Source organism: Methylobacterium longum (assembly GCF_022179385.1).
GTDB classification, from domain to species: Bacteria; Pseudomonadota; Alphaproteobacteria; order Rhizobiales; family Beijerinckiaceae; genus Methylobacterium; species Methylobacterium longum.
Map to the genome: position 1 here is coordinate 1 of NZ_BPQS01000003.1, position 112,880 is coordinate 112,880.

Annotated in this window: 108 protein-coding genes, 1 tRNA gene and 1 pseudogene (1 of these 110 running past the window's edge); 45 read left to right on the forward strand and 65 right to left on the reverse strand. The window is 69.1% G+C overall.

The window, feature by feature from the left end:
• The coding region (gene groEL / locus MFF58_RS03390; protein WP_238285344.1) for a chaperonin GroEL at positions 1-796 on the forward strand (796 nt) is incomplete at its 5' end.
• A gap of 840 nt (positions 797-1,636) precedes the next feature.
• On the opposite strand, the gene fae is transcribed toward groEL, so the two are convergent.
• The 7 genes from fae to MFF58_RS03425 form a co-directional block, all read right to left on the reverse strand.
• On the reverse strand, positions 1,637-2,149 hold the full coding sequence (gene fae / locus MFF58_RS03395) for a 5,6,7,8-tetrahydromethanopterin hydro-lyase (protein ID WP_238285371.1): 513 nt from the start codon (positions 2,147-2,149) through the stop codon (positions 1,637-1,639).
• A 237-nt stretch (positions 2,150-2,386) separates the two neighbouring features.
• The gene (locus tag MFF58_RS03400) at positions 2,387-3,220 is read right to left on the reverse strand and encodes a triphosphoribosyl-dephospho-CoA synthase (RefSeq protein WP_238285372.1); all 834 of its coding nucleotides are present in this window, start codon (positions 3,218-3,220) and stop codon (positions 2,387-2,389) included.
• Entirely contained in the window at positions 3,217-4,125 is a 909-nt protein-coding gene (locus tag MFF58_RS03405) for an ATP-grasp domain-containing protein (protein ID WP_238285373.1), read from the reverse strand. Before MFF58_RS03405 ends, MFF58_RS03400 begins: the two co-directional genes overlap by 4 nt.
• A 189-nt stretch (positions 4,126-4,314) precedes the next feature.
• Entirely contained in the window at positions 4,315-5,289 is a 975-nt protein-coding gene (gene mch / locus MFF58_RS03410; protein WP_238285374.1) for a methenyltetrahydromethanopterin cyclohydrolase, read from the reverse strand.
• Positions 5,289-6,437 (reverse strand): ATP-grasp domain-containing protein, encoded by a 1,149-nt coding sequence (locus MFF58_RS03415; RefSeq protein ID WP_238285375.1) that lies wholly within the window; start codon positions 6,435-6,437, stop codon positions 5,289-5,291. Before MFF58_RS03415 ends, mch begins: the two co-directional genes overlap by 1 nt.
• 20 nt (positions 6,438-6,457) lie before the next feature.
• Entirely contained in the window at positions 6,458-7,351 is an 894-nt protein-coding gene (locus MFF58_RS03420) for an NAD(P)-dependent methylenetetrahydromethanopterin dehydrogenase (RefSeq protein WP_238285376.1), read from the reverse strand.
• An 86-nt stretch (positions 7,352-7,437) separates the two neighbouring features.
• Positions 7,438-8,415, reverse strand: coding sequence for a beta-ribofuranosylaminobenzene 5'-phosphate synthase family protein (locus MFF58_RS03425; RefSeq protein ID WP_238285378.1), 978 nt, complete (start codon positions 8,413-8,415; stop codon positions 7,438-7,440).
• 500 nt (positions 8,416-8,915) lie between these two features.
• On the opposite strand from MFF58_RS03425, the gene MFF58_RS03430 reads away from it, so the two are divergent.
• The 16 genes from MFF58_RS03430 to folK all read left to right on the forward strand — a co-directional run bounded on the left by MFF58_RS03430 (position 8,916) and on the right by folK (position 22,597).
• A complete protein-coding gene (locus MFF58_RS03430) occupies positions 8,916-9,986 on the forward strand; it encodes a molybdopterin-binding domain-containing protein (RefSeq protein WP_238285379.1) in 1,071 nt (356 codons plus the stop codon).
• Positions 9,980-11,626 carry a formylmethanofuran dehydrogenase subunit A gene (locus MFF58_RS03435; protein ID WP_238285381.1) on the forward strand — a complete coding sequence of 549 codons (1,647 nt, stop codon included), beginning with the start codon at positions 9,980-9,982 and terminating at the stop codon, positions 11,624-11,626. Before MFF58_RS03430 ends, MFF58_RS03435 begins: the two co-directional genes overlap by 7 nt.
• A gap of 27 nt (positions 11,627-11,653) precedes the next feature.
• Positions 11,654-12,601: a formylmethanofuran--tetrahydromethanopterin N-formyltransferase gene (gene fhcD, locus MFF58_RS03440; RefSeq protein WP_238285383.1), complete on the forward strand. Its 948-nt coding sequence runs from the start codon at positions 11,654-11,656 to the stop codon at positions 12,599-12,601.
• Positions 12,602-12,604: 3 nt separating this feature from the next.
• Entirely contained in the window at positions 12,605-13,399 is a 795-nt protein-coding gene (locus MFF58_RS03445; RefSeq protein ID WP_238285386.1) for a formylmethanofuran dehydrogenase subunit C, read from the forward strand.
• Between the two features lie 84 nt (positions 13,400-13,483).
• The gene (locus MFF58_RS03450) at positions 13,484-13,690 is read left to right on the forward strand and encodes a hypothetical protein (RefSeq protein WP_238285388.1); all 207 of its coding nucleotides are present in this window, start codon (positions 13,484-13,486) and stop codon (positions 13,688-13,690) included.
• A gap of 99 nt (positions 13,691-13,789) precedes the next feature.
• On the forward strand, positions 13,790-15,424 hold the full coding sequence (locus tag MFF58_RS03455; protein ID WP_238285389.1) for a sensor histidine kinase: 1,635 nt from the start codon (positions 13,790-13,792) through the stop codon (positions 15,422-15,424).
• Complete coding sequence (locus tag MFF58_RS03460; protein WP_238285390.1) at positions 15,421-16,125, forward strand: response regulator transcription factor; 705 nt, start codon at positions 15,421-15,423, stop codon at positions 16,123-16,125. Before MFF58_RS03455 ends, MFF58_RS03460 begins: the two co-directional genes overlap by 4 nt.
• Positions 16,126-16,348: 223 nt before the next feature.
• Positions 16,349-16,438: a pyrroloquinoline quinone precursor peptide PqqA gene (gene pqqA, locus MFF58_RS03465; protein WP_012317526.1), complete on the forward strand. Its 90-nt coding sequence runs from the start codon at positions 16,349-16,351 to the stop codon at positions 16,436-16,438.
• Between the two features lie 33 nt (positions 16,439-16,471).
• Positions 16,472-17,371: a pyrroloquinoline quinone biosynthesis protein PqqB gene (pqqB, locus tag MFF58_RS03470; RefSeq protein ID WP_238285391.1), complete on the forward strand. Its 900-nt coding sequence runs from the start codon at positions 16,472-16,474 to the stop codon at positions 17,369-17,371.
• A 176-nt stretch (positions 17,372-17,547) separates the two neighbouring features.
• Entirely contained in the window at positions 17,548-18,633 is a 1,086-nt protein-coding gene (gene pqqC, locus MFF58_RS03475) for a pyrroloquinoline-quinone synthase PqqC (RefSeq protein WP_238285392.1), read from the forward strand.
• The gene (gene pqqE / locus MFF58_RS03480) at positions 18,630-19,775 is read left to right on the forward strand and encodes a pyrroloquinoline quinone biosynthesis protein PqqE (protein WP_238285393.1); all 1,146 of its coding nucleotides are present in this window, start codon (positions 18,630-18,632) and stop codon (positions 19,773-19,775) included. Before pqqC ends, pqqE begins: the two co-directional genes overlap by 4 nt.
• The gene (locus tag MFF58_RS03485; RefSeq protein WP_238285394.1) at positions 19,772-20,482 is read left to right on the forward strand and encodes a hypothetical protein; all 711 of its coding nucleotides are present in this window, start codon (positions 19,772-19,774) and stop codon (positions 20,480-20,482) included. Before pqqE ends, MFF58_RS03485 begins: the two co-directional genes overlap by 4 nt.
• Positions 20,463-20,825 carry a hypothetical protein gene (locus MFF58_RS03490; protein WP_238285395.1) on the forward strand — a complete coding sequence of 121 codons (363 nt, stop codon included), beginning with the start codon at positions 20,463-20,465 and terminating at the stop codon, positions 20,823-20,825. The genes MFF58_RS03485 and MFF58_RS03490 overlap by 20 nt, the downstream gene beginning before the upstream one ends.
• 88 nt (positions 20,826-20,913) lie before the next feature.
• Complete coding sequence (folP, locus tag MFF58_RS03495) at positions 20,914-21,750, forward strand: dihydropteroate synthase (protein ID WP_238285397.1); 837 nt, start codon at positions 20,914-20,916, stop codon at positions 21,748-21,750.
• 2 nt (positions 21,751-21,752) lie between these two features.
• Complete coding sequence (gene folB, locus MFF58_RS03500; RefSeq protein ID WP_238285694.1) at positions 21,753-22,130, forward strand: dihydroneopterin aldolase; 378 nt, start codon at positions 21,753-21,755, stop codon at positions 22,128-22,130.
• Complete coding sequence (gene folK, locus MFF58_RS03505) at positions 22,127-22,597, forward strand: 2-amino-4-hydroxy-6-hydroxymethyldihydropteridine diphosphokinase (RefSeq protein WP_283206423.1); 471 nt, start codon at positions 22,127-22,129, stop codon at positions 22,595-22,597. Before folB ends, folK begins: the two co-directional genes overlap by 4 nt.
• A 53-nt stretch (positions 22,598-22,650) precedes the next feature.
• On the opposite strand, the gene xoxJ is transcribed toward folK, so the two are convergent.
• The 6 genes from xoxJ to MFF58_RS03535 all read right to left on the reverse strand — a co-directional run bounded on the left by xoxJ (position 22,651) and on the right by MFF58_RS03535 (position 28,999).
• Entirely contained in the window at positions 22,651-23,511 is an 861-nt protein-coding gene (gene xoxJ / locus MFF58_RS03510) for a rare earth element methanol dehydrogenase accessory protein XoxJ (RefSeq protein WP_238285398.1), read from the reverse strand.
• Positions 23,496-24,107 (reverse strand): c-type cytochrome, methanol metabolism-related, encoded by a 612-nt coding sequence (locus MFF58_RS03515; protein WP_238285399.1) that lies wholly within the window; start codon positions 24,105-24,107, stop codon positions 23,496-23,498. Before MFF58_RS03515 ends, xoxJ begins: the two co-directional genes overlap by 16 nt.
• Positions 24,108-24,239: 132 nt before the next feature.
• Positions 24,240-26,045 carry a lanthanide-dependent methanol dehydrogenase XoxF1 gene (gene xoxF1, locus MFF58_RS03520; protein ID WP_238285400.1) on the reverse strand — a complete coding sequence of 602 codons (1,806 nt, stop codon included), beginning with the start codon at positions 26,043-26,045 and terminating at the stop codon, positions 24,240-24,242.
• Between the two features lie 709 nt (positions 26,046-26,754).
• Complete coding sequence (locus MFF58_RS03525; protein ID WP_238285401.1) at positions 26,755-27,021, reverse strand: hypothetical protein; 267 nt, start codon at positions 27,019-27,021, stop codon at positions 26,755-26,757.
• Between the two features lie 130 nt (positions 27,022-27,151).
• On the reverse strand, positions 27,152-28,363 hold the full coding sequence (gene rnd, locus MFF58_RS03530; protein WP_238285402.1) for a ribonuclease D: 1,212 nt from the start codon (positions 28,361-28,363) through the stop codon (positions 27,152-27,154).
• Positions 28,364-28,438: 75 nt separating this feature from the next.
• Positions 28,439-28,999 (reverse strand): hypothetical protein, encoded by a 561-nt coding sequence (locus tag MFF58_RS03535; RefSeq protein WP_373323267.1) that lies wholly within the window; start codon positions 28,997-28,999, stop codon positions 28,439-28,441.
• On the opposite strand from MFF58_RS03535, the gene aspS reads away from it, so the two are divergent.
• Genes aspS through MFF58_RS03555 form a run of 4 tightly spaced genes read left to right on the forward strand, consistent with a single transcriptional unit; the run spans position 28,994 to position 33,145 of the window.
• On the forward strand, positions 28,994-30,838 hold the full coding sequence (aspS, locus tag MFF58_RS03540) for an aspartate--tRNA ligase (protein ID WP_238285403.1): 1,845 nt from the start codon (positions 28,994-28,996) through the stop codon (positions 30,836-30,838). The genes MFF58_RS03535 and aspS overlap by 6 nt on opposite strands.
• A gap of 41 nt (positions 30,839-30,879) precedes the next feature.
• On the forward strand, positions 30,880-31,746 hold the full coding sequence (locus MFF58_RS03545) for a glycosyltransferase family 2 protein (protein ID WP_238285697.1): 867 nt from the start codon (positions 30,880-30,882) through the stop codon (positions 31,744-31,746).
• The gene (locus MFF58_RS03550) at positions 31,743-32,819 is read left to right on the forward strand and encodes an acyltransferase family protein (protein ID WP_238285405.1); all 1,077 of its coding nucleotides are present in this window, start codon (positions 31,743-31,745) and stop codon (positions 32,817-32,819) included. Before MFF58_RS03545 ends, MFF58_RS03550 begins: the two co-directional genes overlap by 4 nt.
• A complete protein-coding gene (locus MFF58_RS03555; protein ID WP_238285407.1) occupies positions 32,816-33,145 on the forward strand; it encodes a hypothetical protein in 330 nt (109 codons plus the stop codon). The genes MFF58_RS03550 and MFF58_RS03555 overlap by 4 nt, the downstream gene beginning before the upstream one ends.
• Here the strand turns inward: MFF58_RS03555 and MFF58_RS03560 are convergent.
• Both MFF58_RS03560 and MFF58_RS03565 read right to left on the reverse strand, forming a co-directional pair.
• A complete protein-coding gene (locus MFF58_RS03560) occupies positions 33,115-33,366 on the reverse strand; it encodes a DUF3297 family protein (RefSeq protein WP_238285408.1) in 252 nt (83 codons plus the stop codon). The two genes, MFF58_RS03555 and MFF58_RS03560, sit on opposite strands and share 31 nt — an antisense overlap.
• The gene (locus tag MFF58_RS03565) at positions 33,363-34,040 is read right to left on the reverse strand and encodes a CatB-related O-acetyltransferase (RefSeq protein WP_283206424.1); all 678 of its coding nucleotides are present in this window, start codon (positions 34,038-34,040) and stop codon (positions 33,363-33,365) included. Before MFF58_RS03565 ends, MFF58_RS03560 begins: the two co-directional genes overlap by 4 nt.
• A 78-nt stretch (positions 34,041-34,118) precedes the next feature.
• Between MFF58_RS03565 and MFF58_RS03570 the strand changes: the two genes are divergently transcribed.
• Together MFF58_RS03570 and MFF58_RS03575 are read left to right on the forward strand one after the other, a co-directional pair.
• On the forward strand, positions 34,119-36,449 hold the full coding sequence (locus MFF58_RS03570; RefSeq protein WP_279603215.1) for an NADP-dependent malic enzyme: 2,331 nt from the start codon (positions 34,119-34,121) through the stop codon (positions 36,447-36,449).
• 82 nt (positions 36,450-36,531) lie between these two features.
• Positions 36,532-37,977 (forward strand): annotated as a pseudogene (locus MFF58_RS03575) (acetamidase/formamidase family protein).
• Positions 37,978-38,205: 228 nt separating this feature from the next.
• Here MFF58_RS03575 and ppx read toward each other — a convergent pair.
• From ppx to MFF58_RS03595, 4 genes are all read right to left on the reverse strand, one after another.
• Positions 38,206-39,747: an exopolyphosphatase gene (gene ppx / locus MFF58_RS03580; protein WP_238285410.1), complete on the reverse strand. Its 1,542-nt coding sequence runs from the start codon at positions 39,745-39,747 to the stop codon at positions 38,206-38,208.
• Between the two features lie 284 nt (positions 39,748-40,031).
• Positions 40,032-42,413 carry an RNA degradosome polyphosphate kinase gene (locus MFF58_RS03585; RefSeq protein ID WP_238285412.1) on the reverse strand — a complete coding sequence of 794 codons (2,382 nt, stop codon included), beginning with the start codon at positions 42,411-42,413 and terminating at the stop codon, positions 40,032-40,034.
• Between the two features lie 105 nt (positions 42,414-42,518).
• Complete coding sequence (locus tag MFF58_RS03590) at positions 42,519-43,229, reverse strand: P-loop NTPase family protein (protein WP_238285414.1); 711 nt, start codon at positions 43,227-43,229, stop codon at positions 42,519-42,521.
• Between the two features lie 28 nt (positions 43,230-43,257).
• Positions 43,258-44,382 carry an AI-2E family transporter gene (locus MFF58_RS03595; RefSeq protein ID WP_238285415.1) on the reverse strand — a complete coding sequence of 375 codons (1,125 nt, stop codon included), beginning with the start codon at positions 44,380-44,382 and terminating at the stop codon, positions 43,258-43,260.
• Positions 44,383-44,523: 141 nt separating this feature from the next.
• On the opposite strand from MFF58_RS03595, the gene purM reads away from it, so the two are divergent.
• Together purM and purN are read left to right on the forward strand one after the other, a co-directional pair.
• Complete coding sequence (gene purM, locus MFF58_RS03600) at positions 44,524-45,603, forward strand: phosphoribosylformylglycinamidine cyclo-ligase (RefSeq protein ID WP_238285417.1); 1,080 nt, start codon at positions 44,524-44,526, stop codon at positions 45,601-45,603.
• Positions 45,603-46,259, forward strand: coding sequence for a phosphoribosylglycinamide formyltransferase (gene purN / locus MFF58_RS03605; RefSeq protein ID WP_238285418.1), 657 nt, complete (start codon positions 45,603-45,605; stop codon positions 46,257-46,259). The genes purM and purN overlap by 1 nt, the downstream gene beginning before the upstream one ends.
• 228 nt (positions 46,260-46,487) lie before the next feature.
• On the opposite strand, the gene MFF58_RS03610 is transcribed toward purN, so the two are convergent.
• On the reverse strand, positions 46,488-46,853 hold the full coding sequence (locus MFF58_RS03610) for a hypothetical protein (protein WP_238285419.1): 366 nt from the start codon (positions 46,851-46,853) through the stop codon (positions 46,488-46,490).
• Between the two features lie 167 nt (positions 46,854-47,020).
• Entirely contained in the window at positions 47,021-47,443 is a 423-nt protein-coding gene (gene ndk, locus MFF58_RS03615) for a nucleoside-diphosphate kinase (protein ID WP_238285420.1), read from the reverse strand.
• A gap of 267 nt (positions 47,444-47,710) precedes the next feature.
• Between ndk and MFF58_RS03620 the strand changes: the two genes are divergently transcribed.
• Positions 47,711-48,172: a DUF2147 domain-containing protein gene (locus MFF58_RS03620; RefSeq protein ID WP_238285421.1), complete on the forward strand. Its 462-nt coding sequence runs from the start codon at positions 47,711-47,713 to the stop codon at positions 48,170-48,172.
• Between the two features lie 7 nt (positions 48,173-48,179).
• Here the strand turns inward: MFF58_RS03620 and MFF58_RS03625 are convergent, their stop codons facing one another.
• On the reverse strand, positions 48,180-48,815 hold the full coding sequence (locus tag MFF58_RS03625; protein WP_238285422.1) for a glutathione S-transferase N-terminal domain-containing protein: 636 nt from the start codon (positions 48,813-48,815) through the stop codon (positions 48,180-48,182).
• 240 nt (positions 48,816-49,055) lie between these two features.
• Between MFF58_RS03625 and MFF58_RS03630 the strand changes: the two genes are divergently transcribed.
• From MFF58_RS03630 to MFF58_RS03650, 5 genes are all read left to right on the forward strand, one after another.
• Positions 49,056-49,346 (forward strand): hypothetical protein, encoded by a 291-nt coding sequence (locus MFF58_RS03630; RefSeq protein WP_238285423.1) that lies wholly within the window; start codon positions 49,056-49,058, stop codon positions 49,344-49,346.
• A gap of 129 nt (positions 49,347-49,475) precedes the next feature.
• Positions 49,476-51,509, forward strand: a complete 2,034-nt coding sequence (locus tag MFF58_RS03635) for an FUSC family protein (RefSeq protein WP_238285424.1) — start codon at positions 49,476-49,478, stop codon at positions 51,507-51,509.
• Between the two features lie 23 nt (positions 51,510-51,532).
• Positions 51,533-51,727, forward strand: coding sequence for a DUF1656 domain-containing protein (locus tag MFF58_RS03640; RefSeq protein WP_238285425.1), 195 nt, complete (start codon positions 51,533-51,535; stop codon positions 51,725-51,727).
• Complete coding sequence (locus MFF58_RS03645; protein WP_238285427.1) at positions 51,728-52,783, forward strand: efflux RND transporter periplasmic adaptor subunit; 1,056 nt, start codon at positions 51,728-51,730, stop codon at positions 52,781-52,783.
• A 109-nt stretch (positions 52,784-52,892) separates the two neighbouring features.
• On the forward strand, positions 52,893-53,093 hold the full coding sequence (locus MFF58_RS03650) for a DUF2380 domain-containing protein (protein WP_238285429.1): 201 nt from the start codon (positions 52,893-52,895) through the stop codon (positions 53,091-53,093).
• A gap of 707 nt (positions 53,094-53,800) precedes the next feature.
• On the opposite strand, the gene gatB is transcribed toward MFF58_RS03650, so the two are convergent.
• From gatB to MFF58_RS03675, 5 genes are all read right to left on the reverse strand, one after another.
• Positions 53,801-55,273, reverse strand: a complete 1,473-nt coding sequence (gene gatB / locus MFF58_RS03655; RefSeq protein ID WP_238285431.1) for an Asp-tRNA(Asn)/Glu-tRNA(Gln) amidotransferase subunit GatB — start codon at positions 55,271-55,273, stop codon at positions 53,801-53,803.
• Between the two features lie 210 nt (positions 55,274-55,483).
• Positions 55,484-55,783, reverse strand: a complete 300-nt coding sequence (locus MFF58_RS03660; RefSeq protein ID WP_238285433.1) for a hypothetical protein — start codon at positions 55,781-55,783, stop codon at positions 55,484-55,486.
• Positions 55,780-57,258, reverse strand: a complete 1,479-nt coding sequence (gatA, locus tag MFF58_RS03665) for an Asp-tRNA(Asn)/Glu-tRNA(Gln) amidotransferase subunit GatA (protein ID WP_238285435.1) — start codon at positions 57,256-57,258, stop codon at positions 55,780-55,782. Before gatA ends, MFF58_RS03660 begins: the two co-directional genes overlap by 4 nt.
• A gap of 76 nt (positions 57,259-57,334) precedes the next feature.
• Positions 57,335-57,622, reverse strand: a complete 288-nt coding sequence (gene gatC / locus MFF58_RS03670) for an Asp-tRNA(Asn)/Glu-tRNA(Gln) amidotransferase subunit GatC (protein WP_091713574.1) — start codon at positions 57,620-57,622, stop codon at positions 57,335-57,337.
• A gap of 112 nt (positions 57,623-57,734) precedes the next feature.
• Entirely contained in the window at positions 57,735-57,932 is a 198-nt protein-coding gene (locus tag MFF58_RS03675; protein WP_238285436.1) for a hypothetical protein, read from the reverse strand.
• Positions 57,933-58,051: 119 nt separating this feature from the next.
• Between MFF58_RS03675 and MFF58_RS03680 the strand changes: the two genes are divergently transcribed.
• Positions 58,052-58,621 (forward strand): SMI1/KNR4 family protein, encoded by a 570-nt coding sequence (locus MFF58_RS03680; protein ID WP_238285437.1) that lies wholly within the window; start codon positions 58,052-58,054, stop codon positions 58,619-58,621.
• A complete protein-coding gene (ruvX, locus tag MFF58_RS03685) occupies positions 58,618-59,118 on the forward strand; it encodes a Holliday junction resolvase RuvX (protein ID WP_238285438.1) in 501 nt (166 codons plus the stop codon). The genes MFF58_RS03680 and ruvX overlap by 4 nt, the downstream gene beginning before the upstream one ends.
• On the opposite strand, the gene dprA is transcribed toward ruvX, so the two are convergent.
• From dprA to MFF58_RS03790, 21 genes are all read right to left on the reverse strand, one after another.
• A complete protein-coding gene (dprA, locus tag MFF58_RS03690; protein WP_238285439.1) occupies positions 59,108-60,319 on the reverse strand; it encodes a DNA-processing protein DprA in 1,212 nt (403 codons plus the stop codon). The two genes, ruvX and dprA, sit on opposite strands and share 11 nt — an antisense overlap.
• A gap of 34 nt (positions 60,320-60,353) precedes the next feature.
• A complete protein-coding gene (gene plsY, locus MFF58_RS03695) occupies positions 60,354-60,956 on the reverse strand; it encodes a glycerol-3-phosphate 1-O-acyltransferase PlsY (RefSeq protein ID WP_238285700.1) in 603 nt (200 codons plus the stop codon).
• Positions 60,956-62,260, reverse strand: a complete 1,305-nt coding sequence (locus MFF58_RS03700; RefSeq protein WP_238285440.1) for a dihydroorotase — start codon at positions 62,258-62,260, stop codon at positions 60,956-60,958. Before MFF58_RS03700 ends, plsY begins: the two co-directional genes overlap by 1 nt.
• Positions 62,257-63,060 carry an imidazole glycerol phosphate synthase subunit HisF gene (gene hisF, locus MFF58_RS03705; protein WP_238285441.1) on the reverse strand — a complete coding sequence of 268 codons (804 nt, stop codon included), beginning with the start codon at positions 63,058-63,060 and terminating at the stop codon, positions 62,257-62,259. Before hisF ends, MFF58_RS03700 begins: the two co-directional genes overlap by 4 nt.
• Positions 63,061-63,094: 34 nt before the next feature.
• The gene (gene hisA / locus MFF58_RS03710; RefSeq protein WP_238285442.1) at positions 63,095-63,838 is read right to left on the reverse strand and encodes a 1-(5-phosphoribosyl)-5-[(5-phosphoribosylamino)methylideneamino]imidazole-4-carboxamide isomerase; all 744 of its coding nucleotides are present in this window, start codon (positions 63,836-63,838) and stop codon (positions 63,095-63,097) included.
• A 37-nt stretch (positions 63,839-63,875) separates the two neighbouring features.
• A complete protein-coding gene (gene hisH / locus MFF58_RS03715; RefSeq protein WP_238285443.1) occupies positions 63,876-64,535 on the reverse strand; it encodes an imidazole glycerol phosphate synthase subunit HisH in 660 nt (219 codons plus the stop codon).
• 19 nt (positions 64,536-64,554) lie between these two features.
• A complete protein-coding gene (locus MFF58_RS03720; protein ID WP_435404742.1) occupies positions 64,555-65,034 on the reverse strand; it encodes a DUF2628 domain-containing protein in 480 nt (159 codons plus the stop codon).
• Positions 65,035-65,104: 70 nt separating this feature from the next.
• On the reverse strand, positions 65,105-65,692 hold the full coding sequence (hisB, locus tag MFF58_RS03725; RefSeq protein WP_238285446.1) for an imidazoleglycerol-phosphate dehydratase HisB: 588 nt from the start codon (positions 65,690-65,692) through the stop codon (positions 65,105-65,107).
• Positions 65,693-65,774: 82 nt separating this feature from the next.
• Positions 65,775-66,650, reverse strand: a complete 876-nt coding sequence (locus MFF58_RS03730) for an S-methyl-5'-thioadenosine phosphorylase (RefSeq protein WP_238285448.1) — start codon at positions 66,648-66,650, stop codon at positions 65,775-65,777.
• Between the two features lie 264 nt (positions 66,651-66,914).
• Positions 66,915-67,826 (reverse strand): cytochrome c1, encoded by a 912-nt coding sequence (locus tag MFF58_RS03735; protein WP_238285450.1) that lies wholly within the window; start codon positions 67,824-67,826, stop codon positions 66,915-66,917.
• A gap of 18 nt (positions 67,827-67,844) precedes the next feature.
• Positions 67,845-69,131 (reverse strand): cytochrome b, encoded by a 1,287-nt coding sequence (locus tag MFF58_RS03740; RefSeq protein WP_238285451.1) that lies wholly within the window; start codon positions 69,129-69,131, stop codon positions 67,845-67,847.
• A gap of 13 nt (positions 69,132-69,144) precedes the next feature.
• Positions 69,145-69,729, reverse strand: coding sequence for a ubiquinol-cytochrome c reductase iron-sulfur subunit (gene petA, locus MFF58_RS03745; protein WP_243986929.1), 585 nt, complete (start codon positions 69,727-69,729; stop codon positions 69,145-69,147).
• Positions 69,730-69,907: 178 nt separating this feature from the next.
• Positions 69,908-71,773, reverse strand: coding sequence for an ABC transporter ATP-binding protein (locus MFF58_RS03750; protein WP_238285701.1), 1,866 nt, complete (start codon positions 71,771-71,773; stop codon positions 69,908-69,910).
• A gap of 161 nt (positions 71,774-71,934) precedes the next feature.
• Positions 71,935-72,519: an AprI/Inh family metalloprotease inhibitor gene (locus tag MFF58_RS03755; RefSeq protein ID WP_238285453.1), complete on the reverse strand. Its 585-nt coding sequence runs from the start codon at positions 72,517-72,519 to the stop codon at positions 71,935-71,937.
• A 187-nt stretch (positions 72,520-72,706) separates the two neighbouring features.
• A complete protein-coding gene (locus MFF58_RS03760) occupies positions 72,707-73,531 on the reverse strand; it encodes a succinate dehydrogenase iron-sulfur subunit (RefSeq protein ID WP_238285454.1) in 825 nt (274 codons plus the stop codon).
• An 82-nt stretch (positions 73,532-73,613) separates the two neighbouring features.
• Positions 73,614-75,431: a succinate dehydrogenase flavoprotein subunit gene (gene sdhA, locus MFF58_RS03765; RefSeq protein WP_238285455.1), complete on the reverse strand. Its 1,818-nt coding sequence runs from the start codon at positions 75,429-75,431 to the stop codon at positions 73,614-73,616.
• Positions 75,432-75,462: 31 nt separating this feature from the next.
• Positions 75,463-75,882 carry a succinate dehydrogenase, hydrophobic membrane anchor protein gene (gene sdhD, locus MFF58_RS03770; protein ID WP_238285456.1) on the reverse strand — a complete coding sequence of 140 codons (420 nt, stop codon included), beginning with the start codon at positions 75,880-75,882 and terminating at the stop codon, positions 75,463-75,465.
• Between the two features lie 10 nt (positions 75,883-75,892).
• Positions 75,893-76,294, reverse strand: a complete 402-nt coding sequence (sdhC, locus tag MFF58_RS03775) for a succinate dehydrogenase, cytochrome b556 subunit (protein ID WP_238285457.1) — start codon at positions 76,292-76,294, stop codon at positions 75,893-75,895.
• A gap of 129 nt (positions 76,295-76,423) precedes the next feature.
• Complete coding sequence (locus MFF58_RS03780; RefSeq protein WP_238285459.1) at positions 76,424-77,725, reverse strand: SLC13 family permease; 1,302 nt, start codon at positions 77,723-77,725, stop codon at positions 76,424-76,426.
• A complete protein-coding gene (locus tag MFF58_RS03785; RefSeq protein WP_238285460.1) occupies positions 77,722-78,030 on the reverse strand; it encodes a hypothetical protein in 309 nt (102 codons plus the stop codon). The genes MFF58_RS03780 and MFF58_RS03785 overlap by 4 nt, the downstream gene beginning before the upstream one ends.
• A gap of 178 nt (positions 78,031-78,208) precedes the next feature.
• On the reverse strand, positions 78,209-79,702 hold the full coding sequence (locus MFF58_RS03790; protein WP_238285462.1) for an AMP nucleosidase: 1,494 nt from the start codon (positions 79,700-79,702) through the stop codon (positions 78,209-78,211).
• A 112-nt stretch (positions 79,703-79,814) separates the two neighbouring features.
• Here MFF58_RS03790 and tsaA point away from each other — a divergent pair, with 112 nt between their 5' ends.
• Positions 79,815-80,312, forward strand: coding sequence for a tRNA (N6-threonylcarbamoyladenosine(37)-N6)-methyltransferase TrmO (gene tsaA / locus MFF58_RS03795; protein ID WP_238285464.1), 498 nt, complete (start codon positions 79,815-79,817; stop codon positions 80,310-80,312).
• Positions 80,309-81,001 (forward strand): SGNH/GDSL hydrolase family protein, encoded by a 693-nt coding sequence (locus tag MFF58_RS03800; protein ID WP_238285466.1) that lies wholly within the window; start codon positions 80,309-80,311, stop codon positions 80,999-81,001. The genes tsaA and MFF58_RS03800 overlap by 4 nt, the downstream gene beginning before the upstream one ends.
• A gap of 75 nt (positions 81,002-81,076) precedes the next feature.
• On the opposite strand, the gene guaA is transcribed toward MFF58_RS03800, so the two are convergent.
• From guaA to MFF58_RS03840, 8 genes are all read right to left on the reverse strand, one after another.
• On the reverse strand, positions 81,077-82,633 hold the full coding sequence (gene guaA / locus MFF58_RS03805; protein ID WP_238285468.1) for a glutamine-hydrolyzing GMP synthase: 1,557 nt from the start codon (positions 82,631-82,633) through the stop codon (positions 81,077-81,079).
• A gap of 253 nt (positions 82,634-82,886) precedes the next feature.
• Positions 82,887-83,306 (reverse strand): hypothetical protein, encoded by a 420-nt coding sequence (locus MFF58_RS03810; RefSeq protein WP_238285470.1) that lies wholly within the window; start codon positions 83,304-83,306, stop codon positions 82,887-82,889.
• The gene (locus tag MFF58_RS03815) at positions 83,303-83,701 is read right to left on the reverse strand and encodes a hypothetical protein (RefSeq protein ID WP_238285472.1); all 399 of its coding nucleotides are present in this window, start codon (positions 83,699-83,701) and stop codon (positions 83,303-83,305) included. Before MFF58_RS03815 ends, MFF58_RS03810 begins: the two co-directional genes overlap by 4 nt.
• A 284-nt stretch (positions 83,702-83,985) precedes the next feature.
• A complete protein-coding gene (locus tag MFF58_RS03820; protein WP_238285473.1) occupies positions 83,986-85,359 on the reverse strand; it encodes an NTP/NDP exchange transporter in 1,374 nt (457 codons plus the stop codon).
• A 158-nt stretch (positions 85,360-85,517) separates the two neighbouring features.
• A complete protein-coding gene (locus MFF58_RS03825; protein WP_238285474.1) occupies positions 85,518-86,261 on the reverse strand; it encodes an NADPH-dependent F420 reductase in 744 nt (247 codons plus the stop codon).
• Complete coding sequence (locus tag MFF58_RS03830; RefSeq protein ID WP_238285475.1) at positions 86,251-87,156, reverse strand: aldo/keto reductase; 906 nt, start codon at positions 87,154-87,156, stop codon at positions 86,251-86,253. The genes MFF58_RS03825 and MFF58_RS03830 overlap by 11 nt, the downstream gene beginning before the upstream one ends.
• Before the next feature lie 101 nt (positions 87,157-87,257).
• Complete coding sequence (locus MFF58_RS03835; RefSeq protein ID WP_238285476.1) at positions 87,258-87,596, reverse strand: hypothetical protein; 339 nt, start codon at positions 87,594-87,596, stop codon at positions 87,258-87,260.
• 63 nt (positions 87,597-87,659) lie between these two features.
• On the reverse strand, positions 87,660-88,100 hold the full coding sequence (locus MFF58_RS03840; protein WP_238285477.1) for a CHRD domain-containing protein: 441 nt from the start codon (positions 88,098-88,100) through the stop codon (positions 87,660-87,662).
• 234 nt (positions 88,101-88,334) lie between these two features.
• Here MFF58_RS03840 and MFF58_RS03845 point away from each other — a divergent pair.
• The 3 genes from MFF58_RS03845 (at position 88,335) to MFF58_RS03855 (ending at position 91,488) form a co-directional block, all read left to right on the forward strand.
• Positions 88,335-88,411, forward strand: a tRNA-Met gene (locus tag MFF58_RS03845).
• A gap of 233 nt (positions 88,412-88,644) precedes the next feature.
• Positions 88,645-89,556 carry a metallophosphoesterase gene (locus MFF58_RS03850; protein ID WP_238285478.1) on the forward strand — a complete coding sequence of 304 codons (912 nt, stop codon included), beginning with the start codon at positions 88,645-88,647 and terminating at the stop codon, positions 89,554-89,556.
• Between the two features lie 183 nt (positions 89,557-89,739).
• Positions 89,740-91,488 (forward strand): hypothetical protein, encoded by a 1,749-nt coding sequence (locus tag MFF58_RS03855; RefSeq protein WP_238285479.1) that lies wholly within the window; start codon positions 89,740-89,742, stop codon positions 91,486-91,488.
• Positions 91,489-91,869: 381 nt separating this feature from the next.
• On the opposite strand, the gene MFF58_RS03860 is transcribed toward MFF58_RS03855, so the two are convergent.
• Both MFF58_RS03860 and MFF58_RS03865 read right to left on the reverse strand, forming a co-directional pair.
• Positions 91,870-93,126 (reverse strand): glycosyltransferase family 2 protein, encoded by a 1,257-nt coding sequence (locus MFF58_RS03860; RefSeq protein WP_238285480.1) that lies wholly within the window; start codon positions 93,124-93,126, stop codon positions 91,870-91,872.
• 149 nt (positions 93,127-93,275) lie between these two features.
• Complete coding sequence (locus tag MFF58_RS03865) at positions 93,276-93,542, reverse strand: hypothetical protein (protein ID WP_238285482.1); 267 nt, start codon at positions 93,540-93,542, stop codon at positions 93,276-93,278.
• Positions 93,543-94,047: 505 nt separating this feature from the next.
• On the opposite strand from MFF58_RS03865, the gene MFF58_RS03870 reads away from it, so the two are divergent.
• The 4 genes from MFF58_RS03870 to MFF58_RS03885 all read left to right on the forward strand — a co-directional run bounded on the left by MFF58_RS03870 (position 94,048) and on the right by MFF58_RS03885 (position 99,837).
• Positions 94,048-96,030 (forward strand): acyl CoA:acetate/3-ketoacid CoA transferase, encoded by a 1,983-nt coding sequence (locus MFF58_RS03870; protein ID WP_238285483.1) that lies wholly within the window; start codon positions 94,048-94,050, stop codon positions 96,028-96,030.
• A gap of 111 nt (positions 96,031-96,141) precedes the next feature.
• Positions 96,142-97,011, forward strand: coding sequence for a triphosphoribosyl-dephospho-CoA synthase MdcB (mdcB, locus tag MFF58_RS03875; protein ID WP_238285702.1), 870 nt, complete (start codon positions 96,142-96,144; stop codon positions 97,009-97,011).
• A gap of 85 nt (positions 97,012-97,096) precedes the next feature.
• Positions 97,097-97,831: a DUF3750 domain-containing protein gene (locus MFF58_RS03880; protein WP_238285484.1), complete on the forward strand. Its 735-nt coding sequence runs from the start codon at positions 97,097-97,099 to the stop codon at positions 97,829-97,831.
• A 338-nt stretch (positions 97,832-98,169) separates the two neighbouring features.
• A complete protein-coding gene (locus tag MFF58_RS03885) occupies positions 98,170-99,837 on the forward strand; it encodes a methyl-accepting chemotaxis protein (RefSeq protein WP_238285485.1) in 1,668 nt (555 codons plus the stop codon).
• A 14-nt stretch (positions 99,838-99,851) separates the two neighbouring features.
• Here MFF58_RS03885 and asd read toward each other — a convergent pair whose 3' ends face one another.
• Complete coding sequence (gene asd / locus MFF58_RS03890; protein ID WP_238285486.1) at positions 99,852-100,763, reverse strand: archaetidylserine decarboxylase; 912 nt, start codon at positions 100,761-100,763, stop codon at positions 99,852-99,854.
• A 32-nt stretch (positions 100,764-100,795) separates the two neighbouring features.
• Here asd and MFF58_RS03895 point away from each other — a divergent pair, with 32 nt between their 5' ends.
• A complete protein-coding gene (locus MFF58_RS03895) occupies positions 100,796-102,478 on the forward strand; it encodes an aminotransferase class III-fold pyridoxal phosphate-dependent enzyme (RefSeq protein WP_238285487.1) in 1,683 nt (560 codons plus the stop codon).
• 310 nt (positions 102,479-102,788) lie between these two features.
• Here the strand turns inward: MFF58_RS03895 and MFF58_RS03900 are convergent, their stop codons facing one another.
• Positions 102,789-103,400, reverse strand: a complete 612-nt coding sequence (locus MFF58_RS03900; protein WP_238285488.1) for a hypothetical protein — start codon at positions 103,398-103,400, stop codon at positions 102,789-102,791.
• A 50-nt stretch (positions 103,401-103,450) separates the two neighbouring features.
• The gene (locus tag MFF58_RS03905; RefSeq protein ID WP_238285489.1) at positions 103,451-104,137 is read right to left on the reverse strand and encodes a class I SAM-dependent methyltransferase; all 687 of its coding nucleotides are present in this window, start codon (positions 104,135-104,137) and stop codon (positions 103,451-103,453) included.
• A 648-nt stretch (positions 104,138-104,785) separates the two neighbouring features.
• Between MFF58_RS03905 and MFF58_RS03910 the strand changes: the two genes are divergently transcribed.
• Together MFF58_RS03910 and MFF58_RS03915 are read left to right on the forward strand one after the other, a co-directional pair.
• The gene (locus MFF58_RS03910; protein WP_238285704.1) at positions 104,786-105,577 is read left to right on the forward strand and encodes a lytic murein transglycosylase; all 792 of its coding nucleotides are present in this window, start codon (positions 104,786-104,788) and stop codon (positions 105,575-105,577) included.
• A gap of 234 nt (positions 105,578-105,811) precedes the next feature.
• Positions 105,812-106,942: a DUF2778 domain-containing protein gene (locus MFF58_RS03915; RefSeq protein ID WP_238285491.1), complete on the forward strand. Its 1,131-nt coding sequence runs from the start codon at positions 105,812-105,814 to the stop codon at positions 106,940-106,942.
• Positions 106,943-106,994: 52 nt separating this feature from the next.
• Here the strand turns inward: MFF58_RS03915 and gyrB are convergent, their stop codons facing one another.
• From gyrB to MFF58_RS03935, 4 genes are all read right to left on the reverse strand, one after another.
• Positions 106,995-109,439: a DNA topoisomerase (ATP-hydrolyzing) subunit B gene (gene gyrB / locus MFF58_RS03920; RefSeq protein WP_238285492.1), complete on the reverse strand. Its 2,445-nt coding sequence runs from the start codon at positions 109,437-109,439 to the stop codon at positions 106,995-106,997.
• Positions 109,440-109,617: 178 nt separating this feature from the next.
• Positions 109,618-110,580 (reverse strand): aldo/keto reductase, encoded by a 963-nt coding sequence (locus MFF58_RS03925; RefSeq protein ID WP_238285493.1) that lies wholly within the window; start codon positions 110,578-110,580, stop codon positions 109,618-109,620.
• Between the two features lie 4 nt (positions 110,581-110,584).
• Positions 110,585-111,229, reverse strand: a complete 645-nt coding sequence (locus MFF58_RS03930; protein ID WP_238285494.1) for an MBL fold metallo-hydrolase — start codon at positions 111,227-111,229, stop codon at positions 110,585-110,587.
• An 86-nt stretch (positions 111,230-111,315) separates the two neighbouring features.
• Positions 111,316-112,880: the 3' portion of an alpha-amylase family protein gene (locus tag MFF58_RS03935; protein WP_238285495.1), read on the reverse strand. Its footprint extends 103 nt past the window's final position; only the last 1,565 of its 1,668 coding nucleotides appear in the window; its start codon lies beyond the right edge, outside the window; it ends in the stop codon at positions 111,316-111,318.

Here is a 112,880-nt window from a genome sequence, read left to right on the forward strand (position 1 = left end):
TGATCGCCGCAAGGCGATGCTCGAGGACATCGCGATCCTGACCAAGGGCCAGATGATCGCCGAGGATCTCGGCATCAAGCTCGAGAACGTGACGCTCCCGATGCTCGGCCGCGCCAAGCGCGTCCGCATCGACAAGGAGAACACCACGATCATCGACGGCGTCGGCGAGAAGTCCGACATCGAGGGCCGGATCGCGCAGATCAAGGCGCAGATCGAGGAGACCACCTCGGACTACGATCGTGAGAAGCTGCAGGAGCGTCTGGCCAAGCTCGCGGGCGGCGTCGCGGTGATCCGCGTCGGCGGCGCGACCGAGGTCGAGGTCAAGGAGAAGAAGGACCGCGTCGACGACGCCCTCAACGCCACCCGCGCGGCGGTCGAGGAAGGCATCGTCCCCGGCGGCGGCACCGCGCTGCTGCGCGCCAAGAAGGCGGTCGCCGAGCTGAAGTCCGACATCCCGGACGTCCAGGCCGGCATCAAGATCGTGCTTAAGGCCCTCGAGGCCCCGATCCGTCAGATCGCCCAGAACGCGGGCGTCGAAGGCTCGATCGTGGTCGGCAAGATCACCGACAACACGAGCTCCGAGACCTACGGCTTCAACGCCCAGACCGAAGAGTACGTCGACATGATCCAGGCCGGCATCGTCGACCCGGCCAAGGTCGTCCGCACCGCCCTTCAGGACGCGGCTTCCGTGGCCGGCCTCCTGGTGACCACCGAGGCGATGGTCGCCGACGCGCCGAAGAAGGACAGCCCCGCTCCGGCGATGCCGGGCGGCGGCATGGGCGGCATGGACTTCTAAGTCCAGTCACCTGTCGAGACGAGGAAGGGGGTCGCCGGAAGGCGGCCCCTTTTCTTATGAGAACGACCCGACGCTCAAGCCGGCGAAGGCGAGACCGAAAGGAACGGCAAGCGTGGCTCGGCCGATCGGAACCGGAAGGCGGTGAAGACGCGGTGCCAGATGCCGCCATCACCTGCACTTCTGTATCGAAGTCGAGCCCTGATCTTCCCGACATCGGATTGTGCCGAGTAGGGGCTGGTCAGGCTTATGTTTTCAGATTTGAGGATCGCAGCATCAAGTGCGGCGTGGTCTGCTGCGTTTCCATCTGGCCGAACGACGGCCCGCCCGCTGCACGACTGGTTTTAGTTCCAGGCCGCGCTTCTTCGGCCGCCGAACCCCTGAACAGACGGGGCGGCAATGTCCGATACGGTACAGGCTGTGTCGTGTCTGGGGGCGAGCATGCACCGAGGTGCCCCTCGCAGGGCCGCGTCTCAAGATCGTCTGTGCCGGACCATCTCGCCACGCCGACAGGCTGTGGTGGGGCCAAAGGTCATGTGCCGGATGGATCCCCCGAACCGCCCGGATCCGGCTTCATCCCGAGCGACGGGATCAGACTGCCCCGCCGGTGTCGCGCGTGACGCGTTCAGAGCGCCACGCTTCGCCGCGCTGACCGGTGAGTGGACCGCGACGAGGGCAGAGCCGCTCACCGCGGGCGGGCCGAGGTACGGACAACAAAAAACGGGACGGCTTGCGCCGTCCCGTTCGAGATTGGACCTATCGGCCTAAGAAGATCGAAGCCAGTCGCTGGAGCAGGCCCCGCGGTGCGGGCGGAGGCGCGCTCTGCCCAGGACCGTCCCCGATCTAAGCGTTGGCGGCGAAGGGGTGCTGCGCGGAGTTGCGCTGCTCGGTGACGGTCGAGGCCTTCGGCTCGCCGTTGACGGCGCGCTGGATCGACAGCTTGGTCGCCTCGTAGTTGTACTTCTGGATCTTGGCGTCGTCGGCCGCCTCCCAGTGGATGAACACGCCGACCAGGATGAACAGGTCGTCGGCCTCGTCCGCCGGAATGATGCCCTCAGCCACCGCGTCCTGCACGGCCTTGGCAACGCCGTGCTGGGCCGGGCCGAACATCTGGACGGCCTGACGGGCGTCGTTGATGGTGACCTTGTTGAACATCAGGGTGTTCGGCTTGCACGGCAGGTTCGGCGCGATGACCGCGAGCAGGCTGGTGAAGCCATGCTTGTTGTTCACGAGGCCGTTGCAGAAAGCCGACTCGGCCGGCGAACCGCGCGGTCCGATGATGAGATCGATGTGGGCGACCTCGTTGCCGTCGCCGACGAGTGCTTCGCCGACCTGAACCTTGGTGATCTTCGCCATTCGGTGTCTCTCCCTGGATTCCGAAAAAGAGCCGCGCGCCGGGCGGTGCCGCGGCCGGGAAGCCATCCTTGTTATCGGCGCCCGACCATGCCGGCCGAGCCGGATGGGCCGAGCCGGTTGGGCCGGACAGCGCGGCGGACCCTACAGCGGGGCCCTGCGGCTCACAACCCGCGCAAGGCCCTGACACGAAGGAATTTCTATCCTCCGGTCTGAGGAACCGCGGAACCCGCGCGCGGTTCAGGCCAATCGTGCGCCGGCGGTTGCGAGGGCGTCCCAGAATAGGGTCGCGACCGTGAAATCCGCGCTCGTGCCGGGGTTGAGGCCGCGCGCCTTCAACGTCGTGTCCAGGGCGAGAAGCCGCTCGACCGGCTTGGCCGCGAGATCCAGCCCCGCCAGGGCCGCTTCGGCCTCGCGACGGACGGAATCCGCCACGTCCGCCCCTGCCTTGCGAGCGATATGGCTGTCCGGCACCCATCGCAGATAGGCGAGATGGACCGCGGTGGTGCACCAAGCCGGATCGAGCCCCTGGCTCCGCGCCGCATGCAGCGCCGGGAGGCCGATCTCGGTCACGTCGGCGAAGCCGTTGACGAAGGCGCGCGCGATGCGGTCCCGATCCGCGGCTTCCGCCATCGCGCTCATCAGGGAGGTCGGCGCTGCGGCGGCGACGTCGTGCTTACCGGCCCGGCCCAGACCGCCGGGGTTGGCGAGGCGGATCGCGGCGTAGACGGCCTCCGCATCCGTGCTGTCCAGGCTACCGAGAACCGCCGATACGGAGGCTCCCCCTTCGGCCGCGACGGCCAGGGGGGCGCAGAGGAGCAGGATGCCGAGATTGGTGTTCTGGCCTGCCGCCGCCATCGTCGCGGCGACGCCGCCGTGGACGCGCGCACCGACGCCCGCCCCCGCCTGCGCCAGGGCCGGGGCCGACACGTCGGCGCTGGTGATGAAGTCGGCCACCACCATGCGGTGGCCGGCGGCGAAGGCATGAACGTTGCCGGGCTTGAGGGCGTCGAGCTCCGCCAGGCAGGCGGCCCGATAGAACGAGCGGATCCGCGCGGGGGCGAGCGCGGTCATGCCACCACGAGCCGGGGACGGCTCGCGCCGCGGACGGCGGACAGGAAGCCGCGCACCACGGCCGCCGCGATGTCGGCTTCGCAGACGGTCTGCAGTCCCGACCAAGCCGGCATAGAATTGACTTCCAGGATCGAGAAGCTGCCCTCCCCGTCCTCCACGAGATCGACGCCGGAATAATCGACCCCGACCGCGGCGGCCGCGGCTTCGGCGAGCTCAGCCGCCACCCGCGGCATCGCCCAGGTCAGCGGACGCCCCCCGCGATGAACGTTGGTGATCCACCCGTCCCCCTCGCGGATCATGCCGGCGATCGCCCGCCCGTCGCAGACGAAGACCCGGTAGTCGCGCCAGAGTCCGTCGTGGCGCGGAACGTAGCGCTGGAGGTAGTAGACCCGTGCCACCGCCTCCTCGTCCGGAAGATCCTCCGGCCGCTCGATCAGCGCGAGACCCTCGCCCTGCGACCCGAACAGGGGCTTGAGGACGAGGGGCGCGCCCGGACGCGCCTCGTCGGCGACCAGGGCCGCGGCGGCCTCGCGCTTCGAGAACACCCAGGTGGCCGGCGTCGGAAGGCCGGCGCGGGCGATAAGGAGCGAGGTGGCCGCCTTGTCGACGGAGCGCTCGATGGCGGTCGGCGTGTTCCAGACGGTGACGCCTGCGGCGACGAGGGCGTGCAGCACGCCGAGGCGCATCGTCGTGGCCTCGAAGGTGCCGCCCGCGATCGTCCGCATCAGCACGCCGTCCGGCAGCGTATCCAGAAAGCCCGGCACCCGCAGGGGCTCGCCGCCACCCGTCACAACGGCCACATCGGCGAGCGAGAACAGCACCGGCTCGACCCCCTGCGCGCGCAGCGCCGCGAGCAGCCGGTTCTTGTGCCAAGTGCCGTTATCGGCCGCGAGCCCGATGCGCATTGGGGGTCCTGATCGTCAAGGCCGTGGCCGGCCTGAATCGGAGGCGAAGCGAGGAGGTGCGGCGGGCCGATGGACGAATCCGCTCCCGCCCCGAGGCGGGGAAGGGAGAGAGGCGGAGCAGCTCACGCCGGATCCCCGATGGCCGGGGCCACCGGCCGCGCCGCCGGCCACCGGATCCCCACCCGCTCGTCAGGCGAAGGATGCGTCCACCAGCGTCGGCTCCAAGCGACCGCCGCGATAGGTAGCCCCCGAGCGTATCGACGTGACGATCGCCTCGGCCGGCGAGAACAGGGCGCCGTCGATCTTGTAGAAATCGCCGTTCACCCGGGCGAAGATGTCGGCGAAGGGCGCGCCGTGGTCGCTCGACGTCGTGGAGGGCAGCTGCTCGGCGAGCTGCTTGGCGTCCGCATCGTCGGCATCCACGAACAGTTGAACGCGCCCGCCATAGATGATCGCGTCGTTGGTGCGACCCATCGCCTTGATGAAGTCAGGATGCGGGGGCGACAGCGGCGCGGAGCCGATCCCGTCCACGATGGCGTGCAGGTCGAAGCCGACCGTGTGGGCCTTGTGGAGGGCAACCTCGAGCACGCGGGCCACGACCTGAGTGGAGCCGGCGAGGCTTTGGGTCGGGGCAAAGATGAAGGTCAGGTCCTCGGGTCGTAGGCCGCAAGCCTCGGCGACCTTGGCGACCACGCTCTCCGGCGGCCCGCCGGCCGCCTCGAGAACGAGGGCGGTCCCGGTGGCGGAGTCGCGGAAGCCGAGTTCCTTGTACAGATCTTCCACGGCGGCGACCGCCCGGCCGGGCCCCGAGCCCAGGGCGAAGAAGCCGGAATCGCCGGCTTCGTCGGCGAGGCTCCAGCCCGCGTACTGGCTCCCCAGGCAGGCGAGGACCGGGTCGGCGGAGTGGACCGTCACCGAGTAGGGCCAGGAGGCGATCGGACCGGTCGGCGCGATCGTCACGGTGCCGAGGCCGCCGAGGCAGATCTCGGCGATGCGTCGGCCCGCCTCGATCGAGCCTCTGGCCTGGGCGCCGGCATCGACCATCCGGGCGCCGCCCGCATCCTGTGACACGGAGAGCCGCAGGGTTGCGGCGTCGGCCACGAGACGCTCGACCAGCGGCGCCGAGAGGGCATTGATGCTGGGATAGGATTGGCTGGCACTCATCACAGGGCTTCCTCGGGGTGTGTTGTCATCGCCGCGCAGATGACCCGCAAGCGCGCCATCCGCGTTTCCAACAGGGCGAGCACCTCCGCCCGGTCCACGCCTTCGGCCAGCACCGTGCAGAGCGGCGCGTCGCGGCGGACGACCGTGCCAGGGCACGGGCGGTCACGCACGTAGTCCGGCCAGTCGAGGTCCGGGACAGGCGCAAGCTCCTGGTCCGCGTAACAGATCTGTGCGGCCGCCGCACCCGCCGGTTGCGGGCCGGGATCCGGCATCGTGCCCAGGCAGGCCGCGATGTGGGCGGTCAGCAGCGGTGTTGCGAACCGGTCCAGGATGTCGAGCGTCGCGCCCGGCCGGGGATTGATCTCGGTCAGCCACCAGTCGGTGCCGTCGACCAGGACATCGGCGCTGCCGAGGCCGCGCAGCCCGGTCGCGGCCACGATCCGCTCGGTCCCGGCGGCGATCGTCGCCATTAAGCCGGGGGCGAGCGGCGCCGCCTCGCCCGTGCCGCGGGCGAGCGCTCCCGCGTATCGGTAGGGCCGGACCGGCGACGGGGCGCACCATTGCTCGGTCAAGGCGAGGATGCGGAGCGTTCGGCCATCGGCGAGGAAGTTCAGGGCGTGCGGTCGTCCCGGAACACACGCCTGGAAGTAGTGAGAGGCCGGCGCCGGTCCCCGCGTGGCCGGCCGGATGTGGTTGCCGCCGCTGCCGCCTATGCGCTTCAGCAGCCACTTCCCCGGCTCCGGCAACGGTCCCGCGGCAACCGCTGGATGGGGCACGCCGAGGCGGGTGCAGAGAGACGCGAAGGCCATGGGGTCCTTCAGCGCCGCGATGGTTCCCGCAGATGCGCCGATCAGCCTGTGCCGTTCAGCAAGGCGCGCGACGAGGTCGGGAGCATCCTCGAAGCCGCTGCCGAGGATCAGGCCGATCGCACCTCCTGCGGCTTCCGTCAGATCGTCCAGGGCGGCGCACGTGGCCTCGGCGTTCGAGGCAGCACCGAACCGCCCGGGCAGCGCCCGGTAGCCGTCCGCCAGGGCGCGTGTGTCGGAGTCGCCGAACAGATCGGCCACGAAGGGTCGCAATCCGGCGCGTCGCGCCGCCTCGGCCAGGGCGCGCCCGGCCTGGGCGGCGACCAGGATTGCGTCCGTCATCCGACGGAAACTCGCAATGCCTAGCCGGCGATCTCGACCGCCAGGCTGTAAGCATCGCGGAAATCGAGGCAGAGCGGCGTATCGGAGCTGAGCATCCGGTCGAAGAGGCGCCGCTGCGTCTGGTACTTGACGTTGCCGACGGCCAGCGCGCCGATGCCGACGCCCTTGCCGGCGGGCAGGGCCACGTCGACGGCGTTGACGTCGATCCCCGCGATGCCGGCCGGCGGCACGGCGTTGACGTCCGAGGCGACGAGGAGCTTCGGCGCCAATTTCAGATCCTCCGCCGTGAGGATCGGGATGCCGGCCGGCCCAGCGGAGAGGATCACGTCGGCCTCACGGATGGCGGCGCGGCGATCCTCGGGCGTGGTTCCATCCACGGCGCCCACCTCGATGCCGAAGCGCCATTTCATCGTGAAGGCGATCTTGGACACCCGCTCTTCGCCGTCATGACCGACCAACACGGTGGTTGCTCCCTCCAGGGCGCCGATCACCGCGGCCACGTAGGCGACGACGCCCGCACCGCCGAAGATGACGATGCGCTTGCCGCGGAGGTCAGTGCCGAACTTCTGCCGCAGGGCGCGGGAGACCTGCGCCACCATGGCGGCGCCGGTGGTGAACGAGCCTGCCGGATCGGCGAAGACGTGGTTCACGAAAGGCGGCACGAAGGCCTTCTTGGCGCGATCGACCATGTCGAGGGCGTCTTCGGCGTTCTTGCCGCCGATGAAGATGCCCGTGCGGGTGCCGTCCCCCGGCGCCCGCGAGAAGATCGAATCCTGAGTCAGCGACACGACGTCGGCGAGGCTGACCTCGGCGTAGGTCACCACCGTCTCGAAGCCGGCATCGACGGCCATGTTCACGTCGAACGGGCTCATGTGCCGGAGCGGCGTCAGCATGTGGAGGATCGAGCGGGCCATGGAATCCTCGTGCGGCGCGCGACAAGTGCGTCTGACCTCCGTCCAAACCCGGAGCCGCGGCCCGGGTCAAGTCCGGGACGCGCGGCTCAGGCCGGACCAGTCACCGCGGCTCCGCTGTTGCGGCCCCGGGCGATGACGAACCGGAGCTGGCCACCGCGATCGAGGCTCGCCACGACGGCGCGGGCCTCGGTTTCGGATGGCACCAGGACGAAACCGGTGGGTCCCCAGGAGGATTGGCCGTAGCCCGACAGACCTTGTGCGGCGACGGTCTCGAGCGCCCCCGCGACCGCGGCGCTGGCGTATCGGCCGCCCTGATGGGGCGCGAAATGGTCGCCGATCAGCGTCTGGATGCGGGTGATGCCAGCGCCGAAGCCCTGCGGCTCGGCCAGGGCCACCGCGGGCAGGACCTGCATCAGCGCGATCCGGCAGATCTCCGCTGCCTGGGCCTCGGGAAAGCGGGGCAGATCACGGAACGCCTCGACCTCGCGCGTTCCATGTACCCCGGCCATGCTGGGATCGAGGAGGAGGACGATCCGCCAGGCTTCAGGATAGGGCAGACGCGCGATGATGGGGGGCGGCCCGCCGTCCGGCCCGCGGCCGCCATCGACGATCAGGCCGCCGTCCGTGAATGCCCGCAATCCGACGCCGGACCGGTTACCCCGATCCAGGGTCGCCGCGAAGGCGTCCGGCGCGAACGGCTCTCCGGCGAGGCGGGCCATCGCCGCCGCGACCGCCAGGGCCAGTTGTGTCCCCGAACCGAAACCGGCATGCGCCGGGATCACCCGCTCGACCGTGACGGCGGCATTCCCCCGGTGGCGGAGATGGGCGGCGGCCGCCTCGACATAGCCGCGCACGCGTTCGGCCTCGGGCCCGGTGACGGTCGAGTTGACGGCGCGGCGGGCGGTCAGGGCGAGGGACGGCTCATCGATGGCGAGGCCAATGCTGCCGAAGCGGCGGCCGAGCCCGCCATGCAGATCCAGGAAACCGAAATGCAGCCGCGCCGGCGCCTCGACCCGCACGGCTTCGACCTCAGTCCCCTCGTTCCGCTCCGGAACCTCGCCCAACACAAATCCCTCGAATCCCACAGGTCCGGCACAGCCACGGTGCGCTTGTCACACGAGGCCCGTCGGCCGGGCAACTTGGACGCGCCTCGTTCGATCCGCTCGGCGGCAACTTCCGTCCGGCGTCCGGGACGGGTCCTGCGTCGCGCCACCCCTGCGGGCGTAGGGGCCATGAAGGTGCAGCCGGGCCCTCGTTTCGGATTGGACGCAGCGCCGGCGGACCGCGATCCGGGACTCGACACGGGACGACGCTGAGCGGCGCAAACCGACCCGCGCAATCCACTTCCCGACGCACATCGCCGCCGGACCCCCTTGCCGCGATAGCCGGATGAATGCAAACCTAGGCCCGCGACGGCGCGCCGAGTTTGCCGTCCGTCCGGTCGTGCCGGGCGGGCGAGCCATTCCGATCCGGTGGGAACCCTCCCGATGAGGTGAACCCGCTTCGTCCGGTCTTACGGCCGTCGCCCGCTCCGAAACCAAGCAAGAATGTTGCGAGAGGGAGCATGGCAGCCTGGGTGAAAGGCGGCGCGACGGACGCGGACACCGCCATCGAGGCGGCCGCATCCCTGCTCGCCAAGGCGCGCGCGCCGGTGATCGCCGGCCTCAGCGCCGACGTGGCTGCGATCCGCGCAGCCTACGATCTCGCGGGACGCCTCGGCGCCTCGGTGGATACCGCCGGATCGGTGGCGACCTATGCCGAGCTCGGGTCGCTGAGCCGGGTCGGCGCTCTGACCACGACGCCCGCCGAGGCCGTCGGTCGCGCCGACGTGATCCTGGTCGTCGGGGATGCGGCGTGGCAGGCGCCGCTCCTGAAGCGGCTGATCGATGCGAAGCCGACCCGCGGGCGCACAGCCGGATCGGACCGCGTGCTGCTCGCGGTCGGGGCGAACGCCGCGGCATCGCTGGCGTGGCCGGCCGAGGGCGGCCTGCCGGAGGCGGTCGGCGTGCTGCGCGCCTACGCCCGCGGCCATCTCGCCGGAGATGCGCTTCCGGGGCAGATCGCTGCCCGGCTGGCCGACGCGCAGTACGGAGTCCTCCTCTACGATGCGGCCGAACTGGGCGAGGCCGGAATCGAGATGCTTCAGGGCCTCGCCATGGACCTGAGCGAGGCGACACGCTGCTTCACCCTCGCCAGCGGCGACGTCGGTCAGGACCGGGCGGTGGTGCCGGTCTCGGCCTGGCTCACCGGGCAGGCGCCGCGCAGCGGCTTCGGGCGCCGCGTGCCGGAGCACGATCCCTGGCGCTTCGACGCGGCCCGACAGGTCGCCGCGGGTGAGGTCGATGCCGTGCTGTGGCTGGGCGCGGTGCCCGTGCCGCGGCCGGACTGGCTGTCCGCCGTGCCGTCGATCGCGCTGGTCGCGGACGGCGAGGCGAAGGACGCCGAGGTGGTGATCGCGGTCGGCCAGCCCGGTCGCGACCATGGTGGCGTCTTGTGGAACGAGCAGCGCGCCGCGCTGACCTTCTGGCCGGCCTCCGCGCCGTCGGATCTCCCGTCGGCCGCCGCGGTGATGGCCGCCCTCAGGGAGCGCGTCGGCACGCATCAGGCCGCGTCGAGGAGTGAACCCGCATGCTGAGCGTGATTCGGGGCGGGCGCGTCGTCGATCCGACCGCGTCCCGCGATTCCGTCGGTGACGTCTGGATCGAGGACGGCCGCGTCATCGATCCGCCGGGCCGCGAGCCCGACCGGGTGATCGATGCGGCGGGCTGCGTGGTGATGGCGGGCGGCGTCGAGGTGCATTCGCACATCGCGGGCGGCAACGTGATCACGTCGCGGCTGCTGCTGCCCGACCTCTACGTGAGTGAGGCGGCGCCCGACGGCCACCCCTTCGCCCATGCCGGCGGGGCCGCGGCCTGGATCGGCTCGACCTATGCGCGGATGGGCTACACTACGGCCGTCGAGCCGGCGATGCCGCCGACCCACGCGCTTGGGACGCAGCTCGAACTCGCCGACATCCCGCTTCTCGACCGCGGCGCCCTCACCGTGATGGGCAACGACGACCAGCTCCTCCAGCTCCTCCGGGACCGTCAGGGCGGCAACGCCGTGCGCGACCTCGTCGCCCTGTCGGTCGCCCAGTCGCGCGGCCTCGGAGTGAAGTGCATCAATGCCGGTGGCGCCTCTGCCTTCAAGGACGGAGCGCTGCGCCTGTCGCTGGACGAGGAGATCCCCTGCTACGGGCTTACGACGCGGCAGATCATGGGATCGCTCCTCGACGCGGTCGAGGCGATCGGCGTACCGCACCCGCTCCACGTCCACTGCAACAACCTCGGGCTGCCCGGAGCGGACGACAGCTTCATGGCCACTCTCGATGCGGCGGAAGGTCGGCGCATCCATTTCGCCCACGCCCAGTTCTACGCCTACGGGGTCTCCGATCCGGCCAATCCCGGCACCGGCGGCTTCCGGTCGGCCGCCGAGCGGATCGCGCGGGCGATCAGCGACAATCCGAACGCCACGCTCGACATCGGGCAGGTTGTGTTCGGGCAGACGGTGACGGTCTCCCTCGACATCCTGCGTCAGTTCGCGGGCCGGAAGGGCGCGAAGCCGAAGAAGTGGGTGCTGAACGCGGGCGATGCCGAGGGCGGCGGCGTCGTGCCGTTCCTGTACCGGCCCCGGGGCCCGACCAGTTCGCTGCAATGGGCGATCGGCCTGGAGATCATGCTGCTCTCCACCGATCCGGAGCGGACGATCCTGACCACGGACCATCCGAACGGCGGACCCTTCACCCAGTATCCGCGCATCATCCACCTGTTGATGGACAAGTCCGAGCGCGACCGCGAGATCGCGACGCTGCCGGCCATCGTGGGCGAGCGCTCCGGATTGCCGGGTCTCGAGCGCGAGTACTCGCTCTCGGAGATCGCTCAGCTGACCCGTTCTGGACCCGCCAAGCTCCTGGGCCTCGCCGACCGTGGCCATCTGCGGCCGGGCGCCCGGGCGGACGTCGCGGTCTACGGCGACGACACGGATCGCACCGCGATGTTCACCGCCGCGAAGCTCGTCCTGAAGGACGGCGTACCGATCGTCGAGGACGGCGAAGTGGTCGAATGGCGCGCCGGCCGCACGCTCTCGCTCACGGTGGAATCCGACCACGCGATGGAGAAGCGCGCCGATGCCTACCTGACGGAGCGCTTCGGCGCAGGGCTCGACAGCTTCGCCGTGCCGGATGCGGCTTTCGGTGAGGGCACCGAGAACTTCGAGGCGGTTCCATGCCGGGCCTGATCAGCGGGGCGAGCCGCGGGAAGAACGATGTCTGATCTCACCCTCAACGGCATCCCGGTCATCGATACCTTCGCGGAGGCGTTCGACGTGGCCGGTACCGCCATCGTCGTCACCAACGACACCGCCAAGTGGGCGATGATCGCCGCGACCACGATGACGGGCTTCGCCACCTCGGTGATCGGCTGCGGCGCCGAAGCCGGCATCGACGCCGAACTCTCCCCGGAGGAGACGCCGGACGGGCGGCCGGGCGTACGCATCCTGCTCTTCGGCTTCGAGCCGAACGGGCTCAAGGACCAGCTGATCAAGCGGGTCGGCCAGTGCATCCTCACCTGTCCGGGCACCGCCTGCTATGCGGGCGTCGATGGGCCGACCAAGATCAAGCTCGGCGGCGCGATCCGCTATTTCGGCGACGGCTTCGCGGTGGCCAAGCGCCTTCCCGACGCCACCGGCAAGGCGCGGCGCTACTGGCGCATTCCGGTGATGGACGGCGAGTTCCTCTGCGAGGACACGGTCCGCGCCGTCGATGGCGCGGTCGGCGGCGGCAACCTGCTGTTCCTCGGCCGCACCCATGCCGAGACGCTGAAGGTGGCGGAGATCGCGGTCGAGGCCGCCAAGGCGGTGCCCGGCGCGATCCTGCCGTTCCCCGGAGGCATCGTCCGCTCCGGCTCGAAGGTCGGTGGCCGGACGAAGGGCATGATGGCCTCGACCAACGACGCCTATTGTCCGACCCTGAAGGGCCGTGCCGGCTCGGCGCTGCCGGCCGAGTGCGGCGTCGTGCTGGAGATCGTCATCGACGCCCTCACCTCGCAGGGCGTGTCCGATTCCATGCGCGCGGGCCTGCACGCCGCCACGGAAATCGGCAGCAGGCACGGGTTGGTCGCGGTCACGGCCGGCAATTACGGCGGTAATCTCGGCCGCCATCACTACCACCTGCGCGACCTGATCGCGCCGCATGACGCCACGAAGGAGGGCTGAGCCTTGAGCACCCTCATCCTGCGCGCGGCCCCGCCCGAGCGGCTGGACTTCCTCGCCGTCAACCCGTTGGCGCTCAGCGGCCTCTCGCAGAGCGAGGCTGAGCGCCTGAATGTCGGAACCACCCGGACGGGCGTTCGCCTCGGCGATTGTTTCGCCGTCAAACTCGACGGCTCCGACACCCTGATCATCGAGGGTGGCCATGAACGTCTGGACCGCGTCGGCGCAGCCCTCTCGGAAGGCACGATCCGCGTGACCGGTGACGTCGGCCAGCGCCTCGGCGCCGGCATGGCGGGGGGCAGCCTGACGGTCACCGGCAATGCCGGCCCCTACGCGGCCTCCGGCGCGACTGGCGGCACGATCCTGATCGAGGGCGACGCTGGCGACCATGCCGGCGGCGCGGTCTACGCCGCCAAGGCGGGTCTCGACGGCGCCACGCTGATCATCCGCGGGACGGCGGGCGACCATCTCGGCGACCGGATGCGGCGCGGGACCATCGTGGCCGGCCGTGCGGGCGCCTTCGCGGGTTCGCGCATGATCGCCGGTACCCTGGCGGCCCTCGCGGTCGGTGACCATCCGGGTCTCGGCATGCGTCGCGGGACGCTCGTTCTGGGTTCCCACGGCCGGATGGCCGCGACCTTCGTGGAGACCGGGACGCACGACCTCGTGTTCCTGCGCCTGCTGGCCACGGCCCTGCGCGGTCTCAGTCCCGAGCACGCCGAACTCCTCGGCCGGCCGCTGCGTCGCTACTCGGGCGATCTCGCCACGATCGCCAAGGGCGAGATCTGGGTCGCGGCCTGACGCCACCTGGGCAAGGAGCGTGGACGCATCCTATGCTTCCCGCCAAGCCGGCCCGTCCGAGGCCGGCAGCCCGGGAGCGCGCCCATGCTGTTGCTGCTGTCGATCTGCCTCGTCGCCCAGCCCTCGACCTGCCGCGAGGATCGGATCGAGATGTCGTTCGAGAAATCGAGCCCGTTCGTGTGCCTGCGCAATTCGCAGAGCGCCTTGGCGACCTGGCAGGCTGCGCATCCCGAATGGCATGTCGAGCGCTGGCGCTGCGCCGCCAAGGGCAGCGTCCCGAAGGATCTGTGAGGGCACCTTGGTTCTATGGGCGAGTGATGACATGCTCGCCCCGGTCCTGAGACCCGGGTCTGCATCACCATCGCGGCCGGGCGACGCCCGGAACTCACCATGCGCTCGCTGAAGGTCCGCTTCGCGCTGTTGCTCGGTGGTACGGCCATCGTGGTGGTGCTGGCCGCGGCCGCCGCGCTGGCGGCGATCGGGGCCGCCGAGCGGACGGTCGACCGCACCCTCGAAGCGCAGCGGCGCCTTGAGCTGCTGGCCGAATTGTCCGGCCGCCTCACGCAATTCGGCCTCGCGGCCGTGGAAACCGTCGGCAGTCCCGACAACCAGCCGGAGGCCATGGCGATCGCCCGCGACAACGCCGACCGGGCGCTGACCACCGTGGACGAAGCCCTCGCCAGGAGTTTCCCGCCGACCGACGATCCGGCCGACCGGATGCAGTACGCGGCGCGCACGCGTCCCATGGCGCAGCTGCGGGCGGCCCGCGTCGTCCTCGACCGGCAGGTGGCGCTGATCAGCCGGCAGACGGAGCCGGAACGGCGCCAGGACGCCATCAAGGGAGCGCTGAACGGCTTCGGCGCCATGACCGGCCAGCCGCTCTCGTTCCTGATCGAGGCCGAGCGGCGCAGCATGGCGCTCGGGTCCGAGCAGGCCCGCGCCCTCTCGGAGCGCCTGCGCGTCGCGGCGGCCTCCGCGGTGGCCGCCGCGCTGGTACTCCTCGCGATCCTCTATCGGAGCGTCACGCGGCCGACCCTGGCCCGCATCGAGGAGGTGCGCCGGGCGGCGAGCGCCATCGGTCACGGCGCGCTGGACACACGCCTGTCCGTCGCGACGCGGGACGAACTCGGCCTGCTGATGACCAACGTCAACCGCATGGCCGCGCGCTTGGCGCGGCGGGAGTCGCGCGTCGCGGCGGATCGGGCCGCGCTCGAGGACACCGTGGCAGCGCGCACCGCCGACCTGCGCGCCGCCAATGCCCGTCTTGAAGCCGTCGATCAGTCCCGCCGGCGCTTCTTCGCCGATGTCAGCCACGAGCTGCGCACGCCCCTGACGGTCATCCTCGGTGAATGCGACCTCGCCCTTCGCGGTGCGTCCCGCGGCGCGGATCCGGGACCGGTCTTCGCCACGATCAAGAAGCGGGCGCAGCGGCTCAAGCTGCGCGTCGAGGACCTGCTGCGCGTCGCCCGGTCCGAATCCGGCGAGATCGAGTTCGACAGGCGCCCCCTCGGGCTCGCCCTCGTCCTGTCCGAGGCGGTGGACAACATGACTTCGGAAGCCGCCCGCCGCCGCGTCGGCCTCACCCTCGATCCCGGGACCCGGGACGTGGAGTGCCTCGCCGATCGGGAGTGGATCCGGCAGACCGTCGAGAGCCTCGTGGACAACGCCCTGCGCCACGCCGCCGGTGTCAGCCGGGTCGAGGTCGCCCTGACGCCGGGCCCCGGTCCCGTCGGACGCATCACCGTGACGGACGACGGGCCCGGCTTCGGCGCCTCCGAGACCGAACTCTTCGAGCGTTTCCGGCGTGGCAAGAGCGCGGGTCCCGACGAGACCGGCTTCGGTATCGGCCTCGCCCTCGCGCGCTGGATCGTCGAACAGCACGGCGGCACGATCCGGCTGGGCTCCGGACCGGACGGACGCGGCGCCCGCGTCAGCCTGGACATGCCCGCGCTCGATCCGGCATGGATTGCGGAGACGGCCGGGAACGCGGCCGGCGACGCGCAGGTGAAGGAGTCGGCCGCATGACGCGGATCCTGATCGTCGAGGACGACGTCGACATCCGGGGGCTTCTCGCTCGGGGACTGGAGGCGGAAGGATTCGAGGTCGGTACGGCGGCCTGTGTCGATGAGGCGCTCAAGGCAGCGCACGACCCGGCACCGGGCGCCGTCCTCCTCGACATCAACCTGCCGGACGGGTCCGGCCACGACGTCTGCCGCTCCCTGCGCGAGGGCGGCTTTCCCGGCGCGATCCTGTTCCTCTCCGCCCGGGACGAGATCCGCGACCGGGCCGAGGGGCTGGCCCTCGGCGCCGACGACTACATCATCAAGCCGTTCGAATTCGACGAGCTGGTGGCGCGCCTGCGCACGCATCTCATGCGGCGCGAGCAGGCCGAGGCACCGCGTTCACGCATCACGGCGGGCAAACTGATGCTCGATCTCGACACCCGCCAGGCGAGCTGCGGCGAGGCCAGTGCCCGCCTGACGCCGCGCGAAGCCGACCTGCTCGCCATGCTGATGGAGAGCATCGGAAAGCCGGTTTCCCGGGCCGACATCTTCGACCGCCTCTGGGCGAGCCAGGGTGGCCTGTCCCTCAACGTGGTCGACGTCTATATCGGCTACCTGCGCTCCAAGATGGCGGATTTCATCCGCTACGGAGGCCCGGTTCTGGTGACGGTACGGGGCAAAGGCTTCATGCTGGAGCTGCGCGGACCCGACTTCCGCCAGTGAGCCACTGTACTTAAGTCGCACCCGCGCGCATTTCTCGATGGTTTCCGGGCATTTAGGAAGTCTCTCACGAAAAATTTGGGAGGATCCGGCAACTTAGTGCTTGAAGCGCGCTGCTGAATCGTCGATACCTCTCCCGCGCCAGAAATGAGAGCGCCATCAGTGTCTTAGGGTCCTCTTAGGAACCGCGTGACGCTCGGTGTAGATGTCGCCAAGGAGAAACACCATGAAGTGGGCTGCCCCGATCGTGTCCGAGATCTGCGTCGGCATGGAAGTGACGAGCTACGAGTCGGCCGAGATCGACACCTTCAACTGAGTTTAACGGGCCGGGGATCTCGGGAGCCGCACCATGCGCGTCGTGATCCTCGGTTCCGCAGCCGGCGGCGGCCTTCCACAGTGGAATTGCCGCTGCCCCATCTGCACCCTGGCACGGTCCGAGCCGGATCGTGTGCGGCCCAGGACGCAGTCGAGCATCGCGGTCTCCGCCGACGGATCGGATTGGCTGCTGATCAACGCGTCGCCGGACATCCGGCAGCAACTCTTCGACAACCCGCAGATGCATCCGCGCGAAGGCCTGCGCCATTCGCCGATCCGCGCCGTCCTCCTGACCAACGGCGATGTCGATCACGTCGCTGGATTGCTCACGCTGCGCGAGGGCCAGCCCTACGCGCTCTACGCCACCCGCGGCATCCTCGACTCGGTCAGCGCGAACCGCGTCTTCGACGTGATGGCCGAGGGCGTGGTCGCCCGCCAGGCAATCGGCATGGATCAGGTCTTCGAGCCCCTGCCCGGACTCTCGGTCACCCTCTTCCCCGTGCCCGGCAAGGTGCCGCTCTGGCTCGAGGACGAGACGATGGAGATCGGCGCCGAAACCGAGACCACGGTGGGCGCCCTGATCGAGGCCGGGGGCCGGCGCCTCGCGTATATTCCCGGCTGTGCCCGGGTCACCGATGGTCTGCGGGCCCGGATCGCCGGCGTCGACGCGTTGCTGTTCGACGGCACCGTGCTGCACGACGACGACATGATCCGGGCCGGGGTCGGAACGAAGACCGGCTGGCGCATGGGGCACGTTCCGATGCGCGGCGAGGGCGGCTCGATCGACGCCCTGGCGCAGGTCGATCTCGGTCGCCGCATCTTCGTGCACATCAACAACACCAATCCGGTGCTCGTCGAAGGATCGCGGGAACGGACGGAGATCGAGACGTCCGGTTGGACGGTGGCGCACGATGGATTGAGCCTCTCGCTCTAGATCCTGCGCCCTGTGCCGCAGGCACGAGCGGCTGGGAACGGGCGCGCCGCAGGGACGGAAGGTTGGGCTCGCCCACCACCGGCACTATATCGTCCCAACGCTGAGAAGCGCGCCCCGAGGCCAAGGGCGTGACCACGAGCAGGAAACGCGACCCGAGGACGGACGCCGGACACGCCATGAACGCAGTCTTCCCGACACCCGATGCCGCCGACAGCCAGCGTCTGCTCAGCCCAGAGGAGCTGGAAGCGGCCCTGCGCGACATCGGTGCGCGCCGATACCACAACCTGCACCCGTTTCACCGGCTGCTGCACGATGGCAAGCTGTCGAAGGATCAGGTCCGCGCCTGGGCGCTGAACCGCTACTACTACCAGGCGATGATCCCGGTGAAGGATGCGGCGGTGCTCGCCCGGATGACGGATGCGGCGCTACGACGGATCTGGCGTCAGCGCATCGTCGATCACGACGGCGATCACGAGGGCGATGGCGGCATCGAGCGCTGGCTCAAGCTCGCCGAGGGCGTGGGTTTCGACCGCGATTACGTGCTCTCGACCCGCGGCATCCTCTCGGCGACAAAATTCTCGGTGGAGGCCTACGTCCATTTCGTCTCCGAGAAGACGTTGCTGGAAGCGATCGCCTCGTCGCTCACCGAGATGTTCTCGCCGACGATCATTTCCGAGCGCGTCGCCGGGATGCTGAAGAACTACGACTTCATCACCAAGGACACGCTGGCCTATTTCGACAAGCGCCTCACGCAGGCGCCGCGGGATGCCGATTTCGCCCTGGACTACGTCAAGCAGCACGCGACCACGCCCGAACTTCAACGGCGGGCGATGGCGGCCCTGACGTTCAAGTGCAACGTCCTCTGGACACAGCTCGACGCCCTGTACTTCGCCTACGTGGCACCCGGCATGATCCCCCCGGACGCGTGGCGGCCAGGCGAAGGCCTCGTCGCCGATGCCGCACCGGTCCGGGCAGCGGCGGCAGGCGGGAAGATGACCGCCGCCGACCGCCCGCGACTCCCCCGCGGCGTGCGGCTGCGCAACGACGAGACCCGCGGCAAGTACGTTCTGCTCGCCCCCGAGCGCACCTTCGATCTCGACGACAACGCCGTCGCGGTGCTCAAGCTCGTGGACGGCACCCGCAGCGTCGCCGATATCGCCGACGAGCTGGGCCGAACCTACGCGGCCGATCCGCGGGCCATCGAGGCCGACATCCTGGTCATGCTGGATGGTCTCGCGGAAAAACGGGTCCTCGAGCGATGAACGCCCTGACCCCGAACCGGCCTGCGGTGCCGGCACCGGTCGGTCTGCTCGCCGAGCTGACCCACCGGTGCCCCCTGCGGTGCCCCTATTGCTCGAACCCGCTGGAACTCGACCGCCGCTCGGGCGAACTCGATACGGCCACGTGGCAGCGCGTCCTCACGGAGGCGTCCGGCCTCGGTGTCCTCCATGTCCACCTCTCCGGCGGCGAGCCGACGGCACGCAACGACATCGTCGAGATCACCAAGACCTGCGCCGATCTGGGCCTGTATTCGAACCTGATCACGTCAGGCGTCGGCGGTGCGCTGGCGAAGCTCCAGGCGCTCTACGATGTCGGCCTCGATCACGTGCAGCTCTCGGTCCAGGGCGTGGACGCCCAGAACGCCGAGAAGATCGGTGGCCTGAAGAATGCGCAGCCGCAGAAGTTCGCGTTCGCCGCCAAGGTGGTCGAACTCGGGCTGCCGCTGACGCTCAATTCCGTCATCCACCGCGGCAACATCCACGAGGTCTCGGGCTTCATCGATCTCGCGGTGAAGATGGGCGCCAAGCGCCTCGAGGTCGCGCACACGCAGTATTACGGCTGGGCCTACGTCAATCGCGCCGCGCTGATGCCCGACAAGGCGCAGGTCGATGAGTCGATCCGCATCGTCGAGGCCGCCCGGGAACGTCTCAAAGGTCAGCTGGTCATCGATCTGGTCGTGCCGGATTACTACGCCAAATACCCGAAGGCCTGCGCGGGTGGCTGGGGCCGCAAGCTGATGAACGTGACGCCGCAGGGCAAGGTCCTGCCCTGTCACGCCGCGGAGACGATTCCGGGTCTGGAATTCTGGAACGTCAACGACCATTCGCTGGGCGACATCTGGCGCGACGCGCCGGCCTTCACGGCCTATCGCGGTACCGACTGGATGAAGGAGCCGTGCCGCTCCTGTGACCGTCGGGAGAAGGATTGGGGCGGCTGCCGCTGCCAAGCTCTGGCGCTCGCCGGTGACGCAGCGGCCACCGATCCGGCCTGTTCGTTGTCGCCGCTCCACGCCAAGGTGCGCGCGCTCGCCACGGAGGAGGCGGCCGAAACCCCGCCCGATTACATCTATCGGACGATCGGCAGCAACGTTCGATCGCCGCTCAAGGAGGAAGTCGACTCGTGAGAGTTCTTGCCACGACCACCGTCGCGCTGGTGCTGGCCGCGCTGCCGGCTCTCGCCGAGGATGCCCCGAAACCCGCCACCGTGACGCAGGCCAATGCCGCGGCGGCGCCCAGCGCCTCCGACCTTCTGTTCGATCAGCCGCACATGAAGAACGCGGCACCCGGCTCGACCATCACGTACGACTATCTCCGGCGCTCCGGCATCGCCAAGGGTCCGTTCGGAGCGCCTCTCGAGGACACGCTCAAGCTGAAGCTGGAGCCGGGCAAGAGCCCCGAGGCCCGCGACATTACCGTGACCATGTTCTCGGGGCTGAACCGCGTGCCCGCCGGGCCCTTCGAGGATATGGCCGGCAATCCGGTCGTCTCGCTCTTCCTCGAAAATCACCTGAAGTCGTTGGCGAAGGTCCTGGAGGCCAACCCCCGCTACCTGAAGCTCGCGATCCGGAAGGGTCTGCGCGAGAAAGCCACCGTGACGCCCACGAAGGTGAGCGTCGGTGGTCGGGATGTCGACGGCTGGCGCGTCGTCACCAAGCCCTTCGAAGGCGACTCGATGGCGCAGCGCATGCGCGGGCTCGACGACATGACCTACACGTTCGTCACCGCACCCTCCGTACCCGGCGAGATCGTCTCGATCGAGGCGTCCTCCAAGAGCAAGGACGGCGGCGAGCTACTTGAGGAGAAGCTGAACTATGATCAGAAGGCTGGCTGAACGCGGCGCGCTGGCGGCTCTGGCCCTGACCCTGTCGGGCCTGGCCGTCCGTGCGGCCGACGACAACGATTACCCCACCGACGCGCGGGTCGATTACGTGTTCGGCTGCATGGCGGCCAACGGTCAGACCCGCGAAAGCCTGCAGAAATGCTCCTGCTCGCTCGACCAGCTGGCCGCGATCCTGCCCTACGACAAGTACGTTCAGGCCAGCACGGTCCTGTCCATGCGTCAGGGCGTGGGGAATCGCGCCAACGAGTTCAAGTCGACCAAGATCTTCGACGACAAGGTCGCCGACCTCCGCCGCGCCCAGGCCGAGGCCGAGATCCGCTGCTACCGCGGCTGACCGCGGGATCACGCCGGCCGGCGTTGCGCCGGCCGTGCGATTCGCGCACACCGGCTCCCGAACCGCGTTCAAGAACGGGACCCGCTCCGTGACCCCCTCCTCCGGCCTGTCCGACCTGCTGCCCGATCTCGGAGGGCGCACGCTGGTCATGGGCATCCTCAACGTCACGCCGGACTCCTTCTCGGATGGCGGTCTGTTCGCCGGGGAGCAGGAGGCCGTGGCGCAGGCCGAGCGGCTTGTGGCGGAGGGTGCGGCGATTCTCGATGTCGGCGGCGAGTCGACGAGGCCCGGTCACGTTCCGGTCCCGGCCGACGAGGAGCAGGCGCGCGTGCTTCCGGTGATCCGGGCCGTCGCTCCGCGGCTTGCGGTGCCGATCTCCATCGACACCTACAAGGCGTCCACGGCGCGGGTCGCCCTGGAAGCCGGCGCCCGGATCGTGAACGATGTCTGGGGTCTTCAGCGCGAGCCCGACATCGCCTCCGTGGCTGCCGCGCACGGCGCTCCGGTCATCATCATGCACAACCGCGAGACCATCGAGGCGGATCTCGACATCGTCGCCGACATGCTGGCCTTCTTCGAACGGTCGCTCGCCATCGCGCATCGCGCAGGCATCCCGGATTCCGAAATCGTGCTCGACCCGGGCGTCGGCTTCGGCAAGACGTGGACGCAGCACCTCGAAGCGCTGCGCCGGCTCCCCGAGATCCGCGCCCTGGGCTTTCCGGTCCTGGTCGGCGTCTCCCGCAAGTCGCTCCTCGGACGCCTGCACGATCGCGAGACCCGTCCGGCAGACCGGCTTCACGGATCCCTGGCCGCGCATGCGCTCGCGGCCACGCTGGGAGCCGATATCGTCCGCGTTCACGACGTGGCTGCGCACATCGACGCGATGCGAGTGGTCGATGCCGTGATGCGGCCGGAGGGCCGGTGAGCATGGGACGCGACCTGATCCGTGTCAGCCGCATCGCGGTGTTCGGTCGGCACGGCCTGCTGCCCGAAGAGGCCGTGCTCGGCCAGCGCTTCTACCTCTCGCTGGAGGCGCGTCTCGACCTGAGCGATGCGGGGGGCTCCGACGACGTCGCCGGCACGGTGAGCTACGCGGACCTGACGCAGGTCACGGTCGATATCGCCACGGGGCGGCGGTTCAATCTGATCGAAGCGCTGGCGGAGTCGATCGCCTCGGCCATCCTGACGGGGTTCCCCTTGGTCGAGGAAATCACCGTTCGGGTCGATAAGCCGAGCGCACCGGTCCCCGCGATTCTGGACGGCGTCAGCGTCGAGATCACGCGCCGCCGCGAGGACCGCCCGTGAAAGCCTATCTCGGCATCGGCAGCAACGTCGGCGACATGGCTGCCATGCTCGAACGGGCAGTCACCGGGCTGGCGGCAACGCCAGGCGTCAGCGTCTTGAAGCGCTCGGCCGATTACCGCACGCCCCCGTGGGGCAAGACCGACCAGCCATGGTTTCTCAACGGTGCGGTCGCCGTCGAGACGGAACTCGAACCGCACGGGCTGCTCGATACATGCCTGCGGATCGAACACGAGCTCGGTCGCGTACGCGAAGAACGCTGGGGTCCGCGGGTGATCGATATCGACGTGCTGGCCTACGAGGGCGCAGCCGTGAACGACGCGCGCCTCGTCCTTCCGCATCGTTTCGTCCGCGAGCGGGCTTTCGTTCTGGTTCCGCTGGCCGAAATCGCCCCGGACCTCGTTATCGGCGGCGAGCGCGTCGCCGATGCCTTGGCAAAGCTGGATCGCACCGGTATCGCGCGGGCCTGAGCGGCCCGTCTTCGGGATGACGAAGCACCCCGACTTCCGCGGTCCCGGGTCCGTCAGCGTTCGCCCGGCTCTGCCAGCTTGTTTTCCTCGTCATCGAGGAGCGGCACGTCGAATGCGCGCAGAACCGCATCGATATCCGCCTTCCGCTTGCGCAGAATGGTGTTGAGCGACCGCTTCCAGTCGTTCTCGCCGATCCGAACGCCCATGGCGATCCGGTAGGCCATCGGCGGCCGCTGCGGCTCCCTGAGCAACGGGACGACGCGCATGGCCGTCCCGGATTGCTTCGCCAGCCAGCCGGCCGCAGGTCCCCAGAGCACAGCAGCATCGATCTCCTTGGCGGCGAGCGCCCCGACGATCTCGGCTCCGACGGTCTGATAATTGCGCGAGGGGTCGAGCTGGTAAGGCGCGTAGGCCTTCATGGAGGACACCAACCCGACCTCGCCCATCCGGTTGACGGGCGGCGTACCGGCGATCACGCCGATGCTCTTGCCCTTCAGGCGCGGGTCGTCAAGGGCCTCGATGCCGTCGAACTCCCCCGATCGGGTGACCAGCGTATAGGCGGAACGGTAATAGGGATTGGTGGTCTGAACGAGGTCGCTGCCGAAGGCCTGCCCCATGATGAGGTCGCAGAGGCCGGTGCCGAGGGTATTGCGGACGAAGCCCGGTCCCTGGGTCAGCCAATAATAGCGGACCTTCACCTTCAACTCGTCGGCGATGATCGCCGCGATCTTGTTCTCGAAGCCGTCCTCCTTGCGCTCGGAGAACGGCATGTTGCCCGGATCCCCGCAGACGCGCAGGACGTCCGTGGTGACCATATCGGGCACATGCTGAGCATGGGCACCCTGCGCCACTGTCAGAGACAGGGCGCAGAGCGCTGCAATCCGTGCGAAGGACGACATCAGCCGCCCATGCATTCCTTCTCCGCCTTCCGGGCGGTTTCGGGCTTGTCCTCGTGATCGGAAGGCCGGATACGCCCGATCGCCCCGGCGGCACGCGCCTTGAGGTAGACGTAGAGGTCGTCCGAGTAGCACATGACGTTCTTGTTGTCGCCGAAGGCGGGCATGACCTTCTGCTCAGCGGCGCTCACGTCCTGCTTGCCGCCGACCAGGATGCCGATGAACTCCTCGTAGGAGAGGTGCTTCAGCGAATCCTTCAGCGCGGGCGCGTAGGTGGAGCCCATGCCGTCGGGGCCGTGGCAGACGTGGCACTCGGCATGATAGCGGCGGTAACCCGAGTAGGTATACCAATCGAGCTTCTTGCCGTCCTGCGTCACGCGGAAGGTGGGGTGACCCTCGGCGTCGACATACTTGCCGTCCTCGACCTTGACGGCCGCGTCTTTCTTCAAAAGCTTTTCGTCCTGCTCGGCCGTCTTGTCATTCGCGTTGAGCGAGTTGGCGAGGGCGGGATCGGCAGGCTTGGCATCCTCAGCATGTACGGCCACCGCGGAAACGGTGGCTAGGGCGAGGGCGGCGATAACCGGCCGCGTTACGATCGTGCTGAGGTTGAGCAACGCATCTGTCTCCCTGGAGCGAGGCCTTTCGTCTCCCTTCGAGCCGCAGCCTCTTGCGCCTAAGTCTAATCACAAGGATGCCGGCGCGGGAACCCGCGCCGGCATCTATTTTACTCTTGCACCTGCGGCCGATTAGTTCGGCAGAGCGAAGACGGTGAGCTGACCACCGAGGTTGGTGTACTGCGACAGAGCCGCATAGCCACCCACCGCGCCGAGGCCGGCGTTCGGGTCGGTCAGGCCGGCCGCGAGGCCGATGCCGGCCCAGCCGCCGACGCCCGACAGGACGCCCACGTACTGCTTGCCCTTGTGCTGGTAGGTCATCACGTTGCCGATGATGCCCGACGGGGTCTTGAACTTGAACAGCTCCTTGCCGCTCTTGTCGTCGACCGCCTTCAGGTAACCCTCAAGCGTTCCGTAGAACACCACGTCGCCGGCGGTGGCCAGAGCACCGGACCACACCGAGAACTGCTCGGCGTTGGACCACTTGATCTTGCCGTTGACGCCATCCCACGCGATGAAGTTGCCCATGCCGCCGTGCGAGTTCGGAGCCGGGTACATCGAGAGGGTCGCACCGACGTAGGGCTGGCCCGGGGTGTAGGTCACCCGGAACGGCTCGTAGTCCATGCAGACGTGGTTGGTGGGCACGTAGAACAGGTTGGTCTTCGGCGAGAAGGCAGCAGGCTGCTGATCCTTGGTACCAAGCGCCGCCGGGCAGATGCCCTTGGAGTTGGTGTCCTCACCGTTCTGCTCAGTCGAGTACTTCGACACGACCAGCGGCCGGCCGTAGTTCTTCGAGCCCTTGTCCATGTCGACCTTGGTCGCCCAGTTGACGGCCGGGTCGAACTTCTCGGCGACGAGCAGGCTGCCGTCCGCGCGGTTCAGCGTGTAGCCGAAGCCGTTGCGGTCGAAGTGGGTCAGGAGCGGCTGCTCCTTGCCGTCAACCTTCTGATCCGTGAGGATCATCTCGTTGATGCCGTCGTAGTCCCACTCGTCGTGGGGGGTCATCTGGTAGACCCACTTGGCGACGCCGGTATCCGGGTTACGCGCCCAGATGGTCATGGACCACTTGTTGTCGCCCGGACGCTGCTTGGGGTTCCAGGTCGAGGGGTTGCCCGAGCCGTAGTACATCAGGTCGAGCTTCGGGTCGTACGAGAACCAGCCCCAGGTGCAGCCGCCGCCGGTCTTCCACTGATCGCCTTCCCAGGTCTTCAGCGAGGAGTCCTTGCCGACGGGCTTGCCCAGCGAGGTGGTCTTCTCCGGGTCGACCAGCATCTGGTCGTCCGGGCCCTCGGAGTAGCCGCGCCACACCTTCTTGCCGGTCTTCAGGTCGTAGGCCGTGACGTGGCACTGCACGCCGAACTCGCCGCCCGAGATGCCAACGATGACCTTGTCCTTCACGGGCAGAACCGTGGCGGTGTTGGTCTCGCCCTTCTTCGGGTCGCCGTTCACGACGGACCAGTTGACCTTGCCGGTCTTGGCGTCGAGCGACACGAGGGTGGTGTCGGCCTGGTGCAGGAGGATGGTGCCGTCGGCGTAGGCCAGACCACGGTTGACCGTGTCACAGCACATAACCGGGATCACGGACGGATCCTGCTTCGGCTCGTACTTCCAGACGATCTTCGCCTCGTGGTCGAGGTCGAGGGCGTACACGATGTTCGGGAACGGCGTGTGCACGTACATCATGTTGCCGACGACGAGCGGCGAGCCCTCGTGGCCGCGCAGAACGCCGGTCGAGAAGGTCCAGGCGACCTGGAGGTTCTTCACGTTCGACGCATTGATCTGGTCGAGCTTCGAATAACGGGTGTTCGCGTAATCAACCGTCTGGAGCACCTGCTCCGCCGGGTTGGCGATGCCCTTCATCACGCTTTCGTTGGCCAGGGCCGGCGCCGCGACTGCCGCGACACCTGCACCGAGCGCAAGGAGATGTACCGCTCTCATGGGTTCCTCCGACAAGTCTTTGAGAGTATTCGCGCACACCTAGAGAGTGGTGTCGCTCAGACCCCGACCTGACTGTTTGCGACAGGGATGGACGCCTCGGTAGCGGGCATTTCGGACTTGAGGAGATCGAGAGATCTCCGAGCCAGGAGCCGCCATCCCTGAGGCGGCCCCCTCGAAACCGAGGCTTGCGGCGACCTTAAGAGATTTTTGAGCGCCGTCAACTCGCTCTTGGCCTTCGCGATGCTCACGGTGAAAGCTTCATTTCCGGTGACAGAAGCATGGCTGTTGTCATTGCTTCGCAAAAATTAATTTTGCGCCGCACAACGACCGATGCGTTCTTTGTGGCAGATCCTGCGGCTACGTGGGGGCTTCTCATGCAGGTCTTGCAATCCAGAGAGCTTTGCTGGAGCGGCTCATGCGGTGGCGACTTGGTTCATCTCGCTGACGCGAGGAAGCTGAGCCGTGGGAGGGCAAATCCGCCCGCGGCGCAACGACCCCTCCGGACCCCGGGCGTCACCACCAGAGCAGGCCCGATACGGCTGCGCCCAGTCGCCGCAGACTACTCGGTGCCGGATCTTTCGCAGGCTCGGGGTGTTTGCGGGGCGAAATTTGCCGAATCGTCCCGTCCAGCGGAGCGGCTGTTGAGAGGTTTGTGAGACGTACAGCCTGACGAACCCGGGCTGTCGGCAGCGCCGGTGGGAGCGCCGGATCAGAGGGCCCCGATCGTCCCGATCCCTTCGAACTCGGCCGTGTCGTTGACGAGATCGGTGATCGAGATGTTCAGCCGCCGCCCATTGGCGAGGCGGAGTTGCGCGTCTGGTTCGAGCCAGATCGGCCGCAGGCTCACATGGCTGCCGTAGAGGTTGCCGTAGGCGACGACCCCGCCTTCCCGACGCTCGACGACCACGCGATAACGAACGCGCGCGGATCCACAGCCTTCCGCCGAGACCAGCCCGCGACCGGTCAGGGTCTTCAAGACTTCATTCGGCTCAAACATTCACGCGACGCACGATGGGACTTATCGGCAAGCCTATTGCCGTTTAATCCCGGTTCGCCTGTGTGTCACGCCGGCAAGGACGGTTTGCCGTCCCGCGGGTGGTGCCGGATCAGCCGTTCTCGTCGCGTCCGGCACCGGGTGCTTCATCGGGTACCTCACCGGGCGAAATGCCCTGGAGTTCCCGCACGACGATGCGACCTGCCACGACCGAGAGCGCTACACGGCCCTGCTTGAGCGCCAACGCCTTCTCGCCGAAGAGCGACCGCCGCCAGCCTTGAAGAGCCGGCACCTCGGCAGCGTCGTCGTCCGCGAGCGCCTCAAGGTCGTCCACGGTGCCGATGATCTTGGGCGCGACGCCCTCGGCCTCACAGACCGCCTTCAATAGGACTTTCAGGAGCTCGACGATCGCGCCGTTGCCGCCGCTCCGACGGATCCGCTCCGGCAGGCGGATGTCGCTCGTGTCGCGGTTCAGGCCCCGCTCCACCGCCGCCATGATGTCGGCTCCGGTCCGGGAGCGCTCGAAGCCGGCCGGGATCGTGCGCAGCCGGCCGAGGGCTTCGGCGTTGCGCGGGGCCGCGGAGGCCACGTCGATCACCGCCTCGTCCTTCAAAACACGGCCGCGGGGCACATTGCGCGCCTGGGCCTCGGCCTCGCGCCAGGCGGCGACCTCCATCAGAACGGCGATCTCGCGGGGCTTGCGCATCCGGCCGGACAGCCGCCGCCAGGCCTGCGCGGGGTCGGCACGGTAGGTTTCCGGCGAGGTCAGAACCGCCATCTCCTCGTCCAGCCAAGCGCCGCGGTCGGTGCGCAGCAGCTCGGCCACCAGGACTTCGTAGACCTTGACCAGGTGGGTCACATCCGAAAGCGCGTAGCTGAGCTGCGCCTCGGAGAGCGGCCGCCGGGACCAGTCGGTGAACCGCGACGACTTGTCGATCTTCGCCTTGGCGACGTCGTTGACGAGCTGCTCGTACGAGACGGAATCGCCGTAGCCGCACACCATGGCGGCGACTTGTGTGTCGAAGAACGGGTGCGGCAGGATCCCGCCCATCAGCCAGATGATCTCGAGATCCTGGCGGGCCGAGTGGAACACCTTAACGGTCCGCTCATCCGCCATCAGATCGATAAACGGCTGGAGATCGATCCCCGGAGCCAGGGGGTCGACCAGCGCGGCGGTCCCATCCGGAGCCGCCATCTGGATCAGACAGAGCTTCGGGTAATACGTCGTCTCGCGCATGAACTCCGTGTCGACAGTCACGAAGGGCTGCTCGGCAAGGCGCACGCAGACGTCGCGCAACGCGGCGGTGGAAGTGATCAGATCCATATCCCGGCTATACGCAACCGCCGCGAACATGGGGAGGCACCGCCGCAAAGCTCCCCATCTTTCCCACGTCCCCTGTCACGAAACTGCATCCGCCGACCCGGCGAGGACGGCCTTGCGGCGCGCGAGGGCCTGTCGGCGGATCCGTACAGCGTCGGCGCGACGCTGGGATTCAGCCCGCGCGAGCAGACGATCCAGGATACCGGTCTCGACACGCTCGCCGGTGGCGCCATCGACAAGTCGGCGGATCCGATCGACCCGGAAGCCTCGATAGCCGCCCCGCCGGGCGTCGATTCCGCCGAGCAGCGTCCGACCGGGGCCCAGCTTCAGTTCGCGCGCCGCCAGGGACCGGTTGCTCCAGGCGCCGGCCGCGTCCTCGTAGACGAGGTCGAAATGGCCGTCGAGGGGCAGCGTCCGCCACGCGCCGAGGTTGGTCTCCGATGGCGGATCACGGGACACGGCTGGAGGGAAAAAAGCGTTCTGCTTCATAGACATCATATGGGTATCGAACGGGCCGTCCGGTAGTCCGGAACACGGGAAACGCCCGCCTTTCGGGGCCTCGGGGCGCCGCCCGCGCTTGACTTGGGGGGCACCGCGTGAATGGTGCCGGCCTTCCGTCAGAAGAAGCCCGTCATGCACCGTTACCGTTCCCACACCTGCGGGGCGCTCCGCCCGTCCGACGTCGGGCAGAGCGTCCGCCTCTCCGGCTGGTGCCATCGCATCCGCGACCATGGCGGCGTGCTCTTCATCGATCTCCGCGATCATTACGGCCTGACGCAATGCGTGGTCGATTCCGACTCACCGGCCTTCAAGGCCGCCGAGGCCGGGCGCTCGGAGTGGGTGGTGCGGATCGACGGCCGCGTCCGCACGCGGCCGGCCGGCACCGAGAATGCCGAGCTGCCGACCGGCGCAGTCGAGGTGTACATCGACGATCTGGAAGTGCTGGGCCCGGCGGGCGAGCTGCCGCTGCCGGTCTTCGGGGACCTGGAATACCCTGAGGAAACGCGCCTCCGGTACCGCTTCCTCGACCTGCGTCGGGAGAAGCTCCACGCCAATATCATGAAGCGCGGCGCGATCATCGACTCGCTGCGGCGGCGGATGCGCGAGGGCGGCTTCTTCGAGTTCCAGACCCCGATCCTGACGGCCTCCTCGCCGGAGGGTGCGCGCGACTACCTCGTGCCGTCGCGGGTGCATCCCGGCAGATTCTACGCCCTCCCGCAGGCGCCGCAGCAGTTCAAGCAGCTGACGATGATCGCGGGCTTCGACCGCTACTTCCAGATCGCGCCCTGCTTCCGCGACGAGGACGCCCGGGCGGACCGGAGCCCCGGCGAGTTCTACCAGCTCGACATCGAGATGAGCTTCGTCACCCAGGAGGACGTGTTCCAGGCGGTGGAGCCGGTCCTGCGCGGGGTGTTCGACGAGTTCGCCAATGGCAGGCGCGTCACCCGGGAGTTCCCGCGGATCACCTTCGCGGAGTCGATGTTGAAATACGGTGTCGACAAGCCGGACCTGCGCAACCCCCTGATCATCGCCGACGTCACCGACCTGTTCGGCCGCGAGGACGTGGCCTTCAAGGCGTTCAAGGGGGTCATCGCCTCGGGCGGCGTGGTCCGGGCGATCCCGGCGACCGGGGCTGCGGCACAGTCGCGCTCGTTCTTCGACCGGCTGAACGACTGGGCCCGCTCAGAGGGGGCGCCGGGCCTCGGTTACATCGTGTTCGAGGCGGAGAACGGCGGTCTCGCCGGCAAGGGGCCGATCGCCAAGTTCATCCCGGCCGAGGTTCAGGCGCTCATCGCGGAGCGCGTGGGCGCGAAGGCCGGCGACGCGGTGTTCTTCTCTGCCGGCGCCGAGGTTAAGGCGGCCGGACTGGCCGGCAAGGCCCGCATCCGCATCGGCGACGAGCTGGGCCTGTGCGACAAGGACCAGTACGCGTTCTGCTGGATCACCGACTTCCCGATGTACGAGTGGAGCGATGAGGAGAAGCGGATCGACTTCTCCCACAACCCGTTCTCGATGCCGAACATCGACCGTGAGGAGTTCCTCAATCTCGATCTCGATGCGCTGGCCGCCGAGGACGAGAGCGGTGCCAACACCCGGAAGATCCTCGGCATCAAGGCGTTCCAGTACGACATCGTCTGCAACGGCATCGAGCTGTCCTCCGGCGCAATCCGGAACCATCGACCCGATGTGATGGAGAAGGCCTTCGCCATCGCGGGCTACGGCAGCGAGGTGCTCGAACAGAAGTTCGGCGGCATGCTGAACGCCCTGCGCATGGGCGCCCCGCCGCACGGCGGCATCGCGCCGGGTGTCGACCGGATCGTCATGCTCCTGTGCGACGAGCCGAACATTCGCGAGGTGGTGCTGTTCCCGATGAACCAGCGCGCCGAAGACCTGATGATGGGCGCACCCGCCGAGGCAACCCCGAAGCAGCTGCGCGAGCTGCATATCCGGCTCAACCTGCCCGAGAAGAAGGCCTGAGGCCCGGTTAGATCCGCCGCGCGGTGGCGGGCTCCGTCGCGATGGTCGTCGCCGTCGTGGTCGCCCATGACAGCGCCGACGTGCTCGCCGCCTGTATCGGGGCGCTCGCCGGCCAGGGCGTGCCGGTGATCGTCGTGGACAATGCCAGCCGGGACGCCTCCGCGGCGGTCGCGGAGGCCGCCGGCGCGCAGGTCATTCGCAACGTCCGCAACGAGGGCTACGGCCGCGCCAACAACCAGGGCATCCGCGCCGCGGAGACGGCGGAGCACGTGCTCATCGTCAACCCGGACGTTGTCCTGCGCGCCGGCGCCGTGGATGCCCTGCGCGACGCGGCCCGCTCCTGGCCGGAGGCCGGACTGTTCGCGCCCCGCCTCGTCGAGCCGGACGGCCGCTTCTTCTTCCAGGCGCGGTCGCTGCTGGCGCCCTATCTGACCAATCCCGGTGGCCGCCGCGCGCTGCCTGAGGGCGATGCCTGCGCACCGTTCCTCTCCGGGGCCTGCCTGATGATGCCCCGCGCCCTGTTCATCGAACTCGGCGGCTTCGACGAGAACATCTTCCTGTTCTACGAGGATGACGACCTCTGCCGGCGCGTGGCGGATTCCGGCCGCGCCCTGATCCACGTCCACGGCGCCGAGGCACTGCACGGCCGCGGCCGTTCGTCGGCGCCGGAGCCCGGGCGGGTCTTCCGCTCACGCTGGCACCAGGCGTGGTCACGAGCCTATGTCAGCCGCAAATACGGCTTGCGCGCTCCGAGCTTCGCCGACCTGATGACCAACCTGCCCAAAGCGCTCCTGTCCGCCGTCGTCCTGCGCCGGGCCGGGCTGGAGCGCTACGGCGGCTCCGCCACCGGGGCTCTCGCGTTCCTGTTGGGGCGCACGGCTCTGGCCCGCGAGGGTCTGAGCCGATGAGTGCGCCGACAATTGCGACCGCGCTCGACGCGCGGCGCAACGGCTTCACCGGCCTGCGGCTCGCCCTGGCGCTCGCGGTGGTCGTGTCCCACGCCTTCAGCGTCGCCACCGGCGCTGCCGGGGATGAGCCCCTGGCCCGGCTCACCGGCTACACCCTCGGTGAGCACGCGGTGAACGGCTTCTTCGCCGTGTCGGGCTTCCTGGTCACCATGAGTTGCGACCGCCGCGGGCTGCGCGACTACGTCCTCGCCCGGACCCTGCGGATCCTGCCCGGCTTGCTCGCCGCGACGACCGTGGTTTCGCTGGGGCTGGGCGCCGCGCTGACCCGCCTGCCCGTGTCCGAGTATCTGCGTGAGCCGGCCGTGTGGTCGTTCATCCGCGGGACGCTGACGACCTTCAAGAGCAACGCCGCCCTCCCCGGGCTCTTCGAAGCCAACCCGTACCGGGCGCCCCTCGGCACGGTCTGGACCCTCAAATACGAGGTGCTGTGCTACCTGGGGGTTGTGGTCGCCGCCCTGTGCGGACTGCTCCGGCGGCGCTGGCCGGCGCTCCTGATCGTGGCGGGACTGGCGCTGGCCCTCTCGGTGGCCAGCGGCCTGCGCGGTTCGGATCTGCCGAAGGGCGTGGAGACCGCCCTGCGCCTGCCGATGATCTTCGCCGCCGGCGCGTGCCTGTATCTCTGGCGCGCGCAGCTACGCGTCTCGGCCGCCGCCCTCGCCTGCCTGACCTTCGGCGCCGTCGTCCTCGCGCGGACGCCGGCCTACCCGGCTCTCCTGTTCCTCGCGGAGGCTTACGGCGCGGTCTGGCTCGCCCTCGGCCCGCTGGCGCACAGAGTGTTCGATCCGCCCGCCGACCTCTCCTACGGGATCTATCTCTACGGCTGGCCCGTCCAGCAGAGCCTGCACGCGCTCTGGCCGGACGTTTCCGGCCCGGCCCTCCTGATCCCGGCCCTCGGCCTGACGCTGCCGGTGGCGGCCCTGTCGTGGTACGGGATCGAGCGACCGGCCCTGTTGCTGAAGGCCCGCGCGCTCGGGCGGAAGCGTTTGGGCACGATCGAGCCCGCCGGGCCGTGAGCGCCGACAGGGCGCTTCCGCCGCTGGCGTCCCTCGCCCAGGCAGCGCGGCTGCTGGAGGAGCACGGCTTCTCCATCGTGGCCCGGAACGAGCGCGGCGACAGCCTGTACCTCCGCCGCGCCGAATGCGCCTGGCACCTGCGGCTGTCGAACCACGCACGCACCGCGAAGCAACGTGCCCGCCGCGCCGACATCCTCACAAGCCTCGTCATCGACGGGCCGCGCGCTCCCGAACAGATCGGAAGGCTCGTCCGGGATGCCGTTCGGAACTTCGAGGCGGCCCTCGCGAGGGCCGATCAGACGTCCGCCGCGGGCTCGCGGAAATAGGGCTCCACGGCGCCCTTCAGCTTGACGGTCATCGGGTTTCCGGCGCGGTCGAGAGTCTTCCCGGCCGAGAGACGCACCCAGCCCTCGCTGACGCAGTACTCCTCGACGTTGGTCTTCTCGACGCCCTTGAACCGCACGCCGACGCCGCGCTCCAGCAGTTTCTCGTCGTAGAACGGGCTGTTCGGGTTGGAGGCGAGGCGGTCGGGAGGCGTGTCGGTCATCGTCCGGTTCTCGGGTCGGGTTCGTGGTGTGCCCTGTGGGCATCATGCGGAGACTCGGCCCCGCCGGTACGGGAATCCGCGCCCGTGCGCAACGCCGCGAGCAGGTCCGCGACCCGGCCGCTCTGCAGGAGCGGCACGAGGCGCGTCACGACCTCGTGGGGCCGGTCCCACCAGGCGGCGGCTTCCAGCGCCTTCGCGGTGGCCTCGTCGAAGCGGTGCCGCACCACCCGGGCCGGGTTGCCCGCCACCACCGCGTAGGCCGGCACGTCGCGGGTCACCACCGCCCGGGCGGCGACGACCGCACCCGGCCCGATCGTGACCCCGGAGAGGATCATGCAGCCGGATCCCAGCCAGACATCGTGCCCGATGACCACGTCGCCCCGGGAGGCGTGATAATCCTCCGGTGCCCGCGCGTCCGGGAACAGGCCGCGCATCGCCGCGAAGGGATAGGTAGACGCCCAGTCGAGGCGATGGTCGCCACCGAGCAGGATCTCGACTTTGTCTGCGATGGAACAATAGCGGCCGATCGTCAGCCGCCGCCCGCTCTCGGCAAAGCGCACCTTGGGACGCCCGTACGAGTAAGCGCCTATGGAAAACCCGTACCGCTTCGCCAGCTTGGCGAGGTGGACGCGGGTCTCGTTATGCGGGTTGCGCCCCCTGCGCAGCCGGTGCAACAGACCGATCAAGACGCAAACCGGTGCGATGCGCGATCGCGTCGTCCTCGGGAAAGCAGGTGAGCGGGAGCGTGGGCGATGGCCGATAACATGTCCGAGGACCTCAAGGCCGGGGCGCTCGTCTACCACCGCCTGCCCAAGCCGGGAAAGCTGGAGATCCAGGCCACCAAGCCGCTGGGCAACCAGCGCGACCTCGCGCTGGCCTACTCGCCCGGCGTCGCCGCCGCCTGCATGGCGATCCACGACGATCCCCAGGAGGCCGCGACCCTCACCATCCGCCAGAACCTCGTGGCGGTGCTCTCCAACGGCACGGCCGTGCTGGGCCTGGGCGATATCGGCCCGCTGGCCTCGAAGCCCGTGATGGAGGGCAAGGCCGTCCTGTTCAAGAAATTCGCCGGCATCGACGTGTTCGACATCGAGGTCGACCAGAAGGACGTGTCCAAGCTCGTGGACGTGGTCTGCGCCCTGGAGCCGACGTTCGGCGGCATCAACCTCGAGGACATCAAGGCCCCCGAGTGCTTCGAGGTCGAGGAGCAGTGCCGGGCCCGGATGAACATCCCGGTCTTCCACGACGACCAGCACGGCACCGCGATCATCGTGGCGGCCGCCGTCCTCAACGGCCTGGAGCTCGCCGGCAAGAACCTGTCCGACGTCCGGATCGTGACGTCCGGTGCCGGCGCGGCGGCCCTGGCGTGCCTCAACCTGCTCGTATCCCTCGGCGCCACCCGCGAGAACATCACGGTTACCGACATTAAGGGCGTCGTCTACAAGGGCCGCGCCGAGCTGATGGATCGGTGGAAGGACGTCTACGCCCAGGACACCGACAAGCGGACGCTGGCCGAGGTCATTCCGGGCGCCGACGTGTTCATCGGCCTCTCGGCCGGCGGCGTGCTGAAGCCTGAATACCTGAAGGAGATGGCCGAGAAGCCGCTGATCATGGCGCTCGCCAACCCCTATCCGGAGATCATGCCGGATCTGGCCGAGAAGGAGCGGCCGGACGCGATGATCTGCACCGGCCGGTCGGACTTCCCGAACCAGGTCAATAACGTCCTGTGCTTCCCCTACATCTTCCGCGGCGCGCTCGATGTCGGCGCCCACAAGATCAACGAGGAGATGAAGAAGGCTGCCGTCAAGGCGATCGCGGGCCTGGCGCACGAGACCACCTCGGACGTGGTCGCCCGCGCCTATGGCGGCGAGGCCCGCCCGTTCGGTCCGAAATCGCTGATCCCGAGCCCCTTCGACCCGCGCCTGATCCTGCGCATCGCCCCCGCGGTGGCCAAGGCCGCGATGGATTCGGGCGTCGCCGGCCGGCCGCTCGCGGATTTCGAGGCCTACGCCGACAGCCTCGACCGGTTCGTGCATCGATCCGGCCTCATCATGAAGCCGCTGTTCTCGAAGGCGAAGGCCGAGCCCAAGCGGGTGATCTACGCCGAGGGCGAGGACGAGCGCGTGCTGCGCGCGGTCCAGGCGATCGTCGAGGACAAGGTCGCCTTCCCGATCCTGGTCGGCCGGCCGCGGGTCGTCGAGACCCGGCTCAAGCGCTTCGGCCTGTCGATCGAGCACGGCCGCGACTTCGAGCTGATCGATCCCGAGGACGATCCCCGCTACCGCGCCTACGTTCAGACCTATCTGGAGGTGGCGGGCCGCCGGGGCATCACGCCCGACGCGGCGCGCACGCTGGTGCGCACCAACAGCACCGTCATCGGCGCCATCGCGGTCCGCCGCGGTGAGGCCGACGCGCTCATCTGCGGCCTCGAGGGCCGGTTCGAGACGCGCCTGCGCATCATCCGTGACGTGATCGGGCTCGCGCCCGGTGTGGAACAATGCGCCGCGATGAGCCTCGTGGTGACTCACAACGGCGCCTACTTCCTGGCCGATACCCATGTCCGCCAGAATCCGACCGCCGAGGAGATCGCTGACGTGGCGCAGGCCTGCGCAAGCCACGTCAGCCGCTTCGGGATGACGCCCAAGATCGCGCTCCTGAGCCACTCGGATTTCGGACAGTCGGATTCGCCGTCCGCCATGAAGATGCGCGAGGCCCTCGCGCTCCTGCAGCGGCGCGATCCGGAGCTTCAGGTCGACGGCGAGATGCAGGCGGATTCGGCCCTCAACGAGATGGTCCGGGAGCGGGTGCTGCCCGGGTCGCGGCTGAAGGGGGCGGCCAACGTCCTGATCTTCCCGAATCTCGACGCGGCCAACATCGCCTTCCAGTTCGCCAAGGTGCTGGCGGATGCCCTGCCGGTCGGCCCCCTGCTGATCGGCCCGGCCAAGCCCGCCCACATCCTGACGCCCTCGGTGACCGCGCGCGGCATCGTCAACGTCACGGCCGCCGCCGTCGTCGAGGCGCAGGCGGACGAGGCGCCCGCGCCGAAGCCCGAGGAGGCCGGGCTCGGGATGATCTCCGAGTGAGGCCGCCCCGCGACGGCCGCGAGAGTGGCCGTCGATTTGCTTGGCCGTTTTCGGGGGAAGGCGAGCCACGGAAGTCGACACCATGTGCCAGGGCGATGATCCGAACTGCCACGCCTTCGAGGCGCATCGCCGCGGCCTGCGGCGGGACCTGGAGCCGGAGCGGCGCGCCTTCCTGAAGAGCAGCTTCGTGGCGACCGGCGCGGCGGCCGCGGCCTTCGCGGCGGCCGGACCGTCGCTCGTGAGCCCCGCCCTCGCCCAGGCGAGTGGAGCCAAGATCGCCGCGACCGCGCATTACCACCTGCCGGCCAACGCCGAGACCGTGCACTGGGGCTTCTTCAGCCGGAGCCTCACGCCGCAGGTCGAGATCGGCTCGGGCGACTACGTCACCATCGAGACTCTGACCCACCAAGCCAGCGACGACGCCGAGCGCATGATCCAGGGCGATCCCGGCGCCGAGAGCGTCTATCTCTGGACGAAGGACAAGATGGGCGTCTCGCCCCGGGGCGCGGGCGCCCTCGACGCCAAGGTCGGCCCCGGCGGCGGCCTCGGGGTGCATATCTGCACCGGCCCCGTGGCGATCCGCGGTGCCGAGCCAGGGGACGTTCTGGAGGTCCGAATTCTCGACGTGGCCCCCCGCCCCTGCGCCAATCCCAAGTACAAGGGGCTGACCTTCGGCAGCAACGCGGCCGCCTGGTGGGGCTACCACTACAACGACCTGATCACCGGCGATAAGCCGCGGGAGGTCGTGACGATCTACGAGGTCGACGCCACCGGCGAGCGTGACTGGGCCCGGGCGGTCTACAGCTTCCGCTGGCCCGGCGTGACCGACCCGTTCGGCGTCGACCACCCGACCATCGACTATCCCGGCCTGCCGGTGGACCACACGAAGACGCAGAAGACCTTCGAGGTGCTCAAGGGCATCCGGGTGCCGATCCGCCCGCATTTTGGCACGATGGGCGTGGCGCCCGCGGAGGCCGACCGGGTCAACTCGATTCCACCGAGCTACACCGGCGGCAACATCGACAACTGGCGGATCGGGAAGGGCGCGACCCTGTACTAGCCGGTGGCGGTCCCGGGCGCCCTGTTCTCGGTGGGCGATCCCCATGCCAGCCAGGGCGATTCCGAATTGTGCGGCACCGCGATCGAGTGCTCGCTCACCGGCACCTTCCAGTTCATCCTGCACAAGAAGGCCGATCTCCCCGGCACGCCGCTGGAGGCCCTCGACTTCCCGATGATCGAGACGCGCGAGGATTGGGTGCTGTCCGGCTTCAGCTACCCGAACTACCTGCGCGACCTCGGTCCGGACGCGCAGACCGCGATCTTCCAGAAATCCTCCGTCGACCTCGCCATGCGCGACGCCTTCCGGAAGATGCGCCAGTTCCTGATGCACGCGAAGGGGCTGACCGAGGACGAGGCGATCTCGCTGATGTCGGTGGCGGTCGATTTCGGGATCACCCAGGTGGTGGACGGCAACTGGGGCGTCCACGCCGTGGTCAAGAAGGCGATCTTCGCCGATCGCGCCGCCTGAGGGGTTCCGTCAGGGGCAGCGCGAATCCCGATCGCGCGCCGGAGCCGCCCCGGGGCAAATGCTCGTTGCATCTGCGTAGCCGGAACCCCGGCTCCGCTGCGGCAGCCCGCAGATGACGGCGCGGCAGCAGGCCAGCACCGTCCGGGAGGGGCAATCGAGCCACGCGCATCCGACATACAGGTGAGGCGGCGCGGTCGCCTCCGGCGTTGAGCGAGGGGACCGGGCCGCTCAGACGATCTCGATTCGTCCTTCCAGGCCGACGATACGGCCGAGACCGCGGATGCGGTTCAGCAGGCGGTCGCCGCTCAGGGCCTCCCAGTCGCGGGACAGCCGCAAGGTCACGCGCCCGTCCACGACGGTGAGGGGCGCCCGACCCAGGGCTCCCCCCATCCCGGCCGAGATCGGGTAGGCGACGCGCAACAGGGCACCGAGGAGGCGCGCCCGCTCGAACAAGCGCGTTCCCGCCACGCTGCGCAGGATCGGGTTGGCCTTCTCGAGGGCGAGGCCGGTATGCCGGAGCGAGACCGCCAGGGCGAGATAGGCCCGCCCCGGATGGTCGACGCCCACGAAGGCTGCGTTCTGGATCGCCGCGATGCTCTGCTCGTCGCGATAGTCCGGATGGGCGCGCCAGCCCACGTCCGAGAGCAGGCAGCCCGCGTGGCGCAGGCGGCGCTCGTCGGCGGTCTCGTGCCCGTCCAGCGTCTCCACGAAGCGATCCGTCCAGGCGATCAGCTCCTCCCCGTGGCGCGGGGAGCGGGCGCGCAGGGCATTGAACTCCGCCGCCGAGGCGAGCAGCGGATCGATCAGGCGGACATCGCGGTCGAGCTGCTCGAACAGCAGGCCTTCGCGCACGCCCGAGGCCGAGATTGCCAGCTCGCGCGGTCGCCCGACCCGGATGATCTCCTCCAGCACCGCGGCGCCGTACGCGAGAAGGGGGCGCCGGGCCTCCGAGATGGCATCGACGTCCTGGAGCAGCGACACGTCGGTCTGCTCGACGATCTGGAGGAAGGTCAGCTCGTCGGTGGGCTCCACGGTGTAGCCATGCATCACGTGGACGGGATAGCCGCGGGCAGCCTGATGGAGCCGCGCGAGCGCCCGCCACGTGCCGCCGACCGCGTAAAAGGTCCGGCCGCGCAGGGTCTCCAGTTGCGGAGCCGCCTTGCGCATGTGCTCACGCACGATCTTGGCGGCCTTCTTCACCGAGCCGCCAGAGAGATCCTGCAGGGCGAGGCCGCCGAGCGGCATGGTCACGCCCTGGCCGACGATGCTCCCGCGCACGTCCACGAGCTCGAGCGATCCGCCGCCGAGATCGCCGACGACGCCATCCGGCGCGTGGAAGCCCGAGATCACGCCCAGCGCCGACAGCTCCGCCTCGCGCCGCCCGGAGAGAAGCTGGATCTCCTGTCCGCAGGCCGCCTCGGCGGCGCGCAGGAAGTCCGGCCCGTTCGCGGCGTCGCGGGCCGCCGCGGTCGCCAAAACGAAGACCCGGCCCACCCGCATGGTCTCGCACAGCACCCGGAACCGGGCCAAGGCGGCGAGTGCCCGGGCCACCGCCTCCTCGTTCAGCCGCCCCGTGGTGAGGACATTGCGGCCCAGTCCGCAGAGGACCTTCTCGTTGTAGAGCGGGGTCGGCGCCCGGGACAGACCGTCATAGGCGACGAGGCGGACCGAGTTGGACCCGATATCGATGATGGCGATCGGGGATCGCGCCGCCTCCACGGTCGGGTCCGCGGAATGGGCGAGGATGAGATTGGCGCGAGGGCTGCCCAAACGTCCGTGTCCTTGCTCGAGCGCGACGGGCCCGACTTGCGCACCGTCGGTGCAATCTAGAGCCGCAGTCGATGGCGGTCCAATCGAGGCCGGGTCCGGATCGGTCATGTCATGTGCCGGTCGCCGCACAGGTATCCCGGTCGGCGACGCGGACATCGTGCGCCTCTGCGTCGGCGGCCGGGCCCTTCGTTTGCGCAGATCTTGGATCGCGCGCAAGTTCTTCGCGCAGAACCGCACCGCGGTCCTGCGAAACCTCTTGAGCCTGTTGTGCACAGGCCGGCCGTTCAGCCGCGCTGCGCCCGCCGGCTCAGGGCCCGCGGACTCGACTTCTTCGAGGCCTTGCCGCGGCCCGAGAGGCTCGGGTTGGTCATGAAGTACTTGTGCGCGTTGAACGGCTCCTCGCCCTCCGCAGGCTGGATCCGCTCGCAGCCCCCGGAAGCCAGCAGCCGCCAGCTCTGGCGGTTGTCCAAGAGGTTGGCCAGCATGATCTGATCGAGCACCTGCTGATGCACCGTGGCGTTGGTGATCGGCAGCAGCGCCTCGACGCGTCTGTCGAGGTTCCGGCTCATCAGGTCGGCCGACGAGATGTAGACCGTCGCCTTGGGGTGGGGCAGCCCGACGCCGTTGCCGAACGCGTAGATCCGGCCGTGCTCCAGGAAGCGCCCGACGATCGACTTCACCCGGATCGTCTCCGACAGGCCGGGGATTCCGGGCCGGAGGCAGCAGATGCCGCGCACCACGCAGTCGATCTGAACGCCGGCTCCCGAGGCGTCGTACAGGGCGTCGATGATCTGGCCGTCGACCAGCGAGTTGCACTTGATCCAGATCGCCGCCGGGCATCCGGCCCTGGCATGGGCCACCTCGGCCTCGATGTGCTCGAGCAGCTTGTTCTTCGCCGTCAGCGGCGAGACGGCCATCCGCTCCAGCTCCGCGGGCTCGGCGTAGCCCGTGATGAAGTTGAAGATCCGCGACACGTCCCGGGCGATCGCCGGGTCCGCGGTGAAGAACGACAGGTCCGTGTAGATGCGGGCCGTGATCGGGTGATAGTTGCCGGTGCCGACGTGGCAGTAGGTGACGAGCTTCTCGCCCTCGCGCCGAACCACCAGCGACAGCTTGGCGTGGGTCTTCAGCTCGACGAAGCCGAACACCACCTGCGCGCCTGCCTTCTCGAGGTTGCGCGCCCAGCGGATATTCGCTTCCTCGTCGAAGCGGGCCTTCAGCTCCACGAGGGCCGTGACCGACTTGCCGAGTTCCGCCGCCTCGGCGAGGGCCGCGACGATCGGCGAGTTCGACGATGTCCGGTACAGCGTCTGCTTGATCGCCACGACGTTCGGGTCTCGGGCGGCCTGGGCCAGGAACTGCACCACCGAATCGAACGACTCGTAGGGGTGGTGGACGATGAAGTCCTTCTGCCGGATCGCCGCGAACACGTCGCCGCCGCTCTCGCGGATCCGCTCCGGGAAGCGCGGATTGTAGGGCTTGAACTTCAGGTCCGGCCGATCGATCCCGACCACCTGGGACAGCTCGTTGAGCGCGAGCATCCCCTCCACCAGGAAGATCGCGTCCGACGAGATCTCGAGCTCGTCCGCCACGAAGCTGCGCAGGTCCTCCGACATGCCGGACTCGACCTCGAGGCGGATCACGACGCCGCGGCGCCGCTGCTTGAGGGCGGTCTCGAAGTGGAGGACCAGATCCTCGGCCTCCTCCTCAATCTCGAGGTCGGAGTCGCGCACGACGCGGAAGGCGCCGCTGCCCTTGACGAGGTAGCCCGGGAACAGCCGCCCCGTGAACATCCCGATCACCTGCTCGATCGGGATCAGCCGCGCGGCGGTGTCGCTGTCGCTCACCGGCAGGCGCACGTACCTGTCGATGACCCCGGGCAGACGGATCAGGGCACGCAAAACCCTGCCGTCCTTCGGCCGCACCAGCATCAGCGCGATGGTCGTTCCGAGGTTCGGGATGAAGGGGAACGGGTGGGCCGGATCGATCGCGAGGGGCGTCAGCACCGGGAAGACGTGGTTGAGGAAGTATTCCTCCAGCCACGCCGCCTGCTCCGCGGTGAGCGAGGCAGGCTCGACGATGGCGATATCGGCGGCGTGCAGTTCCTCGCGCAGCTCACGCCAGCGGGCCTGCTGGTCGGCGGCCAGCCGCGAGACCTCGGCGCCGATGCGCAGGAGTTGCTCGGAGGGCGACAGGCCGTCCTGCGACGGGACCGTCAGGCCAGCCCGCACCTGATCGATCAGGCCGGCCACGCGGACCATGAAGAACTCGTCGAGGTTGTTGGCGGAGATGGAGAGGAAGCGCAGCCGCTCCAGGAGCGGATGGTTCGGATTGGACGCCTCCTCCAGAACGCGACGGTTGAACTGGAGCCAGGACAGCTCCCGGTTCACGAACCGCTCCGGCGAATGGCGCAGCGAGCGCCCGGCCTCGACCACCGACTCCCGCGCCGCGCCCGTCGCCGGCTCCGACGGGGAGGCCGCCGCCGGCCACTCGTCGTTGGCATCCGGGACGGGGCCCGCGGGATCCGCCGCGCCGCTGGCGAGCTCGGCCGCGGCACGCTTGACCGCGGGGGCGCGCCGCGCTGTCGGACTGGCCGCCGAGCGCCGACGGGGCTCCGCTGCCTCGTCGGCAGCGTCGCGATCCATGGGCTTCTGCGTCGATTCCATCCCCGGTTCCTGTCTCTTCCCGTGGCTCCGCAAGGTGGCGGAGCCTGTATCACTCAAGACCGGCGGCCATCACGACAGTTTCGTGACGGGAGCCGCATTCCGCGCTCAGCCATGCGGATCGGACTCGTCGTCCAGGCCCATGCGCCGCAGCACCGCCAGGGCGAGCGGCCGGCTGATGCGGCGCCCGCGGCCGAGGGCGTCGCGGTCCAACTCGGCGACCACGTCGCGGGCGCGGCCCAGGGACCGGTCGATCCGCAGCGCCAGCGAATCGATGACGCCGAGATCGACAACGAGCTGCCGGTCGACGAACAGCTTGACCAGGACGGCGCGCAGGAGGGCGTCGTCCGGCGCCTCAATGGCGATGCGCGGGGCGAGCCGCAGCCGCGAACGCAGATCGGGCGTGGCGAGACCGAGGGCGTCGATCCCGGTGGCGCTGGTCAGCAGCACCGGGCAGGCCCGCTCCCGCGCGCGGTTGAGCAGGTGAAACAGGGCCGCCTCGTCGCGATTCTCGGCCCGGTCAACGTCCTCGATGACCAGCGCGCCGTTCGAGACGAGGTGCTGGACCGCGTCGGCGCCGACTTCGGAGGCCGGGATGGTCCAGGCATGGGCGCGCTCAGCCCAGATCGCCGCCAAGTGGCTCTTGCCGCTGCCGGGCGGCCCCGTCAGCACCAGCACGCTGTCGGGCCAGTCCGGCCACGCCTCGATCAGCGTGTAGGCGGCCTCGTTGGCCGGTCCCACGAGGAAGTCCTCGCGCCCGTACCGGGGATCGAGCGGCAGGTCGAAGGCCAGCTGCCGCGGTGGTGCATTCTCGCGCATGCGTCGTCCAGGATTGCGGCGTCCAGCATCATCCCGCGCCCGCGGAGGTCAAGGCTGCGCCATGCTCGACGTTATGCTCAATCAGGACCGGTTGTCCGGCGTGATAGAGGCGGCTTTCGAGATACCGGGCCAGGGCGAACCGCACGAGCACGCCGATCGAGGCCGCGATCGGTACGGCGAGCAGCAGCCCGACGAAGCCGAACAGCGTGCCGAAGGCCAGCAGCGCGAACATCAGCCAGACGGGGTGCAGCCCGGTCGAATCGCCCACGAGCTTCGGCGAGACGACGTTGCCCTCCAGGAACTGGCCCACCAGGAACACGCCGACGGTCAGGCCGAGATGCAGCCAATCGGCGGATGGCCAGAACTGGACCAGCGCCACGCCCACCGAGAGCAGGAAGCCCGTGAGGGTGCCGACGTAGGGGATGAAGGTCAGGAACCCGGCGATCAGCCCGATCAGCACGCCGAAGTTGAGGCCAACGAGCCAGAGGCCGACCGCGTAGAAGCTGCCGAGGATGAGGCAGACCAGCGTCTGGCCGCGGACGTAGCCGGTGACCGCCCCGTCGATCTGGCGGGCGAGGTCCCGCACCGTCGCCCGGTGCCGCGGAGGCACCCAGCCGTCGATCGCCGCAACCATCCGGTCCCAGTCGACGAGGATGTAGAACGCGACCACCGGCGTCACGACCAGCAGCGACGCGATCGAGATCAGCGCCGGGCTGCCCGACCACAGCGACTTCAGGAAGGCCAGGAGCCACGTCCCCGCCTGCGTCGCGAGGGTGCCGACGGAGGATTGCAGCTCGGTCAGCACATCCGCGCCGCCGACCCGTTCGAGGAGCGTACCGGAGCGCTCGGCGATGATCGCCTGGAGCCGCGACACCATTCCCGGAAGGGTGTTGACGAGGGCGACGACCTGATTGGCCGCGAGCGGAACCAGGATCAGCAGCGTCACCACCAGCGTGACGACGAACAGGGCCAGGATCATCAGGCTCGCCGCCAGCCGCCCGAGTCCGAGCCGCTCCAGCCGGTCGGCCAGGGGATCGAGGAGATAGGCCAGGGTGATGCCGGCCACGAAGGGCAGCATCACCTCGCGGAGCAGGTAAACCACGAGTCCGAAGGCGACCACGGCGGCCAGCCCGATCACAGCCCGTGTGCGCACGAAGATGCTCCCCCTGCGGACATCCGCCAGCGCGCAGAGTGGGTATGCGGCGCACGCCGATCAAGGCGCCCGCTCGGCCGACTCGCGCGCCGCGTCGTAAGTCGCTAGAGCGGGTTCCTTGTCGAACGAGGTTGCGCGGGCATGACGGCCAGGGACGGCAAGGAGCCGAAGACGGGGCTGACCTACGCGGCGGCGGGCGTCGACATCGATGCCGGCAACGCCATGGTCGAGACGATCAAGCCGCTGGTGCGATCGACCCGGCGACCCGGTGCCGATGCGGAGATCGGCGGGTTCGGCGGATTGTTCGACCTGAAGGCCGCGGGCTTCCGCGACCCGATCCTGGTCGCGGCCAACGACGGCGTCGGCACCAAGGTCAAGATCGCCATCGAGACCGGCCGCCACGACACGATCGGCATCGATCTCGTGGCGATGTGCGTGAACGACATCATCGTCCAGGGTGCCGAGCCGCTGTTCTTCCTCGACTACTACGCCACCGGCAAGCTGGTCCCGGGGGTCGGCGCCGACATCGTGCGCGGCATCGCCGAAGGCTGCCGTCAGGCGGGCTGCGCGCTCATCGGCGGCGAGACTGCCGAGATGCCGGGCCTCTACGACGGCTCCGACTACGACCTCGCGGGATTCTCCGTGGGCGCCGCCGAGCGCGGCACGCTGCTGCCGCGCCCCGGCATCCGCCCCGGCGACGTGGTGCTGGGCCTGCCCTCCTCCGGCGTCCATTCCAACGGCTTCTCGCTGGTCCGCCGGATCGTCGCCAAGACCGGTCTCGCCTGGGACGCACCGGCGCCGTTCGATGCCGGTCGCAGCCTCGGCGAGGCGCTGCTGGAGCCCACCCGCATCTACGTGAAGCCGCTCCTGGCGGCGCTCGGCGCGACGGAGGGGATCCGGGCGCTCGCCCACATCACGGGTGGCGGATTCCCCGATAACCTGCCCCGGGTCCTGCCCGACGAGGTCGGCATCGCCATCGACCTCGACGCGGTGACGCCGCCGCCGGTCTTCGGTTGGCTCGCCCGCGAGGGCGGCGTCGCCGAGGCGGAGATGCTGCGCACCTTCAATTGCGGGATCGGCATGGTGGTGATCGCTGCCGCCGACTCGGTGGACGACGTCGACGAAGCCCTGACCCGGGCCGGCGAGACCCCGGTCCGCCTCGGGCGGATCACGGAGCGGGGCTCCGAGCCGGTGACCTTCAGCGGTCGCCTCGCCCTCTGATGGCGACCGTCCGCAGCCGCAGGACCCGCGTCGCCGTCCTGATCTCGGGGCGCGGCTCGAACATGGTGGCGTTGCTGGAGGCGGCGCGGGATCCCGCCTATCCGGCCGAGATTGTGCTGGTCGTCTCGAACCGTCCGGAGGCCGCCGGCCTCGCCAGGGCGGCGGCCTCCGGCATCCCGACACGGACCATCGACCACAAGGCCTTCGCCGACCGCGCCGCCTTCGATGCCGCCCTCGACGCCGCTCTGCGCGGGGCGGACGTTGACCTCGTGTGCCTCGCGGGTTTCATGCGGATCCTGACGCCGGATTTCGTCGCGTCCTGGGCGGGCCGGATGCTGAACATCCACCCGTCGCTCCTGCCCTTGTTCAAGGGTACGCACACGCACCGGCAGGCGCTCGAGGCCGGCGTGCGTCTGCACGGCTGCACGGTCCATTTCGTCGTGCCCGAACTCGACGCGGGCCCGATCGTCGCTCAAGCGGCGATCCCGGTTCGGCAGGGCGACGATCCGGACAGCCTCGCGGATCGCGTGATCGTGCAGGAACGCCGCCTCTACCCGGAGGTGCTCGCCCTGGTGGCGGGCGGCCGCGCGCGCCTGGAGGGCGATCGCGTGGAGATCGCCGACGCGGCGCCGGACGGCGTGCTGTTCAGCCTCTGAGGTCCTGTCCGGCGCCCCGATCCGGCTGATCCCGCCCCACTCCGTCGTCCTGACGTGCGACGCGGCACGACTTCGAACCGCGCGAGTCGCCGACGGTACCGGCCGTTGCGATGCCACGGGGCGGCGCGCGGCGATCCGGCGGCGCCGCGCGCCACGACGTCCCGCTTCCCCGGGTTGCTTCGCCGCGCTCGCGCGTGGGCGGCGGACCGAAGCAACCCCGCGCGCTCCTCAGACCGGGCGCTGCAGCTTGCAGCTGTCCAGCGCCGCGAGCGCCTTCGCGCGGGCAGAATCGTTGAAGTAGCCGGTGACCCGGTAGGCCTCGATCTCCGTCGCGTCGAGGCTGCGCAGCGTCTGGCGGGCGTAGCATCCGCAGGGACGCTCCAGGGATGCCTCGGGTGCGCTGGTCAGGCGGGCCTGGACGACCGTGCAGGCGTGGCGCACCCGGCCCTCGAGGTTGGACTTGGTGGCGGTCTTCAGGGCCGGATCCGGCTCGTACTGCTGGAACGGAGCCGGGGAGCCGCCCGCGAGGGCGGCGGTCGCGCCGAGGGCGAACAGTCCGGTCGCGATCAGCAGGGGCAGGCGGCGCATCGTCATGGTCGTGATGGTCCAGGGCTGGGATTGGTCAAGCTCAGCCGTTGGACTCTTCCGGGCTCCATTCCGTCAAGGACGGCTCGGTCACACAGGGCGGCATTCACCGCCCTGGCGGATGCGGTGCCGGACGATGGCGGGAAGGTGTGCCCGAGCCGCCACCGCCCTCGCCTTCAGGCGGCGATATCGGAGTCCTGGAAGAACTGCGCGATCTCCATCTTGGCGTTCTCAGCGCTGTCCGAGCCGTGGACGGTGTTCTCGCCGACCGACTCGGCGAACTTCTTGCGGATGGTGCCCTCGGCGGCCTGGGCCGGGTTCGTGGCGCCCATGACCTCACGGTACTTGGCCACCGCGTTCTCGCCCTCGAGCACCTGAACCACTACCGGGCCGGAGGTCATGAAGGTGACGAGCTCGCCGAAGAACGGCCGCTCCTTGTGGACCTCGTAGAACTTCTCGGCCTGGTCCTTGGTCATGCGGATGCGACGCTGGCCGACGATGCGCAGGCCCGCCTCCTCGATCACCGCGTTCACCGCGCCGGTCAGGTTCCGCCGCGTCGCGTCGGGCTTCAGGATCGAGAAGGTGCGCTCGGTGGCCATGGTGCGTCCGGTCTGTCTGTGGAAAAGAATGTGCGGCGCGCCGGAAGTCCGGACGCGCCGCGGCAGCGAGAATTTCGCTTCGGCGACGGGCTTATAGCGGGCGCCCCCCGGTGTCTCAAGCCACGGATCGGAACCCGACCGGCCAAGCGTGGCCGTGGCGCTGCCGCAACACCGCCGAAAAATCGCCCGATTGCGGCGGCTCAGTCGCGCATCGACCGATTTCGTCCACCCCGGGCGTCCGCAACGCCCCAATCCCGGAGACGAACCATGCGACTCGCTCTCAGCGCCGCCCTGCTTCTCACCGGCCTCTCCGCCGCTGCCGCCGACACCGGCAAGGACCCCTCCGGCACTTGGCTCACCGGCGACGGCCGCGCCAAGATCCGCATCGACCGCTGCGGCCCGGGCCAGAAGCTCGTCTGCGGCAAGGTCGTCTGGCTCAAGGTGCCGAACGACGGCGGCGCCCCCCGCACCGACCTCAAGAATCCCGATCCTAAGAAGCGCGCCCGCCCGGTGATCGGGCTTCAGCTCATCGAAGGTCTCAAGCCCGACGATGAGAAGTTCACGGGAGAACTCTACAATATCGAGGAAGGCAAGATCTACACGGTCAGCCTTGAGCGCGAGAGCGAGGCCGAACTCAGCGTCTCCGGCTGCATGCTCAAGGTGCTGTGCGGCTCCCAGACCTGGACCAAGGTGCCGGACGTGAACCAGCAGGCCGCCAACAAGAACTGACCGTCGGTCAGATCGACGCGAGGCCGCGCTGCACCGCCGGCCTCGCCAGGATGCCGTCCAGCCATCGGGCCACGTTCGGCAGGGTGGCGATGTCGACGCCCTGCTTGAAGTTGAGCTTCGCCCACGTGAACGTCGCGATGTCGGCGATCGAGTAATCGTCGGCCAAGTAGGCCCGTCCCTCGAGCCGCCGCTCCAGCACGCCGTAGAGACGCTTGGCTTCCGCGGTGAAGCGCTCGATCGCGTACGGCACCTTCTCGGGCGCGTAGATCTTGAAGTGGTGCGTCTGGCCGAGCATCGGCCCGAAGCCCGCCACCTGCCAGAACAGCCACTCATCGACGACGACGCGCGCGCGTTCGTCGGCGGGATAGAATTGGCCGGTCTTGCGGCCGAGATACTGCAGGATCGCACCCGATTCGAAGACGGAGATCGGCTGCCCGCCCGGTCCGTCCGGGTCGACGATCGCCGGAATCTTGTTGTTGGGCGATATTGCCAGGAAATCCGCGGCGAACTGCTCGTTCTTGGCGATGTTCACCGGAACGATCCTGTAGGGGAGGCCGCACTCCTCCAGCATGATTGGGATCTTCCAGCCGTTCGGCGTGCTCCAGGTATGGACGTCGATCGGCCGCCCGGACACCGCTGCCATGCTCTGTCTGCTCCTCGACCGGATTGTCGGCGATGCGGTGGACCTCCGCTGGCTCCGGACAACCTTCTCAGTGAAGACGATTTCCCGCCCGCGCTCAAGGGTTACGCCTTGCCGCGTCTCACGTTTGCGAGAAAGGGGCGCGGTGCCTGTTGGCAGACGGCAGCACCGGCTTGCCGCGGCTGCGGTTGGGCGGCGACACTGAACACTGGGCGTCGTCGCGACGCTCAGGGGGAAATTCCGATGATCGTCCGACTCGCCAGACTCGCGGCCCTATCCGTGCCGCTCCTCGTCACGCACCCCGTCCTCGCCAAGGACGCGCCCGCGGAGGCTCCCGCGGCGACCGAAGCGCCGGCCGCCGCGCCGGCTGCGAAGCAGCCGAGCCCGGGGCAGACCGCGGCCCGCGACCGCCAGAAGAAGTGCGGCGCCGAGTGGCGCGGCCTCACGGATGCGCAGAAGACCGCGCAGGGGCCGAAATGGCCGCAGTTCTGGAGCAAGTGCAACAAGCGCCTGAAGGGTAACGACAAAGCCTGATGGATCGCGAACCGCGGCGCATTTCGACCGTTCCTTTCCCCGGAGCCGCGGATCACCGGGAGCGTGAGGTCATGACGGATCGGCCTCAGCGGCGACACTCACGGCCGCGCGCTCACCGCCGGGCCGAGCATGGCTGAGGCCGCCGCCGCCGCAGGCCGGACGCAAAGGTCGATCGTGGATCGCGTCGTCGCGGTCCTCGACGACTGGGTTCCGAAGCCGGCGGCCTGGGCCTTCGCGTTGCGCATCTGGATTGCCATGATGCTCGCGCTGGCGCTCGCCTTCTGGCTGCAGCTCGACAGCGCCTCCTCGGCCGCGACGTGCGTGGCCATCCTCGCCCAACCGAAGCGCGGTCAGGCGATCTCGAAGGCGATCTACCGGCTGCTCGGCACGCTGCTCGGCGCGGCCGTGTCGATCGTGCTGATGGCCCTGTTCGGGCAGGACCGGGTGCTGCTGCTCGTTTCCTTCACGGTGTGGCTCGGGCTCTGCGTGTTCGTCGCGCAGTACCTGCAGGACACCCGGGCCTACGGCGCGATGCTGTCCGGTTACACGGTCGCGATCATCGCGCTCGGCCAGATCGACGAACCGCAGGGCACTTTCGACGCCGCCGTCTCCCGGGTCGCCGTGATCGTGCTCGGGATCGTCGTGATCACCTTCATCAACGACGCGCTCGCCTCGCCGAGCACGTGGCGGGCGCTGCTGCCGCAACTCCGCGGTGCCTGGGACGGGACGCGGGCCTACGCCTGCGAGACGCTGACGGCGGGGGATCTCGGACCGGCGCGGACCGCGGCCCTGATCCGCACGATCGCGCCGATGCGCGCCGATGCCAGCGCCATCGCGGGCGAACTCGACGACGGATCGTTCCGCGCCGCGGGCGCGCGCAGCTGCATCGCCGCGCTCTACGTCATGGCGGCGGCGATCCGCGCGGTGGCCGCCGCCACGTCCTGCCTGCGGACCCCAGGGCCCGCCGTGGCGGAGGCGCTGGCGATCTGCCGCCGGGTCGCCGATGCGCCCGACGTCGAGATTCTCGACCGGGACGACGAGCGCCTGCGCGACCTCGTCGATGCGGCGATCCGCGATGGCCACCGACCGCTGGACGAGATCGTGGTGCTGCAGCGGGCCCTCGACTTCGTCTGCGCGGCGACCTTCGCGCAGGACGGGCTTCGCGCCCTCGCGGACGGGCACCGGCCGCTGCGCGATGCGCGCCTGCCGACACACCGCGACTTCCAGGTCGCCCTCCGGGGCGCCCTGCGGGTCGCCATCGGTTTCGCCGTGACGGCCGCGGCCTTCCTGGCGCTCGGCCTGCCGCAGGCCACCTTCGCGCTGGTTCAGGTGGCGGCGACGGCCGCGCTGTCGTCGGTCACCCCGGACCCTAAGAAATTCGCCAACGGCGTCGTGATCGGGATGTGCACCGCCGCCACGCTCGCGGGCATCGCGCGGTTTGTCTTCCTGAACGGCGTGCAGGGCTTCCCCATGCTCGCGATGGTCATGGCACCGGTCATCTTCTTCGGGTGCTTCCTGTCGCTGAATCCCAAGACCTTCGGCATCGGCTTCATCGTAATCGTATTCTTCCCCGTCCTGCTCGGCCCCGCGAACCCGCAGAGCTACGACGCCCAGACTTTCCTGCTGAACGCGTTCCTGGTGGTCGTGTCGTCGGTGATCCTGTCGATCGTGGTCCGCCTGCTCCTCCCGATCACACCCGCACAGCGGCGCGCCTTCGCCCTCGATTCGGCGCGGCGCGACCTCGCCGACGCCCTCGTCGGGGAAGGCGGCGACGCCACAACGCGCACCAGCCTGAACGCCGACCGGCTCTTCCAGTTCGCCGCCTACAGCTCGGGCAGCGGCGCCGTGCGGCGGGCGAATCTCGCGCACGCCTTCGCGCTGGCCAGGCTGGAGGCTGCCGCCGCCCGCGCGCACGCCGAGCTCCGCCGCCTCTGGCCCGCGGCGGAGCTGCGCGAATCGATCCGCCGGGCGGGCAGCGGCCTCGCGGCCGGGAACGACCGGGCGCTCGAGACGGCGGCCCGCGACCTGATCCGGGCCGCCTCGCCGGCAAGTCGAGCGGTGCGGCTCACCACGGCGCGGGCGGCGAGCGACCTCATCACGGCGGCTCGAACCATCGCGCGCCATCGGCGATTCCTCCAACGCCTCGGAATCGCGCTATTCTGACCGGGATCTCATTCGGGGCGGCCATGTACGAGGACGTTCATATCGGTGGCGTGCTGATCTCCTCGTTCGTCGCCTATGCCCTCATCGCGTTCGCGATCCTTCTCGTGCTGCGCTGGTTCTTCGCGCGCATCCGCTTCAGCCGCTACGTTGCCAATGCCCCGCTCGCCGAGGCCGGGATCTACGTCTGCGTCCTCGCTCTCCTCATCGCGTTGATCTGAATGCCCGATACGACCGCCGACGAGGACGATCCGAAGCCCGTCGCGCGCGAAGGCGCGGTGGATCGCTACGACAAGCTGCCTATCGTCAGACGCCGGGGCCGCACCGCCAAGATCCTCCGACTGGCTGCCACCGGCGTCATCCTGCTGGTGGCGGGCGTGGCGGCGGCCTACGTCTGGGCGTTCTACGTCGTGGCGCCCTGGACGCGCGACGGGACGGTGCGGGTGCAGGTGGCCAACATCGCTCCACAGGTCGCCGGCCAGATCATCGAGGTCCGCGTCCGCGACAACCAGAATGTCCGGAAGGGCGACGTCCTCTACGTGATCGACCCGATCGATTTCGAGGTCTCGGTCACCTCCGCCGACGCCGAGGTGAAGAACCGCGAGGCCGACCTGCAGGTCAAGAACGCCCAGTCGGCCCGGCGCCAAGCCCTGACCACGGTCTCCACGTCGATCGAGGAGAAGCAGCAATATGCCGGCACCGCCAAGATCGCCGAGGCGACGCTGGAGAGCGCGCAGGCGCAGTTGCGGCAGGCAAAGGTCAACCTTGAGCGCACCCAGGTGCGCTCCACCGTCAACGGCCGCGTGACCAACCTCCTGATGCGGGTCGGCGACTACGCCCGCACCGGCACCTCCAACATCAGCGTCGTCGATACCGATTCGTTCTGGATCGACGGCTACTTCGAGGAGACGAAGATGCCCAACATCCACGTCGGCGACGCGGCCGACGTGAAGCTGATGGGATTTGATCCGCACCTCACCGGGACCGTGGAGAGCATAACCCTGGGCATTTCCACCGCCAACGCGGCGGCGAGCACGCAGGGCCTGCCGGATGTCAATCCAGTCTACACTTGGGTGCGGCTCGCTCAGCGCGTCCCGGTGCGGATCAAGATCGACCACGTTCCGCCGGAAGTGCCGCTGATCGCCGGCATGACCGCGACCGTGGTGGTGAACGGCGGTCGCGCACCGACCCCGAACTGGTTCATGGATCTGAGCGCGCGCGTCTCCGCGCTGACGAATTCGGCCCACGGTCCGATCAAGGAAGCCGATCGCCGCTGAGCGGTCGCGCAGGACCGCATCGTGTTCCGATGGATGGGTCCGATGTGGCTATCATCGGGAAACGCGCCTGGGGACCATCCGCCACCGCAGCGACTTGTGTGTCGACGAGATGGTGCGCAGGCTCGGCGCCGACGGTGCGATCATCGGCGAGGTCCAGAAAGTATCGAACCTGATCCTGAACCTGAACGCCTGCGTGCAGCCCATAAGCCGGCGCGCTCCGGAGCGGGATTACAGGGTCGACCTGCGCGGGCGGCACCGACGATTCGTTCGACGGCGGTCTCCGCTGTCCGGTCGAGAACAACAGGGGTGACGGCAAATAGCTTGTGCCCCAATCAATAATCGGGAGCGCTTCGCGATCGATCCAAGGCATTGATCGGACAGGGGTGCGTCCCGGCGTTCCCGGTAGCTGGGTCAGAAAAAGGAGTTTGACCGAAAAATGGTCATTGACCGGCCCAAAAGACGGGCGCAGTCTCCAACTGTGCTTCGCGAAGGCGGGCATGGACCGATCGACAACCTTGACGTGGTCAGGTTTTGGATCGTGAACGGTCGTCAGAGGCTGGAGGAGACAGGCATGACTCCACCGCAGCGGAACGCCGCTTAGACGGGATCGGGACAGGTTCGGCCCGGCACTTAGCGGCACGACACGAGCAGCCGGACGGACGCGGCTCCAGGGGCGCAGAAGCGGCCAGAATGGCACGCCTTCGAATGCGCGAAAGGCCCCACTTTGAGCCGTTCCGCCGCGGTTTTTACACGTCAGGATCTGTTCGGCCCTCACCTGCCCGGCGGCGCCGCGGTGGGTTTTCGTCGTGGTCAGACGTCCGTGTCGGGTCCGGGAAGCTGCTATCGCGTGTGCAGCGACGATGTCGCCCGGCCTTCGCTTGGCCGTCCCGGCTTCGGAGGACACCACTGCGGCCCCGAAATGAAGGCGGAGCGGCGGTCGAACCGACCCCGGCCGAAGAACGGCGGCAGACCGACGCGTCTGAGCGTCAGCGCCGCCACGTTCGATCCGGCGACCGATCAGTCGATCCCGAGCTTCGCCTTCAGCAACGCGTTCACGGCCGCTGGATTCGCCTTGCCGCCGGTCGCCTTCATGGTCTGTCCCACGAACCAGCCCAGCAGCGTCGGCTTCTCCTTGGCCTGGGCGACCTTGTCGGGATTGGCCGCGATGATCTGGTCCACCGCCGCTTCGATGGCGCCGGTATCGGTGACCTGCTTCATCCCGCGGCTCTCGACCACGGCGCGCGGGTCGCCGCCCTCCGTCCAGACAATCTCGAACAGGTCCTTGGCGATCTTGCCGGAAATCACTCCCTCGCCGATCAGGTCGATGATCGCGCCGAGCTGCGCCGCCGAGACCGGAGTCGACTCGATGGACAGACCCTCCTTATTGAGGCGACCGAACAATTCGTTGATCACCCAGTTGGCCGCGGCCTTGCCGTCGCGATCCTTCGCTACCGCCTCGTAATAGTCGGCGGAGGCGCGCTCAGCGATCAGGACGCCAGCGTCGTAGGGCGACAGGCCGAACGCGGATACGAACCGGGCTTTCTTGGCGTCCGGCAGTTCCGGCAGGCCCTCAGCGAGGGTGTCGACATAAGCCTGGTCGAACTCGAGGGGCAGCAAATCCGGATCGGGGAAGTAGCGGTAATCGTGCGCCTCTTCCTTGGAGCGCATCGAACGGGTTTCGCCCTTGGTCGGATCGAACAGGCGCGTCTCCTGATCGATCGAACCGCCGTCCTCCAGGATCGCGATCTGACGGCGGGCCTCGATCTCGATCGCCTGCCCGATGAAACGGATCGAATTGACGTTCTTGATCTCGCAGCGCGTACCCAGCGGCTCGCCCGGTCGGCGCACCGAGACGTTCACGTCGGCGCGCAGCGACCCCTTCTCCATGTCGCCGTCGCACGTGCCGAGGTAGCGCAGAATGGTGCGCAGCTTGGTGACGTAGGCCTTCGCCTCCTCCGAGGAGCGCAGGTCCGGACGGGACACGATTTCCATCAGCGCCACGCCCGAGCGATTCAGGTCGACGAAGCTGCGGGTCGGGTCCTGGTCGTGCAGAGACTTGCCGGCATCCTGCTCGAGGTGCAGCCGCTCGATGCCCACCGTGATCGAGGACCCGTCGGCCATGTCGACCAGTACCTCGCCCTCGCCAACGATCGGGTCCTTGTACTGCGAGATCTGGTAGCCCTGCGGCAGATCCGGATAGAAGTAATTCTTCCGGTCGAAGACCGAGCGCAGGTTGATCTGAGCCTTGAGGCCGAGGCCGGTGCGCACCGCCTGCGCGACGCATTCCTCGTTGATCACCGGCAGCATGCCCGGCATCGCGGCGTCGACCAGCGAGACGTGATCGTTCGGCTCGCCGCCGAACTCGGTCGAGGCGCCGGAGAAGAGCTTTGCCCGGCTGGAGACCTGGGCGTGGATCTCCATGCCGACGATCACCTCCCAATCGTGGAGGCCGCCCTTGATCAGCTTCTTGGGGTCGACGGGTGCGTTCATGGTCGGTCCGGGCAAGCTCGTTGGGCCGTGCGCCTGTTCCCAACCCCACTCACATCCTGAGGTGCCGCGAAGCTGCCTTAAAGGACGGCTCCAGGGGCCGGGCGGCCACTGGAAACCTCCTTCAAGGCCCGCTCGCGCGGGCACCTCAGGATGGGGGCGCAGATGGGAGCGGGTGTGGTTCGGTCACTTACGGGCCACGCATCGAAAAGATCAAGCGCGGCGTCCCACCGCCCGCCGCGCGCCGTGGCCCGCGATCGCCCAAAGAAGGGCCGCCACGGCCCGAACAGGGAAGAAGGTCGGTCCATCCTGCGTGATCGGCGCCGGCCACGGGATGCCGGCCGCGCTCACCGCCCAGGAGAACAGCACCGAGAAGCCGAGCGCCGCAATCGCGGCGATGAACACCTTGCCGAACTGGCTGGCGGTCCAGCCGAGGTAGATCGCGACGGCGATCAGCGCCGGATCGAACGCGGCCCAGATCCAGACCGTCCAGGGATAATAGGGGACCGTCATGCCCACCAAGGCTCAGGCAGGGCCGTGCGGCCGGCTGAATCCTCGATCACCTGAGCCACCGCGAACAGCGTCTCCTCGTCGAAGGGCCGACCGATCAGCTGAAGGCCCAGCGGCAGCCCCTGGCCGTCGAGTCCGGCCGGCACGGCGATGCCGGGCAGGCCGGCCATGTTGACCGTCACAGTGAACACGTCGTTGAGGTACATCTCCACCGGGTCGGCCGAGGCCTTCTCACCGATCCCGAAGGCCGCCGACGGCGTCGCGGGGGTGAGGATCGCGTCGACCCCGTCCGCGTAGGCCGCCTCGAAGTCGCGCTTGATCAGCGTGCGGATCTTCTGCGCGCGGACGTAGTAGGCGTCGTAATAGCCGGCCGAGAGCACGTAGGTGCCGATCATGATGCGGCGCTTCACCTCGCGCCCGAAGCCGGCCGCGCGAGTGTTCTCGTACATCCCGGCGATGTCCTTGCCGGGTACCCGCAGGCCGTAACGCACGCCGTCGTAGCGGGCGAGGTTCGAGGAGGCCTCGGCCGGGGCCACGATGTAGTAGGCCGGCAGCGCATAGGACGTGTGCGGCAGCGAGATGTCCCGGAGTGTCGCGCCCGCCGCCTTCAGCCAGGCAGCACCCTCGTCCCAGAGCTTCTGGATTTCGGCCGGCATGCCGTCGACCCGGTATTCCCTGGGGATGCCGATCGTCAGACCCTTCACGCCGCGCGACACGGCGGCCTCGAAGTCCGGTACGGCCAGATCGGCACAGGTCGTGTCGCGGGGATCCGGCCCGGACATCGATCCCAGCAGGATCGCGCAGTCGCGGACCGTGCGGGCGATCGGACCGGCCTGATCCAGGGATGACGCGAACGCGACCGTGCCCCAGCGCGAGCACCGGCCGTAGGTGGGCTTGATCCCGACCGTGCCGGTGAAGGCAGCGGGCTGACGGATCGAGCCGCCCGTGTCGGTGGCCGTCGCACCCAGGCAGAGTTGCGCCGCCACGGCCGCGGCGGATCCGCCCGAGGAGCCGCCCGGCACCAGCGGGGCGTCCGAGCCCCTGCGACGCCAGGGAGAGACGACGTTCCCGAAGGCGCTGGTCTCGTTGGACGAGCCCATCGCGAACTCGTCGAGGTTCAGCTTGCCCAACATCACGGCGCCGTCGCGCCACAGGTTGGCCGACACCGCCGATTCATAGTGCGGCTCGAAAGCCTGCAGGATCTTGGAGCCCGCCGTGGTCGTCACGCCGTGCGTGCAGAACAGGTCCTTGATCCCGAGCGGGATGCCCTCCAGCGGCCCCGCCTCGCCGGATGCGATCTTCTCATCCGAGACGACCGCCATCTGCAGGGCGCGATCGGGCGTCTCCAGAAGGTAGGCGTTCAGTGCGCGGGCCTTCGCCATCGCGTCGAGATGCGCCTGCGTCAGTTCGCGAGCCGAGAGGCGCTTCGCCTTGAGGGCGTCGCGCGCCTCGGCCAGGGTGAGTTCGTTCGGATTCACGCTGTTCACGTCCCCGCGCGCCGTCGCGCGCCTGCCCGCCAAAGATCCGGTTCCGGAGGTTCGCGCCGCGGCGCGGCTACTCAACCACCTTCGGAACCAGGAAGTAGTTGTCCTCGGTTTCGGGCGCGTTTGCGACCACGTCGGCGGCGCGGCCCCCCTCCGTGACCACGTCCTCGCGCTTCTTCATCGCCATCGGCGTCACCGAGGTCATCGGCTCGACGCCCGACACGTCGACCGTCCCGAGCTGCTCGACGAAGGCCAGGATGGCGTTCAGCTCACCCTGGAGCGGGCCGACTTCGTCGTCGGTGACCGCGATTCGCGCCAGGTGCGCGATGCGCCGTACCGTCTTCTCGTCGACCGACATGCCGCCCCGTTCGTTCCGTTCCGGGAGATGCCCCCCGAGATCGATCGGGCTATAGCATCGGCATTCGACGCGCCGCAACGCGCCCTGGGCTGTGCGTCCGACCGGCGGCCGTTCAGGTCACGACGTGGTTCGGAGTGACAGACATCTCGATGGAGATTCCGGTCTGGCGAACGGGCCGCACGACCGATTGCGTGACGCCGAGAACGAGGATCTCGAACGCGAGAAGCAGCATCCAGCACTGCTTGCGGGTCAGCGCACGCGCGGGTGCGCTACCAACCGTGGGGCGGTTCGGCGGGGCGGTCGTCGACATGGCGGTCACCCGTGATGGGGAATTAACGAAGTCTTAACCTACCTATTCGCGAACGGCTCCGCACGCATCCGAGGCGGTCTGCGGAGTTGGTTAAGGCTGTGGACGGCGGAGCGGGACCGATGTGGGAGCAGATCTTCACCAGCCTGTCGCCGGGTTTGACGGCGGATGACGCGGCGCTGGAGCAGGCGGCCGCTGCGCTGGATTTCGCGTTGCCGGACTCCTATCGCGGCTTCTGCAAAAGCTGCGGGGTCGGACTCGCGGGCGCGCAGTTCCGGATCGCGGTTCCGGCGGCGTTCGAGGCGGTCGATCTGGTCAACCAGGCCGGTGTCATCGCCCACAGCGTCGGCGCGGCCGTGCGGATGCTGCAGGATGAGCCCAACCCCCATCGCTTCGACGTCGACGGCGACGATCCGAGCGTCATCGAGCGCGCCTGCTTCTTCGGTGCGGGCGAGGATGGGAGCTTCCTGTTCTGGGACGTGTCCGGTTCCGGCCCCGAGTACGATATCTGGGTGCTCGCCCCCGACTTGGAGGCGGTTCGGTTCGGCGGCGAGAGCCTCACCGACTTCTTCACACGCGCTATGGCACCGTCGGCCGCCCTCGTCCTCGGACCGGGCGGCGATCCCCTCCCCGCCCGGTTCGACGGCTTCTCCGAGGCCACCCTGGCTCGAAGCGCGCAGATCGCACCATGAATCACGACGCGATCCGCGCCTTCGTTACGGCCTCCCGGGGTGGAGCGCGGCTGATCGGCATCGATCTCGGCACCAAGACGATCGGGCTCGCCCTGTCCGACCTGGGACGCCAGATCGCGACGCCCCTCGAAACGATCCGACGGGTGAAGTTCACGCCGGACGCACAACGGCTCGCCACCCTATGCCGACAGCACGCCGTCGGTGGTCTCGTGGTCGGCTTGCCGCTGAACATGGACGGGAGCGAGGGGCCGCGGGTCCAATCGACCCGCGCGTTTGTCCGCAACCTCGCGCCGATCCTGCCGCTGCCCCATGTCTTCTTCGATGAGCGCCTGTCGACCGCCGTGGTGACGCGCGCGCTGATCGAGGCCGATGCGTCCCGGGCTCGGCGTGGCGAACTCGTCGACAAGCTTGCCGCCGCCTACATCCTGCAAGGCTGTCTCGACGTCATGCGCCACCTTGCCGACCGAGACGCCGACGCGGATCCGCTCACCGACTGACCAGGGAAACCGTCCCGCTTCCGTGCCGCTCGATCCGGCCGTCCAATTCCAACTCCAGAAGGACGGATTGAACGACCCGGGCTCCGACGCCAGCGCACCGCGCCAATTCGTCGGTGCCGACCGGGCACGGTCCCAGGAGAGCGATGATCCGCGCGCGGTCATCCGCGGGTTCGGGCGGGTCGAACCCGATCTCGTCAGTGGCGGTATCGGGACGCCCGCGGGGGGCGTGAGGCGGTGCGGAATTCGGCAAGTACGCGTCGAGGTCGATCTCGTCCCAGAAGTCGGGCTGCTCGGCGAGATCCGGCCCGCCCCGCGCCGGCGCGGCTTCGGCCTCCGGGCCGCCCTCGATGATCGGGCCGAGGACGTCGAGGACGTGGGACACGTCGGACACGAGGGTGGCGCCCTGGCGGATCAGGTCGTTGGTGCCCTCCGCCCGGGGATCGAGCGGCGACCCGGGAACCGCGAAGACCTCACGATTCTGGTCCAGGGCGAAGCGCGCCGTGATGAGGGAGCCGGAGCGCCGCGCCGCCTCGACGACGATTGTTCCGTAGGACAGACCGGAGATGATGCGGTTGCGCCGGGGAAAATCCCGCCCGCGCGGCTCCCAGCCCATCGGCATCTCGGCCAGCACGGCCCCGCCCTCCCCGAGGATCGCGTCGACCAGCGCGGCGTGGCTCGCCGGGTAGATCCGGTCCTGCCCGCCGGCCATGACGGCGACCGTGCCGGTGCTGAGGCTCGCCCTGTGCGCCCGCACGTCGATACCCCGGGCGAGGCCCGAAACGATCGTGAGCCCCGATTCGCCGAGACCGCGGGTCAGCCGCTCCGCGAAGGCGAGGCCGGCGGTCGAGGCGTTGCGGGAACCGACCACGGCCACCGCCGGCCTGTTCAGGATCGGTGCGCCGCGCAGTGCCAGGAGCGGAGGCGCGGCATCGGTCCGGTGCAGCAGGCGGGGATAATCCACCTCGCCGGCGGCGATCAGGCGACCGCCGATGCGGTCCAGGGCGGCGACCTCGTCCTCAGCCTGCGCCTGCGTGAACAACACGGCCGGCCTGCCCTGGCGCCGCGCGAGGGCGGGCAGGGCCTCGAGGGCCGCCGCAGCGCCACCGAAGCGGTTGATGAGGGCACGGAAGCTGCGCGGGCCGACGCCCTCCGTCCGGATCAGACGCAGCCAGTCGAGCCGTTGGGCGTCGGTGAGCTGCATGCACCATCCCCCGAGGCCTGCGCGCCGCGCGTGCTCAGCCCTTCTGGCCGATACGCCCCTCCTTGCCCGATGCGAGTCGGCGGATGTTGGGGGCGTGCTTCCACCATAGCAGCAGGCCGAGGAGGAGAAACAGCAACGCTTGCGCCGGGGCGCCGAGCGCCCACAGGGCCAGCGGCGTCGCCGCCGACGCGGCCAGAGCGGCGAGCGAGGAATACTTGAGCGCGAAGGCCAGACCGAGCCAGATCGCCGCGAAAAGGCCCAGAGCCGGAGGGCTGAAGGCGAGGAGCACGCCGATGAATGTCGCGACGCCCTTGCCGCCCTTGAAGCCGAGCCAGACCGGGAAGAGGTGCCCGAGGAAGGCCCCGAATCCCGCGGCCAGGGCAGCGCCCTCGCCCATCTGCCGCGCGATCAGGACGGCGGCGGTGCCCTTCAAGGCGTCGCCCAGGAGTGTCGCGGCGGCGAGACCTTTCCGGCCCGTGCGCAGCACGTTGGTGGCGCCGATATTGCCCGAGCCGATCGCCCGCACGTCCCCGAGGCCGGCAAACTTGGTCAGGATCAGGCCGAACGGGATGGAGCCGAGGGCGTAGCCGAGGGCGAGACCGCCCAGCGCGGCCGGCGTCGCGAGATCCGGGGGCATCATGCGGCCGCCGCGAGATCGTCGGCCGCGTGCACGATCCGGCCGCCCACCAGCGTCAGTACCGCCGCCCCCTGGAGACGCGCCTCGTCGAACGGCGAGTTCTTCGAGCGCGACTTCAGGCGGCGCTTGTCGAGGACGTAGGGCAGATCGGGATCGATCAGGACCAAGTCGGCGGGGGCGCCGACCGCCAGCCGTCCGGCCGCGCGGCCGAGGATTCGCGCCGGGTTCACGGTGAGCGCCGCGACGAGCTTGGACAGCGCGAGGTCGCCGGTATGGACGAGGCGCATCGCGGCTCCGAGCAGGGTCTCGATGCCCAGCGCCCCGTCCGCCGCTTCGGCGAAGGGCAGACGCTTGGTCTCCACATCCTGCGGGTTGTGATCGGATACGACCACGTCGACCACGCCCTCGTCGAGGGCGCTCACCACCGCGTGCCGGTCGGTCTCGTGACGCAGGGGCGGCGAGAGCCGGCAGAAGGTGCGATAATGGCCGATGTCGTTCTCGTTGAGAACGAGGTTGTTCACCGAGACACCGCAGGTCACCGGCAGGCCGTCCTGCTTGGCGCGGCGGACGATCTCGACCGAATCGGCACAGGAAATCATCGCCGCGTGGTAGCGGGCGCCGGTCAGCCGGACGAGGCGGATGTCGCGCTCCAGCATCACGGTCTCGGCCTCGCGGGGGATGCCCATCAGGCCGAGGCGTGAGGCGAGCTCGCCCTCGTTCATCACGCCTTCGGACACCAAGTCCGGATCCTCGACATGCTGCATGATCAGGGCGTCGAAATCCCGGGCATAGGTCAGGGCACGCCGAAGCACCTGGGCATTCGACACCGCGCGCAGGCCATCGGTGAAGGCGACGGCGCCGGCTTCCTTGAGCAGGCCGAACTCGGTCATCTCCCTGCCGGCCAAGCCCTTGGTGATGGCGGCGGCGGGGAGAACGTTGACGCAGGCGGTATCGCGCGCTCGGCGGAGCACGAAATCGACGATGGCCGGCCCGTCGATCACCGGGTTCGTGTCGGGCATGCACACCAGCGTCGTGACGCCGCCCGCGGCCGCTGCTGCGCTCGCCGAGGCGAGGGTCTCGCGGTGCTCCGCCCCCGGTTCGCCCACGAAGGCGCGCATGTCGATCAGCCCCGGGGTCAGCACGCGGCCTGTGCAGTCCACCCGCTTCGCCTCGTCCGGGGCGCCCGGGGCCGCACCGGCGGCGATGTCGGCGATGCGGCCGTCCCGCACCAGCACCGCGCCGGCGGTCTCACGGCCGGTCGCGGGATCGAGCAGGTTGGCGTTCGTGAGAAGGTAGCTGCTCACAGGGGCGCCCTCGCGGAAGAGGCCGGGCCGTCGAGGCGCATGGCGAGGCCGGCCGCCGCCATGTGCGCCTTCGCCTCGGCGACGCTTGCCTGCCCGAAATGGAAGATGGAGGCCGCCAGCACCGCGCTCGCGCCGCCCTCGGCCACGCCGGCCACGAGGTCGTCGAGGCCGCCGACCCCGCCCGAGGCGATCACCGGCACGGTGACGGCGTCGCTGATCGCCCGCGTCAGGGCGAGGTCGTAGCCGGAGCGGGTCCCGTCCTTGTCCATGGAGGTGACCAGCAGTTCGCCCGCGCCCTTCCCGGCGACCAGCCGCGCGAACGCGACGGCGTCGATCCCCGTCGGATCGCGGCCGCCATGGGTGAAGATCTCCCACGCCGCCGGAGCACCGGGCGGCGCAACGCGCTTGGCATCGATCGCCACGACGATGCACTGGGCGCCGAACTTCTCGGCGGCCCTGGCTACGAGGTCGGGATCCTTCACGGCCGCGGTGTTGATCGCGACCTTGTCGGCGCCGGCGAGCAGCAGCGCGCGCACGTCCTCGACGGTGCGCACGCCCCCGCCGACGGTGAGGGGCATGAAGCAGGCCTCGGCGGTGCGGCTGACGATGTCCAGCAGGGTGCCGCGGGCCTCGCGGCTCGCGGTGATATCGAGGAAGCAGAGTTCGTCGGCGCCGGCCGCGTCGTAGACCTTGGCGGCCTCGACGGGATCGCCAGCATCGCGCAGGCCCTCGAAACGCACGCCCTTCACGACGCGCCCGTCCTTCACGTCGAGGCAGGGAATGATGCGGATCTTCAGCACGGGCGGCGTCTCATGTCGCGAGCCTCTGGAGATATCACGCTGCCGGGCCGCGCGCCGCAGCGATCGCCGCCAGGGCCGCCTCCGGGTCGATGCGGCCGTCGTAGAGCGCCCGGCCCGTGATCGCGCCTGCGATCAGGGCGCAATCCGGCTGCAGCAGTCGGTGCACGTCGTCGATCGAGGCGAGGCCGCCCGATGCGATCACCGGGATGCGCACGGCCTGGGCGAGGGCCAGGGTCATCTCGACGTTGAGCCCCTTCAGGATCCCGTCGCGGGCGATGTCGGTGTAGATGATGGCCGCGACACCCGCGTCCTCGAACCGGCGTCCCAGCTCCTCCGCCGTCATGCTGGAGGTCTGGGCCCAACCCTCGACCGCGACGCGGCCGTCCTTGGCGTCGATCCCGACCGCGATCTTACCGGGATACTTTCGGGCCGCCTCCCGGACGAAGCCGGGATCGCGCACCGCCGCGGTGCCGATGATCGCCCGGGCGACGCCCTTGCCCAGCCAGCCCTCCAGTGTCTTCATCTCGCGGATGCCGCCGCCGAGCTGGACCGGGATCCCCACCCGCGCGAGGATCGCGTCCACGGCCTCCGCGTTCCGCGGCGCGCCCGCGAAGGCGCCGTCGAGATCGACCACGTGGAGCCAGGGGAAGCCCTGCGCCTCGAAGATGGCAGCCTGGGCGGCCGGATCGTCGCCGAAGACCTTGGCCTGCGCCATGTCCCCCTGGATGAGGCGGACGTAACGCCCCTCTTTCAGGTCGATCGCCGGGTACAGGATCACGGGCGTTACAGTCCTTCTTGCCGAAGCGGAGCCGCCCTCAGGGCCGCCAGTTCAGGAAATTGGCGATGAGCGCGAGGCCCAGACGCTGACTTTTCTCGGGGTGGAACTGGGTCCCGGCGATGTTGTCCCGCGCGACGAGGGCCGTGACCGGCCCGCCGTACTCGGCGCGCGCCACCACGTCGTCCGGGCGCTCGGCGGTCAGCGCGTAACTGTGCACGAAATAGGCGTGCGAGCCGTCCTCGCCGGTCGGGATCCCGGCAAGGAGCGCGTGGTCGCGCTCGGCCCGCAGGGTGTTCCATCCCATGTGGGGAACCTTGAGGGCCGGGTCCGAAGGCCGGATCGGCCCGACATCTCCGGGGATCCAGCCGAGACCGGGGGTGGTCGTGTATTCCAGGCCGCGGCTGGCCAGCAGCTGCATCCCCACGCAGATCCCCAGGAAGGGTCGTCCGGCCCCGTGGGCAGCGTGCGTCATCGCCTCGACCATGCCGGGCACCGCGTCAAGCCCGCGGCGGCAATCCGCGTACGCCCCCACGCCCGGCAGGACGACGCGATCGGCCGACGCCACGACCTCCGGCTCGGAGGTTAAGCGGATCCGCGCGTCGCAGCCGCTCTCGCGAGCGGCGCGCTCGAAGGCCTTGGCGGCGGAATGGAGATTGCCCGACCCGTAATCGATGATCGCGACGGTCTCGGCGCTCATGCTCGTCTCGCCCGTGAACTCATCGTGCGCCTTCCTGGGCGGGGAACAGGCCGATCACCGGCTCCGAACGCCGGCTCGGACCGCTCGGGAACGGGGAACGCGGCGTTCCGGCGCTTGCACCGAGCCAGCGATTGAGCGCCCGGAACTCGGCCTCTTCGCGGCTTGCGGCAGTGACGGCGTCGCGCGCCGGCCAGCCACGTCGCGCCAAGGTCCAGCGGCGGAGGCTCGACGCCTCGAGGCCGATCAGCCACGCGGCCAGGAGAGAGGCGATCAGGCCGGCGCCGGTGGACAAGCCGAGCGCGATGCCGGCACCGGCGAGGGCGACGAGGGCGACCAGCACGATCAGCGCCGCGACCCAAAGGCGATGGAAGAGGAACCACAGCACCGTGTAGGCGAAGGCCGCCCAGGAGAAGCCGTCCGGCACCAGCACGGCCCGGTCGAGGCCGATCGCCTCGCCCGGCCGCGCCTCCGTGGGCAGGTGGAGCGTGTAGCTGCGCATCCGCATCGTGGGACTCCGGCTGAGCACTCCGGACGGCCGAAGGGCCGGCCGGTGCGGGACGACGACAGGTCTACAGGGAGCCCTTCGTGGAGGGAACGCGCCCCTCCTCGCGCGGATCGACGGCCACGGCCCGCCGCAAGGCGCGGGCCAGCCCCTTGAAGCAGCTCTCCGCGATGTGATGGGCGTTGTCGCCGTACAGCGTCTCGACGTGCAGGGTCAGGCCGGCATTCATGGCGAAGGCCTGGAACCACTCGCGCACCAGTTCGGTGTCGAAGTTCCCGATCTTCTCCACGCGGAAGGAGGTGCGGAAGACCAGGAACGGCCGACCGGAAATGTCGACGCAGACCCGGGTCAGCGCCTCGTCCATCGGCAGGTGGATGTCGGCGTAGCGCGTCACGCCGCGCTTGTCGCCGAGCGCCTTCGCGAAGGCCTGCCCCAGAGCGATACCGCAATCCTCGGCGGAATGGTGCTGGTCGATATGCAGGTCGCCATCGACCTTGACGTCCAGATCGAACAGGGCGTGGCGCGCCAGCAGATCGAGCATGTGATCGAGGAAGCCGATCCCGGTGGCGATGTTCGACCGGCCGGTGCCGTCGAGGGACACGGTGACCGCGATATCGGTTTCGGCGGTCTTCCGCGTGATGGTGGCGCTGCGCATATTGTCGGACTTCGCATCGAGGGCGGCCGCGGCCGCTCGCGCCTTCTAGAGGGAGTCCCGGCCGAATGGAAAGGGCTGCGCCCTATCCGTTCAGCACCCGCCCCGCCACGGCGTCGAGCTTGGCCAGGAGCGCGGCGTCGCGGACGGCGGGCGCCGTCATGATCGCTCCGTCGAGCGCCCGGTGGGAGCCCGCCGGGCACGGCTCGCGCTCCGCCGGGAAATCCCGGGCCAGCCGCGCCACCAGCCGGGCCGCCTTGTCGGCATTCGCGCGGGCGACCGCGACGACGGCGGCGACGTCTACAGCGTCGTGTCCCGGATGCCAGCAATCGTAATCGGTCACCATGGCGATGGTGGCGTAGGTGATCTCCGCCTCGCGGGCGAGTTTAGCCTCGGGCATGTTGGTCATGCCGATCACGTCGAAGCCCTGCGCCTTGTAGGCCCGCGATTCGGCGAGCGAGGAAAATTGCGGCCCGTCCATGCAGACGTAGGTACCGCCCCGGTGGACGGCGATGTCCTCGGCTTTCGCGGCGGACGCGATGCGCGCCTGGAGTCCCGGTCCGACCGGATGGGCCAGCGAGACGTGGGCCACGCAGCCATCGCCGAAGAACGAGGAGGCCCGTCCGTGCGTGCGGTCGACGAACTGGTCGATGAGGACGAAGAGGCCCGGCGGCAGATCCTCGCGGAACGATCCGCAAGCGGAGAGCGAGACGAGGTCCGTCACGCCGGCCCGCTTCATGGCGTCGATGTTGGCGCGGTAGTTGATGCCCGACGGCGCGTAACGATGGCCGCGGCCGTGCCGGGCCAGGAACACGACCCTGGTGTCACCGATCCGCCCGGTGCGCAGGGCGTCGGACGGTTCGCCCCACGGCGAGGCGACGCGCTCTTCGCGCACGTCCGCGAGCCCCGGCAGGTCGTACACGCCCGACCCGCCCATCACGCCGAGCACCGCTGCCGTCATTTCGTTTTCCTCGTCGTCGCGCCGCGCACCAGGAGGCCGCCCGTTCCTGCCACCCCCTCACCCTGAGGCGCCGGCGCGTAGCCGAGACCTCGAACGCCGAGGGCTCCGGGGACCGCGCGGGCGATTTCTTATGAGGGTGTTATCGCGACCGACCCGCCGTCCCCCGACCGATCGCCGGGCGGCGACCGGTAGCACGCCCCCGGAGCCCAAAAAAGATGGGCCTCCCGAGGGAGGCCCATGGCATCGCGCAACCCGTCTCCGCGCTCAGAACGTCTTGTGCAGCTCCGGCTGGAGGCCGTGCACCTCGCCGCCGACATCGGCCCAGACCTTCTTCTTCACGTAGTACAGCAGCCCCGACAGGATGATCAGGAACAGGATCACCCGGAAGCCGAGCGCCTTGCGGTCCATCATGTGCGGCTCGGCCGCCCACATCAGGAAGGCCGCCACGTCCTTGCCGTACTGGTCGACCGTCTCGGGCACGACCGGCTGACCCTGATCGTTCTTCGGATAGGTGACCTGACCGTCGGTGATCGGCGGAGGCATCGCGATGATGTGGCCGGGATAGTACTTGTTGTAGTGCCCACCATCCGGCACCGTGAAATCCTTCGGCGCTTCCTCGTAGCCGTTGAGCAGCGCGTGGATGTAGTCCGGCCCCTGCTCTGAATAGCCGACGACCGGCAGCCAGTCGGTCAGGAAGTAGAGCGACCCGCGGGAGAAGGTCCGGGCCTTGGCGATTACCGAGAAGTCCGGAGGCGCCTTGCCGCCATTGGCCGCCGCCGCAGCCTGATCGTTCGGGAATGGCGGCGGGAAGTTGTCGGCCGGGCGGCCGGGCCGCTCGAACATGTCGCCGGCGTCGTTCGGTCCGTCCTTGACTTGGTAGGTCGCGGCCAGGGCCTTGACCTGTGCGGCGCTGAAGTCGGGCCCGCCGTCCTGCGCGAGGTTCCGGAAAGAGACCAGCTTCATCGAGTGGCAGCTGGAGCAGACTTCCTTGTAGACCTGGAAGCCGCGCTGCAGCTGTGCCGTGTCGAACCGGCCGAACGTGCCGGCGAAGCTCCAGTTCACGCGGGCCGGGATCGGCCCGCCATGCCCTTCCTGGGCGGAGACCGGCACGGTGCCGATCAGCAGGGCCGCCATGGCGGCCGCAGCGGCAGTCGAGAGGACACGGGTCATCATCATGGTCCTGTCGTCAGCCCGTCAGCCCTTGGTGGTCGGTGCGGCGGCGGCACCCGCCGGCATGCCGGATCCGCTCACCTGCTTGCCCGGCCCGGTCACGCTCTCCAGGATCGAACCCGGCAACTTCTTGGGCGTCTCGAACAGGCCGCAGAGCGGCATGACGATCAGGAAGTGGGCGAAGTAGTAGGCCGTGCAGATCTGCGACGCCAGGACGTAGCCCCCTTCCGGCGGCTGCGAACCGAGCCACCCGAGCAGCAGCGTCGCGCCGATGAACGCCCAGAAGAACTGGCGGTAGATCGGCCGGTAGTTGCAGGAGCGGACGCGGGACCAGTCCAGCCACGGTGCGAACGCCAGGATAAGCACCGCGGAGAACATCAGGATGACGCCGCCGAGCTTGCTCGGGACCGCGCGCAGGATCGCGTAGAACGGCAGGAAGTACCATTCTGGCACGATGTGCGCCGGCGTCACCGCGGGGTTCGCCTGGATGTAGTTGTCGGCGTGTCCGAGGTAGTTCGGCTGGTAGAACAGGAACCACGCGAACAGGATCATGAACACGCAGGTGGCGAACACGTCCTTGATCGTGGCGTACGGGGTGAACGGCACAGCGTCCTTGCCCGACTTGATCGGGATGCCAGCCGGGTTGTTCTGACCGGTGACGTGCAGGGCCCAGACGTGAAGCACGACGACGCCGGCGATCATCCACGGCAGCAGGTAATGCAGCGAGAAGAACCGGTTCACGGTCGGGTTGCCCACCGAGTAGCCGCCCCACAGCAGGGTCTGGATCGTGTCGCCCACGACGGGGATCGCCGCCAGGATGTTGGTGATGACGGTGGCACCCCAGAAGCTCATCTGGCCCCAAGGCAGCGTGTAGCCGAGGAACGCCGTGGCCATCATCAGCAGGTAGATGACGACGCCGAGGATGTAGAGCACCTCGCGCGGGGCCTTGTACGATCCGTAATACAGGGCGCGGAACATGTGGACGTAGACGGCCACGAAGAACATCGAGGCGCCGTTGGCGTGCGCGTAACGCAGCAGCCAGCCGTAGTTGACGTCGCGCATGATCTTCTCGACGGAGTTGAAGGCTCCCGTCGCCGAAGGCTCGTAGTGCATCGCCAGCCACACGCCGGTGATGATCTGGATACCCAGGAAGGCAGCGAGAATCGCGCCGAAGGTCCAGAAGTAGTTGAGGTTCCGAGGAACCGGGTAGGCAATGAAGGACGAATGCACCAGCCCGGCGATGGGCAGGCGCGCCTCGAACCATTTGGCCACGCGGCTCTTGGGGACGTAGGTGCTGGCCGTTCCGCTCATGCTTCCGTCCTCCTCAGGCCGCTTCCTTGCCGCCTTCGCCGATCCGGATCTTGCTGTCCGTCTCGAAGGCGTAAGGCGGGATCGGCAGGTTGATGGGCGCCGGCCCATGGCGCACCCGGCCCACCGCGTCGAACTGCGAGCCGTGGCACGGGCAGGCCCAGCCCTCGAAGCTGCCCTGATGGCCGATCGGCACGCAGCCCAGGTGGGTGCAGTTGCCGTAGACCACGAGCCACTGGTCGTGGCCGTTCTTAACCCGCGTCGTGAACGCGGCCGGATCGATCATGGCCGACAGCGGGACCGCCTTCATGTCGGTCAGTTCCTTCGCGGTCAGCTTGCGCACGAAGATCAGCTTGCCGCGCCAGAACACGTTGACGATCTGACCGTCCTGGATGGGCGTCAGATCGACTTCGATCGGGGCACCGGCCGCGATCGTCTCGGCGTCCGGCGCCATCGACGACACGAGCGGCCACGCTGCGGCCGCGGCGCCGACCGCGAGGCCGGCACCGGTGGCCAGGAACAGAAAATCGCGACGGCTGCCATCCGGCCCGAGGGCAGTGGCAGCGGCGGCAGTGTTATTCGCCAAGATTCGGAACTCCATGCGTCGGCGTGAGGGCCGCAGGCGCCCTGCTTCGATGTCCCGGCTGGGACAACATCAAAGCATTATCGTTCTAAGGCGCGCAATGAGACCGTCTGCCGCCCCGGAGTCAAGCACCCGTGTGCAGCGCAGCGACGGCGTTGGAACAGGATCGGCGCGTTCTGTTGCCGCCCTCGGTCGATCAGGCCACGGCGCTGTCGAGTCGCGCCGCGGCGTCGCCCAGGAATCCGCCCGACTGGCGGGTCCACAGGCCCGCATAGACGCCGCCCCGGGCGACCAGCTGGGCGTGGGTGCCCTGCTCGATGATCCGCCCGCGGTCGATGACGACCAGCCGGTCGAGGGCCGCGATCGTCGAGAGACGGTGGGCGATGGCCAGCACCGTCTTGCCCGCCATCAGCATGTCGAGGGATTCCTGGATCGCCGCCTCGACCTGGCTGTCGAGTGCGGAGGTCGCCTCGTCCAGGATGAGAATCGGTGCATCCTTGAGCATCACCCGGGCGATGGCGATCCTCTGGCGCTGGCCGCCCGACAATTTGACGCCGCGCTCGCCGACCTGGGCGTCATAGCCGCGCCGACCCTTGTGGTCGATGAGATCGGCGATGAACGCCTCGGCATGGGCCAGCCGCGCCGCCCGAGCGATGGCTTCTTCGTCGGCATCCGGTCGCCCATAGGCGATGTTGTCACGGATCGACCGGTGAAGCAGCGACGTGTCCTGGCTGACCATCGCGATGGCCTGGCGCAGGGAGGTCTGCGTGACCGTGGCGATGTCCTGGCCGTCCACGAGGATCCGACCGCTCTCGACGTCGTAGAGACGCAGGAGGAGGCTCGCGAGCGTCGACTTGCCCGCGCCGCTCACGCCGACCAGGCCCACCTTCTCGCCCGAGCGGATTGTCAGCGAGAAATCCTCGATGATGGTGGCGTCGCCGCGTCCGTAGTGGAAGCCCACGTTCTCGAAGCGGATCTCGCCGCCCGAGACGACGATCTCCCGGGCGTCCGGGGCGTCGACCAGCGCGTGCGGCCGCGCCATCGTCTGCATGCTTTCCTGAACGACGCCGACATTCTCGAACACGCCGCGGACCGTCTGCATCACCCATCCCGACATGGCGATCAGGCGCAGGACGAGGGCGAGACCCGCGGAGGCTTCCCCGGTCGTCATGCCGCCGTCGCGCCAGAGGACGAGGCACGCCGCGCCCGTGGCGATCAGGAGGCCGCTGTTTAGGATGCCGAGGAGGCTCGTGGTCAGGGTGACCAGCCGGAACTGGTGCAGGTAAGCGTCGGTGTGGACCTCCACCGCGTCCCGGACCGCGGCCCGTTCCTCACGGTCGCGGGCGAAGAGCTTCACCGTCAGGATGTTGGTGTAGCTGTCGACGATGCGTCCGATGAGCGTCGAGCGTGTGTCGGCGGTGCGGTGGGAACGCGTCCGCGCCCGGGGCACGAACCACGTCGTCAAGGCGGCATAGGCCGCGATCCAGACGAGGACCGGGACGGCGAGCCACGGGGAGATCGACCCGAACAGCCCGACCGCGGTGATGGCGTAGATCGCCACGTAGAGGAGCGTATCGATGAAGACGACGGCGAGTTCGCGCACCGCCGGGCCGACTTGGACGACCCGGTTCGCCAATCGGCCGGAGAAGTCGCCCTGGAAATACGAGAGTGCGTGGCCGAGCGTGTAGAGATGCGCCCGCCACCGGATCTGGCTGGTCGATTGCGGCACGACGAGCTGGTTCGACAGGACTTCGTGGGCCCAGATCGAGAGTGGTCGCACCACCGCGATCAGGCCGATCACGAGGCCCAACCCCACCGCGTGGTCCGACAGCACCGTCGCCCGGTCGGCGGTGCCGAGCAGGTCGATGAACCAGCGCATGACGAGGTAGAGAGACGCCTCCACCGTGCCGGCGACGATCGCGATGACGAACAGGAGCGCCAGCGCCACGCGGATGGGACGCAGGTAGAACCACGCGAAACCGATGACCGACCGGGGCGGCATCCGCGATTCGTCGAAGGGCGCGAACGGGTCGACTCGGCGCTCGAGCCAATCGAGGAACATGCTGCCGGGGGGTGTGAGACTGCGGGAGCCCCTGATGTAAGCCCGGGCCGCCACGTGCCAACCGTGCGGAGTGGTCGCGGCGGCGATCACCGCGACGGGTCGCGGGCCACGGCCGGATTTACCGAGCCGCCCCTGTATCATGCAGGGGCGGCGTGCCCGCCCTAGCGATTGAGGGCCAGCGCCGCGCCCGACTTGGTCAACGCCCCGTCCAGGCCGACGCCACCTTGCCGCAGGCGAGCCGCCACCGACCCGCCCGGCTGATAGAGGTAGACCTCACCGTCGCGGAAATCCCAGGCCGAGACCCGGGCGAGATCCTTGTTGGCGCACCCCGAGGCCGTGGCCTTGTACAGGTCGAGGGCCGGGGCGCTCGACAGCGTGACCTTGCAGTTCGCGCCCGTGGCGTCCCGCGCATCCCAGGTTCCGACCACCGAGGCGCGTCCGCTCGCAACGACCGGCGGCGGCGGCGGCGGGGGCGCGACCGGCTCGGCTATGACGGTCGGGGTGGACGGCGAGAGTGCCGCCTGGGCTCCTGGGGGAGGCGGCGCGTCCGGGCTCGCGGCCACGCCGGGCGGCGGCGCCAGCGGTGCGGCGGTGACGGTCCCGGACGGGATCGCCGTCACCGCGTCCAAGGCGCCCTGCTGGGCCGGCGCGCGGGTGCGCGGCGCGTCCAGGCGACTCGACGCGCAGGCGCCGAGGGTGGCGCTCAGGCAGAGGACTGCGAATGTCGGCAAAGTCGGGCGCAGCATCGGTCCACTTCGAGTCGGGCTGGGAGCAGCGCGGACGCGCTTCCCGCCTGACTCGGGTTCAAATGCGCTGACCGCAAGGCGTTCGCTCCCTCACCGCACGAAAGCGGTGCGGACGACCCGCCTTTCTTCCCCGGTGTGACCGGGAGGCCTCACCGGGCGGGGAACCAGATCGGAATCCCGGTCGGGATCAGAGCGTGCGCTCGACCATCATCTTCTTGATCTCGGCGATGGCCTTCGCCGGATTCAGGTTCTTCGGGCAGGTGTTCGCGCAGTTCATGATCGTGTGGCAGCGATAGAGCCGGAAGGGATCGTGCAGCCCGTCCAGACGGTGACCGGTGTTCTCGTCGCGGGAATCGATCAGCCAGCGATAGGCCTGGAGCAGAGCGGCCGGGCCGAGGAACTTGTCGCCGTTCCACCAGTAGCTCGGGCACGAGGTGCTGCAGCAGGCGCACAGGATGCACTCGTAGAGGCCGTCGAGCCGCGAGCGGTCCTGCGGGGTCTGCCGCCACTCCTTCTCGGGGGCCGGCGTCTCGGTCTGGAGCCAGGGCTCGATGGCAGCGTGCTGCGCGTAGAAGTTCGTGAGATCCGGAACGAGGTCCTTCAGGACCGGCATGTGGGGGAGCGGGTAGATCCGGATCGCCCCGTCCTTGTCCTTGCGGGTGAGGACCGGCAGGGCGTTGTCCGGGCTCTTGCATTCGTCGATGCCCATCGTGCAGGCGAGCGCGTTCTGCCCTTCGATGTTCATCGCGCAGGAGCCGCAGATCCCCTCCCGGCAGGAGCGGCGGAAGACCAGCGTCGAATCGACCTTGTTCTTGATCCACAGCAGCGCGTCGAGGACCATGGGCCCGCAATCCTCGCGGTCGACCTGATAGGTGTCGATCCGCGGATTGGCCCCGTCGTCCGGGTTCCAGCGATAGATCTTGAAGGTCTGCAGGCTCTTGGCGCCGGCGGGCGCCGGCCAGGAGCGACCCTGCGTGATCTGAGAGTTCTTCGGAAGATTGAACTGAGCCATGATTGTCGGCGGCTTCCGCTAGAGCAGAACAAGGCGAACGCAGGGACGTGCCCTGCGTCGCGCTCAAGATGTGTAAGTCAGATCAGTACACGCGGGCCTTAGGCTCGATGTATTGGATCTCGTTCGACATCGTATAGGTGTGCACCGGGCGATAATCGATGTTGACCTGCTGCCGTCCCTCGTCGAGCCAGGACAGGGTGTGCTTCATCCAGTCCTTGTCGTCGCGGTCGGGGAAGTCCTCGCGGGCGTGGGCACCGCGTGATTCCTTCCGGTTGGCGGCCGATTCCATCGTCACCACCGCCTGTCCGATCAGGTTGTCGAACTCCAGCGTCTCCAGGAGATCGGTGTTCCAGACCAGCGAACGGTCGGTGATCTTCACGTCGGCGGACGCGTTCCAGACCTTGTGGATCAGGCCCTTGCCCTCCTCCAGGACCTCGCCGGTGCGGAACACGGCGCAGTTGTTCTGCATCGTCTTCTGCATCTCGGCGCGGAGCTCCGCAGTCGGGGTGGAGCCGTTGGCGTAGCGGAAGCGGTCGAGGCGCTCGAGGGCCTTGTCGGTGGCGCCCTTGGGCAGTTCCATGGCCCGGCCGTTCGGCTCGACGATCTCGGCGCAGCGCTTGCCGGCGGCGCGACCGAACACGACGAGGTCGATCAGCGAGTTCGAGCCGAGGCGGTTGGCGCCGTGGACGGAGACGCAGGCCGCCTCGCCGATGGCCATCAGGCCCGGAACGACCGTGTCGGGGTTGCCGTCCCGCAGGGTCAGCACCTCGCCGTGGTAGTTCGTGGGGATGCCGCCCATGTTGTAGTGCACGGTCGGGATGACCGGGATCGGCTCCTTGGTCACGTCGACGCCCGCGAAGATCTTGGCGCTCTCCGAGATGCCGGGCAGGCGCTCGTGCAGGATCTTCGGATCCAAGTGGTCGAGGTGCAGGTAGATGTGGTCCTTGTCCTTGCCGACGCCGCGGCCGTCGCGGATCTCCATGGTCATGGAGCGCGAGACCACGTCGCGCGAGGCGAGATCCTTCGCCGACGGGGCGTAGCGCTCCATGAAGCGCTCGCCCTCCGAGTTCGTCAGGTAGCCGCCCTCGCCGCGAGACCCCTCCGTGATCAGGCAGCCGGCTCCGTAGATCCCGGTCGGATGGAACTGCACGAACTCCATGTCCTGCAGCGGCAGGCCGGCGCGCAGAACCATGGCGTTGCCGTCGCCCGTGCAGGTATGGGCGGACGTCGCCGAGAAGTAGGCGCGGCCGTAGCCGCCGGTCGCCAGGATGGTCATCTGGGCGCGGAAGCGGTGGATCTCGCCCGTGGCCTGGTCGAGGGCGATGACCCCGCGGCAGCGGCCCTCCTCGTCCATGATCAGGTCGAGGGCGAAGTACTCGATGAAGAAGTCGGTCTGGTTCTTCACCGCCTGCCCATAGAGGGTGTGCAGCATGGCGTGGCCGGTGCGGTCGGCCGCCGCGCAGGTCCGCTGCGCGGTGCCCTTGCCGTAATCGGTGGTCATGCCGCCGAACGGGCGCTGGTAGATCTTGCCCTCCTCCGTGCGGGAGAACGGCACGCCCCAGTGCTCCAGCTCGTAGACGGCCGCGGGCGCGTTCCGGACGAGGTACTCGATGGCGTCCTGATCGCCGAGCCAGTCCGACCCCTTCACGGTGTCGTACATGTGCCAGCGCCAGTCGTCCGGGCCCATGTTGCCGAGCGAGGCCGAGATGCCGCCCTGTGCGGCGACGGTGTGCGAGCGGGTCGGGAACACCTTGGTGATGCAGGCGGTGCGCAGCCCCGCTTCCGAGCAGCCCACCGTGGCGCGCAGGCCCGCGCCGCCCGCGCCGACGATCACCACGTCGAAGGCGTGATCGTGGATCGTGTAGGCAGGCCCGCTGCCGTTTGTGCCGTTGACGGCCATGGTCGGCTCCTCGAAATTGGTGATGGCGGGTTCAGGCCGGCTGTCCGAAGCCGATGCGCAGGACCGCGTAGACGCACGCCACGGCCACCAGGACCGCGTAGACGTTGTTGGCGAACACGGCGACGATTTTGGTCGCCTGCGCGTGGACGTAATCCTCGATGACCACTTGCATGCCGATCCGCATGTGGAGCGTGACCGAGAAGAATGCCAGAATGAGAATGATGGAAACGAAAGGGTTCGCGACCACGTGGACTGCGTCCGCGTATCCCTTGCCAGCCATCCTCGCGATGATGACCACGAAGGACAGCATCAGCACAGTATTGGTCACTGCGGTAATTCGTTGCAGCCACCAGTGGCCGACGCCGTGATGGGCGACGCCGAGACCGGCGACGCGGGCGCGGGGCGTGCGGATCGAGACGCTCGTGTCCTGGCGGACCTGTTCCTTGGCCATGCCGACCTCCTCAGCGGACCAGAAGGGCGACCGCCCAGATGACGATCGTGAGCGCGGTCGATCCGATCAGCGTCAGGCGGGACATGGCGAGGCGCTTTTCGCGATCGAACCCGATCCCGAAATCCCACGCCAGATGGCGCAGGCCACCGAGCATGTGGTGCATGAGGATCCACGTGTAGACGAACAGGATGAGCCGGCCGATCAGCGAACCGAAGAACCCGGCCACGTAAGAGTAGGCCACGGGGCCCGAAGCCAAGGCGACCAGCCAGATCGCCACGAGGGCAGTTCCGCCGTAGAGCGCCGTGCCGGTGACGCGGTGGAACACCGACATCGCCATGGTCCAGGTCCAGCGATAGATCTGGAGATGCGGCGACATGGGCTGTGCCACTGTCGGGCGTGCGGTGGGTGCCATCGTTTTGAAGCCTCGCAGCGGCGAACTGGACCGTCTCTAATCTGGTAGCGCTAGTGCCTGCCGGGGCAAGCCGCAATGCGTCATGCTGCAACGCAATGTGGGACCGGGCGCGACACTATTGGGAATCTGTCACTTCAGTTGCCCCAGGATGCGCCACCAGACGTAATCCAGCGGCACCGCCACCAGCAGCGAGACCACGCCGAAGCTCAAGGTGAGCCGCGTCGCATCCCGGAGGCGGATGCCGCCGAGTTCGCTGGCGAACACGATCGGGGGCGCCTGGTAGGGGAAGAATAGGGTCGAGTAGCCGATCACCTGTATCGAGACGACCGCCAACGGTGACAGGCCACTGGCCTCCGTCATCTCGCCGGTGAGGCCGGTGTAGAGCGCCGGAGCGCCGTTGGCCGTCACCATCAGGGTCAGAACCGTGCCGAGGCCGGTCAGGATCGCAAAGTTCTTCGCGTCCGCACCGGGCTCCAGGGGCGCGACCGCCAGCATCAGGTGCCCGAGCCGCTCGCCGAGTCCGGTCTCGTTGACCAGGGCCACGAGACCGAGCAGCGCCGCGATGTAGAAGCATGTCCGCAAATTGACCTGCTGGAACGCCTCAGCGGGAAGCACGCCAATCCGTGGCATCAGGCAGATCACCGCGGCCGCGAGCCCGACCCAGGCGGGGGCGAGGCCGTGCAGGCTGTCGGTCATCCAGAGGGCGAGCGTACAGGCCAGGATGATCGCGAGGCGCCGCTCGGCACCCGAGATCGGCGGCAGGGTCGGCAGACCCCGCGCGGTTTCCGCGAGCCGGTCCGGGAACAACCGCACGATCAGGGCCACCAGCATGGCGCCCTTCGCCAGCGCCAGGACCGGCGCATGGAGCACGAAGTAGGACAGGTAAGACAGGTGCAGGCCGAGAAGGCGCTCCGCCGAGCCGGCCATGACCAGGTTCGGCACGTTGGCCGGCAGGATCGCCGCGGACAGGATCGGCGTCGCCACGCCCACCGCCAGAACGGCGCCGGTCCGCCCCGGCCGGCCGGCTTTCAGCCCGTACGCATCGCACAGCGCCAGCGTGATCGGGATCATCAGCGCGATGCGGCCGAGGTTCGACGGCATGACGAAGGCGATGAGGAAGCTCAACATCACCAGCCCGGCGATGAACCGACCGTAGGAGCCCGACAGGCGCGCGGCGAGCGACCGTGCCATGCGGGCGCCCAGTCCCGTGCGGGTCATGCCCTGACCCACGATCATCCCGGAGAGGACCAGCCAGAACGCGGAGGCCGAGAAGCCGGAGAAGATCGTCCCGGCGCCGCCGAGACGCAGCAGCATCGCCAGGCCGAAGAACGCGAGGGCGGTGACGACTTCGGGCAGCAGGGCGGTCGCCCACAGCCCCATGCACAGCACGAGGAGAACCGCCGTCACCGGAATAACCGCTCCCCCGCTCATGCGCCCCTCGCGACCGACCCTGGAACGTGGGCCTCCGGCATCGTGGCCCCTCTGGAATCGTTCGCAATTCGGATGTTCTTGATGGTGCCTTCGTCAACGACGAAGGCAGGCCGCGGCTTTGCCTGCGGCTCGAAGTCATTCATCGTCATCCTTTCCGCCCCGTGACGAAGGCCTGGCCACCACGCCGGCGCGTCGGCGTTCTCGAAAAAGCGGCGCTCAAGCTTCGTGTCCGGTTTTGCAGGCGTCCGCGCCGCCCCGATTCTCGCCACCGCAACATCGTTCGCGCGATCCGGCGGGCGGGCCACGGCCGCCGCCGGCACCATCGATCCAGCGGCAAGATTCCTCCCGGGACAGCTCGAAGCTCGGAGCGCTGCTCGCGGTATCGGCCCGCATGAGCACAAGAGTCTCGACCTCGGCCAGGGCGCGGCCAAGGTCCAGCCGGTCGCCGGGACGATTGTCCCGTGATGGCTGGGCCGATCCCGGCTATCGGAACGGCGGCTCGTCGAAGCTCCGCAGCTTCCGCGAGTGCAGCCCCTGCCGATCGGCGCGAAGCGAGTCCAGCGCCGCGAGCCCGACCCGCAAATGCTCCGAGACCGCCCGGTCGTAGAAGGCGTTGGCGGCGCCGGGCAGCTTGATCTCGCCGTGGAGCGGCTTGTCGGAGACGCAGAGCAGCGCCCCGTAAGGGACCCGCAGGCGGAAGCCCTGCGCCGCCACGGTGCCGCTCTCCATGTCGACCGCAACGGCGCGGGACTGGTTGATCCGCCGACGCTCCTGGCTGAAGCGCAACTCCCAATTGCGATCGTCGTAGGTCACCACCGTGCCGGTGCGCAGCCGCCGCTTGAGGGCGTCGGCCTGCTCTCCAGTGACGAGGGCGGCGGCATTCTGCAGCGCGACCTGGACCTCCGCGAGGGCCGGCACCGGTACGTCCGGCGGCACCAACTCGTCGAGGATGCGGTCGCGGCGGAGATAGGCGTGCGCCAGGACGTAGTCGCCGATGGTTTGGGATTGCCGCAGGCCGCCGCAATGCCCGACCATCAGCCAGCAATCGGGGCGCAGAACCGCGAGGTGATCGGTGATGGTCTTCGCGTTCGAGGGACCGACGCCGATGTTGACCAGGGTCGTGCCCTGATGGGTTCCGTCCGTACCCCGGGCGACGAGGTGATAGGCCGGCATCTGATGGCGGTGCCAGGGTGAGGCCGCGATCACCGCCGCCGGATCGGCGCTCGCCGCTTCGGCCCGGCTGACCGAGACCCCGCCCGGCAGGACCAGCCGCTCGAAGCCTTCCTCACCGGAGGCGAGCCGCTCAAGGCCGTGGCGGACGAACTGGTCCACGTAGCGATGATAGTTGGTCAGCAGGATCCAGGGCTGAACGTCGCGCCAGTCGCAACCCGTGTAGTGGACCAGTCGCCGGAGCGAGTAGTCGACCCGCACGGCGTCGAACAGCGCGAGGGGCAGCGGCTCGCCCGCCGGCTGGTCGAAGGTGCCGTCGGCGATCTCGTCCCCGACGAGCGACAGGAGCGGCACCGGAAAATAAGTGGCGAGATCGGCGCCGTCGACCGCCCGGCCGCGGGCGTCGAGGCCGGTTTCCAGAACGTAGGGATAGGGGATCTCCTGCGCGCTGAGGCCGACCTCCAGGCTGATCCCGTAATCGGCGATGAGCGGCCCCAGCTGGCGGGAAAGATAGTCCCGAAAGAAAGCCGGATGGGTCACCGTCGTGGCGTAGGTGCCAGCGGCCTGAAGCTTGGCGGTGGCCCGCCGGACCCGCGGCAGCGGCCCTTCGGGGCGGTAGCTGATGCGCAGCTCGGGATAGCGGAACGCCAAGCGCTCGGTGGCGTCGGGGGGCGGGCCGCCGGCGAGGTAGCGCTCCAGGGCGCGCCGCAGGGCACCGGCCGCGTCGTCGTAGAGTTCCACCAAGCGGTCGATGGCGGTCTTGGCATCCGCCACCGCCTGCATCGGCCGCAATTCCCGCTCGATCATGGCACCTCCGATCCTGGTCCGGCTCTACACCGACGCCCGCGGCGGGGCGAGATGCGGGCTTGCCGGCCTCGGGCGCTTGGCCGACAAGCCGGCCGGAGCACAGCGAGGACGCATGAGCGCGGACGAGTTCGGGATCCGTCCCGGTGAGGAGATGGCGACCCTGCCGCCGACCTTCGACGCCGGCCTCCACTTCATCGGGCGCCTGCGCACGCCCTGGCAATCCCGCTCTGCATGTCCGAAGAACGGGTTGCAAACCGACGCGCTCTGCACCGTCGAGGTCGATCCGACCTTCGCGCCCGGCCTGCGCAATGTCACGGGCTGCACGCACCTGATCCTGCTCTACTGGATGGACCGGGCGACCCGCGGCCTCGTGGTGCAGCAGCCGCGCCACGCCGATGGGCCACGCGGCACCTTCTCGCTGCGTTCGCCCGCGCGGCCGAACCCGATCGCCCTGTCGGTGGTGGAGTTGATCGGCCGGGAGTCGAATAGCCTGCGGGTGCGCGGCCTCGACTGCCTCGACGGCACGCCGCTCCTCGACATCAAGCCCTACTACGCGTCGACGGACGCGCGGCCCGACGCGCTCGTCGATCGCGCCGGGGCGGTTTCGTGAAACGTGTCGCCGTGCTCATCCTGGCTGGCGTGGTGCTGCTCGCCCTCGGCGGCGTCGCCGGATGGCGCCTGCACCGGCCCGGGACCGACGCGCGGGCCTACGCGGAGATGCGCCTCATCGCCGTCCAGGTCAGCCTCGACGAGGCGCCGCCCGACTACGTGTTCTGGGCCGGCGACTCGCAGGTGGAGCTGCAGCCCGGCAGCCAGCGGCCCTGCGGGCTGGATTTTCTCAGCGGCGGCGTCAGCGGCGCCACGGCCGCCAGCTACAGCGACTATCTCGGGCGCCTCACCTTCAAGGTCCATCCCCGGATCGCGGCGCTGACGATCGGCACCAACGATATCCTGGTCAAGAACAATCCCCAATTGCACAAGCCGACCGAGCAGTTCGAGGCCGCAACCGAGGCGATCGTCAAGCGGCTCCAGAGCCTGAGCGCACGGGTGGTCGTGACCGCCCTCCCCCCGGTCGGACGGGAGATCGGCACGCTCGTGGATGCGGGCGCGGTGCCGGATTATTCACGGCGGCTGGAGAAGCTCTGCGGACGGCTGGGCTGCACCTTCGCGGATCCGTTCGCGGATCTGCGCGATGGCGACACGGGCTACGCCAAGCCGGGCGCGCTCCGCGACGGGCTGCACCTCGCGGCGTTCCGGCCGGCTTTGAAGGCCCTCGAGCCGGCGTTGTGCGGGCGCTGAGGTTCCGGACGGGCCTCGCCCCGGATCGCGCCCCGCCGTCACGGCTCCGATCGCCAGGGCTTCAATCCGGGCCGCTCACTCCCACTCGATCGTGCCTGGCGGCTTCGAGGTGATGTCGTAGGTCACCCGGTTGATGCCCTTCACCTCGTTGATGATCCGGGTCGCGACCCGACCCAGGAAGGCCATGTCGAACGGGTAGAAGTCGGCCGTCATGCCGTCCACCGATGTCACGGCCCGGAGCGCGCAGACGTGGTCGTAGGTGCGCCCATCGCCCATCACGCCCACGGTCTTCACAGGCAGAATCACCGCGAAGGCCTGCCAGATCGTGTCGTAGAGGCCGGCCTGGCGGATCTCGTCGAGGTAGATCGCGTCGGCCTTGCGCAGGGCCTCCAGCTTCTCGGCGGTGATCGTCCCGGGGCAGCGGATCGCCAGGCCCGGCCCCGGGAAGGGATGGCGGCCGACGAAGGCTTCGGGCAGGCCGAGTTCCTTGCCGAGCACCCGGACCTCGTCCTTGAACAGCTCGCGGAGCGGCTCCACGAGCTTCATGTTCATGCGCTCGGGCAGTCCGCCGACATTGTGGTGGCTCTTGATCGTCACCGACGGGCCGCCGGTGAACGACACGCTCTCGATCACGTCCGGGTAGAGCGTACCCTGCGCGAGGAACTTCGCGCCGCCGATTTTCTTCGACTCCGCTTCGAACACGTCAATGAACAGGCGGCCGATCGTCTTCCGCTTGACCTCCGGGTCCGACACGCCTTCGAGCGCCGAGAGGAACATGCCCGAGGCTTCCACGTGGACCAGCGGGATGTTGTAGTGGTCGCGGAACAGGGCCACGACCTGCTCGGCCTCGCCGAGGCGCAGGAGGCCGTGGTCGACGAACACGCAGGTCAGCTGATCGCCGATCGCCTCGTGGATCAGCACTGCCGCCACCGCGGAATCGACGCCGCCCGACAGGCCGCAGATCACCTTCTCCGTGCCGACCTGCTCCCGGATCTTGGCGATGGCCTCCTCGCGATAGGCGCCCATCGTCCAGTCGCCGGAACAGCCGGAGACGTCGCGCACGAAGTTGCGGATCAGCAGGGCGCCGTGCGGCGTGTGCGCCACCTCCGGGTGGAATTGCACCGCGTAGTAGTTGCGGGCCTCGTCGGCCACCGCCGCGAAGGGCGCGTTCTTGGAGATCGCCACGGTGGTGAAGCCGTCGGGCAGCTTGGTCACCCGATCGCCGTGGCTCATCCAGACCGGGTATTTCTCGCCCTTGTGCCAGACCCCGTTGAACAACGGACAGTCCGCCAGGATCTCAACCTCGGCCCGGCCGAATTCCGCGTGATGGCCGCCCTCGACGGCGCCGCCGAGCTGGGCCGCCATGGTCTGCTGGCCGTAGCAGATGCCGAAGACCGGCACGCCCGAATCGAACACGAGCTGCGGCGCCCTGGGCGAGGCCTCGACGGTGACCGATTCGGGCCCGCCGGAGAGGATGACGCCCTTGGGCTTCTGCTCGCGGAACGCGGCCTCCGCTTTCGTGAAGGGCACGATCTCGCAATACACGCCTTCTTCCCGTACGCGACGGGCGATGAGCTGCGTCACCTGAGAGCCGAAATCGACGATCAGGATCTTGTCGTGGTCGGTGTTCATCGCGGGCGATTATCCGATGGCCGCGGCGCGTGCAACGCGCGGGTCCGGCGCGGGCTGGGGATCGCGGCGCAAGTCACGCGCCAAAGTTCACCGGCTTGCCGCGCGCGGCCCCATTGGGGGACGGGGCGGGTGCGCCGCGGAAGCCGTGGCGGCGCCCTCGGGCCGGTCGCGCACGCGCGCGAGAGTCTCTCGGTGCCCGCCGCCGCGGGTGACTCCGATGCGCCGGCGACGGAAGGCCGTGACCCGCGAGATCTCAGTCGAAGTTGCGGACCTTGGCCGAGCCGCCGAGGCTGATCGCGGGCTTCGGCGCGGCGCCGGCGAGACTGACCTTCTTCTGGCCGGGAGGCGTCTTGGCGCGAAGCTGCGGGGCTGCCTCCGGCACCGGCCGCGCCGGCTTCAGATGTGCCTGCCCGTGGATCACCGAGCCGATCTCGCCCGCCACGCGGATCAGGTCGTCGCGGTCGCAGGAGCGCGCAACCTTCAGCCCGAGCTTATGCATGTGGCTCTTACCGTAGAGGTAGGCGGCGAGCTGTGCGCGCTTCAGCGGCGGGATCTCCTCCAGGATCAGCGGCAGATCGAACTCGTCGGCCCGGTAGACGGAGCCCAGGACCTCGAGGCTGACGGGGCAATCGACTTCGGGCTCGGCGCCGCTCGTCGGATGCGATTGAGTCATGGATGCCTCTCGGAGATCGACGGATCGGGATGCTGTTCGGATGCCCCGGAGCCGGGGTCGAGTTCAACCCCTATCCGGACCGTGAGGTTCGCGATCCGATCCTCCGCGGTGGCGAGGGGCGGTGCGGATGCCGATGCCGGTTCGGGCTTCCAGGCGCCCAGGCAGCCGCGGCAGACGGATTCGATGACCGTTCGGGCATGGGCCTGCCGCCGCGCCCAGAGCGACTCCCGGGCCACACGCGCCGCCTCGGCGTCCGGCAGGGGCCGGATGCGGATGAACAGAGGCTCCTGCGCGACGGCGGTCGCCAGCGTCAGGATGAGCAGGACGAGCGCGGCCGCGAGATCGCGGCGGTGGCAGCGCCGGCGTCGCCGCGTTGACCTCGCCAAACCCGCCATGTTCCTCCCCCGTGGCGTACCGAGCCCGTTACCTCGCGCCTTACGGTAAATCGGATCTTAACGACCGCAGGACGCGGTAAAGACGCCATGCTCCCGATCCCGCCCGAGCCGGATCGTGCCTCACCGACAGCTGGGCAAATGACCCCTGTCGCCCGCGTGTCGCGTCACCCAACGGCCGGGGGCGACGGAGCGAGGCCGCACTCCGTCCGCCGAGTTGATCGACACGGCTTCGGTCGTCCGCCTGCGGCCGCCTGCCGATGACCACGGGCCGATGCCGGATCCGGTCACCGGCCGGACGAAGCGGATGCGGGCCTGAGCGGCGCGGCAGACCCAGCCGGATCGCCGCCTCCGGCCTCCTGATCGATCCGGCGCCGCTCTTGCGCGCGCCCGAGCCAGACGCTGTTCACGAGCCACGCCATGGAGAGCGGGACGGCGACGCCCGCGATGCTCGCGCTACCGAGCCCGATCCCCTGGATGCCGGTGAACGACCACGCGCCCACCTGATCGCCCAGGCGGTAGACCACCGTGTCGATGAAGCTCTTGGCCTTGTAGCGGTCCTCGCGCGGGACCACGGTGAACAGCACCTCCCGCACCGGCCGGGCGATGGCGAAGTTTCCCGCGCGGCGCAGCACCTGGAAGGCGACGATGACGCCGATCGTCGGCCACACCGCCAGCGCCGCGAACCCCAGGATGCTGAAGGCCGGCAGGATCCCGAGCGTGAAGGCGACGCCCAGCCGGTTCACGATCCGGCCGGTGAGGAAGAGCTGGATGCCGAGCGTCAGCACGTTCACGGCCAGGTCGACGCTGGCGAAGAAGGCGGTCTGGGAACCCCGGTCGGGGAAGCTGCGCTTCGCGATGCCCGCCTGCTCGAAGTACAGGAACGTGGACGTCACGGAGAACAGCAGCAGGAACAGCGATATGTTGAGCAGGTAGGGTGACGCCAGGGTCCGCGTGACGCCCGCCAGAACACTGCCGCCGATCGTCCGGTCCTGCCCGTCCTCCACACCCTGCCCGCTGCCCGGCACCTCATGGAGGCGGGTCGAGAGAACCGCCAGGCCGCGCATGCAGAACACCGCGAGTTCCAGGAGGAGCACGGCGCAGAGCATCAGGCCCCAGGTCGGAACATTCTTGGCGAGGATGGCCGTGGTGGCCGAGCCCGCGATGGCGCCCACCGTCGCCCCGGCCGCGATGAAGCCGAACAGCCGCTTGCCCTGCGCGTTCGAGAACACGTCGACGATCGTCGCCCAGAAGATCGACACCACGAACAGGTTGAAGATCGACAACCAAACGAAGAACACCCGGCCGGTCCAAATCCCCCATTCCGGCGGCGCCAGGTAAAGCGTCAGCGCGAAGGCGAGGATGTTGGCGGCGAAGAACCGATAGGTGATCGGCACGAAGCGCGCCCGCGGCATGCGCTTCACCAGGTAGGCGAAGGGCAGGTTGAGGCACAACATGCCGACCAGGGTGGCGGTGAACAACCACGGCAGGTTCTCGATGCCGCCGGCGACGCCCATCTGATCGCGGATCGGCCGCAGCACGTAGTAGGCCGCCAGAATCGAGAAGATGTAGGCCCAGGACCACGCCAGCGCCCGGCCTTCGCCGGGCTGAACGTCGATCAGGCGCGCGAGCGGACCGCGGACGGGTACCGGTTCAGACATCGACCGATCTCACCGGCTCTCCCGCATCGGCGCCCACGATTGTCGACCGGACCGGCATGCCCTCCCCGCCGACGGGGGAAGGGACCCGGCCGACCCGGATGCGGTCACCGCGCTCCGGGCACCGGCGAGAGAGAAGCGGGCACACCCCGCCTCCGCCCTCAACGACCCAATCCGAGCTTCTCCTTCAGTTCCGGCGCCGTGACGTCGTGGCCGAAGCCCGGCGAACCCATGGCGAACTTGTCGGCATCCTTCAGCGGTCCGACCACGACCGGATCGAAGCCGGCGTCCCGGATCAGACCCTCCGCGACCTTCAGCGCCTCGGGATCGTCTCCGGCGATCGGAATCGCCATGCGGCCACCGGCGCGTCCCTTGCCGCCGTCGGCGCCCTCCTTCGCGAAGATCTTGTAGTTGGCTGCATTGAACGCCCGAACGAGCTTGGCGCCGGGGAAGTACTTGGCCGTGGTCGTGCCGACGCCGTTCGCCGTGACCTCGTCGTAGAGCGCCCCGTCCCGCTTCTGGGTGGCGTTGCCGGCATCGAGGACGATCTTGCCCTTGAGGGCCGGGCCGACTTCCTTCGCGAGATCCGGATAGGCCTTGTAGGGGACCGCGATGAACACGGCGTCGCCGAACGCGACCGCCTCTTCGGGCGTGCCTGCCTTCGCCTTGGGACCGAGGTCTCCGACCATCGAAGCCAGGGTTTCCGGATGGCGCGACGCGAACATCACTTCATGGCCGTCCTTGACCCAGAGCGTCCCGATCGTGCCGCCGATATTGCCGGCGCCGATCACCCCGATCCGGATCTTCTTGGCGGAGTCCTGCGCCAGAGCCGGCAGGCTGGCGGCCAGGGTCAGCCCTGCCGCCAGGGCGAATGCCGCGCGGCGGGTGGTGCGATCAAACCGCATCGATGAAAGTCTCCATCTGTTTGCGCTGCGCCGCGTCCGGGAGCTTGCCCCGGGCGGCGCCGAGGTTGTCCTCGACATAGGCAGCCTTGGCCATGCCGGGAATCGGGCAGGTCACGGCCGGGTTGCCGAGCACGTACTTGAGGAAGAACTGCGGCCAGCTCGCGCAGCCGAGATCCTTGGCCACAGACGGCAATTCCCTGCCCTGGACCGCCTTGAACAGGCGGTCACGGCCGAATGGCACGTTGGTCATCACCGCCACCCCCCGGTCTGCGGCGAGCGGAAGCACCCGTTCGGCGGCGGCGCGATTGTCGATGGCGTAATTGACCTGGATGAAATCGAGGGTCTCGCGCTTCATCACGGCTTCGAGGGCCTCGAGCTGGTCGTCGCGCCACACGGTGACGCCGACGTAGCGGATCCGCTTCCGGCTCTTCAGGTCCCGCAGCACCGCGAGATTGTCGTTCACGTCGATCAGGTTGTGGACTGCCACGAGGTCGATCGCATCCACCCGCATCCGCTTGAGGGACCGCTCGAATTCCGCAAGCGTCTGGTCGTGGCCCGTCGTATCGACCTTGCTGGCGAGGAAGATCTTCTCGCGCAATCCGGCCGCAGCCAGGATCACGCCGAGCACGTCCTCGGCGGTGCCGTAGCTCGGGGCGGTGTCGATCACCGTGCCGCCCCGTGAGACGAAGGCCTGCACGGCCTCCTTGAGAGGCGCGACCTTGTCGGGCACCGGCTCGACCTCGTAGCGCCGGGAGGTGCCGATACCGATCGCCGGCAGCATTTCGCCGGTGGAGGGGATCGGCCGGCGTATCAACGGTTCGGCCGCGTGCCCGAGACGCGCCGCGAGCGGCGCGAGGGTTGCGGCCGCGATGACGGCACGTCGGGATACGGGCAAGGCCGGCCTCCGATGGGATCAGGATGCCGGTACGAGATAGGGCGCCGCGCGGCGATGTGTATTCGTTATTCTCACGCTTGCGTGAGCGGACCGGCCGCCGGTCAATCCTCCTCCGGCGGATCTTCGAACTCGGCTCCTTCCGTATCCGGGGCGATGCGGAACCGGTACTCGTCGATGGTCAGGAACGCCCGGTGTGCGACCTGCGGATCGATCCCGTCGCGCACGACCAGCGTCTGGAAATCGATGAACAGCCGCGCGATCCGCGCGTCCTCCGACAGGGTGGCGAGCGCCGACGAACTGGCGCCCGCGCGCATCATGTACCGCTTCGCCTCGGTTGCTCCTTCGACCGCGGGCAGAACGGCGACCTGCCCGGCGGTCTCGGGTTTCAGCTCCGCCCATCGGACGGGTGTCCAGGCGATGATGGCCTCGGTCTGCTTCATCCGAACGCTCCGGGAGGTGAGCCTTCGCCTAACCGGGCCCGGTGCGCCCGTCGAGACGCCGTCTCAGCGCCCCCGCTCGACCTGACCGCGGAGCTCGCCCTTGGGATTGGCCGCGGTGTGAAGGTTGAAGTAGAGCCGGCCGCCCTCGAGGTCGGCGGCCTTGGCGTCGTCCAGCGTGGCTTCACCGGAGAACGGGCTGCTCGCCGCGGTCACCGGAACCAGCACGCCGGCATTCTCGCCGGCCTTGGCCGGACCGTGGAAATGCGCGGCCGTGACCGGTCCGGTGAGACCGCCATACGATCCCGTCCAGCTGAGCCGCTTGGTGGCCGGATCGAAGGTCGCGTTGACCTCGCCGGAGCCCTGCGACTGCGTCGCCGGCACTTCGCTGCTACCGCTCATGGTCGCCCGGTAGGCGACGCCCGCCGCCAGGGCGGGAGACGCGACGAGCGGCGTCGCCGCCAAGGCGAGAAGGATTGCGAAACGGGGTTTGACGCAGCTGGTCATCGAACGCTCCGGGTTGGCGGGCCCATGATCCGGGCCACCGGATCAACATAGGGGAGCCGGCCAAACCGGACACGGCAGGCCGACGTGCCGTCCGCGCGGGGAGTGACACGCACGCAGCACCTTCAGCGCAGAAGGAATCTGCGCAGGACCCGCCGTGGACCGTTGACACCCTGCACCCGGCCTACCTATACCCCGGCCACTCGACGCACCGTCCTCCGGGGCGGCTCGGCTTGGGGCGGGGTAGCTCAGTTGGTTAGAGCAGAGGAATCATAATCCTTGTGTCGGCGGTTCAAATCCGTCCCTCGCTACCATCGTTGCTCGAAGCCCCGCTGTCCGTAAGCGGGGCTTTTTGTTTGTCTGACCCGTGTCCCGCCCTATGCGCGCGTTCGGCGGATCCGGGCCGCCGCGCGTTGCGAGGCTCACGGTGACGCCCGGACGATCCGAGGTCGATCGTAATCGGATCGAAGGCCGTTCGCCGCATCCTGACGGCGACTCGCTCCTGGGCCCAGGTGCTCCGCCTCCGATGCCCACGCGCCGCGCGCTCATGTCCCGCCCTGTCCTGACCGGAACGCTGATCGCGGCGGGCGGGCTCCTGAGCACCGGTTATGCGACCGCGCTGGAGCCGCACCGCGTTCAGGTGACATCCTATCGCCTGTCGCCACCTAACTGGCCGGGTGGGCTCCGTCTGCGCGTCGCGGTCCTGACGGATTTCCACGCGCATCCGCGCTGCATGGGCGAGACCGAGATCGCGGCCGTGGTTTCACGCACCAACGCCCTCGCGCCGGACGTCACGGTCCTGCTCGGCGATTACGGCTCGCAGAGCACGGGTCCGGTGCCCTTCGAGACGGTCGCGCGACTCTTGAGCGGCCTGGAGGCGCCGAAGGGCGTCTACGCCATCCAGGGCAACCACGACTGGGGCGACGACCGCGAGGCGCGGCGTCGCGGTCACGGTCCGACGCGGGCTGAGCGTGCGCTGAGGGAAGCCGGCCTCGGTTTCCTGGAGAACGCCGTTGCGCGCCTCGATCTTCCGGTTCCGCTGTGGCTCGCCGGACTGGAGAGCGAGATGACGCCGCGTGTGCCGCAAGCCCCGGCGCTGCTCGATCGCCATCGACTGTCCGTCCTCGGTCGGACGCTGCAGCACGTGCCGCCCGGCGAGCCGGTGATCCTGCTGGCGCACGAACCCGACATCTTCGCCCTCGACCTCGATTCGCGGATCGTCCTGACGCTCTCGGGCCACACGCATGGCGGCCAGATCCGGATCCTGGGCTGGTCGCCCTGGATCCCCTCGCGCTACGGCCTGCGCTACGCCTATGGCCACGTCGTGGAGCGCGGCCGCGACCTCCTCGTATCGGCCGGGCTCGGATCGCACTTCGTGGCCGGACGGCCGGTCCGGCTCGGTGTCCCACCGGAGATCGTCATCGTCGACATCGCGGCAGCGGAGGCCAACACGTCCTGACGGCGAAGCCGGTCCTTGCCCCGCGCTCCTCGCATGGACGGAGCGCCTGTGGGTCCTCGTCTGCGCGACCGCCCGGGCCGGCGATCACGTCGGACGCGACACGGCCGGTCCCCCGCCGGCGCCAAGTCCCCCCGTGCCGGCTCGCACCGGCGGACCGGTCTCAGCGGCGTCACGAACTCTGCCATGTCCACAGCATCCAACGCGTCGGCACCCGTGGCTCCGCTCGGCGGACTTCCCGCCCCGCTGCGTCGAGCTGTGCTGGCGACGGCCGGCATCGTCCTCCTCGCCACGGGCATCGAACTCCTGTTCGGCCTCAGGCCCGGCATCGCGACGGTGTTCTTCCTCGGCGACCTGCGGATCCTCCTCGCCCTCGTCGCGCTCCTGCTGGCGGCGGCCTTCTGGCGGCCGGCCGCCGTGCTGGCCGCCTGGGCCAGGCCCGCAGCGTACCGGCGCCGGACCATCCTGCTGACCGCGATCTTGGCCGGCGCGGTCTGCCTCGCCGGCACGCATCTGATCTTCGAAACCTATCTCCTGTCCTACGACGAGGTCATGGCGGCCTTCGATGCGGAGATCTTCCGGTCGGGACGGCTGATCGCGCCTCTGCGACCGGAGTGGCAGGGCTATCAGCACGCCCTGGCCCCCTCCTTCCTGCTGCCCGTGCCGGGGGAAGTCGCCTGGGTGTCGGCCTATCTGCCGGTCAACGCCGCGCTGCGGGCACTCGTCGCCAGCGCGGCGAGCCCGATCCTCACGGGGCCGCTCCTCCTCGTCATCGCCGTGCTCGCCCTGAACGGCATTGGCCGGCGCCTGTGGCCGGACCGGCCGGACGCGGCACTGGTGGCGACGCTCCTGCTGGTCACCGCCCCGCAGGTCCTGGTCACCGCGATGACGCCCTACGCGATGACGGCGCATCTCGCCTTCAATCTCGTCTGGCTCTGGCTGTTCCTCCGCGGCGGCGTACTCGGCCATGCTGGCGCGGCCGCCACCGGCGTCCTGGCGTGCGGCCTGCATCAGGTGGTCTTCCATCCGCTGTTCGCGGCGCCGTTCATCGCCCTCACGCTGCTGGAGCGGCGCTGGCGGCTCGCGGCGTTCTACCTCGCCGTCTACGCGGCCGCCGGGCTCGCTTGGATCCTCTACTGGCAGGTGCTGCTGGCGATGAGCGGAACCGGTGCGGCCGACGCCACGACGGTCGGTGCCGGCCTGTATCTGCGTCGGGTCACCGCGCTGCTAGGAGCCTTCGATCCGAGCACCTTCGACCTGATGACGAAGAACACCTTGCGCTTCGTCGCGTGGCAGAGCCCCCTCCTGCTGCCGCTCGCCGGTCTCGCGTGGCCGGCCCTGCGGCGGGGGGAGCGGATCGCCTGCGCGCTGGCGGCGGGCATCGGCCTGACGCTGGTGACGGTCACGGTTCTCCTGCCGTTCCAGGGTCACGGATGGGGCTACCGGTACCTGCACGGCCTCGTCGGCTCCGCCTGCCTGCTGGCGGGCCGGGGTTGGATCGCCGTGACCGAACGGGCCGGCGCCTCGCAGCTCACCGCCGCGCGCGGCACCGTGGCGGGATCCTGTCTGGTGGCAGTCCTGATCCTCGTGCCGATCCGTGCCCACGACGTCCACGAATTCGTCGCACCCTACGCGGCCGCGTACCGGGCGATCGCTTCGACCGACGCCGACATCGTTGCCCTGCGGGCGGGCGAAACCCTCTACGGACGCGACTTGGTCCGGAACGATCCCTTCCTCCGCAATCGGCCGATCATCGTGCTGCTCGACGATCTCGATGCCGCACACCGGAACGCCCTGTGCGGGCGCGGCACTATTTTCGAGTTCGGGGCGTCGGAGGCGCAGGCCTTCGGCATCGCCGGGCATTATCGCGGCGATCCAGCCGCCGCCACGCAGGACGAGTTACCGTGCACGACTGGTCGGGTACGGCATCGCTAGCGGTCGTCGCGCGCCACGTGGGCCGCGGCCGACCTATCCGGGATGCGGCGGGCGGGGCAGGCCGCCGAGCGGGCAATGCGGCCACGGGGATCGCCGAACTCGGTTGAAACGACGGTCGAACTTAGACGGGCAGTCCCGTCACCCGGCGCGCGAGGCGTTCCCCCGCGGCCGCACGCTGCCATCGAGCACGCGGACCCGGCAGGCGCCCGCTTCCGCATATCCCGCAGCAGCCCGTGAAAGGTGCTCGGCACGGAGCGGCATGCCGAGGCTCGTCAAAGCCCGGCGCGGTCCGCCCCATATTTTTCGGCGACCTGGCCCGAACCCGATGCAAGCGGGGCTGCGATCGAGCGAGCCCGGGCCGCGGGAGGCGCGTCGTGCCGCTCAGGCCGCCATCGAATCGGTGCCGGGCTGCATCGTCTCCCGGTCCGGGATCCGGGCGCGCCCCACCCGCAGGAAGGCGGCCTCATTGCCGCCGATCACCGCCAGGAGGAAGCCTCCGAGGGCGTTCTGGGTCCCGATGGCGACGAGCGACGTTCCGATGACCGCAGGCAGGACGCTGCCGATCGGGCCGAAGCGGTGGAGCGACCAGTAGCCCAACACGGAGAGCAGCAGGCCGGCGCCCGAGAGGATGCCGGCGGCTCCGATCCCCAGCATCGTCTCGAGGGACACGAAGCGCGCCCAGCGTGTGTGCCGTCGCCCTGGCAGACGATAGCCCTCGCGCACGCCGTAGAGATGCACGGCGGCGGCGAGCAGCGCGGCATTGTGGGCGACACCCAGGAGGGCACCGGCCAGGATCACCCAGTAATTGCCGAAGAAGCCTCCGACCACAGAGGGCGCGACGGTCGCGATCGTCGCCACCGCGAGGATCGACAGGCCGACGAAGGCCAGGAGCGCGGCAGGCAGGGCGAACAGCCATGCCGGACTCAGCATCAGGAGGAAGCGCAGATGCCGCCAGCCGTCCCGCCAGGGCCGGAGGTGCGGCGGTCTCCCGCGCTGGTCTCGGTGAAGCGAGGCGGGAACCTCCGCGATCTGCTCACCCTTCAGGATGGCCTTGATGATCATCTCGCTGGCGAACTCCATGCCGGAGCCGCGCAGGTTCAGCCGCTTGAGGCACCCCTTGGTCAGCGCGCGCAGCCCGCAATGCGCGTCGCCGACTTTCGCGCCGAACAGCAGGTTGAGGAGTCCGGTCAGGATCGGGTTGCCGAGGTACCGGTTCTTCCAGGGCATCGCACCGGGCGCGATCCCGCCACGGAACCGGGAGCCCATGCACAGATCCGCCCCGCCCTGAAGGGCCACGACCATGGCGACCGCGTCGCCGAACTCGTAGGAGCCATCCGCGTCGCCCATGACAAGGTAGCGGCCGCGTGCCTCCGCGAATCCGCCCATCAGGGCCGCGCCGTAACCCTTCTCCGGAACGGCCACCACGCGGGCCCCCAGCCGCCGCGCGACCTCCTGACTCCCGTCGACGCTGCCGTTGTCGGCGACGACGATCTCGCCCGCCAGCCCGTGGACGGTGTCGAGGACCGCGAGCGCGGCCGTCGCGCTCGCCAGGGCGACCGGCAGCGCACGCACCTCATCGAGGCACGGCAGCACGACCGAAACGTCGATGGGCCGGTTCAGCCCTGTCGAAGGTGGCATTGAGGTCACGTCGCTTGCCGATCCCGAGCGATCCTGCGCAGCGCGAGGGTGGCCGGACTGACTTGCGAAGTGGTTAAAGGACGGTCAGCGCCGCGACACGCCGGAACCGGTGTTCCATCTTGCAGCAGCGTCGCGGCGTGACCGGCGCCTCAGGGCGCCTGCGCATCGCGGAGCACCGCCCGGACCTGCCCGGCCGCCGCGGCCAGCGTCGTCTCGCCCGCGAGACCATCTGCTCCGTCCGTCGCGAGCGAGCCGAGTCGATAGGTGATTCGATGCTCGACGGCCTGCAGCAGTTCCCGCGCCGGCTCCGCATCGATGCGCAGGAGCGTCTGCGCCAGATCGAGATAGGCGCTGCGCAGCAGGCTGAAGGCGAAGCGTGTCGCGGCTTCATCCGCGATCGGAGTCATGTCGGTCATGGCGTGTTCCTGACTAAACACGCTCCCCAGATTCGAACGCCTATAAACGCATCCGCGACGATTGTAAAATCAGCGTTACGGGACGGCTTTCTGCGGCTTATGCAGCACATCCGTGATCGGATGCTAACATATGCGAAAACGCGTTGCTGCCGACGACTTCAGGCTGCTCCGCCGCCGGAGCCCCGCCGGCGGTTGTGGTCGACCAGAAACCCAATCGCGCCGGCGGGAGAGCGGATCAGCGGTCAGACGCAATTTTTCTAACAGTGCATCGAAGAGTTTTTCAGCAGCAGAGCTATCCGAAATCGGAGTACTGTGGGGCGACAGGCATCTGCTTCGATGCGATGCGGTAAATATTGATGCGACGCAATAAGCGCTGCGCACTGAACTCCCCCGAATCCACGATCTGGTCCGGTGGGACGGTTCAAGGGCGACGCGCGACAACATGGGAGGTGGCGGGCTCGACAGCCGGTCGCCGTTCCGGATCCCGGAGAGGGTTACGCGTTCCATGAGGAAGAACAAGGTCATCTCGGCGGACGAAGCCATTGCGCTGATCCGCGAGAACGACGTCGTGACGACCACCGGGTTCGTCCAGAGCTGCATTCCGGAGGCGCTGCACGCGGCCTTGGAGAAGAGGTTCGTCGAGACCGGATCGCCACGGGGTCTGACCCTGATCATGACAGCGGGTGCGGGCGACAGCAAAGGGTTGGGGACGGGCCGCCTGCACCATGACGGCCTGCTCACGCGCGTGATCGCGGCCAATTTCGGCCGCATGCCGAAGGTCGCGAAGGCCGCGCAGGAGAATCTGATCCGCGGCTACAACCTGCCCCAGGGGGTCATCTCGCAGCTCTACCGGGCGTGCGCCGCCGGCCAGCCGGGCCTGTTCTCGAAGGTGGGCCTCAAGACCTACGTCGATCCCCGTCACGGTGGCGCCAAGGTCAACGAGCTGACCACCGAGGACATCGTCAAGCTCGTGGAGGTCGATGGCGAGGAGTGGCTGTTCTACACCGCCACCAAGATCGACGTCGCCTTCATCCGCGCTACCTCGGCGGACCCGTCGGGCAATCTCTCCTACGAGAAAGAGGCGCTGACCCTCGATTGCCTCGCCCAGGCCATGGCGGCCCGGAACAACGGCGGCATCGTCGTGGCCCAGGTCGAACGCATCGTCGATGACGGCTACCTGCTGCCCAAGGACGTACGAGTGCCGGGGATCCTGGTGGACTGCGTCGTCCTCGCCGAGCCCGAGATGCACCGCATGAACTACGGCGTGCTCTACGACGCCGCGCTGGCCGGCGAGATCCGCGTGCCCGTCACCGGCATCAAGCGGATGGCGCTCAACGAGCGCAAGATCATCGCCCGGCGGGCCGCCTTCGAGCTGCCGCCGAACGGCGTCGTGAACCTCGGCGTCGGCGCGCCGGAGGGCATCTCGTCCGTGGCCAACGAGGAGAAGATCACCCCCTACATCACCCTCACCACCGAGGCCGGGGCCGTGGGCGGCGTGCTGGCCTCCGGCTCAAGCTTCGGCGCGGCCACCAACGCCGACTGCATCATCGACCAGAACCAGATGTTCGATTTCTACGACGGCGGCGGCCTCGACATGACCTGCCTGGGCATGGCCGAGTGCGATCAGGCCGGCAACGTCAACACGTCGAAATTCGGCGGCAAGTTGAACGGCTGCGGCGGCTTCATCAACATCTCGCAGAATGCCCGCACGGTGGTCTTCGCCGGCACCTTCACGGCCGGCGGCCTCGAGATCGCGGTGAGCGACGGCACGGTCCGCATCGTCAGCGAGGGCAAGGCCCGCAAATTCGTCACCCAGGTCCAGCAGAACACGTTCTCCGGGCCATACGCGGTGGAGCGCTCGCAACCGGTCCTCTACGTGACCGAGCGCTGCGTGTTCCAGCTGACGCCGGAGGGGCTGGAGCTGATCGAGGTGGCGCCCGGCATCGACATCGAGCGCGATATCCTCGCCCACATGGATTTCGCGCCGGTGGTGCGAAACCCGGTACCCATGGATCCGCGCATCTTCCGCGAGGAGCCGATGGAGCTGATCTCCGACCTGCTGAACCTCGATCTGAAATCGCGGGTCAGCTACGACGGAGAGCGGAACATCCTCTTCATCAACCTGGAAGGCTGGTACTGCCGGGTGAAGGGCGACATGGACGAGCTGCGCATGACCATCGTGGCGGCCTGTCGCGCGGCGGGACAGCGGGTCAATGCCGTGATCAACCACGACGGGTTCCGGCTCAATGAGAACCTGTTCGACGACTATGCCGGGATGATCCAGTATCTCCAGGCTAATTACTACGCGACGACGACCCGGTACGCGACGAGCGCGTTCCTGCGGTTGAAGATGGAGGAGGCGCTCAACAAGCGCGGTGTCGCCCCGCACGTCTTCGAGCGGAAGGAGGATGCGCACGCCTTCGTCAGCAGCACGGAGGACCGGAAGGCGCGCAAGCGGATCTCGCCGGCCGTCGCGTCCGCCGCCTGAGGGCATCCGGATCACCGGTGTCGCGCCGCCGCCGCCCTCTGGTATACGCGGCGGACGCCGTCCTCGTCTCGGGCTCCCCGACGAGCGGCGCGAGGAGCCCGCGCCCTGGACCTGCACCCGAGCCCCGCCCCGGCGCGCGACGACGGGCAGGTTGCCCGAGACGACGGCTGGCCCCGGCAAGTCGCGTCCCTGGCGCACGACGCGCTGATCGCCGAGCTTGAAACCTGGCCCAAGCCGGGGCTCGTCAGCCCCGTCGATTCCGGCAGCCACGACGACATGGATGCCGGCACGCTGCGGGCGAGCGCCGCGGCGATCCGCCCGTTCTTCGCGGACCTCGTCGCGGCTGGAACGCGGGGGGCGACGATGGAGCATTTACGCGCCATCGGCCTTGAGGCGGAGGCCGCGATGATGGACGCGACCGACGGCGTGAACGCGCATCGCGGCGCCATCTTCTCGCTGGGACTGATCTGCGCGGCCGCCGGGGTAACCGGCGATGGACCCTGCACCGGCGAAGCCCTCGCTCTGGCGGTCGGCCGTCGGTGGGGCCCGGTGATCGGCGGGGCCCCGACCTCGCCGACGAGCCATGGCGGCCGCGCCGCGCGCCGCTACGGCGTGGGCGGCGCCAGTGCCGAGGCGGCTGCCGGCTTCCCGACGGTCCGCGTGGTCGGTCTGCCCGCCCTGCGCCTCGGCCGGACCCGCGCCCCCATGGATCCCGTTGCCGCCCGCGTCGACTGCTTCTTCGCGCTTCTGGCCGTCGTGGACGACACCAACCTCCTGCATCGCGGCGGAACGGACGGGCTGAACGCCGCGCGCGCGGCCGCTTCGGTTTTCGCGGCGACCGGCGGTGTGTCGGCGGCGGGCTGGCGCGACCGCGCCCTCGACGTCCACCGCGCCTTCGTGGCGGCGCGCCTGAGCCCCGGTGGCTGCGCCGACCTCCTCGCCACGACGCTGCTCCTCGACGCACTCGAGAATCGGGCTTGAGCATCCGCCGGACCGTTCGGCCGCATTCCCGTGACGGCGCCGGGTCCCCACATGCGAGCCATCACCTCCTCGCCACGGTTGCCTCGTGACCTTCATCAGGATCGCGCTGCTCGCGCTCGTTGCTCTCTTCCTCGTCCCGGTCGCCATCTCCGCCGCGCTCTATTGGCTGCGGGCGAGCGGCGATTGGCGCCATGCCGACCGGTCGAGCGCGGGTCTGCTGCCCAAGGCCGAAGCCCTTCCCGGAGCCGTCGTGCGGATCTTCTCGGCCCGCACCGTGAGCTGGCGCGGCATCGTCGCGACGCATAGCTGGATCGTCATCAAGGATCGCGATGCCCGCGCCTATCGGCGATTCGATTACACCGCCTGGGGCCAGCCGATCTGGGTGGATCGCTTCGTTCCTGACGGCAACTGGTTCGGGAATGCCCCGGCCATGATCTTTGCCGCCGACGGTGCGGAGGCGGAGGCCATGCTTCCGCGGATCCGCAAGGCCGTGACCGAATATCCGTACGCCCGCCCCGGCGACTACGTCGTCTGGCCGGGCCCGAACTCCAACACCTTCGTCGCCGCCGTCATGGCGGCCGTGCCGGAGATCCGGGCCAGCCTGCCGACGACGGCGATCGGCAAGGACTTCCCTTATGATGGCCGGTGGATCGGCTGGACCCCGTCGGGCACCGGCATCCGAATCAATCTCGGCGGTTACGCCGGCCTGACGATCGGCTGGATCGAAGGCCTCGAACTCAACCTGCTCGGGGGGGTGGCCGGGATCGATCTGCGTCGGCCGGGCATCAAGCTACCCGCCCTGGGACGCGTCGGCCTCTAGGCGGCGAGGTTTGTCGGCCACGTCACCGATGCGACGGCGAGGATGGCGAACAGAATCCTCCTGTCGCCCCGCGCGGCGTTCGGCTGCCGCGGGGCCGCCACGACCGTTCCATCCCCGGGAACTCAGAAATCCAGAAGGAAATTTGATCGCGCGGATGCCCTTCGAACGTTCGGCGGGCAGGTCCGATCACTGTATCGGCCCGTAATACGCACAAATTATTGGAACTATAGCCATTTCGAATTACGGTCGGTTCGAGTCCGATCATTTTGATCTCTTTGCTGCGGCGCAAGATCCTGTAAGACGCGGGAGTATCTTTATCAAAGACTCGGTCGAACCCTATGCGCGCCTCCATCAAAGCTCGTCTGATCACCCTCCTCGCCTTGCTGGGGGCCCTGTGCGTCGGCTCGACGATATTGGGCAATGTTGCGCTCTACAAAAACCACCAGAGTCTTCGAACGGTGTTCGACGATCGGCTTTTGTGCTTGAGTCAGTTCAGCCAGATCCGGGACTCGTACGAGGTCATACTCCGCGCCATGCGCAACGCGGTGTCGCGCGAGATCGGCCCGGAGGAGGCTGCCAAGATCTTCAGACGGGAGCTGGCGCGCGCGAAGGAGGTCTGGGCCGCGTACACGGCCACCGCCATGTCGCGCGAGGAGAGCGGGGTCGCGGGCGAGGTCGCGGCTCGCCTGAGGCAGAATGAGGCGATCGTCGAGGATCCGCTGCGGCGCTTGGACCGGGGTGAGGCAGTCGATTTCGCGGCAACCCGGCTCACCCTGCTGGCCGGGACGGGGCCGACGAATGTCGGCCTGGCCAAGCTGACCGAGATGCAGGTCGGGGAGGCCCGTGCCGAGTTCGAGCGCGCGACCGCGCTGGCTTGGTGGCTTCGTGCTCTGCTGCTCGTCGCGCTGGGCATCACGGTCGCCGCAGTCGCGTACGGTCTCGTCGTGATCCTCGTCCACGTGATGCGGCCCATCGGCATGACGACCGCCACGATGTCTCGTCTCGCTGCGGGCGACCTCGACGCGCCGGTCCTGGGAGCGGGCCGCCGCGACGAGATCGGCGCCATGGCCCGCGCGGTCCAAGTGTTCAAGGACGCGCTGATCGCGAAGCGCGCGTCGGACGCTGCGGCGGCCATTCAGCTGGCGGAGAAGGCCCGCCGGGCCACGACCTTGGAGCGAGCCACGGATGCGTTCCGTGACCAGGTCGAACGCATGGTCCGGACGTTGGCGCGCGCCGCGGGCGAGATGGAGGCGGCCGCGCGGCTCATGAGCCGGAACGCCGACCAGACGGCCGCCCAGTCCTTCACCGTCTCGTCGGCGGCCGAACGTACCTCGGCCAACGTCCAGACGGTGGCCGCGGCCAGCGAGGAGCTGGCGACATCGATCGGTGCGATCAATGTCCAGATCGCCCGATCGTCCGACATGGCGGAGCGTGCCGCCGCCGACGCGACGGCGACCAATTCGCTGGTCATCGGCCTGGCCGACGGCGCGGAGCAGATCGGAACCGTCATCAGCCTGATTTCCGGCATCGCGGCGCAGACCAACCTGCTCGCCCTCAACGCCACCATCGAGGCGGCCCGCGCCGGCGAGGCGGGCCGCGGCTTCGCCGTGGTGGCCGCCGAAGTCAAGGAACTGGCCAGTCAGACCGCCAGGGCCACCGAGACGATCTCCGGGCAGGTCGCCACCATCCAGGGCGAGACCGACCGCGCGGTCGACGCCATCCAGTCCATCGCGGCCACCGTGCTGGACCTCCGCACCATCGCGGTCGGCGTCGCGGCCTCCATGGAGCAGCAAGGCGTGGTCACGCAGGAGATCGTCCGCAACGTCACCCAAGCGGCGGACGGCACGCATTCGGTCACGGTCAATATCGCGGCCGTCACCGAAGCGGCGGGCGAGACCGGTACCGCCGCGAACCGTGTCCTGGCCGCAGCGACGGAGCTGTCGCGGCAATCCGAAGATCTGGGTGACGCGGTCGCGGATTTCCTGGCGACCGTGCAGGCTGCCTGAGAAGCAGAGGCTCGTCAGAGCATCGGCGATGCCACAGGGTCGGGCAGGCGCATCAGGGGCGCGCCCACGCGCAGGCGCGCGCCCTCGACCAAGCCCGGCCGCAGGTCGAAGCCGGCCGGCGCCAGGACGACGAGGGTCGAGCCGTGCTCGAACCAGCCCATCTCGGCGCCCTTCCCGAGCCGCGCCGAGGTGGCGAGAGTCCGACCTCCGGTTCGGCGCAGGGCTGCGCCTTCCGGCAGGAAGCCGAGGCGCAGGCCCGCGACGAGGATCGCCGCGACGGGGACGAGGGTGACGGCATGGCCGGCCTCCGCGACCGCGAGGCGGATCACCGCGCGCTCGTTGCGGCAGAACAGCGCCTCGACGCGCTTCAGGGCAATCGGATTCACGTTCCAGGTGTCGCCCCAGATGTGCCGGACCGATTCCACGCGCAGGTCGTGGGGTGCGTGGAAGCGGTGGTACATGCCGGCGGTCAGCCGCAGGGTGGCGTAAGCGCCGCCCTCGTGGGATTGCGCCAAGCCCTCGTCGCCGCCGAGGAGGTCCGCCAGCCGGTAGGACAATCCCTTGATTTGATACAGCCGCCCCGCCTCGATCCGCCCGTGCGCACCCAGGATCGCGTCGCACGGGCTCGTGAGGATGGCGGGATCCGCGTCGATCGGCCGGGCGTCGGTCCTGAGGGCGCGCACGAAGGCGGCGTGCAGGCTCGGGAAGCGCGCCTCCTGCGCGTCGCTGAGATCGACCTCGCAGAACAGGCGCCACGCTGCGATCGAGAGATCGCGCACGAGCGGCTGCTCGATGCGGCTGAACCAGCCCATGAACCGCGTCGCAAGGCGGCGCGGGAGGCGGTTGGTCAACAGGAAGTTGAGATCTTCCTGCGCGCCGAGCTGGGCCAGGATACGGCGCAGCCGGAATTCGGTGACCGTCATCATGCCGTGAACCACCTCCGATAGGGCGCGGGGCGATGTCCGCGCTCCTCGCCGCCCTGTCCGCCGCCGCCGCGCTCGTCCTGCCGCGCGCGGTTCAACGCCTGCAGCTTTCCCGGGCGAAACACCCCTCGCTCACGGGCCACGCGCGGATGGCCCGGCGCGTGGCCCGCCTGATCCCGCACTACGCCTATTCCGAGCGCGCCTTCTTCCGCTCGGACGATCCCAACGAGGCCGTGGCGCTCCGGCGGGAAGCCGGCTTCGCGCGGCTCTCCGCACTCTACCGGACACGCTTCGCCAAGACCCGGGCCGAGACAGAGGGGGTGCGTGACGGTCTGTCGGACCTGCAGTTCACCGGGCTCTACCGGGTGCCGTTCCAGTATGCCGGGCACGTGCGCGCGCATCTCGGCGCCGGCGCCTTCGCGGCCACGTCCGAGGGCGTGACCGTCACGGACCTCGACGGCAACGTCCTCTACGACCTCGCCGGATCCTACGGGGTGAACCTGTTCGGCGTGAATTTCTACCGCGCCTGCCTGGAAGACGGGGCGGCGCGGGTCTCCTCGCTCGGCCCGGTGCTGGGCCCGCTTCACCCCGTGGTCGCCGGCAACGTTGCCCGGCTGAGGATGCTGTCCGGCCTCGATGAGGTCTCGTTCCACATGTCGGGAACCGAGGCGGTCATGCAGGCGGTGCGCCTGGCCCGCTTCCACACCGGCCGGCGCCGGATCGTGCGCCTGTGCGGCGCCTATCACGGCTGGTGGGGCGAGGTGCAGCCCGGTATCGGCAATCCGATCCCGACCCGCGACACCCTCACCCTGGCCGACATGTCGAAGCGCACGCTGCGGGTTCTCGCGACCCGCCGGGATGTCGCCTGCGTCCTGATCAACCCGCTCCAGGCCATGCACCCCAATGCCGGAGCGGCAGCGGATTCCGCCCTGGTCGACAGCGGCCGGAAAGCCAGGTTTGATCGCGCCGCCTACACCCGGTGGCTCCAGGACCTGCGGGCGGTGTGCAGCGCCCGCGGCATCGTACTGATCCTCGACGAAGTCTTCCTGGGTTTCCGCCTCGCCCGCGGCGGCGCGCAGGCATATTTCGGCCTGCGCGCCGACATGGTCACCTACGGCAAGACCCTCGGGGGCGGCCTCCCTGTCGGCGTCCTGTGCGGGCGCGCCGACCTGATGCGTCGCTACCGGGACGACCGACCCGTCGACATCTGCTTCGCGCGGGGCACGTTCAACGCGCATCCCTACGTGATGGGCGCCATGAGCGCGTTCCTCGACCGACTCGATACGCCCGAGATCGCGGCCCTGTACCGGGATCTCGACGCGACCTGGGAAGGACGGGCCGCGCGGCTCAACGCCCTGCTGGCGGAGGCCGGCCTTCCCGTGCGGGTGGCCAACATGTCCACGGTCTGGACGGTCCTCTACACGGAGCCGTCGCGCTACAATTGGATGCTGCAATTCTACCTGCGTGCCGAGGGGCTCGCCCTGTCATGGGTGGGATCGGGCCGCCTGATCTTCAGCCTCGCCTACGACGACGCGGCCTTCGAGGCCGTCGCGATGCGGTTCGTGGCGGGGGCCGAGGCCATGCGGGCGGATGGCTGGTGGGATTCCGGGCCGTCGAGCGACAGGGCGATCCGACGGAAGATCCTTCGCGAGGTGGCGGCGGTGCGCCTGGGCGGCCTCGGCGCCGCCCTGGGTCTGCGTGCGCCGGACCGCGCCTGATCCGACCGGGGCCGGGCTTCGGCGTTTGGAGAGGATCGTTCCCTGGCTGGGAGGGAGAGCCGACGCCGTCGTTTGAGAAGCCGGAGGGGATCCTGGGGGCCGGCATCGCGTCGGCGCACGATCCTGCGCATCGGCGGGACTGGATGTCGACCTCCGGTTCGCGACCCTGGGAAGGCCGCCGCAGCCGTCGATGCGACGAGTCCTTCGGTCGACGTGCGTGTGCTCGGCCGGACAGGCCGAGTTCCGCGCGCGGTCAACCGACCGAGCGCCACGCCTCGGATTGCGCGCCGATCCACCGGCCGGTCCGCCCTCAGGCGCCGCGCTCGTGCGGCTCGGGCTCCTCGACCAGTTCACCGTGCAGGAGGGCGAGCGGCGCCCTGTGGTAGAGCTTGATGTCGTGAAACGGGTCGGTGAGGATCTTGGCGCCCCAGACCAGGCCGGTCTGCACATCGCGCTGGATGAACAGCTGTGCCATCCGGAACACCAATCCGGCGAGCGCCAGCCACAGCCAGATCCAGCCGACGTTGCGGATCAGATCCGTGGTGGTCTGGTGCGGGGTGATCAGACCGAGCAGGCTCGGATCGAAGTAGAGGATCAGCGGCGCGAGCGCCCAGATCACCAGCAGCACGACCTTGCGCTGCAGGTTGTATCCGACCTTGATCTCTTCCTTGTGCTCATGCGTGGTCTCATTGACGTGATCGTAGCCCTTGGGCTCGAAGAACAGGTGCCCGACCTGGCGGGACGTCATCGCCACGAGCCAGCCGACCAGCGCCGCGGTGGCCGGATCCTTGAATGCCAGGGCGTAGGCGACGAGGAAGCTGACCGCACTCACCACGTGCAGGCTCTGGTTGATGCGATTGTGGTGATAGTAGCGGTGGTCGTCCCAGCGCTGCACGCGCAACGCTTCCATGAAGCTCGCCATGATGTGCGTCCCCATTCGGATATGATGGTCGGTACCGGGTTGGCGGGCCGTCAGCCGTCCCGCTTGCGCAGGCGGACGAGGGAGAAGTGGCCGAGCGGCGGTAGCGCGCGGCGCTCGACGATCTCGACAGGGGCATCGGCGGCCCAGGCGGTGTAACGGTCCCAGGCGAACTCGGTCCGCCAGCCCAGGCGGCCGGTGATCGGAGCCAGCGCGTGTTCCACGGTGCGGCGCAGGCCGGCCTCGGCGCCGATTCGCGTGGTGATGACGATCTCCCCCCCGGGCCGGAGAACCCGGGCGAACTCGTCGAGGGCGGCCTCCGGATGCGGCACCGCCGTCACCACGTACTGCGCCACGACGACGTCGAAGGCGGCATCCGGGAAATCGAGATGTTCGGCGTCCATGACGGCGAGCCGCTCGACGTTGCGCAGACCGAACCGCGCGACGCGCCGACGCGCCTTTTCCAGCATCGGCCCGGAGATATCGATGCCGACGATGCTGCGGGCGCGCCGGTAGGCCGGGAGCGACAATCCTGTACCGACGCCGACTTCCAGGATGCGTCCCCCGACCCGTTCGGCTGCGGCCGCCGCCAGGGTCCGTCCCTGCGCGAAGACCGGCCCGAAGACGAGATCGTAGACCGGCGCCCAACGGCCGTAGGCCCTCGCGACGCCGTCGCGGTCGAGATCCGGGCCGAGGGCTCGTGCGCGCGACGTGCCGGTGCCGTGCATTCCGATGGCCATGAGATTCCGTCTCTGTGAGTGCCGTGATGAGGCTCCGCGGCCGGCCAAGCTTGCCGACTGGAGGGACGGAGGTGCCGCCGGTCCGGGCGTGGATCCGGTGCGGGGGCCGCCAGCGCCGGGGAAGCACGGCCACCTGTCAGGGTGCCGATCCCGCGCGTCGCGCCGGTTCGCTCAAGACAAACGGGGCGATCGAGAACGCTGCATTGCCCTGCACCTCGTAGATCGCACCGCGCCGCTCCGCGAAGATCTTTCCGCCGGCAAAGCTATGACTGTCCTTTGACAGCGTTGTGACAATAAAACTTACGCTCTCCTGCCAGATGCACTTCGCTGGCAAAGCATACGGGGGTCCAACGAGCGGGATCGCGGCCTTCCGCGCCGCGGCCGGCATGGACGACCGGCTGTCGCGCTGGGCTCGCTGCCGCGATCGAGGGCTGCCCTCGTGGCCGCCGCGGCGCACGCATTGTTCACGACGTTCGAGCCGGTGCAGGCCGGCAGCCTCGCCGCGGGGTCGCAAATGAGCGATGTTTTGATGACCGGATGTCGCGAGGTCGGGCCCCCGACATCATCTCGCCCTGATATCGACGAGATGTGACCGGGTATCGCTGGGAGAACGGGGCGCTGTGACGCTCCGAAGGAGCATTGCGCGTGATGAAGACTATGCGGCGTCAGACCATCGCGGTGGCGGCCATCGCGGGGCTCGCCCTCGGCGCCGGACAGGCCCGGGCGGCGCAGTGCGGCAGCACCGCCGCGGGTTTCGAGACGTGGAAGCGTCAATTCGCCGAGGAGGCGCGCGGCCGCGCCAGTGCGGCGAGCCTCGCGGCGCTCCAGAACACCACCTACTCCACGGCCACCATCTCGGCGGACCGCGGACAGCACAGCTTCAAGCTGTCGCTTGAGCAGTTCCTCGCGAAGCGCGGCGGTCCGACGATCGTGTCGAAGGGCCGGGCGCTCAAGCGGCAGAACGCGGCCCTCTTCGATTCGATCGAGCAGCGCTACGGGGTGCCCCCGGGCCCGCTCCTGGCGATCTGGGGCATGGAGACCGGGTTCGGCGCGGTGCGCGGCAACGTCAACACGCTCTCGGCGGTGGCGACCCTCGCCTACGATTGCCGGCGTTCGGAGTACTTCACCGACCAGCTCTACGCGGCCCTCACGCTCGTGGACCGGGGCCTCCTGACGTCGAGCACCCGCGGCGCCGCCCACGGCGAGGTCGGCCACACGCAGTTCCTGCCGAAGAACGTGCTCGCCTACGGCACCGGCGATCTCAACAACGTCGGTGCGGCCCTGTCGTCCACGGCCAACTTCCTCAAGGCGCATGGCTGGCGGGCCGGTGCGGGTTACCAGCCCGGCGAGCCGAACTTCGCCGCGATCCAGGGCTGGAACGCGGCGTCCGTCTACGAGCGGGCCATCGCTCAGCTGGGACGTCAGATCGACAACGATTAGTAGTCATCGCCAGCCAATTGCGGCGTGTAACCTCGGGCGAGAACAGCAACGCGCCCGAAAATGGTCCCGATCGATCAAAGATCGACCATGGAGCCGCCCCAGAAAAGCCCGCCCGTCCCTGCTGTTTCGGCCCGGGCGGGGCCCGAATGACCGTCGCGATCCCTGAGCCAAGCGCCTGGAGATCGCGACGATCGTGCGAGCACCCGCTCGGCGACGAGGAGCACGGGCACTCGCATGACCATCGTATCCGTGTCGGCGGACGGCCGAGACACCCGGCACGCGCGGCGTTCCTGCGTGGCACCCCTGTCGCTGCTCACCGGCGCGATCCTGATGGCCGCGATCGGGAGCCACCTGCCGCAGCGCGAGCTGCCATCCGGCGTCCAGATCGATCGCGCCGAGGGTCCGATTGCCGAGGCCGGACCCGCGCCCGGGGCGCTGCGTGCCGAAACCGACAGCACGATCTCGACCCTCGACGCGCTTCCCTTCGAGCCACCGTCCGGGGACGGTCGGCGCGAGGCCACCGGCGGACCCTTGTCGCGTTGGGCCTGGACCCAGATGGTCCCGCCGGCCCTGCCGTCGGACGTTGAGCCCGAGACCGGCAGAAGCGTCGAGACGCAGATTCCCGAGCCGCCGCGGGCCGCGATGATCGTCCCGCTGCCGCTGCCGCGTCCGCCGGAATTCCGAGCGCCAGCGGCGGCCGGTCCGGTTCGCAGGATGGACCGGCGGATGGCGCGACGCGACAGCCCGCCGCTCCAACCGGCCGCACCCGCGGCCGACGACCGCTCGTTCCTCGAGAAGTTCTTCGGCATCGACCGCGCGCCGGCCCTGGCCTACGCGGCACTGGAGAGCAAGCCGGCCGACGTCGCTCCGCAACGCCGCATCTCGCCGCCGCTGCCCCTGGCCCGCGAGCCCGGGGCGACGGCCGGAATTGCCGTCTACAACATCGCCGCCCGGATCGTGACGCTGCCGAACGGCGAGCGGCTGGAAGCGCATTCCGGCCTCGGCGAGGGCTTGGATGATCCGCGGCTCGTCAACATCCGCATGCGCGGTCCGACCCCTCCGGGAACCTACGACCTCACCGAGCGCGAGCAGCCGTTCCACGGCGTGCGCGCCATCCGGCTCAACCCGGTCGGCGGCAGCGAGGCGGTCTACGGCCGCGTCGGCCTCCTGGCGCACACCTACATGCTGGGTCCGCGGGGCGATTCGAACGGCTGCGTGTCGTTCCGCGACTACGACCGCTTCCTGCAGGCCTTCCTGCGCGGCGAGGTTCAGCGCCTCGTGGTGGTCAGCGGAACGCAGGATGCTCTGCCGGCCCTCGCCGACAGCGGCGCCGGGCGGACCCGGCTGGCGCGCAACGGCGGCTGAGGCGGCGCGGGAGGGACCTGAAGGAGAGGGCCGAGGCCCTCCCGGGGTCTGATCAGACGTCCAGGTTGGCGACGCTCAACGCGTTCTCCTGGATAAACTCGCGGCGCGGCTCGACGACGTCGCCCATCAACTTGACGAACAGGTCGTCCGCATCGGTCGTGTCCTTCACCTTCACTTGGAGGAGCGATCGCACGTCGCGGTCAAGGGTGGTCTCCCAGAGCTGCTGGGCGGTCATCTCGCCGAGGCCCTTGTAGCGCTGGAGCTGGAGGCCCTTGCGGCCGAAGGCCATCACCGCCTCGAACAGGGCCACGGGGCCGTGCAGCACGGTCTCGTCAGCCTTGCGCATCAACGTGGCGGGCTCGCCGTAGATCTCCCGGAACGCGTCGGCCCGCTCCGCCAGGCGGCGGGCCTCCTGAGAGGTGATCAGGCCGGCGTCGAGGGTCGCGACCTGCCGAACGCCGCGCAGGGTTCGGCTGAGGCGGTAGCCGCCCTCGAAGGCCTCGCCCGACCAGCCCTGCTCGATCTCGTCCGCGATGCCGTCGAGCCGGCGCGCGGTCACGTCCGCCAGCACCTCGGCCTCGCCCGCCCGGGACGCCACCTCGGCGTCGAACGCCCCCGCCAGCACCGCCTGCTCGACCACGGCCCGGTCGTAACGGGTGTGAAGGCCCTGCAGGATGTTCCGGAAAGTGCGCGCCTCCTCGACGAGACTCTTGAGCTGGGCGCCCGCGAACTCCGCCCCCGTGGACAGGCGCAGGATCGCTCCGTCGGTGCCTTGGTCGATCAGGTAATCCTCGAGGGCGCGCTCGTCCTTGAGGTAGATCGCCCGGCGGCCACGCTCGGCTTTGTAGAGCGGCGGCTGCGCGATGTAGAGGTGGCCCCGGTCGATGAGTTCCGGCATCTGACGGAAGAAGAAGGTCAGCAGCAGCGTGCGGATGTGCGAGCCGTCCACGTCCGCGTCGGTCATGATGATGATGCGGTGATAGCGCAGCTTCTCCGGGTTGAAACCCTCGCGGTCGGTCGAGGAGCGACCGATCCCGGCGCCGAGTGCCGTGATCAGGGTGCCGATCTCGGCCGATGATAGCATCCGGTCCGCCCGGACCCGCTCGACGTTGAGGATCTTGCCGCGCAGCGGCAGCACCGCCTGGAACGCCCGGTCCCGGCCCTGCTTCGCCGAGCCGCCGGCCGAATCACCCTCGACCAGCAGGATCTCGCATTTGCTCGGATCGCGCTCCTGGCAATCGGCGAGCTTGCCGGGCAGCGAGGCGATGTCGAGGGCGCCCTTGCGGGTCACGGTCTCGCGCGCCTTACGGGCCGCCTCGCGGGCCGAGGCCGCCAGCACGACCTTGCTCATCACGGAGCGGGCCTGCTGGGGATTTTCCTCCAGCCAGGTCGACAACCCCTCGTTCAGTACGTTCTCCACCGCCGGGCGGACCTCGGACGAGACGAGCTTGTCCTTCGTCTGCGACGAGAATTTCGGGTCCGGCACCTGAACGGAGACGACCGCGGTCAGGCCCTCGCGGCAATCCTCGCCGGTGAGCGAGACCTTCTCGCGTTTCGAGACGCCCGACGAGTCGGCGTAGCCGGTGATCTGCCGGGTCAGCGCCGCCCGGAACCCCGCCATGTGGGTGCCGCCGTCGCGCTGCGGGATGTTGTTGGTGAACGGCAGGACGGTCTCGTTGAACGAGTCGTTCCACCAGAACGCCACCTCGACCCGGATGCCGTCACGCTCGGCTCGAACCACCACCGGGCTCACCATGCCGTCGATCGGCTTGCGCGACCGGTCGAGGTAGCGGACGAACGCCTCGATGCCGCCTTCGTAATACAGCTCCTCGCGCTTCTTCTCGGCGTGGCGCGCATCGGTCAGGACGATGCGCACGCCCGAATTCAGGAAGGCGAGTTCGCGCAGGCGCTTCTCCAGCGTCCCGTAATCGAACTCGATCATCGTGAAGGTTTCGGTCGAGGGGAGGAACGTCACCTCCGTCCCGCGCCGCCCGTCTCCGGGGCCGACGACCTTGAGCGGCGCCACGGCGTCGCCGTGGCGAAACTCCATCGCGTGCTCCGTGTCGTTGCGCCAGATGCGCAGGCGCAGCCAGGACGACAGCGCGTTCACCACCGAGACGCCCACGCCGTGGAGGCCGCCGGAGACCTTGTAGGAGTTCTGGTCGAACTTCCCGCCCGCGTGCAGCTGGGTCATGATGACCTCGGCCGCCGAGACGCCCTCCTCCCTGTGGATGTCCACCGGGATGCCGCGCCCGTTGTCGGAGACCGTGCAGGATCCGTCGGCGTTGAGGGTGACGGTCACGAGATCGGCGTGGCCGGCCAGGGCCTCGTCGATGGCGTTGTCCACCACCTCGTACACCATGTGGTGCAGTCCGGAGCCGTCATCGGTATCGCCGATATACATGCCGGGCCGCTTGCGGACGGCATCGAGGCCCTTCAACACGCGGATCGATTCCGCGCCGTATTCGGCGTGCTCGGTCTGGGGGGTGTCGGACATGTACTTCCTCGGGCAGGCGGGCCTTGAAGCGACGGAGCGACTCGCGCCGTCGGGCGCCCACGCCTGCGCTCTCGTCTGGTCCGCCTGATATAGGGGTTCCGCGTTGAGAATGCACGATTTTACGGGCTTGAGCCGAGCCTGTGTCCCGCTTTTCTGACGCGCTCGGCTTAACGCGGCGTTAGCCCTCGATGCCGCCTGCGCTCGCCGTGTCCAAGCGCGCGATGGCCTCGTCCGGAAGCGTGAGGCGCGCGGCGCCGAGCAGCTCCTCGAGCTGGGCCACGGACGTGGCGCTGGCGATCGGCGCGGTGATGCCCGGGCGGGCGATGATCCAGGCAAGTGCCACCTGGGCGGGGCTCGCCCCCCGCTCGGCGGCGACCGAATCCAGGGCGTAGAGAAGCGCGAGGCCGCGCGGGGTCAGGTACTTGGAAACCCGGTTCTCCCGAGCCCGGCCGGCGGCGGCCCCGGGCGCGCGGTACTTCCCGGTGAGGAAGCCGGCGGCCAGGGAGAAGTAGCCGATCACGCCGACCTGCTCGGCGCGGCATACGGGTTCGAGTTCGGCCTCATAGCCGCGCTCGGCGAGGCTGTAATCCGGCTGCAGGCACTCGTAGCGCGGCAGGCCGGCGGACGCCGAGAGCGTCAGGGCCTCGGTCAGCCGCGCCGCGCCGTAGTTGGAGGCGCCGATGACGCGGACCTTGCCGGCCGCGATCAGCCGCTCGTAGGCCCGCAGGGTCTCGTCCAGCGGCACGGCGGGATCGTCGAGGTGCGACTGATAGAGGTCGATCCGGTCGGTCTGCAGCCGGCGCAGCGAGGCCTCGCAGCCGCGCGCGATGTGTTCGGGAGAGAGCCCCTTGCCGGCGTCGCCGAGATCCATGCCGACCTTGGTGGCCAGGACGATCCGGTCCCGTACCCCGGGGCGAGCGGACAACCAGCGCCCGATCACCGCCTCGGACTCTCCGCCCGCGTGGCCCGGCGCCCAGCGCGAGTAGACGTCGGCGGTGTCGATGAAGTCAAAGCCGCTCGCCACGAAGCGGTCGAGGATCGCGAAGGAGGTGGCCTCGTCGGCTGTCCAGCCGAAGACGTTGCCGCCCAGGCAGAACGGCGCGACCGTCAGTTCGGAGCGTCCAATGCGTCGCTTGTCCACGGCGTCAATCCTGCAGGAACGGGTTGGAGACGCGCTCCTCGCCCAGCGTGCTCGTCGGACCGTGGCCCGGGATGAAGGCGATGTCGTCGCCGAGCGGCAGAACCTTGTCCTTGATCGCGCGGATGAGCTGCTCGTGGTTGCCGCCCGGAAGGTCGGTACGGCCGACCGAGCCCTTGAACACCACGTCGCCGACGAGGGCGAAGCGAGCGTCCCGGCTCACGAACACGACGCTGCCGGGCGAGTGGCCGGGGCAGTGCAGGATGTCGAAGCCGAGGTCCCCCACCGTGACCGCATCGCCCTCGTTGAGCCAACGGTCCGGCGTCACCGGGCGGGCCTCGCCCAGCCCGTAATTCGCCGCGGTCTCCGGCAGCGAGTCGAGCAGGAACTTGTCGGCCTGATGCGGCCCCTCGATCGGCACGCCGAGGCGCTCGCGCAACTCGTCGGCTCCGGCCGCGTGGTCGACGTGTCCGTGCGTGAGCAGGATCTTCTCGACGTGGACGCCCTGCTCCCGAATCGCCGCCTCGATCCGATCGAGGTCGCCGCCGGGGTCGACCACGGCCCCGACTTTGGTGGCGTCGTCCCAGATCAGGGTGCAGTTCTGCTGGAAGGGCGTGACCGGGATGATCCCGGCGCGGGGCGTTCCTGGCATCGCGTATACGGTCCTCGGCGCGCCCGGCGGGCGCGGATCGCCCTGGTTTAGCGCGATCGGCGGCCGGGCACACCCGGGGGCCGCCCTCAGGCTGGCCGACGCTTGAGCAGGGCATCGAGCCCGCCGATCCGGAACCAGTGGTAGCCGTACCCTTCCAGGTACAGGCAATGCGTCCCATCCTTCCCGACCGCGCTGTGCGCGCCGGTCAGAAGATCCACGAGCAGGTCGCCCTGCGGCTCGGGCAATCCGGTGTCGAGGGCGACCTCGGTCGGCTCCGGTGCGAGGTTGTGGACGCACAGCACGGCGTTGCCGCGCCATTCGTACCGCAACGCCAGAACCGACGGCCGGCCGGCGTCGAGCGCCACCACGTCACCCCAGCCGATCTCCGGCGCCTCCTTGCGCTGCCGGATCATGCCCTGCATCCAGTTGAGCAGCGAGCCCTGCTCGTGGCGCTGGTCGGCGACGTTGACGTGCGCGTAGCCGTAGGGACCGTGATCGATGAGCGGCAGCACGGTCTTGTCGGCCTTGGAGAAACCGCCCTGACGCTCGCTGGTCCACTGCATCGGCGTACGGGCGCAGTCGCGCTCCTTCAGCGAGAGGTCGTCGCCCATGCCGATCTCGTCGCCGTAGCGCAGCACCGGCGTGCCCGGCAGGGTGAACATCAGCGAGTAGGCGAGCCGGATGCGGCGCGGGTCCCCCGCCAGCATCGGAGCGAAGCGGCGGCGGATCCCGCGCCCGTACAGCTGCATCTCCTTCTCGGGCCCGAACTCGGAGAAGACCGCTTGCCGCTGCTTCTGGGTGAGGCGGCCCAGGTCGAGTTCGTCGTGATTCCGCAGGAAGATGCCCCACTGGCAGGACATCGGGCGGGGCTTGGTCCGCTCGATCGCCTTCACGAGGGGCCGGGCGTCGTGGGCGGCCAGGGCGTAGAAGGTCGCTTGATTGACTTGGAAGTTGAACATCATGTGCATGCGGTCGGCGTCGTCGCCGAAATAATCGAGATCCTGCTCCGGCAGGATGTTGGCCTCGGCCAGGATGATGCTGTCGCCCTGGCGCCATTGCAGGAACTCGCGCAGGTCGCGCAGCATCTCGAACTGCTCGCGCGGCTTGCCGCCGACATCGGAGCCCTTCTCGGCGATGACGAAGGGCACGGCGTCCATCCGGAAGCCCGAGACGCCGAGCTCGATCCAGAAGCCCATGATCTTCAGGATCTCGGCGAGCACCTCCGGATTGGCGGTGTTGAGATCGGGCTGAAAGTTGAAGAAGCGGTGGAAGTACCACGCCTTCGCCTTCGAATCGTACGTCCAGGTCGTGTCCTGCACGCCCGGGAAGACCATGCCCTCGTCGGCGTTGGCCGGGCGCTCCTTCGACCAGACGTACCAGTCGCGGTGGGGGGAATCCGGGCTGGAGCGGGCCGACTGGAACCACGGGTGCTGGTCCGAGGTGTGGTTGACCACGAGGTCGATCAGCACCCGCAGGCCGCGCTGCTTGGCGGCGTGCGTGAAGGCGACGAAGTCGCCGAGTGAGCCGTAATCGGGATCGACGCCGTAATAGTCGGCGATGTCGTAGCCGCCGTCCTTCTTGGGGGAGGGCTGGAAGGGCATCAGCCAGACCGCGGTGGCGCCCAGACTCTGGATGTAGTCGAGGCGGCGCT

What these genes read in the sequence shown, in the direction of transcription:
- MFF58_RS03840 (WP_238285477.1), bottom strand. Translation starts at nt 88,100, where the DNA reads ATGACCAGCTGCGTCAAACCCCGTTTCGCAATCCTTCTCGCCTTGGCG.
- MFF58_RS03490 (WP_238285395.1), top strand. Translation starts at nt 20,463, where the DNA reads ATGATCAGAAGGCTGGCTGAACGCGGCGCGCTGGCGGCTCTGGCCCTG.
- MFF58_RS03630 (WP_238285423.1), top strand. Translation starts at nt 49,056, where the DNA reads ATGATCGTCCGACTCGCCAGACTCGCGGCCCTATCCGTGCCGCTCCTC.
- MFF58_RS03735 (WP_238285450.1), bottom strand. Translation starts at nt 67,826, where the DNA reads ATGATGATGACCCGTGTCCTCTCGACTGCCGCTGCGGCCGCCATGGCG.
- MFF58_RS03625 (WP_238285422.1), bottom strand. Translation starts at nt 48,815, where the DNA reads ATGGCAGCGGTGTCCGGGCGGCCGATCGACGTCCATACCTGGAGCACG.
- dprA (WP_238285439.1), bottom strand. Translation starts at nt 60,319, where the DNA reads ATGCAGCTCACCGACGCCCAACGGCTCGACTGGCTGCGTCTGATCCGG.
- purM (WP_238285417.1), top strand. Translation starts at nt 44,524, where the DNA reads ATGACGGCCAGGGACGGCAAGGAGCCGAAGACGGGGCTGACCTACGCG.
- MFF58_RS03815 (WP_238285472.1), bottom strand. Translation starts at nt 83,701, where the DNA reads ATGGCGGGTTTGGCGAGGTCAACGCGGCGACGCCGGCGCTGCCACCGC.
- MFF58_RS03825 (WP_238285474.1), bottom strand. Translation starts at nt 86,261, where the DNA reads ATGCGGTTTGATCGCACCACCCGCCGCGCGGCATTCGCCCTGGCGGCA.
- MFF58_RS03570 (WP_279603215.1), top strand. Translation starts at nt 34,119, where the DNA reads ATGGCCGATAACATGTCCGAGGACCTCAAGGCCGGGGCGCTCGTCTAC.
- fae (WP_238285371.1), bottom strand. Translation starts at nt 2,149, where the DNA reads ATGGCGAAGATCACCAAGGTTCAGGTCGGCGAAGCACTCGTCGGCGAC.
- MFF58_RS03660 (WP_238285433.1), bottom strand. Translation starts at nt 55,783, where the DNA reads ATGACGGTCCCCTATTATCCCTGGACGGTCTGGATCTGGGCCGCGTTC.
- rnd (WP_238285402.1), bottom strand. Translation starts at nt 28,363, where the DNA reads ATGGATCTGATCACTTCCACCGCCGCGTTGCGCGACGTCTGCGTGCGC.
- ruvX (WP_238285438.1), top strand. Translation starts at nt 58,618, where the DNA reads ATGAATCACGACGCGATCCGCGCCTTCGTTACGGCCTCCCGGGGTGGA.
- MFF58_RS03780 (WP_238285459.1), bottom strand. Translation starts at nt 77,725, where the DNA reads ATGAGCGGGGGAGCGGTTATTCCGGTGACGGCGGTTCTCCTCGTGCTG.
- hisH (WP_238285443.1), bottom strand. Translation starts at nt 64,535, where the DNA reads ATGAGCGCCGAGACCGTCGCGATCATCGATTACGGGTCGGGCAATCTC.
- pqqE (WP_238285393.1), top strand. Translation starts at nt 18,630, where the DNA reads ATGAACGCCCTGACCCCGAACCGGCCTGCGGTGCCGGCACCGGTCGGT.
- MFF58_RS03865 (WP_238285482.1), bottom strand. Translation starts at nt 93,542, where the DNA reads ATGACCGACATGACTCCGATCGCGGATGAAGCCGCGACACGCTTCGCC.
- MFF58_RS03450 (WP_238285388.1), top strand. Translation starts at nt 13,484, where the DNA reads ATGCTGTTGCTGCTGTCGATCTGCCTCGTCGCCCAGCCCTCGACCTGC.
- gyrB (WP_238285492.1), bottom strand. Translation starts at nt 109,439, where the DNA reads ATGTCCGACACCCCCCAGACCGAGCACGCCGAATACGGCGCGGAATCG.
- MFF58_RS03810 (WP_238285470.1), bottom strand. Translation starts at nt 83,306, where the DNA reads ATGACTCAATCGCATCCGACGAGCGGCGCCGAGCCCGAAGTCGATTGC.
- plsY (WP_238285700.1), bottom strand. Translation starts at nt 60,956, where the DNA reads ATGCCCCCGGATCTCGCGACGCCGGCCGCGCTGGGCGGTCTCGCCCTC.
- MFF58_RS03635 (WP_238285424.1), top strand. Translation starts at nt 49,476, where the DNA reads ATGGCTGAGGCCGCCGCCGCCGCAGGCCGGACGCAAAGGTCGATCGTG.
- asd (WP_238285486.1), bottom strand. Translation starts at nt 100,763, where the DNA reads ATGATGACGGTCACCGAATTCCGGCTGCGCCGTATCCTGGCCCAGCTC.
- MFF58_RS03460 (WP_238285390.1), top strand. Translation starts at nt 15,421, where the DNA reads ATGACGCGGATCCTGATCGTCGAGGACGACGTCGACATCCGGGGGCTT.
- MFF58_RS03740 (WP_238285451.1), bottom strand. Translation starts at nt 69,131, where the DNA reads ATGAGCGGAACGGCCAGCACCTACGTCCCCAAGAGCCGCGTGGCCAAA.
- MFF58_RS03675 (WP_238285436.1), bottom strand. Translation starts at nt 57,932, where the DNA reads ATGTCGACGACCGCCCCGCCGAACCGCCCCACGGTTGGTAGCGCACCC.
- MFF58_RS03850 (WP_238285478.1), top strand. Translation starts at nt 88,645, where the DNA reads ATGTCCCGCCCTGTCCTGACCGGAACGCTGATCGCGGCGGGCGGGCTC.
- purN (WP_238285418.1), top strand. Translation starts at nt 45,603, where the DNA reads ATGGCGACCGTCCGCAGCCGCAGGACCCGCGTCGCCGTCCTGATCTCG.
- MFF58_RS03905 (WP_238285489.1), bottom strand. Translation starts at nt 104,137, where the DNA reads ATGGCCATCGGAATGCACGGCACCGGCACGTCGCGCGCACGAGCCCTC.
- MFF58_RS03405 (WP_238285373.1), bottom strand. Translation starts at nt 4,125, where the DNA reads ATGCGCATCGGGCTCGCGGCCGATAACGGCACTTGGCACAAGAACCGG.
- MFF58_RS03400 (WP_238285372.1), bottom strand. Translation starts at nt 3,220, where the DNA reads ATGACCGCGCTCGCCCCCGCGCGGATCCGCTCGTTCTATCGGGCCGCC.
- MFF58_RS03870 (WP_238285483.1), top strand. Translation starts at nt 94,048, where the DNA reads ATGAGGAAGAACAAGGTCATCTCGGCGGACGAAGCCATTGCGCTGATC.
- MFF58_RS03645 (WP_238285427.1), top strand. Translation starts at nt 51,728, where the DNA reads ATGCCCGATACGACCGCCGACGAGGACGATCCGAAGCCCGTCGCGCGC.
- sdhC (WP_238285457.1), bottom strand. Translation starts at nt 76,294, where the DNA reads ATGGCACCCACCGCACGCCCGACAGTGGCACAGCCCATGTCGCCGCAT.
- MFF58_RS03650 (WP_238285429.1), top strand. Translation starts at nt 52,893, where the DNA reads ATGGTGCGCAGGCTCGGCGCCGACGGTGCGATCATCGGCGAGGTCCAG.
- MFF58_RS03415 (WP_238285375.1), bottom strand. Translation starts at nt 6,437, where the DNA reads ATGACGGACGCAATCCTGGTCGCCGCCCAGGCCGGGCGCGCCCTGGCC.
- petA (WP_243986929.1), bottom strand. Translation starts at nt 69,729, where the DNA reads ATGGAGTTCCGAATCTTGGCGAATAACACTGCCGCCGCTGCCACTGCC.
- MFF58_RS03855 (WP_238285479.1), top strand. Translation starts at nt 89,740, where the DNA reads ATGTCCACAGCATCCAACGCGTCGGCACCCGTGGCTCCGCTCGGCGGA.
- sdhD (WP_238285456.1), bottom strand. Translation starts at nt 75,882, where the DNA reads ATGGCCAAGGAACAGGTCCGCCAGGACACGAGCGTCTCGATCCGCACG.
- MFF58_RS03620 (WP_238285421.1), top strand. Translation starts at nt 47,711, where the DNA reads ATGCGACTCGCTCTCAGCGCCGCCCTGCTTCTCACCGGCCTCTCCGCC.
- MFF58_RS03435 (WP_238285381.1), top strand. Translation starts at nt 9,980, where the DNA reads ATGCTGAGCGTGATTCGGGGCGGGCGCGTCGTCGATCCGACCGCGTCC.
- sdhA (WP_238285455.1), bottom strand. Translation starts at nt 75,431, where the DNA reads ATGGCCGTCAACGGCACAAACGGCAGCGGGCCTGCCTACACGATCCAC.
- MFF58_RS03835 (WP_238285476.1), bottom strand. Translation starts at nt 87,596, where the DNA reads ATGAAGCAGACCGAGGCCATCATCGCCTGGACACCCGTCCGATGGGCG.
- gatB (WP_238285431.1), bottom strand. Translation starts at nt 55,273, where the DNA reads ATGAACGCACCCGTCGACCCCAAGAAGCTGATCAAGGGCGGCCTCCAC.
- hisB (WP_238285446.1), bottom strand. Translation starts at nt 65,692, where the DNA reads ATGCGCAGCGCCACCATCACGCGGAAGACCGCCGAAACCGATATCGCG.
- guaA (WP_238285468.1), bottom strand. Translation starts at nt 82,633, where the DNA reads ATGAACACCGACCACGACAAGATCCTGATCGTCGATTTCGGCTCTCAG.
- MFF58_RS03585 (WP_238285412.1), bottom strand. Translation starts at nt 42,413, where the DNA reads ATGGAATCGACGCAGAAGCCCATGGATCGCGACGCTGCCGACGAGGCA.
- MFF58_RS03730 (WP_238285448.1), bottom strand. Translation starts at nt 66,650, where the DNA reads ATGACGGCAGCGGTGCTCGGCGTGATGGGCGGGTCGGGCGTGTACGAC.
- MFF58_RS03545 (WP_238285697.1), top strand. Translation starts at nt 30,880, where the DNA reads ATGGTCGTCGCCGTCGTGGTCGCCCATGACAGCGCCGACGTGCTCGCC.
- fhcD (WP_238285383.1), top strand. Translation starts at nt 11,654, where the DNA reads ATGTCTGATCTCACCCTCAACGGCATCCCGGTCATCGATACCTTCGCG.
- MFF58_RS03610 (WP_238285419.1), bottom strand. Translation starts at nt 46,853, where the DNA reads ATGACGATGCGCCGCCTGCCCCTGCTGATCGCGACCGGACTGTTCGCC.
- xoxJ (WP_238285398.1), bottom strand. Translation starts at nt 23,511, where the DNA reads ATGCATGGGCGGCTGATGTCGTCCTTCGCACGGATTGCAGCGCTCTGC.
- MFF58_RS03420 (WP_238285376.1), bottom strand. Translation starts at nt 7,351, where the DNA reads ATGGCCCGCTCGATCCTCCACATGCTGACGCCGCTCCGGCACATGAGC.
- MFF58_RS03930 (WP_238285494.1), bottom strand. Translation starts at nt 111,229, where the DNA reads ATGCCAGGAACGCCCCGCGCCGGGATCATCCCGGTCACGCCCTTCCAG.
- MFF58_RS03455 (WP_238285389.1), top strand. Translation starts at nt 13,790, where the DNA reads ATGCGCTCGCTGAAGGTCCGCTTCGCGCTGTTGCTCGGTGGTACGGCC.
- gatC (WP_091713574.1), bottom strand. Translation starts at nt 57,622, where the DNA reads ATGTCGGTCGACGAGAAGACGGTACGGCGCATCGCGCACCTGGCGCGA.
- aspS (WP_238285403.1), top strand. Translation starts at nt 28,994, where the DNA reads ATGCACCGTTACCGTTCCCACACCTGCGGGGCGCTCCGCCCGTCCGAC.
- MFF58_RS03720 (WP_435404742.1), bottom strand. Translation starts at nt 65,034, where the DNA reads ATGCGCAGCTACACGCTCCACCTGCCCACGGAGGCGCGGCCGGGCGAG.
- MFF58_RS03560 (WP_238285408.1), bottom strand. Translation starts at nt 33,366, where the DNA reads ATGACCGACACGCCTCCCGACCGCCTCGCCTCCAACCCGAACAGCCCG.
- tsaA (WP_238285464.1), top strand. Translation starts at nt 79,815, where the DNA reads ATGAGCGCGGACGAGTTCGGGATCCGTCCCGGTGAGGAGATGGCGACC.
- ndk (WP_238285420.1), bottom strand. Translation starts at nt 47,443, where the DNA reads ATGGCCACCGAGCGCACCTTCTCGATCCTGAAGCCCGACGCGACGCGG.
- MFF58_RS03750 (WP_238285701.1), bottom strand. Translation starts at nt 71,773, where the DNA reads ATGTTCCTCGATTGGCTCGAGCGCCGAGTCGACCCGTTCGCGCCCTTC.
- MFF58_RS03860 (WP_238285480.1), bottom strand. Translation starts at nt 93,126, where the DNA reads ATGCCACCTTCGACAGGGCTGAACCGGCCCATCGACGTTTCGGTCGTG.
- folB (WP_238285694.1), top strand. Translation starts at nt 21,753, where the DNA reads ATGGGACGCGACCTGATCCGTGTCAGCCGCATCGCGGTGTTCGGTCGG.
- MFF58_RS03640 (WP_238285425.1), top strand. Translation starts at nt 51,533, where the DNA reads ATGTACGAGGACGTTCATATCGGTGGCGTGCTGATCTCCTCGTTCGTC.
- xoxF1 (WP_238285400.1), bottom strand. Translation starts at nt 26,045, where the DNA reads ATGAGAGCGGTACATCTCCTTGCGCTCGGTGCAGGTGTCGCGGCAGTC.
- pqqB (WP_238285391.1), top strand. Translation starts at nt 16,472, where the DNA reads ATGCGCGTCGTGATCCTCGGTTCCGCAGCCGGCGGCGGCCTTCCACAG.
- pqqC (WP_238285392.1), top strand. Translation starts at nt 17,548, where the DNA reads ATGAACGCAGTCTTCCCGACACCCGATGCCGCCGACAGCCAGCGTCTG.
- MFF58_RS03590 (WP_238285414.1), bottom strand. Translation starts at nt 43,229, where the DNA reads ATGCGCGAGAATGCACCACCGCGGCAGCTGGCCTTCGACCTGCCGCTC.
- pqqA (WP_012317526.1), top strand. Translation starts at nt 16,349, where the DNA reads ATGAAGTGGGCTGCCCCGATCGTGTCCGAGATCTGCGTCGGCATGGAA.
- MFF58_RS03820 (WP_238285473.1), bottom strand. Translation starts at nt 85,359, where the DNA reads ATGTCTGAACCGGTACCCGTCCGCGGTCCGCTCGCGCGCCTGATCGAC.
- MFF58_RS03760 (WP_238285454.1), bottom strand. Translation starts at nt 73,531, where the DNA reads ATGGCTCAGTTCAATCTTCCGAAGAACTCTCAGATCACGCAGGGTCGC.
- mch (WP_238285374.1), bottom strand. Translation starts at nt 5,289, where the DNA reads ATGAGTGCCAGCCAATCCTATCCCAGCATCAATGCCCTCTCGGCGCCG.
- MFF58_RS03885 (WP_238285485.1), top strand. Translation starts at nt 98,170, where the DNA reads ATGCGCGCCTCCATCAAAGCTCGTCTGATCACCCTCCTCGCCTTGCTG.
- MFF58_RS03915 (WP_238285491.1), top strand. Translation starts at nt 105,812, where the DNA reads ATGACCATCGTATCCGTGTCGGCGGACGGCCGAGACACCCGGCACGCG.
- MFF58_RS03430 (WP_238285379.1), top strand. Translation starts at nt 8,916, where the DNA reads ATGGCAGCCTGGGTGAAAGGCGGCGCGACGGACGCGGACACCGCCATC.
- MFF58_RS03755 (WP_238285453.1), bottom strand. Translation starts at nt 72,519, where the DNA reads ATGCTGCGCCCGACTTTGCCGACATTCGCAGTCCTCTGCCTGAGCGCC.
- MFF58_RS03910 (WP_238285704.1), top strand. Translation starts at nt 104,786, where the DNA reads ATGAAGACTATGCGGCGTCAGACCATCGCGGTGGCGGCCATCGCGGGG.
- MFF58_RS03790 (WP_238285462.1), bottom strand. Translation starts at nt 79,702, where the DNA reads ATGATCGAGCGGGAATTGCGGCCGATGCAGGCGGTGGCGGATGCCAAG.
- MFF58_RS03680 (WP_238285437.1), top strand. Translation starts at nt 58,052, where the DNA reads ATGTGGGAGCAGATCTTCACCAGCCTGTCGCCGGGTTTGACGGCGGAT.
- MFF58_RS03895 (WP_238285487.1), top strand. Translation starts at nt 100,796, where the DNA reads ATGTCCGCGCTCCTCGCCGCCCTGTCCGCCGCCGCCGCGCTCGTCCTG.
- MFF58_RS03900 (WP_238285488.1), bottom strand. Translation starts at nt 103,400, where the DNA reads ATGGCGAGCTTCATGGAAGCGTTGCGCGTGCAGCGCTGGGACGACCAC.
- MFF58_RS03550 (WP_238285405.1), top strand. Translation starts at nt 31,743, where the DNA reads ATGAGTGCGCCGACAATTGCGACCGCGCTCGACGCGCGGCGCAACGGC.